Below are 115,343 nucleotides of genomic sequence, written 5' to 3' on the forward strand. Positions count from 1 at the left end.
AAGTTTCTCCAAAGCTGTCACCTCACGCACATTTGTTCGCATATTGGTGAAGAATATCGAATAATAGGGAAAAAATAATGAGTCGGTTTAGTCTTTGATTGCCACTCTACAAATTACAAACCGGGCATCTAGCCAATGAAGATTAGTGTAATCCTGCCGTGTTTTAATGGTGCTGACACGATCGCAGTTCAATTAGACGCGCTGACCCGTCAAGCTTGGGCAGGTGAGTGGGAGGTGGTTGTAGTCAACAATGGTTCAACGGATCATTCTATGGACATTGTGGAGCGCTATCGCGATCGCCTGCCCAATCTCCGGATCATCAATGCCCATCAGTTAGGGGAACCGAGACGAGGCGTGGCTTATTCCTATACGGTGGGCTTTCAGGCAGCAACCGGGGATGCTTTCTTGCTGTGTGAAGCGGATGATCAAGTCGGCGAGGGATGGCTATTGGCATTAGGAACGGCACTCCAAACGCACCCGTTTGTTGCGGCGGCGATCGAGTACACCAAACTCAACCCCGACTGGTTGCTTGGAGAAAGCTGGCAGCAGCAATCTGCCCAAGTTGGGCTGTCTACTATTTCTCCGCCGCTCTATCTGCCCTATGCCAGTGGATGCAGTTTGGGCTTACGGCGATCAGTCTATGAGGCGATCGGCAACCCCGATGAAGACTGCACTGCTAGTTGGGATACTGATTACTGCTGGCGCGCAAATTTAGCTGGAATTCCGCTCCAGTTTGTGCCCAATGCTACGGTTCACTATCGATTGCGTACTGAACTGCGCGATCGATACCGTCAAGGCAAAAAATGGGGCGGGGCACATGTTGTTTTATATAAAAAGTATGGTTCAGATCTGACCCGGCTTAGAGTCGTTAAACACTACGGGCGAAGCGTATTTAAACTACTCAAACACCTTCTAAGCCTGTTTCCTAATCTTATGAGCCGCCAAGGGTTTGCCCAGTGGATTTGGGTTTTGGGCTGGTGTATGGGTGATTTGCAAGGTGGGCACTATTTATGGAAAACCTTGTCTGAGACGGATTGCCCGGTTCAAAAATCTGTTTTGCTCTAGTTATCTCTCTGCCAGATACATAGGGGCTTGTGATCACGCATTTTTTTGAAAACCTGTTTGAAATGTGTAGATTCTACAAAGTTCTGTAAGGAAGTGAGTTTGGCTCCATGGGCATGTTTAGGATGAGGACAAGGAGTAGAAGTATGTTTCTATTCGGTTCTTGCACTCTGCAATATTGCAGTATAACTACGTGGATAGCAGTATTTCTCAGCACGGCGCTTCTACTGTCTCAGAGTTTGCGATCCCATTCGGTCGCCTACTCGCGGTTGGAGAAACAAAACGGGGTGGTCTAATTCTCTGCAAACCCTACTATGCCGAGTTTGCGGGTCCGGGTGCCGCGATCGCTTGCCTAACAGAGCCAGACTATTCATTCATTGTTGCAATTGGCGCTCCTGACCTCATCGAAGTCACAAACCCTCGCGATCGCCAACGGGCTTACAGTCGCAGAATCCAGTGGGTTCGCTGGCTCCAGAAAATTGTGGGTCATGCTGATCCAGTTCAACGGGCAGAAAAGCTATTTTTGGGGTTTGAAGAATTTTTTAGCGGCGAAGTGGTGTCCCAAATTCCTGATGAAATATTGGCATTACTCGTCGGTGTGTTGCCACAAACCATTGCAGCCGTGCGATCGCAAAATCGCTATTTTGGGTTGGGTGATAGCTTTAATGCTGCGAATCTAAGTAAGGCAGCCTCATCTATTGTTATTTTAGACGGACAAACCCTCCAGCCGATTGACGTTTGTCCTTCTGCTGAACAGGGGCAGTCAACCCGTTTAGGCACCCTAACAGAGTTCAGCAGGCTCCCTCAGAGTGCTAGGTTTCCTCAGAGTGCCTAGAGAACTGCTAGGCTAATAGCATGGTCATTCAGTATCCCCCCCGCCAAAAAGACTTGGAAACCCTAGTGAAAAAACTAGGATTGTCAACTACGGCACCTATCGATTGGCATCTGCTGGATTTAGCCTTAACCCATCCCACAATCTCAGCGATCGCCAACTATGAGCAGCTAGAGTTTGTTGGAGATGCCGTGATTCGCCTAGCGGTGGCTGAGTTTTTGCTCGAAAGTTATTCAAAACTGCCCGTGGGCGAGTTTGCAGCAGTTCGTTCTATTTTGGTCAGCGATCGCGTTTTAGCTCGACTGGCGGCTGGTTATGGGCTATCTCGCTATCTGTTAGTGACGAATAGTGCCCATAACGATAAATTAGGTGAAGAATCGCGGCTAGCAGAATCGTTTGAAGCTGTTTTGGGTGCCTTGTATCTCAGCACACATAATTTTTCGCTGATTCGACCCTGGCTGGATGGTCAGTTAATTCCGTTGATCGACGAAGTTCGCACCGATCCTGCTCTGCAAAACTATAAGGCGGCGCTGCAAGAGTGGACTCAAGCGCACTACAAATTACTACCGACTTATCGGCTAACCGAGTCCGATATCTCCACCTTGCCTCACTCGTTTACGACAGAAGTTTGGCTGCAAGATCAGTGTCTTGGCAAAGGAAGCGGTCGATCGATTAAAGCTGCCGAGCAAGCCGCCGCCCAAGTTGCTTTTTTTGCCGTTTGTGTGCCACAAGACAGCGATCGCACCTAGCCCATGGTTGATCTGCGTCCTTTTACCACCGTAGTTGTGGCGATTAGCTTAGATGGTAAAATTGCCGACCGCCTCCATTCTCCTGCCAGATTTGGCTCTGCTGCCGACAAACATCATCTGGAAACCCAGATTTCCCAAGTGGATGCAGTGTTGTTTGGTGCAGGCACATTGCGAGCTTATGGCACAACGCTACCCATTGCACATCCTGATTTATTACAGCAGCGCCAAGCTCAAAATAAACCACCTCAGCCTGTTCATATCGTTTGTTCTGCTTCTGGCAACCTTGATCCTCATCTAGCATTTTTTCGGCAACCGATTCCCCGCTGGCTCCTAACAACCGCAATCGGTGCCCAGCAATGGACAAATCACGGGGGCTTTGAACGGATCATCGTGGCAGAATCAGGTGCAATAGATTGGGTCACAGCCTTTCAAACCTTGACAACTCTGGGCTGCGATCGCGTTGCAGCCTTAGGCGGCGGCGAACTGCTTGCTGGATTACTCACCGCAGACTGTGTTGATGAGTTGAAAATCACCGTTTGCCCACTCATTTTAGGCGGACGAACTGCTCCAACTTTAGTGGAAGGTGAAGGCTTTTTAGAAGCGATCGCCCCTCGTCTAGAGCTAATCACAGCGCAAACTATCGATCAAGAAGTATTTCTACACTACGCAATTAAAAAAGAAGAAAGTAAATAATTCAAACTCAAAACTCAAAACTCACTATTCGCCATTCCTCTTCCCCCACTTTGAGTTAGATGTATTACGCTGTATGAAGTTTAATCATGTGAGCAATGGTGGAACAGCTAAAGCCCTGCTATTCAGTGACTTGGGTTAATCGAATTGCAGACATTCCACAAGCGGATTGGGATGCTCTGGCAACGCCCCTCAAAACTCCATTCTTTGAGTGGGACTGGTTGAACAATATGGAAACCTCCGGTAGCACCACTGCCCGCACGGGCTGGTTACCCAATCACTTAACAATCTGGCGTGAATCGGCGGGTGGAGTCCATCAACGCAGTCTGATTGCAATCGCACCTCTCTATGTGAAAGGGCATAGCTACGGTGAGTTTGTGTTTGATCAGCAATGGGCAGAGTTGGCAGGGCGGCTAGGGATCGAATATTATCCCAAGCTGCTGGGGATGTCGCCGTTTACGCCAGCGGAGGGCTATCGGTTTTTGATTGCACCCGGAGAAAACGAAGAAGAGTTAACAGCGCTGATGATTAACGCGATCGATCACTTTTGCGATCGCAACAATATTTCTGGCTGCCACTTCCTGTATGCCGATCCTGAGTGGAAACAGGGAATGGAGCGCCAGGGGTTTCATACTTGGATGCATCACAGTTTCATTTGGCAAAACCAAGGCTATCAAACCTTTGAAGACTACTTAACCGGGTTTAATGCTAACCAACGACGGAACATCAAACGAGAACGCAAAGCCGTTGAAAAAGCAGGGCTAGTGCTTAAAACTTGGAACGGAGACGAGATTCCCGAATCTTTGTTCTCGCTGATGTATACCTACTATGGCGATACCTGCGACAAGTTTGGCTGGTGGGGCAGCAAATATCTGACGCAAAAGTTTTTTGAACAGCTTTATCCTAACTATGCCCATCGCGTCGTTTTTGTCGCCGCCTATCCCGAACACGATCCTCAGAATCCCGTAGGTATGTCTTTTTGCCTAACCAAAGGGACTAAACTTTACGGGCGCTATTGGGGGGCCTCCGATGATATTGACTGTCTTCACTTTGATGCGTGCTACTACACGCCCATTGAATGGGCAATTAATCATGGCATTCAAACATTTGATCCGGGAGCAGGGGGACGACACAAAAAACGACGCGGTTTTCCCGCAACGCCGAACTATAGTCTTCACCGCTTCTATCATCCCCGTCTTGCTAAAATCTTTAGCACCTATATTGGCGAGGTGAATGACATGGAACGGCAAGAAATGGAAGCAATCAATCAAGATTTACCTTTTAAGCTAGAAGCCTCATCCGATGAACTGACATCCCAAAGATTACTAGAACTGGAGAAGGAGAAGTTCTAAAGTCCCATTTAATAACCACTTAATGAGCTGATATGCATCCCACGATGTCGTCATTGGTTGATTCATCAACCGCTATGGGTTTGATCGTCTTGAATGATTTCACAGGTCTAGACCACGACCAACAGGCATTACCCAAGGATGCACAAATGGTTTTTATTGCTGCCTACAATGCCATTTTTGGAGGAACAGCGATCGCGAAGCTGCGACTCAAACTACATGGCACGCTAATCGGCATCCTAATACGTCTCAATTGCTCAAGCGCTACAAGATGAAATCAGTCTCCACTTCATCTTTTGGCGCTTGATGGTTGACTTTAGACCGTCTAACTTTTCAAAAGATTGTCAAGAACACCTTCGATTCTGTATGCGTCAAGCCAAAAAGTTCCATTTCAGGACATAATCTAGTTTGATTGGTGACCAAACTTACGGTGTCGGTGAGTGAACAAGATTCCACCCTTTGATTTATCAGAACAATTCAAGCTGATTGGCGAAACGATTAACGCGGCTGTTTTGGAAGTATTGGCTTCTGGTCGTTATATTGGCGGCTCTGTAGTCGAAGAGTTTGAGCAGCAGTTTGCTAGCTACGTTGGCACCTCAGACTGCGTGAGTTGCAACTCTGGCACAGATGCTCTGTTTCTAGCGCTCAGAGCCTTGGGAATCGGTGCTGGCGATGAAGTGATCACGACCCCGTTTACGTTTGTGGCGACGGCTGAGGTGATCAGTGCTGTTGGTGCAACGCCTGTTTTTGTAGATATTGAATTAGATACCTTTAATCTTGACCTGAATCAGGTTGAAGTGGCAATTACCGATCGCACTCGCGCCATTATTCCTGTCCATTTGTTTGGGCAGCCCACCAACATGACTCGCCTCATGGCGATCGCCCAAGCCCATCATTTATTTGTGGTGGAAGACTGCGCTCAATCTACTGGGGCAGAATGGCAGGACAAACGGGTTGGCAGCATTGGGCATGTTGGCTGCTTTAGCTTTTATCCCACTAAAAACCTAGGCGCTTGTGGCGATGGTGGCGCAATTACTACCAATGATGTTGCCCTGCGTGATCGCCTGCGTCGTCTGCGCGATCACGGTCGGCGAGGGGCTTACTATTACGAAGAGTTGGGCGTAAACAGCCGTTTAGATGCGGTGCAAGCGGCAATTTTGCAAATCAAGCTCCGCTACCTAGACCAGTGGAATCAGCAGCGGCGGGCAATCAGCGATCGCTATCAACAGCTTCTAAGCCCTATTCCAGGCATCGTTTTACCTCAGGAAATCCCCGGCGGGAAAAGCGTTTGGAATCAATACACCATTCGCGTCACCCGACAATCTGAGCCAGAAACCAACGAACCTTTTCGGGATACTCTGCGGAGCCGCCTGCAAGAAAAAAACGTCCTGTCAATGGTCTACTATCCGCTTTGCTTACATTTGCAAGCCGCCTACCAAGACTTAGGCTATCAACCGGGTCAAATTCCTAATAGCGAACAAGCCTCTCAAGAAGTCCTGTCTTTGCCTATGTTTCCAGAACTTCGCCCCGATCAGCAAGAGCAAGTCGCCTACAGCCTGAAATACTGCATAGAATAGAACCGATAAAGAATCGGTAGATAGCATTATTGAGAATGGCTAAAAATACTATCTGAAACAGGTTTAAGCTATTTATAGCAGCCTTAACTGAGTTTGCTGAGATTCTACCCGTGGCGTTGCGGGTTCATCTACTTCTTCTAAGTCCGTCCAAGTGACGATTTCAGTAGAAAGCAATCCCTGTGCCGCTTCTACTATATCGATCGCGATGGGTTGTAAATCATCTCGGCTTGCCAAATAGGTTTTTAGGGCATCCATGGGATCAAGCGTGTTACTAGCTCCCAGTTCGGGTAGGCGAGGACGCGCTAATTGGCTGACCACTTCGGGGTGAATGGTGTAGCTGTGGGCGATCGCCAAGGCTGACTGCAATTCATTCGGGTCGATTTGCTCAAGTTGGTCGGTGCGAAATTGATAAACCAAACGCACTACTGCATCTTGGATGCGATCAGGCGGCAAGGCTTTTAAGAGCGTTACTTGGGGATCATCTGACTTGGACACATCCACGGCGATCGTCCGAAAAGAGCGCACGGGCACTGGGCAAAACTCAAACTGGGCACTGCCTTTTTCTAGCTGCACCAACACATAGCCTTTGTCCTCTTTTTCCTCGCTAAAATCGACTCGCTCAATGCTGCCGGGATAGACAATCGGTGGTTGTTCACACAGCACTTGATGACGATGCACATGTCCAAGGGCAACATAGTCAAAACAGGGACGATTAATCAGCGACATGGGAATGGTGAAGCCTTTGCCCACTGCCAAAAAGCGTTCGGCTCCCACCATCGCAGTATCGAGCATGGCATGGGCTACCAGCACCGTGGGAATATTGGGATCTAACTGACGAATTTCCCCTTCCAACGCTACTCGCAGGCGATCGCCCAGCAGTTGGTTCACGTCTCCCATGGATAACCCTTCGGCATCGGGACGGGTTAGCAGGGTTGATCGCGTTAGCCAGGGCAGCGTAATCACCTGGACATCGCCGTTTTGAGTTGTGATGCGATGGGTTTCCAGGCGATCGCCCACCACAAACCCTGGTACGCCCAAGGTGCGATAGATGCACAAACTCGCGCCCCCTTGCCCCTGGGAATGCTGATCGTGATTGCCAATCAACAGCACGGTCGGAATATTGGCATCGGCAAGACGGCGAAACTGGCTGGCAAAGGCTTGTTGCACATAGGGCGGCGGTGTGGCATCGGGAAAGGCATCGCCGCCAAATAGCACCAGATCTACGGGTTCGGCAAGGGCGCGATCGATGCACCGTCCCAAGGTTTGCACGAAATCCTCTAGGCGCGTATTCAAACCCGTCTCAGGATTAACTCGCCCATGGACAAAGCCGCTGCCCATATGAATATCCGAGAGATGCAGAATTTTGATCATGGTGCAGTGTTGATCCTGGAATAGACGCGATCGCGCGAAGTGCGACGAAGTCGTTCGCGGTTGCAAACAACTCCCTCAATAGTACCCGTGAATCCTACCCTTATGGAGTCTGCACTGTCCGATAGGATTCTGTAGACATAAGATAGTTCTGCCGGCAGATATCATCCGCGTAATTTCATCCGTTAGCTGCTCCCTTGAGAACAGCAATTTTCTTATGATGACGGCTGTAGCGCAAGTGAGCCATGATGCCTTATTTCTGGAATTTTTTAGCGGTTCCCTTGCCATCGTGGCGAGATGCCTTAGCTCCCTTTTTGCCACTCAAGCCCATCACTGATCCAGTGGCAATTTTTCTGGTCATCATTGCAATCATGTTAATAGCACCGCTCCTATTTGAACGATTGCGGCTACCGGGAATTGTGGGGTTAATTCTGGCAGGAGTGGTTGTCGGGCCATACGGATTTGGTTTGTTGGAGCGGGATAAAACGATTGTCCTGCTGGGCACTGTGGGACTGCTATTTCTCATGTTTATGGCAGGGTTGGAAACCAGTTTGGATGATTTGAAATTTAACGCTAGAAAAGCGCTATTTTTTGGCTTAGCAACTTTTATGGTGCCAATGGTATTGGGGATTGCAGCAATGACGCTGTTAGGATATCCCTTTCTGGCAGCCGTTTTGGTAGCATCCTGCTTTGCTTCTCATACGCTGCTAGCATTGCCGATCGCCAGTAAATTAGGAATCATGCGAGCGCCATCGGTCACCGTGACGCTGGGTGGCACTTTGATTACCAATGTGTTGGCATTGCTTGTGTTAGCGATCGTCGTCAAAGCCCATCAGGGCAATCTGACTTTTAGTTTTTGGCTATTCTTAATTCCCTCCCTCAGTCTCTATACGTTTGTAACTTTGTGGGGTGTTCCTAGGCTGGGACGTTGGTTTTTCCGCCGCTTTGGACATGATGAAGGAGCTGAATTTACTTTTGTGGTAGCGACTCTATTTATCGTGTCTTATTTCGCTACCGTGATCGAGATTGAACCGATTATTGGCGCATTTCTAGCGGGAATTGCGATTACTCAACTCATTCCCCAACTCAGTCCCTTAATGAACCGAATTCAATTCATTGGCAATACGCTGTTTGTGCCGTTTTTCCTAATTTCGGTGGGGATGTTGGTGAATCCGCTCATTCTGTTCCAAGAACCGCGATCGCTGGTGGTCTCTGGAGTCATGGTGAGTGTGGCGATCGTGGCTAAGTTTATTCCGGCTTGGAGTGCTAGTAAACTGTTTGGCTTTGATTTTGCCAATATGATGGTGATATTTGGGCTATCTGTTGCTCAAGCCGCTTCGACATTGGCAGCAATTACGGTCGCCTACAATATCAAGCTAGTCGATCAACTTACAGTCAACGGCACGATCGCCATGATTCTGGCAACCTGCATTGCCTCGCCCTGGATCACGGCACGTTGGGGACAGGGAATGAAATCCACCACAACCCGCATTGCTGAACCTCAATCCAGGGAAACACCCCAAATTCCACGCCACTATCGGATCTTAGTGCCTGTTGCGAATCCTAGTACTGAAGATAACCTGCTGCAACTGGCGTTAATTCTAGCAAAAAGTACAAATGGAACATTATTACCTTTACATGTACTAGTAGACACCTATGCCCCTATTTCAATTGAAGCAAAACTAGAACAAGAACGATTATTAGCCGTCGCTGAGACGATCGCTCATGGCGCAGTAACGGATGTAGAGGCGATCGGTCGGGTGGATGACTCGATCGATAAAGGTATTCTGCGAACTGCTCAAGAGCGCAATGCTAATCTGCTGATCTGTGGATGGAAAGGCTACTCAACTTACCGGGATAATTTCTTTGGTAGCGTGATTGATAAGGTTGCTCGCCGGACTTTAGTTCCTATACTTATCACTCGCTTTACTCACCCGATTCAATCAACTCAGCGAGTGGTATTGGTGATCTCTGATGCTGAAACAACTAGCTCTAGCTTCCAGCAGACTCTAGTTTTAATGCAGACTCTCACAACAGAGTTGAAAGCAACACTACAGGTTGTACAAATTCTCTCTAATCCTCGTGCCAATCCTAGATTGGCACATAATTCCCGCGCAATTCCTGGTTTAGATGAAGCGGTGCCAGTCCAGCAAGTGCGGGGTAACTTTGTGAATCAAGCTGCTCAAATTCTCGAAACCAATGACCTTTTGGTTCTAACGCATAATGCTCATCCAGAGCTTGTAGGAGTCCCCACATTAGGGGCTGAGCCGGAGGCGATCGCTCGGCAAAATCCTAATGTTTCTATGATTATTGCCCACTTTCCTCGTCTGGTATCCGCTGCTTAAGTTTAATTCAGTATTTTGCCAATAAAAAATCAGCGATCGCAGTCAATTAAGCACTGATTGCGATCGCTGATAGTGGTTAAAACTAGCCTACGAAGCCGCCGCCTGACGTTCTTTGGCTTCCTTAATCACCTCTTCCGCCACGTTGCTAGGGCAAGGCGCGTAGTGGGAAAACGACATGGAAAACTGTCCCCGTCCAGAGGTCATGGTGCGGAGATCACCAATGTAGCCAAACATCTCGCTCAAAGGCACATCGGCTTTAATCCGGGCACCCATGCCACCCGTTTCTTGAGATTTCATCATGCCGCGACGACGGTTGAGGTCACCAATGACATCGCCCATGTAGTCATCTGGCGTAAACACGTCTACGTTCATGATCGGCTCAAGTAGCTGAGGACCAGCTTTGGGGATCGTCTGGCGATAGGCAGCTTTTGCCGCAATTTCAAAGGCGATCGCGGAAGAGTCAACCGGGTGAAACCCACCGGCAAGCAAGGTAAACTTCAAGTCTACACAGGGGAACCCAGCCAACACGCCCTTACCAATGCTGCTCTCAAAGCCTTTTTCAACCGCAGGCCAATACTCTCTGGGCACTGCGCCGCCCACCACTTTCGATTCAAACTGAAAGCCAGTAGTGGGTTCGCCCGGTTCAATCACATAGTCAATTTTGGCATATTGACCCGAACCACCGGACTGTTTCTTGTGAGTGTAGCTATCTTCCAATCGCTTGGTGATGGATTCACGATAGGCAACTTGAGGTTTGCCGACTTCCACTTCAATGCCATGCGTCCGCTTGAGAATATCCACTTTGATGTCTAGATGCAGTTCGCCCATTCCTTTCAGAATGGTTTCGCCGCTCTCTTCATCGGTAACCATGTGGAAAGACGGATCTTCCTGCACCATTTTGATCAGCGCCATTGCCATTTTCTCATCGCCGCCTTTAACTTTCGGCTTCACGGAAATGGAGATCACGGGATCAGGAAAGACCATCGGCTCCAGAGTGGCAGGATTTTTAGGATCGCAGAGGGTGTGCCCCGTTTGCACATTCTTCATCCCGACGATCGCAATAATGTCACCCGCCTGCGCCGAATTGATTTCTTCGCGGGAGTCAGCGTGCATTTCCACCAATCGGCTAACGCGCTCAGTTTTGCCTGTGGCAGTGTTGAGAATCGTATCGCCTTTGGTTAACGTACCTGAATACAAACGGGTGAAGGTCAATGCGCCAAAGCGATCGTCCATAATCTTGAACGCAAGCGCTCGCAGGGGTCTTTCTGGGTCAACAACAGCAAAATCTCCGGTCGCTTCGCCTTCCAAATCGACTTCTGGCTGAGGTTTTACCTCCATTGGGTTAGGCAGATAATCAACCACCGCATTTAACACCAACTGCACGCCTTTGTTCTTAAACGAGGAGCCGCAGTAAGTGGGGAAGAACGCAAGATCGCGGGTGCCCTTGCGAATGCAGGAATTGATTTCTTCAATGGTTAGCTCTTCCCCTTCAAGGTATTTCTCCATCAGGGTGTCGTCTTGCTCAACGGCTAGCTCGATCAGTTTCTCCCGCCATTTTTCCACGTCATCTTTCATGTCAGCGGGAACGTCTTTGATCTCATAGTTTTTTGGATCGCCAGAGTCATCCCACACCCAGGCTTTGCGGGTCAACAGGTCAACCACGCCCGAAAACTGCTCTTCAATGCCAATGGGTAGCACCATGACCATTGGTTTTGCGGCAAGCACAGTTTCAACTTGCTTCACAACCCGGTAATAATCAGCACCCGTGCGATCGAGCTTGTTGATATAAATGATCCGTGCTACTTCCGAATCATTGGCATAGCGCCAGTTGGTTTCAGATTGCGGCTCAACACCACCGGACGCACAAAATACGCCAATGCCGCCATCTAGCACCTTCAGCGATCGATACACTTCGATCGTGAAGTCTACGTGCCCCGGCGTATCAATGATATTTAGCTGGTGGTCATTCCAAAAACAGGTTGTCGCCGCCGATTGAATCGTGATGCCACGCTCCTGTTCTTGCTCCATGAAGTCTGTGGTCGCCGCACCTTCGTGAACCTCACCAATTTTGTGAATCTTGCCGGTTAATTTCAAGATTCTTTCAGTTGTCGTTGTTTTTCCTGCATCGACGTGAGCGAAGATGCCAATATTGCGATAGCGAGTGAGGTCTTTCATAATTGTTCTCTAGATTGAATGCGACAAACTGTTGATGACCACCTTCAAGCGTTACCCAAGGGGAGTCGTGCTGCTTTCGCCGATTCAGGCGAGATTTGTCGTGCAGAAGATCAAAAAATCCTTGTGCCGTGTTCTAACAACACTTCTAATTGTAAATTGTTATGACAGCGCAATCAAAGAGATTAAGGTGATAGCACAATTCTTCTGCCTATCTTGACAAAAGGTTTCCGTTTCAGCGCTGCTATCCTCTGTCCTTTTCATCTTTACGATTCCGACTCCCGTCATTTGAAGAATTTAGCTTGTGGTAGAAGTTACTCTCATCCGGCAGTAAAGAATTTTGCTTGAGGCAAGTATTTCTGCTGGTCTTGCTTACGCTACTTTTACTCAGGATATATCCATCAACCTCCTCCATCATACCCAAAACGATAGTCATGTGTGGCAATGGGTTCATGGTAGAAATTGGATCAGAGTAAAACTTTTATCTTCCTAAAAACTTAAATTGTCAAAGCACTACGCTAACTTTTTAAGCGTTGGCAATATTGCTCTAGTGATAGATCGTCTGCGATCTATCACTAGAGACAGATTTAATCCGCAGTAGGACTCCCTAACCTAAAAGTCATGTTGTAAAACTTTACCATTTAGGAGATTCAATCATGGAAACTCGTACTCCCAACTCTTTACCTCCTGTCGCCAACGCGTATAACGGCAAAGACCGCAATTCGTTCCTATTTGGTTTCACGCCCCAAGCTGAACTTTGGAACGGACGGCTTGCAATGATTGGTTTTGTAGCTTATTTGGCTTGGGATATTGCTGGTTACAGTGTTGTCCGCAATATCTTTCATCTGTTCCCTTAAGACTAATCAATTCTCATTTCGCGTAACCCCCGTGTTTAGTAGACTAACTGCTTTGATCAGCCTTTGTGTAGGCTATTTATGGTTAAAGTAGTTAGTCTTTTTTATTTTGGGTTGCGTTTTCTTGGATTGATTCACTGTGTTGATCGAGTAACCATGACTGAGAAACTATTACTGTTTAAAGCGGTAAGTCTATTGAGGCGCAAAAACGCCCCTAACACCCGTTTAGTCTTCTAATACCTGACGGATTCTACGCTCTAACTGCTCTAGATCGAGTCCACCTTCATCTCGACTAATGCGATGAACTGTAGGATTTACCTTAGTTAAATCTTGTAGTAAATCCTGCAACACATCTTGCTGTTGTCGAGATTGAATCACCTCACGAGGTTCTTGTACCATATCTCGAACAATGGTGTCCTCAGTTCTAGATGCAATCACAGGGTCAGACTGCCCATCCACATAAACGAAAGTTCGCCGACCTGGACCTCGCTCTGCTTCAACCGGAATCAATGCAGTAACGTGATCTGATCGCACGTACTTGCCATACCCTAGATGTACTAGCATTGATGATTGAACTTTCATACGGCTTCTACTACTTTGTGTTGCGCTATAGTTCTATTATAAGGTTTGTATAACGTCCTTGATACCTTGCCCTGACGGGTTTCCACCTGTTTTTAGTAGAGATATACTCACCTGGCATTAGCGGATACATAAGCAATTTTTCCTTAGATCTGTTCCTCAAATCTATTCTGTTTGTCCGCTTGTTCAGAGCAGAGATTTTATTGAGTAGCGTGCTGCTTCAGCGATCGCCCATTATTATCTACTCAATCATCTTTAGATAACCAGAACACTACTTTTGGTAATCCCTACAAATCGATAACTGACCCTTTTGGAAGACGTTTGAGATATTCATTCTGACTAATATTGGAAGAATGAATTCAAGGTTTTAATATGGCTTACGAAGAAACAGTATCCAATCAAGAGTTTAAGGAAATCAATCAACCCCTTACTCCTGAAGAGGTTGATCCGGCTCAAAAGCGTGCTCAGAAAAGAGCAATTGATCAGGCTGAAGCGCCATTGACCGTTAACCCAGGCGATCGCATTGACAATTCAAAAACTCTAGAAGAAAAAGCGAAACAAGTTGCAGTAGATGCTCCTGACATTACCGGCGATCACATCGTTGTCCCAACCTACTTTGTTTTTAACATGCCAGATGGCACTCAAAAAGCGCTACACCATGTTAAAGATGCTGAAGCAATCTCTGACATGATTCGATTAGCCAGGATAGACGAGAATGGAAATCGCATCTGGTGGTAAGCATTGATTCTGACTCCGCTACCTGACTGCCTGACAGAAATAGATGAAAGCCAACAGGGATGGGGTGTATAGAGAAGGGTAGAGAGACATGAGAAGCTGGAGTTACCACACAACAGCAATCTACTATGTCATCCTCTACCCAACTGTATGGTTAATTACTAAGTACAGGACAAAAGTTGTAGAGGAAGATGTTGTTTCCTCAGTTGTTTGTTCTGATCAAGTAATTGTGATTGGTGATAGGAAGCAGCTTCCGCCTACCTCATTTTTCTCGACTGGCGACAGTGAAGAAGACTCTGATGATGAGAATGGCGCAAGCTATGAAAGCATTTTAGATGAATGTTAAAATTTTATGTCTGGACGCATACTGAAGTGGCATTATCGTAGCCAAGATGAGCGGCTAATAGCTTTCTCTAATCTTCACTTTTATGACTCTCAATTAGTCACATTTTCTAATCCTATTTAAAATCCAGACTTGGGAGTATTGATTTAGCACGTACTCAAAGTGAAGGCGTAAGATTATTACGTGATCACCTGGAGTATGCAGCGAGTGGGGGTTGAGCGACTGCAAGGCAGTTCTTACACCGATGAACTTCACTTTGATTCACCATTGAAGAAGACGTATATCAGACTCTAAAGCAACATTCCTCACGGCAAGACTATATTATCCGTACTCAAGTGGGATGTTCAGGTTATTGAATCGATTTAGCGATCGCTCACAACGATTGACTAGGAGAATTTTTGTTAGGGATCGAATGTGATGGTGCGTCCTATCATAGTTCGCCTACTGCAAGAGATCGCGATCGGCTTAGACAGCAAGTTCTCGAAAGACTCGGCTGGCGCATTCATCGAATTTGGTCAATAGAATGGTTTCGGAATAAACCCAATCAAGTTCGTTTATTGATAGAAAAGATCAATCAACTTCAATTAATGCGTAGCTGATTCTGTAGAGCATCGTTGAAGGCAACTATCACGATCTCGCCCAATTACTAGGGTGACAGGCGTTCAATAATCCAATTGCCAGATTCAAACCGATAGCGTAAGCGATCGTGGAGGCGACTGGGTCGTCCTTGCCAAAACTCGATCGCATGGGGAATCACCCGAAAACCGCCCCAGTGAAGCGGACGCGGTACTGCTTGATCTTGATAGTCTTGGGTCAGATTCGCCAAGCGTTGTTTGAGGACTTCCCGATTTGGAATCACGCAGCTTTGCTCTGATGCCCAAGCGCCCAATTGACTGCTGTGAGGGCGACTCTGAAAGTATGCCTCCGTTTCCTCATCCGCAATCTTCTCAACTGCGCCTTCAACTCTCACCTGGCGTTCCAATTCGCCCCACAAAAACACCAGCGCCGCCTGTGGGTTGGCAGTTAGCTCCTGTCCTTTGTGACTGTTGTAGTTGGTATAAAACACAAACCCTCGCGGATCAATCCCCTTCAGCAGTACAATTCGCGCCGATGGCGTACCATTTGGGGTTGCAGTTGCCAAGGTCATGGCATTGGGTTCCAACAGGTTTGCGGCGATCGCTTGATCAAACCAGGTTTGAAATTGTTGAATGGGATCAGGGTGAATATCCGCTTCTAAAAGCGATTGGCGTGTGTAGTTTAATCTCAAATCGGCGATCGACGGGTTCATAGCAAACAAATAAATCAACTAAAGATATTGTCGCAAGATTGCAGCGGTTGCTTCTCCGGTTTTTGCCCAGCTAAACTGCTTCGCCCTAGCCAGACTCGCCTGTTGTAGTTGGCTTCTAAGACTAGGATCAGCCGCGATCGCCTGCATTGCCTGAGCGATCGCAGTTACATCATAGGGATCGACCAACAAAGCCGCATCACCTGTCACTTCTGGTAATGATGACAGATTGGAGGTAATCACCGGAGTGCCACACGCCATCGCTTCCAGTACAGGCAAGCCGAATCCTTCCCACAGACTTGGCATCACCAGCGCGATCGCCTGACCGATAATTTTCGGCAATTCTGAGTAAGGAACATAGCTGAGAAACTTGACTTGATCAGTTAATTTTAGCGCTTCAATTTGCATCATCAAATCGGGAGTATAGCGATCGTCCATCGGTCCAGCAATCCGCAATTCGTAGTCTGAAGAGTTCGGAATGGCAGCAAATGCGCTAATGAGTCGCGGCAGATTTTTATACGGGTCATTGCGTCCTAAATAAAGAAAATAATTACGGGTTGGTAAATTTAGAACGCGAAAATTGTCTGCATCATGCGCCAACAAAATAGGAGTTATCTTATCAGCCGGAATTCCAAAAAAATCAATAATATCCTGTGCCGTTGCTTGAGAGTTACAAATAATATGTTCAGCTTGATTTAAGACCTGGGGTAGATAATAACGTTGGTATAGCCAAAGCGGTGTATTTTTGCGAAAAAAGCGCAGTGGGATTAAATCATGAACCGTCACAATCGATCGACAATTAGACCATAAAGGCGCTTCAGGAATGGGCGAAAATAAGAGATGCGATCGCGCGGTTTGATAAAGCTTGGGTGACTGAAACTGAGTCCACAACAACCGGGAAAGATGCCCCTTGCGCCCCTGTTCATGGGTGAGATTATTGGGCACAGAATAACACTCAAATCCTGATTGATCGTTCGCCACAAATAAAGCTGGATCAAGTGATTTTAAGTGAGGCAATAGATTGATTGCATAGGTTGCCAATCCTGTGGGGGCGATTGGCAAAAACGCTAAATTAATCGATAAAGCATGAGTCATAAAGTGCCTTGATCAAGCAAATTTCTTACTTTGGGATACAACCCAAAATATTTCCTACAGAAACGCCGCATTAGCAAAACTAATTATTATTGGACAAAGGGATCACGCCAGAAAACAATCGAGTTGTTGATGGGTTGAAGTTGGGTGCCGGGATAATAAAAACTGAGAATGCGATCGCTGCTCCAACCGAGTTTACCCAAGTGATACGATCCTGTTTGGCTGAGTCCTACTCCATGCCCAAATCCACCACCGGAAAAAGCATAGCCTGTCATCTTTTTCTTCGCATCCAGCAGCGGATCGAGATAGAAAAACAAGCTTGCAGGGGCATAAAATGCAACCAAGATATTGTCTTTTTCTAGGTCGATCGCGCCTAAATCCGTCGTCACTCGCAGTTTTTGCACTCGTCCGGCGGGCGATCGCTGCACCACCTTTAGCTGAGTAATACTTTTAAAGGTTGCCAGGGGGCTATTCAGGGTTTTTAAATACTCATGTAGATCTTTGTTGAGTTCGGTCAGGCTGCTGCTATATTTCCAGCGAAACCACTTTTGATCCGCTTCATTAAAGCCTTTTGTTTGTTTGAGAAATTGACGCGCTGTTTGTTCGTTCGTTAACGGCTGTTGGGATAGATCCCATTGGTTCGCAACCGAATCAACGCGAGTCACAAGATAGGGGCGATCGGGACCTTCCCAGACTTCATTAAAAGACGCAGTTACTCCGCCCGTTGAAGCAGAATAAACCGCATCGACCAGTTCGTTCTGATAAGTCAACACTTTGCCGCGTGTTGCCGCGATCGCCGCATCGGTTGCCGGATTTGCCCCCCCTAACCCAAAATAAACCTGACATTGAGTGTCGGCACAAAGCTGGTAGTTATCCACGGCAAATCGGCGCAGGTTTCGCAAGGCATAAGTCCTTGCTAAAATCGCCTGCACCTGAAGCACCGAGGATGCCGCTGTCGTGCCAATTTCATGAGGCACCACTCCACGCAGATAGGCTTCTAAGGGCACCTGATTCACCAGGGTATAAGTGCCATAGGTATTCGGCTGAAGGCGTAGACTTCCGGCATAAAGCCGTTTATTGCGATCGTCTTTCAACTCAGTTTGCACCTGAATGACTCCCCGACCTGCCGAAATTTGCACATTATCTTTTGGGTAAGATTTGCCGTTGATCAACAAAGTGGCTTTGGGCTGCTGTTTCAAGAGGCGACTATCTACAAAAGCCGTTTGAATCCCCTTACCTTGCAAACTTTCTAACAACAAGCGGCGTAAGAGAGGAGTGGTGTAGACATCGCGTTTTGCCCACACTTGCCACCGTTGGGGTTGGGCAATTTCTACTGGGATGCCCTGCGATCGCCAACGGTTCGCGCTGTCTTCCGCACTTTCAAAGCTGCGATGGGTGCTGAGGACAACCCGCTCGGATACTTGCGATTTTGGCAAAGGTTGCATCACTACCTTTAAGGTCGCGGTGTTAGCGATTAGGGGTTTCACTTTGCCATCTGTTTGAGGAAACTTGAGAGTCAAGCGATCGCCCGGTTGAGCTTGCAATGTAACTACATCAGTGGGTTGCGTGCCAAACCGTTGCACAATACCCACTTGTAATTCCACATCTTTTGCCGGAGCCGCCTGTTTGGATGACGCTGGCTGCGAGGCTTTTTCTGCTGCCACAACAAAGCTAGCCATCAATGTACCTGCGGCGATCGCGCCAGTCACCGTTCTCAAGCAAACCCTCAACCACCCAGCATTCATCAACGTTCTATCAGGAGGTGCAATAGCCACGATTACCTACTCAAAAATGCATTCCGTTCAGCTACTAAGATACTGTCTAGTTGCGATCGCAGCCCATCGCTTTTCACAAACCCAATCTTCACACTTTGCAAATCATACTCATAATGACTATGATTTAATAAGATGAATTGGAAAAAGTATCATGGTTCGCGTTGAAGCCATTCCCCTCAACAAAATTCGCCGCCCCTTATTTAGACAAAATGATCCGGCAAAAGTTGCCGCGCTGATGGAGTCGATTCAAGAAATCGGCTTGCAGGAACCGATTGATGTGCTGGAAGTAGAAGGCGAATATTACGGTTTTTCGGGCTGTCATCGATATGAAGCCTGCGATCGCTTGGGACACGATACGATCCTTTGCCGAGTCCGTCGCGCTCCGCGATCGGTGTTGCAGCGCCACTTGGCTTAGATCAACGCGCTTCTCAAATTCGAGCCAGCCAAAATCATCGATACAATAGAGAAACGATTTTTGCTGGTGCTTTATGACGAGCGTTTTGCCCACAGCCCGTTCAACCGAAATCGTTTATCCCAGTTCAGATGGTGAACCGTTGGCTGAAACGTCGGTACATGTCGATGCGATTATTGACGCGGTAGTGATTTTGCGGCAGTTGTTGGCAGACCGGGCGATCGTTCTAGCCGATCAGTTTTTGTACTACGCTCAAGGGTTTCCTAAACTGCGCGTCGCTCCAGACATTATGGTGATTTTCGATGTGCCGCCGGGAGCGCGAGACAACTACAAAACCTGGGAAGAAGGTCAGGTGCCCGCTGTGATTTTTGAAATCACCTCCGAAGGCACCCGCAAACAAGATCAAGAAGCCAAAAGGACGTTGTATGAACAGCTAGAAGTTCAGGAATATTGGCTGTTTGATCCCAAAGGCGAATGGATTCCAGAGCAGTTGCGCGGCTATCGATTGCAAGGGGAGGGTTATGAGGCGATCGCCGATGGACGCAGCGAACCCTTGCAGTTGAGGCTTCAGGTGGATGGCGCATTGATCGGTTTCTATCGCGAAGACACAGGCGAAAAACTGCTTGCCCCTGGCGAACTGGTGCAAGCACTCCGGGCAGAAACGCTGGCACGGCAAAACGCGGAAGAACGGGCTGAACAGGAGTGCCAACGGGCAGACCGGGCGGAATCACAGGTGGCACGATTGCAGGCTCAGTTAAAGGCACTGGGCATCAATCCAGATAACGAGTGAAGTCTGCTATCGCTATGTGAAACCATCAGCCCTACCTCATATATAGATCTCGGCTATGTTGAGAGTCAATGCCGGGGGTCTTCCCCCCGCGCCCCCGCTGCTTGGGGGACTCACTCCCCCAAACCCCCCGTATAAGAGTTCTGGGATGTAGCCCCAAAATTAGTGCAACTGTTTCTTGTTCAATCGGTGAAACTCCAGTTTGGAGGGAGTTTGAGGGAAGCAACTGTTTTGCTTGTCAGCGCACGAGACGAGCCTTGTCTGCTCTGACAAGCAAAATTCCTCAATGGGGGTTTTGGGGCATCCCCCAAAGCCTTTAAGCAGAAGATTTGACCCTTTCCAATGGGTTGCTGAGCACTGAGGGGAAATTGGTTCGCACAAACAATTCTCAAAATGAGTGTGGATTTGCAGATTTTCAGGGGAATCAAGCATAGTGGATGAACAAGTACCCGCTTGAATCACAGTAGACGGATTTTCCCATGGCAGACGAGGAACAACTGAAACGCTTGAAGCAAGGTGTCAAAGCTTGGAACGAATGGCGTAAAAGCAATCCGACTATTCAAATTGATCTCAGTGATATTGACTTTAGTGCCATTAATCTTAGCTCGGTGAATCTCAGTAAGGCTTACCTTGTTGGGACTGAATTTAAAGGAATTAATCTGGAGAAATCTGATTTTAGTGAGGCTAATCTTAGCTGGGCTAGCCTCAGTAGGGCTAATCTTAGAGAAGCTAATTGCAGTGGAGCTAACCTTAGCTGGACTAGCCTCAGTTGTGCTGATTTCAGTGGAGCTAACCTCAACAAGGTTAATCTCTTCTCGGCTACTCTCATAATGACCAACCTTAGTAGAGCCAAACTTCGTGAAGCCGATTTAAGAGGGGCTGACCTTAGAGGAGTTGACCTTGGAGATTCTAACCTTAGCTACTCTGCTATCAGCGAGGCTAATTTTAGTAAAGCCAATCTTACTAGAGCTAATCTCAAGCGGACTGAAGCTCTTGATGTAGATTTTACGGGTGCTAGGCTAACAGGTGTTTGTATTGAAGATTGGCATATAAACAGCGGAACAAAGCTGGACGAAGTGGACTGCGAGTATGTTTACCGTAAAGATCTCTATCAAGAGCGTCGTCCTAGTGATCCGAGTCAGAATTTTGTGCCGGGAGAATTTGCCAAGCTGTTTCAGGAAGCTCGCAATACCTTTGATTTGATTCTTCATAACGGCATAAACTGGAGAGCCTTTGCCTTTGCCTTCAACGAAACTAATACAGAAGTAATTGATGAGTACGGCGATCGGCTTTTTCTTCGAGGATATGAGCTTCTGGGCGATGGCATGGTGAAGCTTAAGATCAGCTATCCAGAGGGTACGAACAGCCAAAAATATCAAAATCTACTTGAGGAAAATTATGAACTCCTTAAGGAAAATAAAGGGTTGCTGAAAGAGAATGCCCGACTACAGGTAGAAGATTATGAAAAGATGCTCTCTCTACCCAGCCAAATAATTGTTCAAATAGGAGAAAACAACTCAGTGAATGATACTTTCAACAACGACTTTCAAGGCGCGAACATCGCGAACTTTGCCAATAAGTTAGAAGGCAATGCTCGTCAGCAGGCGATCATCAACAACTTCTCACCAGAACAGAAGCAAAACTTGGTAGAGGCAGCAGCCGAGATTCAGCAGCTTTTGAATCAGTTAGCGCAAACGAACCCAACGTCAGAAAGCGAGATCGTTGAAGCGGTTCATCAAGAAATCAAGCGCAATCCAACCTTGAAGGCGAAATTGTTGGGCGCGTTGAAAGCAGGCGGCTTGGAGACACTCAAAGCAATATTCAATCATCCAATGTTTAGCATTCCGGCTGAAACTGTAAAAGGATGGCTTGAAGCAGAAGGATAAGAGAAAAGTGCTAACTACATAACACGGCTGGGGCAAAATGCTGGAAAACGCTAAGGTAGAGGTGGGGGAATGACCTGTCTGGGATGTTTGGGCGGGGGGAAATGGAATGATGCAGGGAGATTATTTGGATAAGCTGGAACAATTACGATCGCTATTTACCGAAGCAGATCGGGCATTAATTGCTTACTCTGGCGGCATCGATAGCACGTTGGTGGCGAAGGTGGCGTTTGATGTGTTGGGCGATCGCGCCTTGGCGGTGACGGCTGTTTCTCCATCGCTGCTGCCGGAAGATTTGGAAGAAGCCTGCATTCAGTCTGCCGAAATTGGCATTGCTCACGAGTTGGTGAACACCCACGAGTTGGAGAATCCCGACTATGCTTCTAACCCGATCAATCGCTGTTATTTTTGCAAAAGCGAACTGCATGATACGCTGAAACCGCTGGCGTTGGAACGGGGCTATCCCTATGTGGTGGATGGCGTGAATGCGGATGATTTGCGCGACTATCGACCGGGCATTCAGGCGGCAAAAGAACGGGGGGCGCGATCGCCCCTAGCTGAAATTGGCATCACCAAGCTGGAAGTGCGGCAAATTGCCAAACATCTTGATTTGTCTTGCTGGGATAAACCCGCCCAGCCCTGCCTCAGTTCGCGCTTTCCCTATGGCGAAGAAATCACCTTGGCAAAACTGCATCGTGTGGGCAGAGCGGAAGCGTATTTGCGGAAACTGGGGCTGAAAACGTTGCGGGTGCGCTCGGAAGGCGACACTGCCCGGATTGAGCTTCCGGCTGAGCAAATTAAGGAATTTGTGTTGACGATGGATTTGCCAATGCTGGTGGAAAAGTTGCAATCCTTTGGTTTTGTCTATGTGACGCTGGATTTGGAAGGCTTCCGCAGCGGCAAGTTAAATCAGGGGCTGCAATTAACGACCGTGGGCGATCGCTAATCGGTTTAACTCATACCCAAATCAAGCGACACTAATAGAATCCCAGCATTTTTTAAGGAGGGGACAGCTTTGTCCATTGTCCGTGTGCGCGAACATGTCAACCCGCTCAGCAAAAAGTATCAGGTTCCAGCGACTCCGCCGGATTGGTCAGCGATTTATTCCCAGCCTCAACAGCCGCTACATTTAGATATTGGCTGCGGCAAAGGACATTTTGTACAGGATATGGCAAAGCTTCAGGGCGATCGCAACTTTCTAGGGCTAGAAATCCGCGAACCGCTGGTGGATCAAGCAAATCGTTGGCGAGATGACTTGGGCTTATGCAACCTGCATTACCTATTTTGCAACGCCAACAATTCTATTCGTCCACTGCTCTCTTCCTTGCCAGCAGGCATTTTGCAACAGGTGACTATCCAGTTTCCCGATCCCTGGTTTAAGCGACGACACCAGAAGCGGCGGGTCGTGCAACCGGAATTAGTAGCGGATTTAGCCGAGTTTTTGATTGCGGGTGGCGTGGTGTTTGTGCAATCTGACGTGGAGGAAGTGGCGATCGAAATGCGCGATCGCTTCGATGAGCATCCCGCCTTCATCCGTCAACATGATGATTGGTTGCCCGATAATCCACTGCCGATCTCGACTGAACGAGAGCGATCGACTCTTTCCACTAGCGATGAACCTATCTATCGAGCATTATTTGTTTATGCAGAGGTCTCCTAACCGTGTATTTTGCCAGCATGGCACTCTCAAGCTAAGTAGCCAGCCGGAATTAAACTTAAAACGCTCTCAGCTCGACTATATCCAATTAGGCTGCGTAGCACAGCAAGCTACACCAGCAGTCAAATAAAGCTTTTGATATCATTTTGAGATTGCAGTTGATGCGCCCATAACCCCACCATAGAGAACAGAGCGAATAGGGCAGGAGTCGTGCGTAAGATCGCCAAATCAGACCATTGTCTGGGGGTATTCATCGCCTAACCTGAGTCAGCATTTGACCCATTGGTTCTGTAGAACGGCACAATGCCGAAGGTTCTAACAAGGTTTTCAGTTGCCGGAACGCCTCATCTTGATGGGATGCCAAGACATAAGCCAGTACGGCACCACTCTGATGATTAATGGCGTGTCAAAGCCAGCGCTGTTGTGCTTTGGACTGAACGCTATGCTTGCACTAAGGCTGCACGCCGCTTGACCTATTAGAAATAGTGAGATCTAGAATAGGCAGATGGGTGAGGCAGCGCCAATGGCAAGTAAATAGGTCAGGTTCTTGCTGATTGATGCTGGCGATCGCCGGGGCTGCTGGAAAAGGAATCAGTCGATCAAACTGGAGAGTTTCTCCGTGAAAACCGAATTGCAGGAGATAAACTGACGGAGGAGCCATGAGAGATCGCAACAATCGTTGGGCTAAACCATAAAGCGACTGTCGTTGCACATCTACCAAATGAATAGGTTGAAAATACTGGTGGGCGTTGAGGTCAGATCCAATCGCAACTGGCTTTCCTTTAGCGCCGATCACTTCTGCATACAAAGGACCTTTGCCCGTCAGCACAATGGGCAACCAACCATTGCCTTCACCAGTTTTGTAATGCCATTGGGAAACTTGCTGGCGCAAACCCTCTACATCCTGACAGGCTTGATAAACCGCTTGTGCCGGAAACGCTAACCACTTCGGCAGGGCTAGGGTTAGAGGACACAGAATAGAATTTTCTAGCCCGTCACTATCAAACTGAGAAGGAGTCAAGGTTTCGGCAACTTGAGTGGTTACTTGCCACGATGGGCTGCCTAGATTGTGAGCACTAGGCGTTATTTCATCCACGATCGCCGCTTGCAGTGCAGCAATCGCTTGGGTTGCCGCTGAGAAATCTGAAGACTGGGTGTGATTAGGATCGACTAAAATCAGGACGTTAGGCATTCCCAAAACTCGGCATTACAATTCCTGGGCGGGGGAAACTGGGCAGATCCAGATGAGTTTGGCGACGGTTTCGCACGGCTAACCGATAGCTGACGCTTTGCAGTTCGGCGTGCAGTTGACGGTTTTCTCGCTGAATTTGAACCACCTTCTCTTTAACAGGCGCAAGCCGTTCTGCAAACTTTTGGCGATAGATTTTGGGTAGTTCTTCTACAACCTGCTCTAACATCCGTGAGCGATCGCTCAATTCCTGGACAGATTGGCGCAGTTGATAGATTTCGCCATCGCGATCGCTAATTTGTCCTTGATAAAATGAAACCTGCTCCTCAACGCCCTTCAACTGCTCTCGGAGCGCGCGCACTTCCACCAAATGTCGCTCAGAGGCTTCTGGACTTGGCATAAAAGCCGCATTTCCTTTCACCAGGCGAAACAGTTCCTGGGAAAGTTGCTGTACTAAGCTGTCTCGCATTTGTAACTCTTCACGTAGACGAGCCACCTCTGCTTGAGGATCAATGACATTCATTCCACTCGATTCAGTCACAGCTTTATCACTCCAGTGTTAATGGTTTGAGAATAACCCGCCTAGTTTCTCAGAAAGGCAGCCAAGAAACAATGGACGGTGTTATCTACTTTCGTTGCAGCTAATGTATCACTTGCAATCGCAATTGATACCCGATTCATCCGTTCTTTTCAATCAACTATTACAAAGAATTAATAATAGAAGACTAAAGGTTCACTGGTGCCTCAATAAATAAGGCATCAAAAAACACTGAAAGCTAAGCACTACTTGAATTTCAGGCTCAGAATCTAAAATTTTCTTACTAAAAAGCCCTACAGCTTGGGTCATCCCAAATTGGGCAGTCTCCAGCAGCAGGGCGAAATCTGTTTAGAACTCGTTATTCTTCTACTTCTTCAACCGCTTCTTCTTTTGGAGCTTCTTGCCGTACAGTCAGATAGCGAATAACCTCTTCACTCAACCGCATCGACTTCTCTAGGGGCGCGATTTCTTTACCACTGCCGTGATAGTTCATTTGAATGTAAACGCCTTCTCGATGCCGATTAATCTCGTATGCCAGACGACGCTTGCCGCGATGCTGGGTTTCGATAATTTCGGCTCCGTTGTCTTTTAAAATCGTTTGATATTTCTCGATCGCCTGACCGACCGCTTCTTCACCCACATCTGGGCGCAGGATATACATCGTTTCGTACAGTTGAGGCATGGAAATCTCCTTACGGACTAGACGGCTTCTATAAGTGGACAGAGCCAAAAAACTATTGCGCTGCCTTTTGTGGCAAGGGTTTAGTCTTCGCTGAGCAGCTACTTACAAAGCAAGGATTTACAATTGTATCCTAATTTTGGCTTGAATCTACTTGATGATTCCTGGGAAAGTGCTAAGTCTATTTTGAACTCTGCACACCCAACTTCGCACTTTCGACGCTGATGCAGTTCAAGAGTCAGCTTTGGCGACTCGTTTGGTGAGTTCTTGCTGAGCTTGAAGAGTAACTTGTTTGAGAGCTTGAAGATCGGGCGGTACTTTTAGTTGAGCCGTGTTCTCTGGCTCACTTTCGGTGGTTGAAGCAATCTTCTGTCCTTGCAGCCACAGCAAATATTCGATGTTTCCGGCGGGACCCACCAGCGGCGACCAGGTTACACCCCGATAGATCCATTTTAATGACTGGGCGGCTTGCAACACCTGTAGAATGGCAGCAGCTTGATCGCTAGGGTCACGCACGACCCCATTTTTGCCAATGCGATCGCGCCCCACTTCAAACTGCGGTTTAACCAACAGCACCACTTCTCGTGGTGGTTGCAATAGTGAATAGAGCGCGGGCAACACTTTGGTTATCGAAATAAATGACACATCGAGAACGCCCAAATCGGCGATAGGGCGATCGCGAGTATACAAGTCTTCAGGCTTCAAATGCCGTAAGTTAGTGCGTTCTAGCAAGGTTACCCGTGGGTCTTGGCGTATAGTCCAGGCAACTTGCCCATAGCCCACATCAATTCCATAGACATGGGCGGCTCCAGTTTGCAGCAAACAATCGGTGAAGCCGCCGGTAGAAATCCCGCCATCTAGACAAATGCGATCGGTGATAGGGATCTGAAAATGGGCGATCGCTTTTGCCAATTTTTCTCCACCCCTAGAAACGTAGGGCGGTTTTTGGCGAACTTCCACTACCGCAGCCCGATCAATTTCTGTTCCTGGCTTATCCACCACCTGCTGATTCACCTTCACCTCACCCGCCCGAATGATCCGCTGTGCCTGTTGCCGCGTCTCACACAGGTTTTGTTCTACTAAAAAGACATCTAATCGTTGTTTGGGCATAGTTGAGGCTAGTATGAAGCACCTTGTAATTCTAAGAAGCACAGTTTACTGCCGCTAACTTTGAAATGCCAGCGAAGCACTGCGACATCGCTACCAACTTTAGCAACACAGATCTAGTAACACAGAGAACCCGAATCAATTGGGAAATTTCTCAGTGAGGATAATTCTGCCTCTCAGTTTTTTCTGCTAACCAAAGTGCCACTTTGAGAACAGTCTTTCTTTAGAAATCAGTCTTCTAGAGACCTGCGATAATTTAAGGATAAATATAATTCTGGTGAAGAAGGTAAAAATGAAAGGCTTACAGCGTTACTGGATGGCACCAATAGGAATCGCGATCGCGTTATTGGGAAGCGCTGAAATTGCTTTTAGCCAATCGGTAACGGTAACACCCAGTTCTCCAATGCTTCAAATGAATGGAACATCGGGTGGGGTTCAAAAAGATGGAGGCTGCGCCGGATTTATTGCAGTTGCTCCCAATCATGTGGTTCAAGTAACCGAAGACGCAGACCTACGATTTATTTTGCAGGGAAGCGGAGAACCCGCATTATTAATTCGCAGTTCAAGCGGACAAATTTTTTGCGTTCCAGCAGATAGTTATTCAAACGGTAAGGTAGAAATTCCAGGACGCTGGCGTAGAGGAACTTACTCAGTTTTTGTGGGCGATCGCGCCAACGGTAATCACCCTTACACCTTGCAAATCGCTCGAAATTGAAATCCTATCTGTCTCAACTTGAAACATCGCTGAACTTAAAACATTCAGCTTTGTGGTGTCATCACACTAAGTAGAGCGATTAGAGTGTCTGCAAAACTCTGTGGGTTACTGTTCCTCAATGCGCCTCATCGGAATCTCCACAGCACTCGTATCCACTTCCACAGCACTCACATCAATCGTACCGGAGGGGACAAGCCGCATAAAGCGCTTATCCTCTACTTTCAGAGGCTCATTGCAGTTAGGACAGCGAAACTCTGCACCCTGCAAATTCACAGATTCAAAGTTACAGACTGGGCAGGCTGCTTGAATCACATTGCGCTTGAGCCACCAGCGAAAACCTAAAAACGCGACCACGGGAGCAAGAAGTAGCAGCGCAAATAAAAATAGCAGTGACTTGACTAGCCAACCTAGCCCGATCGCACCCAATAGCCAAATGACAAAGAACGGGAGCAGCAGACGGCTAATATCTGTTAATCCAAGCTGAAGATCTTTTAAGCTGTTCTGGTTCACAGCCGTCTCCTAATCTGATTTTGAGTTACTCATTCTATCGTAAGCGATCGCCCAAAAGCCGATGGTGAGATTTCCCTATTGAGTTTGGTGGAGAAACCCGCTTTAACCAGCTTTCTCCACAGAAAATTTTAGACGGTTTTGCATAAAAAGATAACACCCGTCAAATTCAACAGGAGCTAAAGCTTCTCAAGAATTTAACAGGTGTTAACTAGAAAAAATAATCCTTCTTAAAACAAACCTAGGGTTAAGGCTTTGCTAATTGGCATTGTGGCACCAACACCCAAGTACAAAGTTACTAATGTTCCGAATAGGAATACTGTAGTTGCAACAGGGCGACGGAAAGGATTTTGAAACTTGTTTACGTTTTCGATAAACGGAACAATGATCAGACCCAGCGGAACCGAAGCCATGAGTACCACGCCCAGTAGCTTGCTCGGCACGACGCGCAAGATATTGAACACAGGGTAGAGATACCACTCAGGCAAAATTTCTAAAGGAGTGGCAAAGGGATTTGCAGGCTCACCCACCAAAGCGGGGTCTAACACCGCCAACCCTACACATAGAGCGATCGTTCCCAAAATTACAATGGGGAACACATAGAGCAAGTCATTCGGCCAGGCAGGCTCACCATAATAATTATGACCCATGCCTTGGGCTAACTTGGCGCGTAAATCTGGATCAGAAAGATCCGGCTTCTTAATTGTTGCCATATCTAAAGGCACTCCTTAGTCTAGAAGGTCGGCGAAAAGTGAGCGGAAGTTTGAGCGATCGCCCCATATCACACAGCAGAGATGCATACACAAAATCTGCTGTAGATAGACATTAGAGCGGTCCAGAAATACCTTGTTTACGAATCATCAGGAAGTGCAACAACATGAAGACCGCAATGAGCCAAGGCAACACAAACGTATGGGCGCTGTAATAACGGGTCAAAGTAGCTTGACCAACGCTAGAGCCACCCCGGAGTAAATCGGCAATTAATACGCCAACTACAGGAATCGCCTCTGGAACGCCAGAAACAATTTTGACCGCCCAATAACCTACCTGATCCCAAGGGAGAGAGTAGCCCGTTACACCGAAAGAAACGGTAATCACGGCTAACACAACCCCAGTTACCCAGGTCAATTCGCGGGGCTTTTTAAAGCCACCTGTTAGATAAACGCGGAAAACGTGAAGGATCATCATCAGCACCATCATGCTGGCTGACCAGCGATGAATAGAGCGGATTAGCCAACCGAAGTTCACATCATTCATGATGTACTCTACGGATTGGAAGGCTTCTGCGACCGTAGGTCTGTAGTAAAAGGTCATGGCAAAGCCAGTGGCAAACTGAATCAAAAAGCAGACGAGTGTGATTCCACCTAGGCAATAAAAAATATTGACGTGGGGAGGAACATACTTACTGCTGATATCTTCAGAAAGAGCTTCGATTTCGAGACGCTCGTTAAACCACTGGTAAGCCTTTGAATTGGTTACCTGCTTAGTGAACATGAAGCAAGAATTCCTAACAATGTATTGCTGTCCATACAAGAATGTAACACAGACACCAAGCGGTTTCCATCGGAAGTGATATTTAATTTGATGGAGAAATATTGTTGAGCCAAGTTTCAACTTGAACCCTCTCTTCATGGTGATTTTTTATGGTCGAGGAATCACTGAAAATCAGCTATTGTTTCTGGAAATACACCGAATTGACGCTGGCACTACTCATTTTGAGTTGCTTCCTTGCCAGAAAATTCTTAAGCTGGAACCAAGTTTTGTTTATGAATCGCTAGACTTAATCAACCTTTACTAAAAATTTGAGAGCAAGAAAGTTTTGATCAAATTTGAACTAGCTTTTATGAAACAAAAAATATTTTGGATGAGACCACTATTTTTATTGATGCTAGTTATAGTCATCACCTTTGGAGGCTGGACATCTCCCGCGATCGCCCTGACTGAGGAGCAGCGTTTCGTGTCAGAAGCATGGCGGCTGGTGGATCGGGCTTATGTAGATGACACTTTTAATCATCAGAATTGGTGGCTCGTGCGGCAAAAAGCCTTGAAACACGCGTTGCCCGATCATGAGGCTGCCTATTCAGAGATTCAGACCATGCTGGCAGGATTAGACGATCCATTTACTAGGTTGCTAAAACCCGATCAATATCGCAGTTTGCAAACGAATACTTCTGGTGAATTGACCGGGGTGGGGCTGCAAATCTCGCTAGATGCAGAAACGAAGGTGTTGAAAGTGATTGCTCCGATCGCAGGTTCTCCCGCCGATCGCGCAGGGGTGCAACCTGCTGATTCCATCTTAAAAATTGATGGAGTTCCAACAACAGGATTAAGCTTGGATGAAGCAGCAGAACGAATGCGAGGGGCTACGGGTAGCCGCGTCGTGTTAACGCTGCAACGAGTGGATAGTGACCCGTTGAATATAGAAATTGTGCGCGATCGCATTGCCTTAAACCCAGTCACGTTTGAGTTGCGAACGGCTGACAGTCAAGCGGCAGATAGTCCTAAAACCAAAATTGGCTATGTCAGACTGGCTCAATTCAACGCCAATGCAACCGCAGAAGTGAGCCGTGCGATTAATCAACTCGAAAAACAAGGAGCCGAAGCTTACGTGTTAGATCTCCGCAGCAACCCTGGTGGATTGTTGCTGTCAGGCATTGAAATCGCTCGACTGTGGATCGATGAAGGCACGATTGTTTACACCGTCAATCGTCAAGGCATTGAAGGCAGTTTTGAAGCCACGGGGCAAGCATTAACCAAAGATCCGTTGGTGGTGTTGGTGAATCAGGGAACGGCAAGCGCCAGCGAAATTTTGGCGGGTGCCCTGAAAGATAATCAGCGTGCCACCATCATAGGAGAGCGGACGTTTGGTAAAGGGTTGATTCAATCGCTGTTTGATTTATCCGATGGAGCAGGGTTGGCGGTCACGGTTGCCAAATATCAAACTCCTGATCATATTGATATCAACAAGCAGGGAATTAAACCGGATGTCATTGTACCGCTTGATCCGCTTGCTATAACTCCACTGGGAATGCAGCGCGATCGCCAGTATGAGGCGGCTGTAGAGTTTTTGACTACCCCATCCATGGTTGCTGGTGCTGCCTAATTCTGGACGAACTTATCACGATCCGTTGCATGGCGCGATCGCCTTGGATGGCAGCGATCCAACTGAGGCGCTGATTATTTGGCTGATCGATACGCCTGCCTTTCAACGCTTACGTCGGATTCGCCAGTTAGGTCCCGCCAGTATGACCTTTCATGGGGCAGAATCGTCTCGCTTCACCCATTCGATTGGCGTGATGGCGATCGCTCGTCGCGCCTTTGATCGGATTGCCAAAGCCTATCCCCAACTGCAACCCTATCGTCCAGTGGTGCTGTGTGGAGCGCTGCTGCATGATCTGGGGCATGGTCCATTTAGCCATACTGCCGAAGAAATTTTTGGCTGTGATCATGAATTGTGGACAGAGCGAATTTTGCAGGAATCCCCAATTCAGCAATTGCTGACCGCTTTCAGTTCAACTCTTTTAGAACAACTACTTCAGGTTTACCGCCATACCCATCCCGTGCCGCTGGTGTGGCAGTTGGTATCTAGCCAGTTGGATTGCGATCGCCTGGATTACTTGATGCGAGATAGCTATTTTACGGGCGCATCCTACGGCAAAATCGACCTGGATCGGATTCTGATGGCGCTCGATTACGATCCGGTTTCCCAGCAGTTAGTCGTATCGCGTAAAGGCATGGCAGCGGTTGAGCATTACTTAATCGTTCGTTATTTTATGTATGCTCAGGTTTACAACCATCCTAAAAACATTGCCGCCACCTGGATTTTAGAGCAGGCGTTTAATCGGGCGCGATCGCTCTTCTCGACAGATAATCTCACCGCCGATGATACCGTCACCGCATGGCTGACCGGAGACTGCGATCGCATTTCGCTCAATGCCTATCTTGCCGCTGATGATGGCGTATTCACTTACCATCTCCAACGCTGGCAGCAGCACCCAGACCCAGTGTTATCCGATTTATGCCGCCGATTTTGCGATCGCGATTTGCTCAAAGGCTTGGACATTACTCATCTCGATCAGACGCAGCGAGAGACATTACTGAGCAAAACGCAGCATTGGCTCACTCAAGCGGGGTTCGATGCGCCCTACTATAGCGGCATTCGGATTTCCCTCAGCCGAGGCTACACACTGTATCAAAAGGGCATCAAAATCCAGATGCCAACGGAGCTACGGGAAATCAGCGACCTCTCGCCCCTCGTGCAAACCCTGACCCAGCCCTACGAACGCGCTTGGCTAATCTATCCCAGAGAAATTGAGCCAATGCTGAGCGTTGAGCGTTGAGTCTTTTCAGCAAGGTCTGCTAGCAAGTGTAGTGATTTGATGAAGTTTATGGCGTGCGATCGTGATCTTGCGGATTTAGCAGGGAACTATGAAAAAGACGCAAGCCATTTAACCCAGCGAATGCAGGATCGACCTTTATGCCATCTCAACCTTCTACCGAAAAAAAGGAGTCTCCCCCAAAGGCTCAGGAAACAACTCGGCTGCTGTTAGCGCTGTGGGAGTTGGGAGCAGACAAAAAAGCGTTCAAAAAGGGAGAATTGCCTGATCGCGCTAAAAAATCTGTGCCCTTCAAGCAGTTGGTGGCAGACGGCGCAATCAAGGTCGAAAAACAAAAAGCATACTCGTTAGTATCTCTGGAAGCGAAAGGCGTAGAGCGATTGGCTGAAGAACTCAAAACGGTTGATTTTGCTCTCAGCGGCGCTACTACTGGAGCCTGGATTGCAAGAGGCTTGTTGAAATGGCTGCAACAAATGGAAACCGTAAACGCGATCGCGTCTACTAATGGCAAGGCTGCAAAAGCGGCGATCGCATCCTACGAAGAATTTAAGTCAGTTGCACTGGAAGTTTACGATCGCCTCAACCGTGAATACAACCTGGATAATCTAGTCCCGATTTATCGTATCCGCCGCGAAATTGGCGATCAAGTTTCCCGCGCTCATTTTGATGAATGGTTGTTGGAACTGCAAGCAAATGATGTTTTCCAACTTTTAGAGGGCAGTGTAGAGGATAGTGCCCCTGACAAAATTGAAGATTCTATCACTACAAAAATAAGCGGTTTGCGCTGCTACGCCAAACGTTTATAAGGTCGCGTCTATCTTTTTTAAATCTCATCAAACATTTACGAGTTTGCAGGTATCTCATGTCCACAGAAACAATTAACTCAACGTCTGCTATTTCAGATCTCCATAAATTGATTGAAAGCGAAAATCCTTTTGATCGATCTCTCACTGTTAGAAGCCATGATGTATGGGAGCAAAAATTTCCTGATGTTCCTTCTATTAACAAACATATTTCTGACGCTGTATTTCACGGAATTGAACAAATCCGCAAAGGAACGCGTCAAGTTCTTGGAATTACAATCAAGGCAGAGAGAGGACTAGGAAAAAGTCATTTAATCAGCAGAGTTCGCAATCATCTCAAGGGAGAGGGTGGCTGTTTCTTTGTTTACATGAGTGAAACAGACTATGGCGATCTGAATAAAATCAACTCCCAATTTTTGAGTACCCTTTCATCGAGCTTGAAACAGGAAGGGAGTCAAGGCGTAACTCAGTGGCAAGAACTAGCAACTGCATTAATTAACCAAGCATATAACTCTAATTTATCTCCTCAAGATCTTCTAAAACGATTTTCTGGGTCAGTCGCTAAAAATCCAAAGCTGGTTGATAAGCTGACCGCAAAAATTTGTCAGATCAACCCCCACATCACAGATCCCTACGTGGTTCAAGCTATTTTCTGGACACTTGCAGAGGACAAAGCAATCCATGCTATTCACTGGTTGTCTGGAAAAGAACTATCGCCAGTACAAGCGGATGTTATGGGATTGCCGATTGCCAAAGATGACGATCGCGAATCTAGGGCTTTAGGGACTGCAAGCCAAATTTTAGATCTCATCGGAAATTATCGATCAATCGTCATCTGCTTTGACGAGGTTGAACCAAAAGGTTCTAATTCTAAAGGACTGACAACGCCACAAGTTGTCGCGCTTCTTGCGAAAGACCTATACAGCAAGATCAAGCGTGGCATACTCATGATGGCTATCTTCCCTCAAACTTGGGCTTCAAACGTAAGAGTGATGCCGCAGGCAGATTCAGTTGTGGATCGAATTGGTGAGAAAACCTTTGACCTCAACTATCTCAATTCTGATGATGTCGTTGCTCTGGTTTCAAGTTGGCTCCAAGACTTTTACCAACAAAAAGGTTTGACTCCACCGACTTCTACCTATCCATTTGATGAATCTGAGTTGAGGGAACTGGGTAAAGAGAAGCCGATTGTCAGAAAAATCTTAGGTTGGTGTCGTGATAGTTGGAAAATTCCTGAAAAAATAGAATCGTCAACCAAGGGTGATACCCAAGCTGAAATCTCAACTGAAGACTGCGAACAAGCATCTCGTTCGGGTTCCGAAAGTAATTCTAGCCGTCAAGTTGAAGTGGCATTTAATGAGCAGTTATTAGCTCTCAATAGCAACATCAATGATTATTTAGAAGATAGTGAACTAATTGCTAATGCACTTTGGCTTGGCTTTGCTAGCTTAACTGGAGAAACTCTTGAAAAATTTCAAGTTGAAGAAATTGAAGAAATCGAAGCAAAAGCTGCTGATAAAGGCTACATCAGCTTTAAAGTAATTGGGAAAGAAAATAAAAAGACAGTCAAGATAGGAGTTTCAGTTCTTCAAGAATCCGGTGCAAAATATGTTAGTGCTGCTCTTAAGCGGCTAATTGACTACAAAAAATTTGGTCTGACTCGTGGTTGCTTAGTACGGTCTAAGGCAGTGAAAGCCCATACGTTAGGGGGGAAGTATCTGAATACTCTTCTTTCTGATCTGGGTGGAGAATGGGTGTCATTAAAAGGCAAAGATCTTCTACCCCTTCTGGCAATTCTTTCTGTATATAACTCTAGTGAGGAATATGAAGTAACTGACGAGGAAATTTTTGAATTCATGCAGGAAAGAAAAATTGCTGAGAGCAACTATCTAATTCGTGAGATTTTGAGTGATCCATCTGGGCAAATTCCTGACAGTGTAGTTGATGAAGATCAACTGATGACTACAGCTACAAAAGACTCGGCAGAAATTCTGACGGATGCGGATGAACTCCTCACGGTATTGAGCGCATGACTGAAACCGTTTTCCTTGCAAATGCGCTTTGTCTTCCCTTAGTCGATTTACAGGCTTTAGTACAAGGGAAGATGATTACCGTGATGCCTTGGAGTTTTCTTTCTCCAGGGCAATCATTTGCTCTTTACTCTGAAGGTGAAAATACTAATCATGCGCGGTTTTGGGCTAAATGTGAGCTTTGCAAAAGTATAGATAATCTGCAATTGCTCAACGCTTTGTCTAATCTCACTATCTGGAAGAAGCAATTACTTGAAAACAAGCTGCTAGAAAGAGACTTTTTCTTTTTAGCTTACTTACGTGTTTATAAAATACCGCAACCGATTCAAGTCGTTACAGAGGCAAAAGGTGAGTTTTTGCCTCTTGTAGAACCTTCCATGGTTTCAGTCTCCTCGCCTGTTTTCAGTGAAAATGACTTTAAGAAACATGCACGAAAACTGAATGAACTACGCCCGTCAGTTCATCCTGAATTAGAAGAATTGCAAAGTATGGTCTGTGCACTCGCTACTGTTTATCCAGAAGCTCAATATTTTGAAAATGACATCAAGTTGTTTCTTGGTTGGGCTGATACTGCCATTGAAAAGCCAATAAATTCTAATCTAAGCTGGATCAATTCTATAGTTGAGGCGGGAGACTCTAGTGATGGTTATAAGTTTGAGAAGCTAGTTCGTAAAAGCCTTATAGAACTTGGTTTTTCAAACTCTCTCAACAATGCTAAAGCTAGTCTTGATCCCGATGCAACTGGAGGCGCAGGCGGTATAGACGTTTATTGTGATGCTCCCTTTTCTTTAGTGGGAGAGTGTAAGGCAAGTAAATATGAGAGCGTTCCAAACAGTGTGTCTTCTCAACTTATTCATTTAAGTAATACTCACATTGGAAATATACAGTTTAGCAAGTCAGTTAAGGTGATTTTCACGTCTGGAAAACTCACTGCTCCAGCCCAGCAAGCAGCAATTGGAAATGAAATTAACATTATGCGTCCTGAAACTTTAAAGAGACTTGTAGAAGTAAAAACCAAGCATCAAGGTTCAATTAATCTAATTGATTTAAAGCCTCACTTACAGAGTTCTCCTTTTGGAGAAGAAGCCGATGATAAAATTAACCAATATATTGAGCTGACCCTACAAAAATTGAGGGTTAGGTCGCACATTATTGAAGCCGTTAAACAGCTTGTTGAGATAGAACCGCATAGAACACAGTTTGAGGTCGTAGAGATCCGTGCTCAATATAATGCTGCTTTCTCAAGGCATGATGGAAGCAGTTTAGATAATCAAATTGTTCATGAGTTTTTGATAGAACTTTCTTCACCTTTGGCAGGTTATTTGGGTAGAGTTCAAGGAACCAGTTTGCAGACTGATCGCTTCTATTTCCTTCGTGATTTGCTAGTGGATTGAACCTACGCGGTGCGATCGCCTGAAGGCTATGGGGTCATGTAGCTGATGACAATGCGATAATCTGTCTTAATGCATAGATCCGATTAGTTGATGTTTGAGTTATCATTCACCCAGCTTAAATGTCCAGAATCGGAAATTTTGCAATTCAGTGGAGGTCATTATGGCGGGTTGCCCACTAGGGCAAGGGGGTAAAAGACACAGATGTAGCGCTCTGTATCTTCCCTTCCAGGATTGATGGAACCGCTAATCACGCATGAATTACTTAACTGACTCGCGTCGCTTAAATTATCATCAGCAACATTCACACCCCCTAAGGAAACAGCGACGGCTATCGGTTCACTCACCCAAGTCACTTCGGCAGCAGCAACGAGGTCGCCCGCTTATCCAGAAAAGCCGCGATCGCGGTTCGCGCTCCTATCAAGTTTTCAACCGCAGTTGGACTGAAAGGGCAATAACAGGATTTTCCCTTGCTTCTTTGATGATCTCCCTTGGCTTTACCGCTGCTTGGGCTAAGGTGAGTTTTCCACCCCACGCAACCCATCAATCTTCCGCCTCACCCGCACCTACTCCGTTGATGATGGTAGCCGATCAATTATTTGCAACGCCTGACAGCCCTGGAGCGATCGCGATTGGAGTGGCTGAGGGCACTCGTACACCCGATGGCGGTAGAACCTCAATTTGGCAGCAGCATATCGATCCCGGTAACTACGCCAAAAATCAAGGCACATTTAGCTGGCAGCTTGAAGCCACTTCCGTCGCCGATGCAGAACAACAGGGGCTGAATCGGATACGCCAAGAAGCCATTCCCCATCTACTCCAAGATGCTGAAAATAGGGGCGTTTCCCTGAGCGTTGATAGTCTGGTGCAAGGTGCAGATCTATGGAATCAATCTCCCCAAGCAGGTGCAGACTTTGTTGAGAATTTGCAGCGATGCCAGCAAGCGGAAACGCAAGAATTTGCGGCAGTACTGTGTGCCCGTGTTAGAAGTTATGTCAATCCCAGCACAGGCGAAGTGGAAGCTGCCGGATTTGCCAACGATCCAACAGCGTTACGAGACGATCAGCAACGACGGATGCAAGCGATCCAATCGACTCTCCTGTAGAACCTGCCTATCATTTGCGAAGGATGAGCGGCTCAATCGCTTCTTTTCCTTCGTGATTCGATAGTGGATTGAACAAGGGGCGATCGCAATGCTTCATCTGGTTTGTCCTTGTCATACCAGGTCACGGTTCCAGACGCCAAAAATAGACTATTTACATCTCTTTTCTCTAGTGATAGCCGCGCTATACTACGCAATTTTTTGAGTCTTTTGAGTTTCTCGTCACCTGTTTGACGAGTTCTCAATTCAATAGAATTTTTTGCTGGTGTATTAGCCTGTCTAGACTGAATAATTACTTGAGCCGCACTATCAGTTTGAAAATACAGCGTCTTCTTCCCTTCTAAGTGCTTGAAAAGAATATCTGGCTCCGCTGTCAAAATTTCTAGCGATCGAGGACTGTCTTGTCGAAACTTGATGAGAGGATTCCGTCACCCCAGATCTGCCAGTCCAGCTTTCCACTTTGCAATTTTTTGAGCAAGGCTCTGCTGAGAGTCTAAATCTGGCTGCCGCATATTAGTTTCTCTTGAGAATAGATCTATCGCTCAATATCTTAGCTATTTCTTTCCGTGTAGGTTAATGGGCAGTAATGAGGGGTTGGCTGGCAGTTGTAACGGATTGTCGTGCCCAGTCGTCCGCAGCGAGGATATCTTCCAGGCTAGGATCGGAGCGATTTTGGGATTGGTAGCGATCGCAGGTTTGCTCAATCAATCGGGGAATATCCAAAAAGCGAATTTTTTCCTCTAAAAATAGGGCGACGGCTTGTTCATTGGCGGCATTTAGCACCGCAGGCATACAACCCCCTGCCCGTCCGGCGGCGTAGGCAAGTTGCATACAGGGATATTTTTCATGATCAGGTTCACGGAAGGTAAGGCTGCCAATTTTGACAAGATCAAGCGGCTCCCAGTTGGTGGCAATGCGATCGGGATAGGAAAGCGCATAGAGTAATGGCAAGCGCATATCTGCCCAACCGAGTTGTGCCAACACTGAGGTATCTTCCAGTTCAATCAGGGAGTGGATAATGCTTTGGGGATGAATGACGATCGCGATTTGGTCATAGTCCACGCCAAACAGGTAATGGGCTTCAATCACTTCCAGCCCTTTGTTCATCAGCGTGGCAGAGTCAATGGTGATTTTGCGCCCCATTGTCCAGTTGGGATGTTTAAGGGCATCGGCAACCGTTACTTGCGCCAATTTTTCTGTGGGTAGGTCGCGAAACGAGCCGCCAGAAGCAGTTAACAAAATTCGCCGCAATCCGCTTTTGGGGACTCCTTGCAGACATTGAAAAATCGCCGAATGCTCAGAATCAGCAGGGAGCAGTTTCACGCCATATTGTTTGACTAAGGGCAACACGACCGGAGCGCCTGCAATCAAGGTTTCTTTGTTGGCGAGGGCGATATCTTTCCCAGCTTTGATGGCGGCGATCGTCGGCAGTAATCCGGCACAACCCACAATGCCCGTCACCACTACATCCGCTTCCGCACACCGCGCTACTTCAATTATGCCTTCTTGACCCGCTAGCAAGATTGGCTGGGGCGAAAGATCGGCGATCGCAGCTTTTAGTTCTGGTAATTTATCTGCATCAGATATCGCCACAATCAGCGGACGAAATTGCCGCACCTGCTGTGCCAATAGCTCCACATTGCGTCCTGCCGCTAACCCTACAATCCGAAACTGATCGGGATATTGAGCCGCAATGTCTAAAGTTTGAGTGCCAATGGAACCTGTAGAGCCAAGAAGAGAAAGTGCTTTCACAGTGGTGCAGTTCAGTCACGCCTCTCTTATCTTACGGGGTCGCGTCATCAATCCTAAAGAAAATCTATATCAATTAAAAGGGGACTCATCGCTATACCAAGTAAAGAGCGAAAAAAATAACAAATCAGGATTTCAATCTTTATCGTTTCTTCACGAAAAACGGCGTATCTTAATCCACCAGTGAAGCCAGTTAGCAAGGTTGCACACCAAGACTTTCTGTACATTCCTGGATGGGTATGGCTACAGCGATCGCACCTGATCAATGGCGCGTAAAGTGGATTCGGGAGTAGCGGGAATGGCGAGGCTGACTTGGGTGGGGCGATCGCCAAATGCTGCCACTGCTGACCGAATTGCTTCCCGCACGGAAAACGCCAACATAAAGGGGGGTTCTCCTACCGCTTTACTGCCGTAAATGGTGCCGTCTTGGGAGGCTCGTTCCAGCAGATGCACTTTAAAGTGTTCTGGAATTTCGCTGACGGTGGGAATTTTGTAGGTACTGGGGGCATAGGTGCGGAGTCTGGCTTGGTCATCCCAAACCAGTTCTTCCATAGTCAGCCAGCCTAATCCTTGGACAAAGCCGCCTTCTACCTGCCCTTGATCGACTAAGGGATTTAGAGACTCGCCCACATCATGCACAATATCGACTTGTCGCAGTTTGAAGGTGCCTGTAAAGCCATCTATCTCCACTTCACTGACGGCGGCTCCGTAGGAAAAGTAGTAAAACGGTCTACCTTGGTTAGTTTGATAATCCCAGTGAATGTCTGGGGTGCGGTAGTAGCCGGTGGCAGAGAGGGAGATGCGATCGCTGTATGCCTCTCTGACGACTGCATTAAACAGAATGGAAACGCTGGGATTTGAGCGGGAATAGATCCAATCATCCTCGAATATCAAATCGTCAGGTGTATCAAGATTGAGTAGTTTTGCGGCGATCGGTGCCAGTCGTTTTTTCAGCGTTTCGCAAGCATCTTTGACCGCTTGCCCGTTCAGATCTGCGCCGCTGGATGCCGCCGTTGCCGAGGTATTGGGCACTTTGTCGGTACTGGTAGGCATGAGGCGGAAGCGATCGATGTTTACGCCCAGGGTTTTCGCTGCTACTTGCAGCATTTTGGTATGTAGCCCTTGCCCCATCTCCGTGCCGCCGTGGTTTAGCTGGATGCTGCCATCGGTATAGACCAAAAGTAATGCGCCTGCCTGGTTATATTGCACCTTGTTAAAGGAGATACCAAATTTAACGGGTGTGATGGCAATGCCGCGTTTTTTATGAGGATTTGCTTGGTTAAATTGCTGAATGGCGATCGCCCGTTCTGCATACTGGGCATTAGTTTTTGCTTCGTTCCAGACCCGCGCAATCCGGTTGTCCAGCACTTCTTGTCCATAGAATGTGGTGTTGGTTTCGCCTGTGCCGTGATAGAAATTGCGTTCGCGTACAACATCAGGCGGCAGATTTAGCGATCGCGCGATTCGATCCAAAATCTCCTCGATCATCACCATTCCTTGAGGACCGCCAAAGCCCCGAAATGCGGTATTGGAAACCCGGTGAGTTTTGGTAATTTGCCCTCGAATTTCAACATGGGGAATGTAGTAGGCATTATCCGCATGGAGCATCGCCCTGAGCAGCACGGGAGGTGATAGATCCAAGCTCCAACCGCCATCGGCATACAGGGCAAGATCTAAGGCAAGCAGCTTTCCCTCGCTATCAAAGCCCACTTTGTATTGTCCTAAAAACCCATGACGTTTGCCCGTTAGGATCATGTCCTGGTGTCGTCGCAGGCGCACTCGCACGGGACGACCTGTTTTATCAGCCGCGATCGCGGCAATCGCTGCGGGTGGATTTGCCTGAGATTCTTTGCCGCCAAAACCACCGCCCATTCTTAAACAAGTGACGACCACGCGATTGTTCGCAATGCCCAGCACCCGTGCCACAATCACTTGGGTTTCGCTGGGATGCTGGGTCGAGCAATAGACCTGATAGTTGCCTTCCCCATCGGGAATCACCCAACTGGTCTGGGTTTCCAGATAAAAATGATCTTGCCCATTCATTTCTAGATCGCCTTCTAGGACGTGAGAGGCAGTGAGCAAGGCATTTTCTGGCTCTCCCCGACGGCAGACTTGGGGCTGATTGTGGAAACTGTTGGCTGCGATCGCCGCTGGAATGGTGGCGATCGGTGGTTGCGGTTCATACTCCACCACCACTTTTTCTGCGCCCTGTCTTGCCGCGTCTTCCGTTTCACCCACAACCCACACGACTGCTTGCCCCCAATAGCTGACGACCTCCGTCGGCAACAGTGGCTCATCGTGGACAATCACACCAGTATTGTTTTCACCCGGGACATCAGCCGCCGTTAGCACGGTGACGACACCAGCCACGCTATAAGCAGGTTGCGGATCAATTTTGAGAATTTTGGCGTTGGCGTAGGGAGATAGCACTGGATAGAGCGACAGCGTTCCGGCGGGCGATCGCTGATCATCCGTGTATACCGCTTTGCCGCTAACGTGATGTTCCGCGCTTTCATGGCTGCGTTTACGATTCGGCTTGCTGGGCATATTCATGACGGAACCTCTTCTAAACCACTGGCAACGCTGCTCATTTCAACAAAGAATTTTTCAAATAAATTTACGATCAGTCGCTGGCGATAATCCGCACTGCCGCGCAAATCGCTAAGGGGCGTAAATGCCTCTTCTAGCAATGGTTTTGCCTGTTGCACAGTGGCACTATTCCAGGGTTTGCCGATGAGGAATTGTTCCACCGCGATCGCCCGTGCCGGAATTGCTGCCACACCGCCATAGGCAAGCCGCGCATGAAGAATCTGATTGCGATCATCCAGATCAATCGTGAATGCCGCCGCCGCAATACTGATATCATCCGTGCCGCGCTTGCCAATTTTGTAGGATTGACTCAAACGCCGCACCGCTCCAGGCGCGATCGCTTTCGGAATCACAATCGAGACAATCACCTCGCCGGGTTGCAAATCGGTTTGGCGATAGCCCTTGAAAAACTCCACCAAGGGCAAAACCCGTGAGCCAGTTGCACTCGCAAGTCGCAAGGTTGCATCTAAGGACAACAGCACGGGTGGCAAGTCGCCAATGGGAGATCCAGTGCCAATATTGCCGCCCAAGGTTGCCCGATTTCGCACCTGGCGCGCCGCAAACCAATGGAGCATTTCATCCAGACTGGGAAACACGCCCTGCAATGTGGCCTCAATGTGGCTCAGGGGCACCGCCGCACCAATTTCAACCGACTCGGCGGTTTGTCCCAGAATTTGCAGTTCTGCCACGGCTTCCAACGAGATCAGTACAGGATATTGTTGCCGATGCCAACTGAGTTCTAGCCCTAAATCAGTCGCTCCAGCTATCAAAGTCGCGTTAGGGTGCTGTTCCAGTAAGGTGAACACCTCAGCAAGCTGCACGGGGCGGTAAAACTGGCGATCGCCACCACCATAATTGACAGGCGGAAGTTCAACCGATGCCTGTTCTAAGGCATGACTGAACGCATCGCTGGCTCCATTTGGATAAGCTGCTGCCACCTGTTGGGCAGCGCGACGAATCGGCAGATAGCCCGTACAGCGGCAGAGGTTCCCTTCAATCGCCATGTCATCCAACGCGCGATCGTAATAGGCGGCAAACAGACTAAGGATGAAACCAGGGGTGCAATAGCCACATTGGGAACCACCCAGTTCCACCATGGCGGCTTGGACGGGATGCAGTTGTCCGTTTGCCACGCCTTCTACGGTGATAATTTCACGATCAGCGATCGCGCCCAAGGGAATTAGGCAACTGTTGACCGCTTGATAATGGGGTTTGCCATCTGCCCCCTTGCCAATCAATGCCACGGTGCAGGCTCCACAATCGCCATCGCCACAGCCTTCCTTAGTGCCCATGCGATCGCTGTGTCGCAAGTATTCCAACAGGGTTCGCGTTGGGTCGGCATCTTTGAGGCACACCTGTTCGCCATTAATGGTGAGTGTCAGTTGATTACTAATTCCGTGAGTCACTGTAGTTGTCTGCTTTGAAAAGGAAGGGTAAAAGTAGGAATGAAGCGAGTCAGAAACATTGCCAGAAACCTAGCAACCGATACTATCCACTTCACGCACAGGCTTTATGTGGTTTGAACTACATTTTGACTGATCGGGTATTTCAATTCAGCGATCGCACTGAATTTCACTCTATTTTGTTAATAAAAAGCAATCAAACTATTGATTCGCACTTTTTGGCAACCCACCTAAACTTCAGGGCTGTCTCCATATTTCTATCGTTTGTATTTCCCTAGTGATTAGCCATAAAGATAGGCGGCTTAACCTTCCCTTTACTGAAGAGTTGTAATGTGATGGGGTTACAACGTGAGGATGACGAGGTTATGGTTCCCTTAGTGAAGGTAAGCCGCTGGGTTCTCTCAGCGTCTGCGATCGCGCTAGCCGCAGGTCTGGCTTCCTGTGCCCCCAGCGCTCCCCCCAGTGCGCCGATTGGAAGCAGCCCTGCAACGGGCGGCGGCGGCACTATTTCTATCAGTGGTGCGGGTGCTTCAGCCCCTAATTCGCTTTACCAGCGTTGGTTTTCTGAATACCGCACGGTCAAGCCGAATGTACAAGTCAGTTACCAATCCATTGGGAGTGGTGCGGGTGTGAACCAGTTCCTAGCAGGAACGGTGGATTTTGGGGCGACGGATGATCCGATTAAAGAGGCAGATGCCGCCAAGTTTCCCAAAGACCGGGGAACCTTGATTCAAGTTCCTACCACAGGTCTTTTTATTGTATTTGCCTACAATCTTGAGGGCGTTAAAGATTTGAAGCTTTCTCGCGCAACCTACTGTGGCATCGCGGACGGCTCAATCAAGACCTGGAATGATCCTAAGATTGTCAAAGATAATGCAGGCGCTACACTCCCTAGCACACCAATTACCTTTGTTTTTCGCTCAGACGGCAGTGGCACGACTGCAATCTTTACTAAACATCTAGCTAAAGCTTGTCCTGGCTGGAAACCGGGTGCAGGTAAATCCATTGAGTGGCCCACAGGTCAGGGTGCCAAAGGAAATGAGGGCGTGACGGCTCAGATTAAGCAAGCTCCTGGCGCGATCGGGTACGTTGAGTTTACCTATGCCAGGGAAAATCAGCTAGATATGGCTGCTTTGCAGAACAAAGCAGGTGACTTTGTGGCTCCTACACCAGAAGCTGCTGCTTTGGCGTTGGAGGGCGAAAAGCCCAATGAGCAATTTGTGATTTCTGTTCCCGATCCGGCTGGAAAAGGCGCTTATCCAATTGTGAGCTTGACCTACGTTTTGCTCTATGGAAACTATCCCGCACCCAAGGGTACAACGCTCAAAGAGCTATTTAAATGGACTTTGAAAGATGGCAAAGCTGCGGCAACCGAGCTAGGATTTATTCCGTTACCTGACGCTCTGGTGACCGATATTAACGCCAAGCTTGACACCATTGAGGAGAAGTAACACTCTCCCTCAGCCACTCCGGGATACCTGCCTGGAGTGGCTGAGGATACATAAGCAGGCTCTGCAAATCGGTTCATATTTTCTCTGGATGATTGTTCTTCAAACCAAGTAATTTTCTCAGCATCGTCGCTTTAAGATTATGGCTCCAGCAGTAGACAACAATTCGGGTATGTCCTACAAGCGCACCCAGCTAACGCGCCAAGTGGACAGTGGTTTTAAGTGGGTAACAACAATTTTTGCCGTTGGTATCGGGGTGACGCTGTTAGCGATCGCCTTTCAAGTGGCTAGAGATGCGCTGCCGGCGATTCAAAAATTTGGCATCATCGACTTTGTTACAGGGGTTCGCTGGAACCCCGTAGAAGACATCTATGGAGCCTGGACTCAAATCTATGGCACCTTGGTGACTGCATTTATCGCCTTGCTGATCGCAGTTCCAGTTGGGGTCGGTGTTGCCATCATTTTGAGTGAAGATTTTTTGCCGCCCAAGGTTCAACAGCCCCTCGTGTTTATGGTGGAACTGTTGGCAGCAATTCCTAGCGTAATTTATGGCTTGTGGGGGATTTTCGTCTTGGCTCCCTTCCTGCAAGGTCCTATGACCTGGATTCACCAAACCTTCGGTTGGATTCCGTTATTCAGTACCCCCCCCACAGGTCGAGGCATCTACATCGCATCGATTATTCTGGCAATTATGATTCTGCCAATCATTGCCGCCATTTCCAGAGACTCTCTGGTGGGCGTTGCTCCCGAACTTCGTCAAGCATCCTATGGTCTGGGTGCAACTCGTTGGGAAACCCTAATCCAGGTGATTATCCCGACTGCGGTTTCTGGAATTATTGGGGGAGTGATGCTGGCGTTGGGTCGGGCTATGGGAGAAACGATGGCAGTCACGATGTTAATTGGTAATGCCAACCGTCCATCTCCGTCACTGTTTGCTCAGGGATCAACGATTTCGGCACTGTTGGCGAATCAATTCGCGGAAGCAGCCGGTCTCCAAGTCGCATCTTTGATGTATGCCGCGTTGATCCTGTTTGTTCTAACGCTGATAGTCAACATATTTGCTGAGATCCTGGTTAACAAAGTTGAACTGAAAAAGCTTTAACCCAATGGAGATCTCTCAACCTTGGGTTCTCCCCCTGATGCCTGGGTTCTAAACGTTACTAAAGTTAAGCATTCACGAGAAGTTAGTATGTCAAGTCAAGAGTTCCCGGTATCCCTAACCCAAGGCAGAAGCTTAGAGCGCACCGTATCATCTAAGACGATTCTTTCCAACGTAATGACGGGGTTGGTATTTGCTTGTGCGCTTCTGGCTTTGATTCCATTGGTTGCACTCTTGTATTATGTGATCGCCAAAGGGGCTGTTCGATTAGGTCCTCTGTTATTCACCCAGTTGCCGCCGCCACCGTTTCCCCGTGACTCTCCTCAGTTTTATTCGGGTGGATTCGGAAATGCAGTCCTTGGGACGTTTATGACCGTTGGCATTGCCTCGCTGATTAGTATCCCGTTTGGGATTTTAGCGTCTATTTATCTCTCTGAGTTTGCGCGCGACACTAAACTGGCGAACCTAATCAACTTTATGACCAACGTGTTGAGTGGAGTTCCCTCGATCGTCATGGGCGTGTTCGCCTATGGTTTAATCGTGATCACCACTCGATCTTACTCAGCGATCGCAGCGGGTTTTGCCTTGGCAATCTTGATGCTGCCGACGATTGTCAGAACTTCTACTGAAGCATTTGAGTCGGTTCCCAATGATATTCGTCAGGCTTCCGTGGGCTTAGGGGCATCCACCTATCAAACGGTTTTGAGAGTGCTTCTGCCAGCCGCGATTCCAGCGATTCTCACCGGGATCATTCTGTCGGTGGCACGGGCGGCTGGAGAAACTGCGCCTGTCATCTTTACGGCGTTATTTAGCAACTTCTGGAACCTTGATCCTTGGCGACCCACAGCTACGTTGTCGGTGCTGGTTTACAACTTTGCAATTACGCCCTTTGCAAACTGGCAAGAGCTTGCTTGGTCTGCTGCCCTGGTTTTGGTGTCGTTAGTGTTGATTGCCAACTTGCTAGCCCGTTGGGTGACTCGCAAACGTTAGCGATCGCTCATAGATTCTTCCAATAGCTGACTTGTCGTATATTCCAGTCCCTTTTACTTACCGGCATTGACCTATGACCACTAATCTTCATCAAAGCATTCAAACTGAGAACGTCTTCCGCGCAGAAAACGTCAATATTTATTATGGGAACTTCCTAGCCGTGAAGGAAGTGAACCTGGATGTTCCCAAAAACGCAATCACTGCTTTTATCGGTCCTTCTGGATGCGGTAAGAGTACCGTGCTTCGCTGCTTCAACCGATTGAATGACCTGATCAAGTCATTTCACTTGGATGGCAAGATTTTGTATCACGGTCAGGATTTGTATGCGCCGAATATTGATGCGGTGGAAGTGCGGCGACAAATTGGCATGGTGTTTCAGAAGCCAAACCCTTTTCCAAAAACGATCTATGACAACATTGCCTTTGGTCCTCGCCTATTAGGGTACAAGGGGGATATGGATGAGTTGGTGGAGCGATCGCTCAAAGGGGCAGCGCTTTGGGATGATGTCAAAGATAAACTGAAGGCGATGGGAACGGATTTGTCGGGCGGTCAGCAGCAGCGGCTGTGTATTGCCAGAGCGATAGCGGTTCAACCTGAAGTGATTCTTATGGATGAGCCTTGCGCGGCTCTCGATCCGATCTCTACCCTCAAAGTTGAAGACCTGATGCAGGAGTTGAAGGAACGTTACACCCTGGTAATCGTGACTCACAACATGCAGCAAGCTTCTCGCGCCTCCGATTACACTGCCTTTTTTAACGTTCAAGCCAACGAAAAAGGACAACGAACCGGATTTATTGAAGAATACGATCGCACCGAGGCAATCTTCCAGAGTCCGAAGAAAAAGGCAACTCAAGAATACGTCAGTGGTCGTTTTGGTTAAGCAATTTAAGCCCATCCAAGGTTTCTGGAAATTCTGATCAATCAGTAAATTCGATCGCTTTTCAGTGAGCAAGATAGTCTACATGGGCTGTTCCACAGGATTTCAATCACTGTTGGTCAAGGATTGCCCATATCAAGATAGGATAGTACAAGGCTCTGAATACCCTGGCAAAAGGGGAAGAGTTTAGACGTTGTTTTAATATCCCCTGGATGTCTATGAAGCGCTATTGGTCTCGCTTACTTGCTTTTGTGCTGGTTCTTTACGTTAGTTTTGGGGGTAGCTCAGCCGCGATCGCTGGCTCCACTCTATCGGGTGATTATCGTCAAGATACCGTATCTGTGGTTAATAGTTTGAGAGAAGCGCTTCAACTGCCCGCGGATTCTCCAGAAAGAATTGCTTCTCAAACTCAAGCGAAACAGCTAATTAACGACTTTTCATCACGTTATCGCCGGGATGCAGCCTTGGCTAAACTGCCCTCCTTCACCACAATGCGGACTGCCTTAAACTCTCTTGCAGGACACTATAGTTCCTATCCTAATCGCCCCGTGCCCCAGAAGATGAAAGATCGATTAGAACAAGAGTTTAAGCAAATTGAAACCTCTCTAGAGAGGGGTTCCTAATCTCTAGAATCATGTGATTAAAAACAAGGGATGCTGATTGGTGTCCCTTGTTTTTATGGGGAAAACTGAAAGTCGGTTAATTGGAAAATCGCCGGACATCTTAAGACTTTCAAAGGCTCCATTGCCACATGGTAGAGGCTTAGATTGGTATCCTAGCCATGCTATCGAGCGATCGCCAAGTCAGTAACAGCAGCCATAACAGCATGGTGGCAAGCAGTCTCCCTGCGCTTGATGCCAGATTGGAGCACAATTAACCTTTCTAAAATCACTCTAGCGATAGATTATCTAGACCAGGGTATGGGTTGATCTCAATTCAATCCTTATGCCAGCGTCTAGAGCCGCTCGACCAACGATTCGCTTTATGGATGAAACTGCCAATGGTGTGAGGGCTTATTCCCCGAAGTGTCATCATCGAGTTACTTCGGATCTCAGTAAAACTAAACAGGACCATCTAATGATTACAGCGTTTCTTGCTCTGTTGAGTTATAGGCAAGGGGCTTAAGTCCCTTGTTCGCAAGGAGAAACCGCACCTCAGTTATTTGAGAATTGCTATATACTGCTAAGCTCATTTTAATTAAACAACCTATGACTACCTGGATGCAACCGCCTCGGCTTCGGGGTGGCGAAGAAGACGAAACCCGCCGCGTTACTTGGCTAGAACTATTTTATGACTTGGTGTTTGTCGTGGCGGTGTCGCAAGTTGCCCATAACTTGAGTCAAGATGTTTCCCTCACGGGCTTTGTGGGCTTTGTGGCGTTGTTTGTGCCGCTGTGGTGGGCGTGGGTTGGTGCCACGCTATACGCCAATCGCTTTGATACCGATACGGTGGTTCGGCGCGTGTTGATGGGGGTGCAAATGTTGGCGATCGCAGCACTCGCGATCAATGTCCATCATGGGTTAGATGATTCATCCCCTGGTTTTGCCCTGTCCTATGCAGCGGCGCGAATTGTGTTGGTGCTGGAGTACTTGTGGGCTGGTTGGTGCATTCCTTCAGTAAGAGGGTTAACAACCCATTATTCAATTGGGTTTGCGATCGCGGCTGTTCTTTGGATCATCTCTGCTTTTGTGCCAATTCCCCTGCGGTTTGCTTTGTGGGCAGTGGGCTTAGGGGTTGATTTTGCAACACCCCTAACGGCTCAACGCCATCAAGCAGCCGTGCCTCCGCATCTAGAGCATCTTCCAGAACGATTTGGTTTATTTACCATCATTGTGCTGGGGGAAGCAATTATTGCGGTGGTGAATGGCGTTTCTGAAATGAAATGGAGTGGCATCAGCGCTTTCAGTGCGATATTTGGCTTTATTACTGCCTTCAGCCTTTGGTGGATTTATTTTGACAATGTGGATGGCTCATCCATTCGAGCGATAAAAGCGTCGGGTCGGTTGCGCGTGTTTCAATTCTGGTTCTACTCCCATTTGCCCCTAGTCATTGGACTAGCCGCCACCGGAATTGGCGTGGAGCATGTGATTCTGACCAAAGATGGAACGCTTTTAACAAACTCAGAGCGCTGGCTGATCTGTGGTTCGGTGGCGCTGTGTTTTCTCTCGCTGGCAGTCCTGCACCGTACCGGGATCATTTTTAAGTGCAAAGCTAGAACCAAGCATCGATTAGGGGCGGCTGGCGTATTATTTATTGTGGCGATTTCGGGTGCCAATCTACCGCCTGTGGTGATCATCGCCATCACTGCCGCAGTTTGCGCGATCGAAGTTGGGCTAGATCTCTATCAAGGTCGCCCTGCAACAGTATCTCAAAACGCTTAGAGGTTTCTATGCCAAATGACGGATGTTTAGCCAGATCGAGGATATTCTTGATTGAAGTTCCGAAACGAGTTGCGATCGCTATGTAGGTAAGTTGGTACAGGGTTTGGCAGCTATTGTTAGACCAGATCATTAGTTAGTGCATGCAGGAGTCCGTGATGGAAAAGCATATGTGTTCCGGTGATTCAGGAAGTGGCAAGAATGAACAGGGCGATCGCGATCTGCTGATTTCGCTGTTTCATGCCGAGGGAGTTCGTTTTACTGGAACGGCTGATCAGCCCTTCACCGACGATGCCGTTCAGGTGGAAGACCTACCGAGTGCCAAAATTTCCTATCCCTGGAATCCCTGCGATCCTGATGCGGAAGAGTTTTATGCAAATTCAGAGCCAGCTTCTTTCTTAGATGGTTGGCAAGAATCAGAGATTTCCACTCGCGCCAATAGCTTTTTTGCCCAGATCGATCAGCACTGGTCTACAGTTAGCGTGCAAACCTCTTTAGCTCAACGGTTTTCGGCTCGAATCCCCCAAGAGTTACTGGCATCGATCGCGGTGCAAGCTCAAAAGTTGGTGGCAGAATCTCGCAAGGCAGTTACCCAATCGTTGTCCTTGGCAGATCAACTGGTGCAGTGTATTCAAGAAGTGGCAATTAATTTGGGTCAAGAAGACCTTTACGTTCAGGCGCGGCTACTGGAGCCCATGCGGAATAGTGGTTTGGATGCTGTAGATAGCTTGCTCAACCAAATTCCCCAAACAGAGTGGCAGCAACTATCAGAAATTCAAAAGGCACGACTAAGCCTCGCGATCGCCCATTGCGCGTTGGATGAATCGCGATCGTCAGCCGAGCATTGATTCATCAACCTACAATTTTTTTAAGGGGCAGATATGAAATCTACCCCTATTTTGTGGATATTCTCCCTATCGGCTCCTCGGCTTTCCGGTCTATCGATTGGCGTGAACCATCAAAAACTGACCGTTGCCATTAATCTCGCCATCGCAACTCGCAAAGTTGGCAACAAACCAGATTAAATAAAACCGCCAGATGCGCCGGAACTTAGCCGGGTCGATGCCATAGTTTAGATGCTTGACATCGTTGTAGCTATCATCAAAGTTTTGCAACCAGGTTGCAAACGTTTTGGAGTAGTTCATGCCATTGAGATACCAGCGATTCACTGTTTTGAAATCTTTGTTGAACGTCGGAACAGTATCAAAGCTCCAGTAGCGACCGTGAGGAAAGATGTATTTGTGGGTGTAAGCGCTGGAAATATTATTTGGAGTGCGAACTGTAATGATATGCAGGAAAAATTTGCCCTCTGGTTTTAAGAATGAAGCTAGCTTTCTAAAAGCGTGGGTTAAGTTTCCTACATGGCAAAAAACGCCAACGGACAGAATTTTGTCAAATTTTTCTTCAAACCGAGCCTCATTCAGATCCCCTTCTACCAGCGTGAATCGACCCGAACTGAGATAGCTCGCAGGATCTTGCATCTTGTGACGCATGTATTCACATTGCTCATGGCTGAGATTCAATCCTGTAAACCTGACATTGGGGAACTTAGACAAAATATAGTTTGGAACACAGCCCCAACCACAGCCAAAATCTAAGATATTGTCGCCATCTTGAATGTCCAGCTTTTCAATGATGTCGTCAATCATATGCATCTGAGATTGCTCAAGATTAAGCGCCCCTTTTTCCCAGAGTCCCATGCTGTATTTTGGGTAGATCAATTGCCCATTGCCCAGCATTCGATTCAACATACCTTGAGGCAAATCATATTGGAGCTTCATCAACTCCCTAGACCCTTCTGCCACATGGTCAGTTTCTTCTAAAACCCATTCGTAGGGGGCAAGGAGAGAGGGGAAATACTTGAAGAAGATGGGCATACAGGTATCAAACAGCGATCGCAAAACCGAGTCAGGCACTTCTAGCCCATTAATATAGGACTCGGCGATCGCCATTTGCACCATGTTTACAACCTCGACAACCCCACGAGTGGCTTGATATGCTAGGGGGCTTTTAGTAGAAATGTCACCAATAACAGGAATGTAGCGCTGAATATCTGGTTCGATGGATGTGGAATCTCGTCTCGTGGATGTGGAAGTCATGGGCTAATCTCCAGTAATCCTAGTGAGGGTTCACTCAACATCCCATGAGGGGAATTTTTTCAATGCTTCTTAAGGTTGTCTCAAGCTTGTCTCAACATAGGTCAAAGTAAGCTTACAAAAATTCATAATCGTCAGTCAGTCGTGAGTCAAAGACGAAGCGTAGAGATTTTCTGGGATTGACGCACGGGCGATCGCAAAAGCCCATCCTAAAATCAAAGCACTTCGCGGTTAAGATAAGGCTGCAATACTTCCGGGATGCGGACTGAACCATCGGGCTGCTGGTAGTTTTCTAGCACCGCTGCCATCGTCCGACCTACAGCCAAGCCAGAACCGTTGAGTGTATGGACAAACTGAGTGCCTTTTTGCCCCGATTCCTTGAAGCGAATATTACCCCGTCGAGCCTGAAAATCTCCAAAGTTAGAGCAGCTAGAAATTTCGCGATAGGTATTGGCAGCAGGTAGCCACACTTCCAAGTCATAGCATTTAGCCGCACCAAAACCGAGATCACCCGTGCAAAGCTCAATGGTGCGGTAAGGAAGTTTTAGGGCTTGCAGAATTGCCTCAGCGTTTTGCACTAAGGCTTGATGTTCTTGTTCAGAGGTGTCAGGCTTCACCAGCTTCACCAGTTCCACTTTGTTAAATTGATGCAGACGAATCAATCCACGGGTGTCGCGTCCATAGCTGCCCGCTTCTCGTCGAAAACAGGGCGTGTAGGCACAGTGGAGAATGGGCAAGTCATCTGCTGCGAGGATTTCGTCGCGATAGAGGTTGGTGACGGGCACTTCTGCCGTAGGAATTAGCCACAAGTCATCGTCTTTACACTGAAAGCTTTCTTCGGCAAATTTGGGCAGTTGTCCGGTGGCAGTGAGGGATTGAGTATTCACCAAGAGCGGCGACAATACTTCGGTGTAGCCTGCGGCAGTTTGGCGATCGAGCATAAAAGAAATCAAAGCGCGTTCTAAGGCAGCTCCGGCTCCCAGCAGCACCACAAAGCGACTTTGGGCTATTTTAGTGGCGCGATCGCTGTTTAAAATGCCTAATTTTTCAGCAATTTCCCAATGGGGCAGAGGCTTTTCAGCTTGCAGTTTATACTCATCTCCCCAGCGGCGAATCTCTACATTTTCGGTTTCATTGTCGCCAATCGGCGTAGTATCGCTAGGTAGGTTTGGTAAAGTCAGCAACAGCGCTTCAATCTGGGCTTTTAACTCTTTCTCTTGTGGCTCCAGTTCGCTTAGTTGTGCCTTAATCTGGTTGCCTTCATTCTTTAACGCAACCACTTCCACATCATCAAGTTTGCTGCTTGCTTTCAGCTTTTGACCCACCAGTTTACCGATTTCGTTGCTGCGGGCTTGCAGTTGGGAACGGGTTTTTTCTAGCTCTTTTTGCTGGCGATCGCGCTCCAAAATTGGCTGCACATCATAGCTACCGCTGCGCTGGTTCAGCTTTTCTTGCACTCGGTCTGGATTTTCTCGGATCTGCTTTAGATCAAGCACTGATCGTTCCTATTCGTTTTGTAAAACTTCCTAACCCAGAATACACGGAATTGCCGCGAGAGGTGAGAGGGAACAGATGAGAGGAAAAGATACCAAAAACTTTGTACTCCGCACCCCGTATCCCGAACTCATCACTTTTCCAGTGTTTTAATCACTCGGCAGGGATTTCCCACCGCGATCGCATTCGCTGGAATATCTTTAGTAACTACGCTGCCTGCTCCGATCGTGGTGTTGTCGCCAATCGTGACTCCAGGACAGATGATCGCCCCGCCGCCGAGCCAAACCGTGTTGCCGATGGTGATGGGGGCGGCAAGTTCTCTTCCAGTTAGGCGAATAGTTGGATCAGTGGGATGGGTTGCCGTGTAGATTTGCACATAGGGAGCGCAGAGGACATCGTTGCCAATATGAACGGTGTTGCAGTCGAGTATGACCCCGCCGTAGTTCATATAGAAGCGATCTCCGATAAAAATATTGCTGCCATAATCACAGTGAAACGGCGGCACAATGGTCGCAGCCTCGCCCACCCTGCCAAACAGATCTTGCAAAATTTGCTGGCGGAGTTCCGGCTCTTCTAGGGTGGTTTGAGCATATTGGTAAAGCAATCGACTAGCGCGTTTATTCTCTGCTATCAATTCAGGATCGGTTGCCAGATATAACTCTCCTGACAACATCTTCTGTTTTTCGGTTTGCTCAAATTTGCTCATCGGTTTTCTGTCAGTTTAACCCGCGATCACATCTCTATATTTCAATCTCTATTCTTCAAAAGTGGTCTTTCATGCCGCGTAGACGAGCAAAGGTTTGAATAGGATTGGTGGATTGGGTTGCGGTTTGCAGTTCGGGCGCATCCCAACGGAGAAAAGGGTTTATGCGTTTTTCGATGCCCAGATTGGCAGGAATGGTGGCTTCGTGGCGATCGCGCATCTGCTGCACCTCAACCAATCGTCGTTGCAAATCTGGGTTGCCGCGATCCACCGTTAAGTCAAACTGAAGGTTTTTCAGCGTGTATTCATGGGCGCACCAAACATAAGTGCTGTCTGGGAGGGTTCGCAGCTTGCCCAAAGATTGCACCATTTGAATCGGGGTGCCTTCAAATAATCTGCCGCAGCCACCGGAAAACAACGTATCACCGCAAAATAGATCGCCCATTTCACCGGGAGCTATTGGCGGAAAATAGTAGGCAATATGGGCGCGAGTATGACCGGGAACAAACAACACTTCTGCCGTGCGGTTGGCAAACGAAACGCGATCGCCGTCCTGCAAAAACACCTGTTGCCCTGGAATTCTGCCCCGATCTTCTGCACCACCATACACGATCGCCTCAGGAAAGTGCTGTAATAATTTGGTGTTGCCGCCCACATGATCATGGTGGTGATGGGTGTTGAAAATCGCCACCAGCCACGCTCCCAGTTCCTCCAGCTTTTGCAAAACAGGTTCCGCGATCGCCGGATCGACCACGACAGCACTGCTTGCCTCCGCATCATGCAACAGAAACACATAATTGTCGGATAGTACTGGAATTCGATAGACCTTCATAGACTCAACCTTTTTCCTAATGCCATTTGCCCTAATGCGTCGCCCGTCACGCGACAAATGCGCCAGTCGGGAAGCATCGTTGCCCCCATTTTCTGATAGAAACCAATGGCAGGTGCGTTCCAATCCAGCACACTCCATTCTAATCGTCCGCACTCTTCGGCGATCGCCCGTTGAGCCAGATGAATCAGTAGCGCTTTACCAATTCCCTGACTGCGGTAGTCTGGCAGGACAAACAAATCCTCTAAATAAATGCCGGGTTTGGTCAGAAAGGTAGAATAGTTATAGAAAAATAAGGCAAATCCCACGGCGGCATCATTGATTTCTGCAAAAAGAGCCTCCGCATAGGGGCGATCGCTAAACAAATGCGATCGCAGTGCCGCTTCACTGCCCATTACGTGATCCGTCAGATTTTCATACTCTGCAAGTGCTTGAATTAGCTTGAAAAGAACCGCTTCATCGCCTGAAACAGCCGCCCGTATGTTGATTTGGCTCGATGTCATTGCTTGCAAGATTCCCCATCGCAGCTAAAGTGCCTGTATTGTATCTTTCAGAGTAGTTTTTCACTAAAAACTCTCTATGGTTTGTTGGTTTTTTCTTGTCTCGCGCAAAGCCTCGTAGACCTTAGTATGAGCCAGTCCTGAGACTTTTTCAAATTTTGTTTTGTCGCTCATCTTTAAAATAAAGTCAGCTTTTAACAAGATCAAAAACGGCATGGTTCTCCATTGCTTTATGCTATATGAGCTTAAACCCGCTACTATAGCCTTAGAATGGCATTTGAGTCAGGAAACCAGTACCTATGTCCCAAGGTCTAACCACTGAATTGGATCTCTCGCCAGACATTGCTGATTTGGTGATTGAGGATGATCTGCCTGTGGATAATTTAATTTCTGAGAAACAGCAGCGTTTACTCACCGGTTCGCTGTATAGCAATGAGGGCGTGTTGGGCAATCGCCTCTTTTTAGCCGCTGCCAATGTGGGGGTGTTTTATGCCATTAAACAGCCGCCTCTAGTGCCTGATGTTTTCGTCAGCTTGGATGTAGAAGTGCCACAGGACTGGACGCAAAAGAAAAATCGCACTTATTTCGTTTGGGAATTTGGCAAACCGCCCGATATCGTAATTGAAATTGTTTCCAATCGGGAAGGCAATGAATTAGGGCGCAAGTTGCAAGAGTATGCCCGCATGGGCGTGGGCTACTATGCGGTGTTTGATCCCTTGCATCAATTGGGCAGCACCGACTTGTATCTATTTGAAAATCGGGCAAACCGCTATCAAGCCCTGACTGACTCTTGGTTTGAAGAAATAGGTCTAGGACTAACGCTGTGGGACGGTGTGTTTGAGGGCAAGCGCGATCGTTGGTTGCGTTGGTGTGATGCAACAGGAGCAGTGATTCCGACAGGTGCAGAACGGGCAAACCAAGAACGCGAACGTGCAGATACAGAATCTCAACGAGCAGAAGCAGAAAGCCAACGAGCAGAAACAGAATCCCAACGGGCAGAAACAGAACGTCAACGGGCTGAAGCCGCAGAAGCTAGGGCAACGCAACTGGCTGAACAACTGCGATCGCTGGGTATTGATCCTGATGCGTAGAGGGTGCTAAATGGCGCGAAAACCGACGCTATCTTACGATCGCGGCACCCTGATTTTGCACCCGCCGCCCCAGGGAAAAGAATGGCTGGACTATGCCACGTGGGACGATCGCATCGAGCGCTTTCGGATTCCGGCAAGCCAATATCGCAGCTTAGTTTTGGGGCTACGAGCCGCAGAGGTTGATCTGATCGACAATGCCAAAGGCTTTCAAGAAGTGGAACTGGTGCCCAGCCTGGAAATGGCACCCTATCCCCATCAGCAGGAAGCGCTAGAAGCGTGGAAGCAAGCGGGGCGAATGGGTGTAGTCGTCTTGCCCACTGCCGCCGGAAAAACTTATCTGGCGCAATTGGCAATGCAGGCAACTCAGCGCAGCACGTTGATTTTAGTACCCACATTAGATTTAATGCATCAGTGGTATGCCCATCTAGTTGCCGCCTTTCCCGATGCCAACATTGGTTTGCTGGGCGGTGGTTCGCGCGATCGCACTCCCATTTTGGTTTCCACTTACGACAGCGCCGCGATTAACGCCGAAACTCTGGGCAATCAATATGCGCTGCTGGTATTTGATGAATGCCATCATTTGCCCAGCGATTTTAACCGCGTCATTGCCGAGTACGCGATCGCGCCCTATCGCCTCGGTTTAACCGCCACCCCAGAGCGCACCGACGGCAAACACGCCGATTTAGAAACTCTGATTGGGGCAGAACTCTATCGCCGCACCGCCGAAGAGCTTTCAGGCAGCGCGTTAGCAAAACATAAAGCGGTGCAGATCAAAGTGCATCTGTCGCCCCAAGAACGGGAACGGTACGATCGCCTGATGCAAACCCGCAATGCCTTTTTGCAAGAAGCCAATATCTATCTGAGCAGCACCCAAGGCTGGCAGCGGTTTGTTCAGGCAAGCGCCTGCTCGAAACCCGGACGAAAGGCAATGTTGGCACACCGTCAGGCAAAAGCGATCGCCTTTGGCACTGAAGGAAAACTGCGGGTGCTAGCCAATCTTCTTGCCACTCACTATCCAGAACGCACCCTAATTTTCACCGACGACAACGCCACCGTGTATCGGATTTCCCAGGAATTTCTGATTCCCGCCATTACCCACCAAACCGGCGTGAAAGAGCGCCACGAAATTTTGACTCGGTTCAAACAAGGTGACTATCGCTGCTTAGTTGCCTCTCGTGTGTTGAATGAAGGAGTAGACGTGCCCGATGCTAGTGTTGCGATCGTGTTATCGGGCACTGGCTCCACCCGCGAACATATTCAGCGGCTAGGGCGAGTGCTGCGAAAGGGGAACAATCCTGACAAACTGGCGCTGCTGTATGAAGTGGTCGCAGAAGACACCAGCGAGGAAAATGTGTCTCGTCGCCGTCACGGTCAAACCGTCGCCCAATCTGCTAAAACAGAGGTTGATACCCAAACGGCTCAGCGACAGTTAGAACTCGTACCCACCATCCCCTACCCTGTGCCGATCAGGGCTGAGTTAAGAGCAGCAGAGGTAGAGGGTGAGTGGAATGAGCCAGAAGATGAAAATCAGCAATCAGAGCCAAAATCTACCATCAAGAAACCCAAAAAATGATCAGATATAAGGAGTTTAACGATGAAAAGATGGATGATTGGCGGAGGCGCGATCGCGCTATTGACTGGCTTTCCTACCCCAGGACAAACTACTCCGATCTGGCTTAATCAACCCCAATATCAACCTCAATACCAACCTCGATATCGAACTCAATATCAACCTCGATATCGAACTCAATATCAATATCAATATCAGCCTCGATATTTGCCTCAAGTGCCTGTACTTCAGGTCACTCCAAGGAGCGCTACTATCCAGATCTACCTTGCTTCCCCATCCTCAAATCGATCGCGCTATGTTGCTGCACCCTATAGACAATCGGTGCCTGTGTATCCAGCCGTCCCAACCTACCATTACCCTACCCCTATTTACTCAAACTCAACCTACAGGGGAATATCTGTGCCCTTGAGATCGCGCTTTCCGCAACCCTATTCACGTCAAACAATCTATCCTGTTCGCTATCCCCTTGGCAGTCAAAACTATCCTTTTTACGGCGCACCCTATCGGCGATAAATTTGGCTGCTTCGGGGGTTATCCGTTGATGGCAATCACGCGATCGCCAGCGACGACATAGGCTGTCGAGGTACGTGTTAGCGGCATCTCATAACTGCCTGTAAACTCGCCAAACGACGGCAAAATCAGCATATTTTGAGCGTGGTCTATATAAAAGCAAGGCAATCTCAAATTATCTAGCTTACTTTTTAGCCGCACACAGGGATGGATGTGACCGCAAATATTTAGGCAACCGGGTTGAGGACTCGGTTCATGGCTTAGCACCACAGTATCAACCTGAATTGCTGTGGTGATGCACTCGATTGAAAGCTGATTGAGAGTTGAAACAAGGGCGCGATCGTGATTGCCTAGAATCAACGTCACATCCACTTGAGTAGCGGCTAAAAATTGAAACCAGCCCTCTAACACTTCATCGACTAAAGCCAAGTTAGAGTGAAACAAATCACCTAATATAAATAGTGTTTCGGGTTGAAACGTTTCGCATAACGTTTGGAGTCGTTGAAGGGTTGCCTGATTCACTCGATTGGAAACGGGGATTCCGGCAGATTGGAACGTTTCAGACTTGCCCAAATGCACATCTGAGACTAGTAAGCTGTTCACATCACTGAGATAAATCGCTTTGTCCGATAAAAGCTTGAGCTTGACACCGGATAGTTCGATCGCCTCCATTCCACTATCCATCAACAATTTGTTTCTCTAACCTCTGCGTACCTGTAACCATTCAAATATTTGGTTTACGGTAATCGTCAAATCAATCCTTGTTAACACGGGCAGTACGCGATCTCCGCGATAGATTTCGGGTACTTTTTGAGGTTGAAATACCCAAATTGAGTAATCATCGGGGTCAAGCATCCAGCCAAGCTGACAGCCATACTGCAAACAATGGAGCAAATTGTCAATGACGCGAGTGGCTTTTTGATCGGGAGATAGAATTTCGATTGACCAACTAGGCGCTTCTAAAAAGTCGTCTTCTGGTTCACCACGACTATTAAATTGCAGTTGGCTCCAAGCAATCACCGCCACATCCGGGACAACTGAACGCCCCCCAAAGGTACAGCGAAATTCTGGCAATGCCGTGTAATCGTTGGTGTCATCGATGGCGCTAAGGAGGCATTTCTGTAAAATTGAATGTCGCGCTTTAGGCATAGGTTTTTGCAGAGGATGCCCGTTGATGAATTCCCATGCAGGAGACTCCTCAAGGTTCGGCAACTTCAGAAATTCTTGGATAGTTAGGGTTTTGGGTAGTGCGGAAGTCATCTACTTTAGTTAGAGATTGCACAATACATCACTTTCATCATACTTTCCCTGCTCACCGATCAGATTGTTGCCTGGATCTGATTTGCTTGGGGTGATTGGGTTAAGCCCTATACAATAGGCGTACATCCACTGCACAATTTCCATAGAGATTTCTGTGGAAAACTTTGCTACTGTTTCACGAATCTGCCCATGCCATCCAAAGAGAGCTTATTTGCCCTATCGCTGTTTCCTTACCTGGGATTTTTGTGGTTTCTCACTCGCTCAAAGCAAACTCCGCGATTGGCGCTGATTGGGTTTTATATGCTTTTGGTGTTTGTTGCGGTCACCATTCCGGCTGGAATTTATGCCAAAGTCGCCTATGGAAAAGAGTTGGCAAATGTAGACTGGCTGCACGGCAGCGCAGAGTCTTTTCTCACCTTGTCGAATATTTTGGTGGTGTTGGGTTTTCGGCAGGCGATCGCGGATCATCAAACCATCCCAAAAAGCGAATAATTCACTTCAAAAAATCCACTTCAAAACACGTTTGTATGAGATTTAATTACTATGGGTACTTCAATTGTGGCAACCAGCGAAAACTTTGCAACTGAGGTATTGGAGAAATCCAATGAACAGATCGTGCTGGTTGATTTTTTCGCTCAATGGTGTGGTCCGTGTCAACTGCTCAAGCCTGTGCTGGAAAAACTGGTGCAAGAGTATGATTTTGTGCTGGCAAAAGTAGATATTGATGAAAACCCTGACTTGGCGCAAACCTATGGCGTACAGGGCGTACCGGATGTTCGGATTGTGGCAGATGGCACCGTGAATCCGGGCTTTGTTGGTGCATTAGCTGAACCTGATCTGCGGCAGCTATTGGCACAGTTAAACATCACTTCCACACTAGATGTATTGATGCAAAAAGTGTATGATGCCGCCGCAGACAATCAACTTAGCACTGCCGAATCATTACTAAATACCTTATTGGAGCAGCATCCTAATAATCGTGGAGTGATCTTAGAAGCCACTAACTTTTATATTGAAACCAATCAAATAGAACGGGCACAAACTCTTTTGGCGGTGATTGAACACGAACCAGAGTATGCCTCTCAGATCAAATTGCTGAAAGCGCTGATCTTTTTTAAGCAGATTGCCACGGAACCTGAAACCCCAGACGATCGCGATAGCGCGTTTCAAACGGCAGCCCATCAGGTCTTAGCCGATGAACATCAAGCCGCACTCGATACTTTGTTAGAACTGCTAAGCCATGATTCCCGGGGGGATCGCGCCCACCGTAAGGACGATGCTCGCAAAGCCATGTTGAAAGTCTTTGATCTGCTAGGCGACGACCATCTTTTAACTAAGGAATATCGCAAAAAAATGATGTCGGTGTTGTACTAAAAGCAATCATCCAACAATCATTAATCCTTGCTAGTGTTGAGGGGTTGCTGTCAAACCTACGGTCTCTTAAACCTAGCGCTTCTCATGTTTCTACGTCTTGCCAAAACCAGTTCTCGCCAACGAGATATTGCCGAAGTTGTCCTCCGCAATGGCTGGGGCTATATGCGTCGGCTATTATCGGGCACCAAAGCGGAAGAACCTCAACTGCCGCCCCCTGCCGTTTTGCGAAATATTTTGACGGAACTGGGTCCGGTCTACGTCAAATTAGGGCAACTGCTGAGTACGCGACCCGATTTATTGCCTCCAGCTTATCTGAAAGAACTCACCGCTCTGCAAGCTGACGTGCCTCCGGTAGCATGGCAAGAGATAGAAATGCTGCTGCGTCGGGAAGTGCAAGATCCATTAGATGTGGTGTTTGCCAAAATAAACCCTGAAGCAGTTGCGGCTGGCTCGATCGCCCAAACCCATCGTGCCACCTTAGCAGATGGGCGCGAGGTTGCTCTCAAGGTGCAGCGTCCCGGCATTGATATTACGATCGAGCAAGACATTACTCTGATTCGCAGTTTGGCAGAACTCGCCTCCCTCACAAAAGTTGGGCAATATTACGATTTAAAAGCACTGGCAAACGAATTTGCTACGGCGCTACGGGGTGAATTGAATTTTTCCCAAGAAGCAGAGTGTACTGATCAACTACGGCGAAACTTGGCAGACAGCCGTTGGTTTGACAGCGATCGCCTAGTGGTGCCCGAAATCTATTGGGATTTGACCACTGAAAAACTGCTGGTGCTGGAATGGCTAGATGGAGTGCCGCTGCTGACGGGAGACTTTCAAGGCATTGAATATAAGGGCGATCGCCAAGCAGAGGAACAGGCGATCGTCAATCTGCTGATTCGCGCCTTTTTTCAACAGATTTATATTGATGGCTTTTTCCATGCCGATCCGCATCCTGGTAACTTGTTTTATCTCAGCGATGGACGACTGGCTTTATTAGACTGCGGCATGGTGGGACGGCTTGACCCACGCACTCAGCAGGCACTTACCGAAATGATGCTGGCGATCGTCAACCTGGATGCTCAACGCTGCGCCCAACTGACTCTCCAGTTAGCAGAACCGATTGAACCCGTCAACATGGCGCGGCTAGAAGCCGACTACGATCGCCTGTTGCGTCGCTACTACAACCTTAACCTAAGCGAAATCAGCTTCAGTCAGCTATTTTATGAAATTCTCCAGCGCGCCCGGTCTAACAATTTGCGCGTTCCTGGCAATATGGGACTGTATGCTAAGACCCTGGCAAATTTGGAGGGAGTCGCCCGCACGCTAGATCCAGAGTTCAACTTAACCGAGCAAATCAAACCCTTAATGACCGATTTATTCCAGCGGCAGCTTGTGGGAGAAGCCCCAATGCAGGCTCTATTGCGAACCGCTTTAGACTTAAAAAGTTTAGGCTTGCAGTCTCCTCGCCAAATTGAAATGTTGCTCGATCGCGTGACCTCCGAAACCCTCCAGTGGAAACTCGATATCCGAGATCTCGACTTGCTCCGGCGCAGCTTAGATGATTCCGCCAATCGGCTTTCCTTCAGCATTGTGGTTGGCTCGATGATCATGGGCGCAGCGCTGATCCTGGCAAACGATCGCACCGGGCGACTTTTTTGGCTCAGCAGCACTTTATTTATCTCCGCCAGCTTTCTCGGCTTCTGGCTGATCGTCAGCATTCTGCGATCGGGGCGGCTCCGATAACCACTTTACTGCTCAACCTACAAGCGCCACATTTGAATATCACCTTTTCGCCCACCGGTAACAATCGTCTTGCCATCCGCGCTAACCACCATGGAGAGTCCCTTGATTTGAGAACCAAAGCGATGAATTAGTTCGCCTGTACAAGCATTCCAAACGGTTACGGCATAATCTTGTCCCTTGGCTCCATCGGCTGTTGCAAATAAAGTTTTGGCATCGGGGCTAAAAGCGATCGCATAGGGTTGTCCTTCATGCCCTTTCAATTCTTTGATTGGGGTTTTTATAAAAGGTCGTCCTTCTTGAATATCCCAGAGTCGAATGTCTTGAGGACCCGTGCTTGCAGAAGCTAGAACTCTTCTATTTGGGCTAAAGGCGATCGACTCAAGCTGTCCACCCGCGATTAACAGGTCAACTCGTTCTCCACTTACAAGGCTGAGGATTTCCACAGCATTTGCGCCTTGCGCTGCGACAGCCATTGTTTGCCCATCCAAGCTAATCGCCATCTTTTGAACGGCGATCGAAGGAGTAAGGGTTCTTAGAATTTGTCCAGTTTGTACGTGCCACTGTTTAATATTTTTTCCAAGTAGACTGCCACTAAATAGCGCTTTACCATCTGGGCTATAGGTCAACTGCTCAATCGTTTTACCGTGAGATAACGTTTTTTGAATTTGTCCAGTTTTCCAATTCCACAGCAAAAGACTGCCCTTATCATCACCACTTGCCAGCGTTTGACCATCTGGGCTAAGAGCAACGGCATAGATAAAACCTCGATGACCGCTGAGGGTGCGAACTAACTTTCTCGTGGTTAAATCCCAAACGTCTAGCTGTTTGCCACCGCTGATTAAGGTTTTGCCATCGGGTGTCCTTGCCAGGGATGTGATGCCATACCCCGATCTCTGCTTCAGCAAAACTCCTTTATCAACGACTTTCCAGGCTTCTGGTGGAGGAGCAGAGGCAGAAACGTTACCTAAACAAGCATTCGCAACCTCTGCGATCGGAATCGGTTTGCCGTCTATGGTGGCGGTGCCATCTTCTGTGATCATGACTGGCTTTCGGGTATCCCAGAGGAGTTGTCCTATCTCTGTCCACTGCTCACGAAGGTGGTCGTGCAAGGGTTTTGATTTTAGTGTGGTTCGATACCAGAGATCAAATCCCAAAAAACCTAGAACGATCAGAACACAGACTGAAATCGAAATCCGAGCTAGCGAAAATAAACATCCTCCCACTGAATAGCTGCCTGAATGAGAACGATTAGACTGGCTGGATTTAGACACTTTTTTGTCCTAATACTTAGGTGATTTTTGGCTACAGCACCAGCAGAGAATCCGGCTGTATTAGTAAGGCAAACTGGATTCGCAGAGAATTTATTACCCCTATTCGATTGTTTTTCCCGCAGAAATAATTCGGCTGCAATGCTTATTCCCAGTATGGACACCCTCAATTCTTTACTCTCACAATAAATCAGACAATTTAGTTGTAGAGATCGTCCTCAACTGTTAAAACGTCGTCATCAAATACAGTTAGCATGGCGATAAGATCGATGCCCTGCTTGAGGTTTGCAAGATACTTCGTTTCAATCTATTCGGATTCCATTAATAAACGAGCGTTACAATGAGCAATCATTGAACTGAATGCCAGCGATCGCTGATTCGCACATCGATAATGACCCTAGTTCACCTCTCATCTCTCTCTTTATGACGATTGGCATTTGGATTCTGGGCGATCAACTGTGGTCAGATCAAGCGGCGCTGAAAAGTTGCGTAGAACAGAAATCGCACACGCCAGTGATTTTGATCGAATCCCTTCAGCATGGGCAGCAGCGCCCTTATCACAAGCAAAAACTGGTGTTGGTTTGGTCGGCGATGCGCCATTTTGCCCATCAGCTAAAACAAGATGATTGGTCAGTTGCCTACTATGAACAGGCTCACGACTTTGAAACACCCCTACGCCACTGGATAGAGGAGCATCAGATTACCGAATTGCGGGTAATGGAGCCGAGCGATCGCCCCTTCGCCTCTCTAATTCAGTCCCTTGAGCTTCCCTGCGCGATCGCACTCATTCCCACCAACCACTATCTTTGGAGTACCCATGAATTTGATGCATGGGCAACCAACCGCAAGCGTTTACTGATGGAAGACTTTTATCGAGAAGGTCGCCGTCGCTTTGGCATTTTGATGGAAGGTAAGCAACCCGTTGGTGGCACCTGGAACTTTGACAAAGAAAATCGCAAACCACCCAAAGGCAAACTGGATACACCAGAACCGCTCTGGTTTGAACCGGATGAAATCACCCAAGGCGTAATTCAGCAAGTCAACGCGCTCCCCTTTTCCACTCATGGCACAGTAGCAACGTTTCACTGGGGAGTCACCCGCTCGCAAGCCCTACAGGTTCTCGATCATTTCATCCAAACTCGCCTGCCTAACTTTGGACCTTATCAAGATGCCATGGTGACAGGAGAGGAAACCATGTGGCACGCACTCTTATCGCCCTATCTCAACCTGGGATTGCTGCACCCTGGCGAAGTGGTTGCGGCGGCTGAACGCGCTTTTTACGAAAACAACCTTAGCCTTAACAGTGTTGAGGGCTTTATTCGGCAAGTTTGCGGATGGCGCGAATATATGTATGGGCTATATCGCCATGTTAGCGATGATTACTTTGCCAAAAACTGGTTTGAACATGTTCATCCCCTGCCAGAGTTTTTTTGGGATGCCGAAAAAACTGACATGAATTGTCTGCATCAGACGCTCAAACAAGTGGAGCAGATAGGCTATGCCCATCACATTCAACGACTGATGATTTTAAGCAACTTTGCTTTGATTTCAGGACTGAATCCTCAAGCGGTAGAAGATTGGTTCCACTCAGCGTTTATTGATGCCTATGACTGGGTGATGCAAACCAATGTGATTGGCATGGGATTGTTTGCGGATGGTGGAATGCTGGCATCCAAGCCCTATGCGGCTTCCGCAAATTACATCAATAAAATGAGCGACTATTGCGGCAAGTGTGTCTACAATCCTAAAGTTCGCGTGGGAGAGAATGCTTGCCCATTCAACTTCTTTTACTGGAATTTTCTCGATCGCCACCGTGAAGCCCTTCGATCTCAAGGTCGCATGAGTTTTATTTTGGCAAACCTCGACAAAATGCCCCAGACAGAACTGGCAGAAATCCGACAGCAAGCGCAAGAATGGCATCAAAGCCAGAGAGGTGAGCCAAGGGGCGATCGCTCAAAAGCAGTAGAGCCAGAGAAACCGTAAATAGAGAAACCGTAAATACCGTGCCTGTTACCCTTCCATCAGTACAACTCATATTTCATCAATTGACAGGGCAGTGAGCCATTGTAGACAGGAATTCGCTGGGACGACTTTAGCCCGATCGCCTGCCCAAGTTCTTTGTTGCCGCTCAGCACAAACGCCGTCCAGCCTTTAAACCGCTGTTTCAGCACATCGCCCAACTGTCTATAAAATGCGCCCAAATCAGGAGCGCTGAGCCGTTCGCCATAGGGTGGATTGCACAATAGAACGCCGCTGTCTGCGGGAGCAACAACATCAGACAGTTCGCTTTGAGAGAACAAAACCTGATCCGATACGCCGCAATTTTTGGCATTAGAGATTGCCTGTTCAATCACGTCCTGATTGCGATCGCTGCCCCAAATTGGCGCGGTCAGACTGTCTTTTTGGCTATCCTCAGCCTCTTGGATCAATTGCTCCAATAGAGATGAATCAAAATCCGACCAAGTTTCAAACCCAAAGCGATCGCGAAACAGTCCCGGCGCAATGTTGAGTGCCTTCAAACTGGCTTCTAGCGGTAAAGTGCCAGACCCACACAGCGGATCACAAAATGCCTGCTCTGGCTGCCAGCCGGAAAGCTGAATCAACGCTGCCGCCAAAGATTCCTTCAGCGGGGCGGCTCCCACCGCAGGACGGTAACCTCGACGGTGCAGACTATTTCCAGAACTGTCGAGGCTAACGGTACAGACCTCACGATTGAGATGCACATTGATCCGCACATCTGGCTCTTTGATATCGACATTCGAGCGATCGCCCAGGGTTTCCTGCTGCTGATCGACGATCGCATTCTTGACTTGTAGCGCCGTAAAATGCGTGTGGTTAAGCTGATCTGTTTTGCCCGTAGCCGTTACTGCCAGCGTCCGATCGGGGGTGAGATGCTCCGACCAGTTGATCGCCTGAATGCCTCGATATAGCGTAGTTGCATCGGCACAGGGAAACTCATGCAGCTTGACCAAGATGCGGAACGGCAATCTTGCCCACAGATTAACGCGATAGAGCAAGGCGCGATCGCCCGCAAAGCTGACTCCGCAAAATCCGGGCTGCACTGTATCAGCGCCTAGCTGCTCTAATTCTTGGGCAGCGATCGCTTCCAATCCCCGTGCCACCGTTGCAAAATACTGATTCATATCCGCTCATCCCTGAAAGGCACTGCCCCTACTATAGATATTTATAGGTATGGGATAACGCTACCATGCGCTCAAATTGGGCGATCGCACTGTACTTCAGAAAAATAGCGCGATCGCGGCTCCCTTGCTTACCGCCAATGGCTCAAATAATTCGGCATTGCCTACGGCATAATTCCTTAAATCTGCAACCGTTTCGTCTACCCTATTTTCTGTTTCAGCACTGATTAATCATCGACAATTTCAATCCGGTAGCTGTAGCCTTGTTCTGCCAGAAATAGTTGGCGATGGCGGGCAAAGTCTTCTTCACAGGTTCGCAGAGAGACTAAGCTGTAGAATTGGGCGCTGCCCCCATCCGCTTTCGGTCGCAGCACTCGACCTAATCGCTGTGCCTCTTCCTGCCGAGAGCCATATTTACCTGATACTTGAATCAGCACATCTGCGTCGGGCAGATCTAGAGCAAAGTTGCCGACTCGCGACAGAATCAGTCCGGTGATCTTGCCCGATCGAAATTCTTCATACAGGCGATCGCGCTCTGGCTGCGTGGTTTTCCCGGTCACAACCGGGAGTCCGGTGATTTCTGCAATTTGCTTTAGTTGATCGAGATATTCACCAATGATCAGAATGCGATGTCCTGCTTGTTGATGTAATAGAGATTGCACAACCTCATACTTGCGCGGATTCTCGGCGGCAATGCGGAATTGATGTCGTTTTTCGGCTAGGGCGTATTCCATCTGGCGCTCTGTATCTTGCGGCACGCGAATTTCAGTACATTCGGCAGCGGCAATAAACCCCTGTCCCTCCAGTTCGCGCCACGGCACATCGTAGCGTTTGGGACCAATCAGCGCGAAAACATCACCTTCCTTGCCATCTTCGCGAATTAGGGTAGCAGTCAATCCCAATCGGCGACGGGCTTGCAGTTCGGCAGTGATCCGAAAAATGGGTGCGGGTAACAAATGCACTTCATCGTAGATAATCAAGCCCCACGATCGCGCACTGAACAATTGAAAATGGGGAAACTCCCCGTCTTTGCTGGAGCGATAGCTGAGGATCTGATAGGTTGCCAGGGTGACGGGGGCTGTTTCCTTACTCTCACCGCTATATTCGGCGATCGCGTCTGCTGGCAGGGTAGTTTTATCCAGCAATTCCCGCCGCCATTGCCGCACGGAGGTCAGACTACTGGTAAGAACCAGTGTGTTGGACTGCACGGCGGTCATGGCTGCCATCCCCACCAGGGTCTTTCCGGCTCCACAGGGCAGCACAATTACGCCGCTGCCGCCCTGAACTCGTCCTGCTTGATAGAAGGCTGCAACTGCTTCTTTCTGGTAGTCTCGCAGGTGAAAGGGCACACCCGCTTGGCTCAGCGATCGCAACTGGATTTCTAAGGCATCCCCATCTACATAGCCTGCTAAATCCTCCGCCGGATACCCTGCCGCCAGTAATGCCTGCTTCAGCACACCGCGATTGGCAGCGTTGACTTGAAAGACCAGATCTGAGGCGCGATCGCCCAAAAGCTTTGAGACTGCTGTATTGCGGCTAAGCAGTTCTGCTAGGGGCAAGTCTGCCATCTTCAGCAGTAGATCCCCGTCGTCTGCCCGCTGAATCACCGTCAGTCCATAGCGACTCCCCAAGGATTCAATTTCCTGCGCCACTGCCTCCGGCATCGGATACTTGGCATGTTCCTGCAATGCCGCAATCATCTCTGTCACAGGCATTCCCGCTGCTCGTGCGTTCCAAACGCTGAGGGGCGACATCTGATAGGTGTGAATATGTTCCGGGCTTTTGATCAGTTCGGCAAACGGCGCGATCGCATCACGAGCCGCCTCAGCACGGGGGGAATGGATCTCCAAAAGCACAGAGCGATCGCTTTGAATAATCAGCGCATTGTCGGCAACGTAGGTCATAGCTAATCCAGGTAACCTCATCTAAATCTATAAATTAAGCACCTAACGTTCATAATCAGCGGCTGAAAGCAACTTTAAATGTAGATACAGGGCAGAGTTCTGTATATTTTCGAGCGTATTTTCAGCACTAGAACTAACGTGGGGCGATCGCGTTTAATTCAAACCAGGAAGACTGTAGCCTAATTTTTTTAGGGCATTGCGAAATTTGGTTTCGGTTTCGGTCGGTACGACGAGGTAGCAGGCTTGTCCGGCAGCGATCGCTTTCGGTTGATCTGCCAAAAAGCAGTAGGCTTTGGTGCGGGAATCATTGGCAATTAGGGTTGCTAGTGCTGCATCGGTACAGCGAATCAATCGGGCAGAGCCGAGGATTTGTAGGCTAGTGGTACGAGTTTGCAGGTCTGCAAGAAACTGTAGGACGGTTTTGGGCAAGGCCTCGCTGCTGTTTGCAGTTAGGAATTTTTGCAGTTCATCGACGCTGCGTCCCTGAGCGATCGCATCCAATAGTTTAGCCTGCTCTAATTGCCAGACGACATCGGAAATAGGCTGCAAAAAAGCATCTAAGAACAGGCGATCAGCGCGACTGAGTTGTTGTAAGGCGACCACTTCGAGGTTTGGCAAAATGCGTAAAACTTGCTTTTGAGGGAGAGTGGTAGGCACATAGCGATCGCTTAATCCTAAGAAATAGGCACCTAAGGGCGTAATCCGAAAATAGGTTAGACCATCGTAGCGACTTAAACAAGACCCATAATAGTAATCAAGATTTCGATCATTTTGAAAATTGAAAGTGCCATCATCAGGATGCATGTATGCCACATCAATTAAACCTAACGTAGAGACATACTCAAACAAGAAAGCAAGACTATAACGAGCTTCTAAAATCAAAAAGTTTGCATCATATAGAGAGCCATATCCGTCTAATGTCAGACTTTCTGGATGGCGACTGACTTCAAAATCGTATCCAGCCGCGATCATGTAGCGAAAGAAATCAGACAGTTTCACCCATTGCCCCACCGAACAATCTTTGAGGGCATCCACAATTTTACTGCGTCGTCCAGCAACGGCTGTCAGGCTGCGCTTACCTTTACCCGTTTGCCCTTTGATGTCATCAACCCGCCGCAATTCATCCAGTACGGTAGTTTTTAACCAGTTTTTCCAAAGTGCTTGTAAGGTCTTTTCGGCGGGTTCATGCAGTGCTTTCTGTCCGGCTTTGGTCAAACTCAAGCGCTTGCCGTTTAATTCCACCAGTTTGCCTGCTTGCAACACCATCACCCAGGCAAAGGGTTTGATGGGACCAATTGGATAATCGTACTTCCAACCTGCTGGAGATTTATTTTCCGTCCATTCACTGTAGTAGTCGCCGGCTTCTAGCACCTCGGCGATCGCGCTTAAGGTCGCACCTGTGGGATAAAAGGTCTTATCGCTAATGGACACTTTTCCTAAATCAACTAATCGCAAAACGGTTTGCAAATCTCGCCGTGCTAATTGCTCTGTTTCCTGCGACTGCATCGGCAATTCAATCGCACGAGCGATGCGTTTACGAGTTACGGAATCATAGTCGTGCGAAGTGCCAGAGAAAGTGGCAGGCAGGCTTTCAATACTTTGAATCTGGGTGGAGGCAGGCAGGGGCACAAACGCTTTCAGTTGCGCTTTTACATCCTGGGGCATGGTGTAGCTATAGAACAACAATCCCAGAATTGAAGGCTTGTAGTGATAGGAATAACTATTGCCCGTTCCCCAAATTGGTTTCTCACCATACTTGTTGACAAATCGGGCTTCCTGGTAATAATCCTTGTCTGAATGCACCACTTCTGCAATCACCGCTTGCTGAATGCGATCGCACTGGTTCCAGAGTTGTTTCAGCCCGTCTCCCTGCAAGTATTGATGCACATAGCTGACCAATTCGGCTTTACGGGTGGGAATTTTACCCGTTGGCAGCAACCCCGCTAGTGCCTTTAACTGATCCACTGTTTGTTTGTTGAGCGCCTCAAGCAAGGTTGGAATGAGGTCGGGTTGGGAATAGTACGGCATACATAACCGGGTTTAATTGACTTACTCCTTAGAGTACTTGCGATCGCGGTAGCAGTCTATTGGGGTTCGTTCACAGAACTTGGCGGTTTCCTAAAATCTGGGTGAAGGCTGCTGGTTTGATGCCAATCTAAGCCCAACCCTTGGCGGTTCATGTGGTCGCGCACTTGGGCTATCAGATTTTTGGGAACGATATCTTGGGGCAATAACCCCGGTTGAGCGCGGGTTGTCAGCCATCCGGCGATCGCCCCAGCCGACGCGCCAATACTCCACTCGCCCTGATGAATTCGCGTCATACCGTTCGCAATATGGGTGACTGCAATCCCCTTGCCGCCAATCAACAGATTATCGACTCCACGCGGAATCAAGCCTTCAATTGGAATCAGAGTGGGACGCACATTGATTTCTAGGGCGGGTGCGCTGGATGCTTCGCCATCATCTTCTGAGTTGCGATATCGACAGCCGTGGATATCGATGCTGTAGTGAATCCGGGCGATCGCTGTGGGGCTGAGATCCCGCGTCCCAGGGAGATCGATCCGCAAATCTGCCTCACGCACGGCAAACTCGCGCTGGTTGTATGCCTTGCGTCCCACAATCCGCCGCCCTTCGCGAATATAGGGCACCATACTCAAGCCTGACTCCGTGCCCAAAGGCGACTCTGTGCCCCACAGATAGGATAGCGGCAACTCCTTTGCATGGTTTTCTAGCAGCCAATGAGCAAATAAGAGGGCGTGATTTTCCCCGTGACGCAGCGCTGCGATCGACAAGCCGCCTAACCAGTTTTGTCGCTGTCCTGATTTGTCAATGTCGGCATCGCTCAAAATCAATGGCGGGTCCATAAATTTCCAGTCGTTGCCACGATTCCAGTTGACTAAAGTCATATCGCCGGGTGAAGGGGTTGTAGCGTAGGGATCACCGGGATTGACGCTGACAATCCGGCGATAGTTAAAAAAGCTGCGCCCCGTAAACACTGGAAACCCTTGTAAATCGTAGTCTTTGCGATGCTCTTCTTTGGAGTAGCCAGATTCTAGTTGAGTTAGGGTTTTGAGTCCAGCGCCTTGATCATCCCGAATAGCTAAGACAAACGGGAATGTGAAAGCCTGGGTACAGTCTTGATTATCTTGGCGGGAGGCGTTGCGTTCTCCTGTGGTCGCGATCGAATCGGAGCCGAGTCGATGGGGAACGCCAGCCCAGCCGACTAACTCCGTGGTATCGGTGGCATCAATCACCATCATGGTCTTGCCGGGGGGCGCTTCCAGCCGAATCGGCGTTTTGTCAAACTCGTCTGTGGAACTCCAGGCATACCATTGTGACAATTCGGCTGAAAATCGCCCTTTGGGTAAGTAGTTAGGATCGCGAGGAGTGCGACGCACGGCATGGATAGCGGTGACAATCCGACCGCTAGCATCAAAGTCTGCCCCTTTAAACGCTGTGGAAACACTCCAACGGCTGTTGGGCGATCGCGTGGCTGCATTTTTCAAAAGCTGTTCTGAAGCGGAGGCTCCAGCGATCGGTGGAAAGCACAAGATCCCCACCCAACAGCTATTAATTTCATCCACGCGGAGATCGCCCTTTAAGGTCGTCCAGCTTGGTAATTTTACGGTTTGCTTGGCAAGCAAACGCTTAAAGTGCATCCAGCTTTCTGTAAGGGTTTCGCTCGCTCGCATTTCCTGGGATTCATCCAGCGCCGAGACCCCCTGTGAGCTAATTTGCCCCCCTAGCCAAGGCGTTAGCTCAATCAAACAGGTGGTCGCACCCGACTGCATCGCATGAGAAGCGGCAGCAACTCCACCCAGCGATCCGCCAATCACCGCTACATCGCAAGTCCACACTTCTTTGGCATCGGGCAACGGCGAAATATGGGGTCTACCGTTGCTGTTCAATCCGCCTTCGCTATAGGCAACCGATTGAGCAGAGGCAGTGGGCGATCGCCCAAGCCCAGCCCGCATCATCCCTAAACCCGTGCCAATCCAAAAGCTGAGACAGAGGGCGACGGCGGAAATCAGCCAGACGGGTTGACCCGAAATTTTTTTGTGTCCAAGCTGGACTGCGCTTTTTAAGACGATGGCAGTGAACCGAATTAACGCGATCGCCAACCTGCCCGCAATTTTCTTGAAAACCCCTGACTTTGCCCTACGCAGCGATCGGGGTCGATTTACCTGCGGCGATCGCCCAGATGGATCAATTCGACGCTTCAGTTGAGGAGCGTTTGCAGCAGAAAGACCAGAAGATGCCAAAGGCTTCTTCCGAGCAGCTTGATGACGAGCCGACCCCGATGACCGTGGCTTCACACCAATACATCCCAGGAACACAACAACGAAAACGTTGTAACACACCCGCCGCCCGTTGCTGCATATTTTTGAGAAAACCAACAGATAAGTGATTAACCAACGGCTTAACTTTGGTCAACCGCAGTTTCGAGAGGCTGAATTGTGAAGACACTAACAAGATTAGCGACGGCTTTAACGAGATTTAAAAGTCGCCGTAGTATAAATTTATTTTGCGGTAAGTAAAAAACTGTCGAATCTGAGCTTGTTAGTCTCAAAACGTTGACTGCTTAAGAATGCGATCGCTGTAAATTGTCAATTGCTAAATGATCAATTAACTGTACTTAAGAGGTTTCATCGTGCCTGCATTACCTGAATTAGTCAAAGACATTAAGCCCGGTGTTGGTGATTCCAATCCTTTCCTCATCAGAGACCCCATTATCCTTCCTTCTATCTATAAAGACCCCATCGTTCTTGGCAGCAAGCTGGTTTTCGATGCATCTGACAGCATCAATGGGCGGGAATTATGGGTCACTGATGGTACCACTGATGGCACTCAACTACTTAAAGATATTTTTCCAGGCTCTAGCTCAGGTGCCTTCAGCGAGATTTTTCCAGATAACTTAACCGTCTTCGATGGCAAGCTGTTTTTCAGTGCTGATGATGGTATCAATGGAAATGAGCTATGGATTAGCGATGGAACCACTGATGGCACTCAACTGTTCAAAGATATCTATCCAGGCTTCACTTCGTCTTACCCAACTAACTTAACCGTCTTCGATGGCAAGTTATTTTTCAGTGCTAGAGACGGCTTGAATGGAACCGAACTATGGGTCAGCGATGGCACTGCTGCTGGCACTCAACTGTTCAAAAAAACTAAATTGAATGGCTTTCCAAACGTTAATCCTCCAACAGACTTAACCGTCGTCAATGGCAAGCTGTTTTTCAGCGCTGATGATGGAGTCAATGGGAGGGAACTATGGGTCAGCGATGGCACTGTTGCTGGCACTCAACTGCTTAAGAATATCAATCTGGGCGGAGGTTCCGACCCAAATACATTTATCGCCGTTGGTAGCAAACTATTTTTCAACGCCGATGACGGTATTACTGGGTCTGAAGTGTGGGTTTCCGATGGTACCGCTGATGGCACTCGACTGGTGAAAGATATTGTTCCGGGTAACACTCATTTCAGTCCATTAGGCAGAAACCCTACAGCTAGAGACAACTTACGGCGTTGCATAATAGTGGGATGGATTGAGGTCAATTTGAATGCAATGTCCTGAGTGCAAGTCTACGCATATTCGCAAGAACGGTCATCGCAGAGGTAAACAAAATCACATCTGTGTGGATTGTGGTCGCCAATTCATCGACGACTACATTGCTTTGCGAGGGTACAGCGATGCCGTCAAGCGGGAGTGCTTAAAAATGTATGTCAACGGCATGGGATTTCGCGCCATTGAGCGGGTCAAAGGAGTGCATCACACCACTGTGATCACTTGGGTTAGACAGGTGGGAGAACTGCTACCAGATGCCTACGACCCGCAGACCACTCCAGAGGTGGGAGAATTGGACGAACTCGAAACCTTTGTCCACTCAAAAAAAACAAGATCTGGCTGTGGACGGCGGTTGACCACTTCAAACCAGGGATTTTAGGTTGGGTGTTAGGCGACCACAGTGCCAAGACTTTTGCCCCGTTATGGACAATTGTGGAGACCTGGCAGTGTTATTTCTACATCACCGACGGTTGGTCGGTCTATCCCTGCTTTATTCCCGATGGCGACCAGATTGTCAGTAAGACTTATATCCCTCATTAGTCACTCTGAGTAGAAATTATCTAGAATAGGGTTAAGGTTATCCAGATTAAATGATCCATGCCTGCCTCTAGAACCGCTCGACCGACGATTCGCTTTGTAGATGAATACTGCCAACTGTATGAGGGATTATTCCCAGAAGTGCGAAGCTTTGAAGCCTTCAAACTGTTGCACTTGGGGATGGTTAGCGAGATTAAACGCAAATCCTTACCCGCCATTGCCAAAGCAGTGGGCTTAGACAATCAACAAAACTTGCATCACTTCCTGACCGAATCTCCTTGGCAGGTGCAGCAGCTACGCCAGAAACGACTGGAGTTAACCCTCAAGGTGCTGGGTGGTCGCTCATTGATATTACTGATTGATGAAACCGGAGATTGCAAGAAGGGAAAAAGCACTGATTACGTCAAACGGCAATACATTGGCAACGTCGGTAAAAAGGAAAATGGGGTAGTGGACTAGACCTGTGGAAATGAGAGAAACTAAAAAGGTCGTTTGCCTAAAGTTTCTGCCATGGTACTTGAACCCGTTGTTTGTCCAAGTTGTGGAAGTAGTGATGTCGTCAAGCATGGTCAATCGGGTGAAGGCAAGCAACGCTACAAATGTCGCAACTCCCAATGTTCTCGCTCTACTTTTATTCGCGACTATCGGTATCGTGGATACCTACCAGAGGTGAAACGGCAAATTGCAGATATGGCAGTCAACGGGAGTGGGATACGAGATACTGCGCGTGTTCTCAAGATTAGCCGCACGACGGTGATTGAAACATTAAAAAAAAGGCGTTGCATAATAGTGGGATGGATTGAGGTCAATTTGAATGCAATGTCCTGAGTGCAAGTCTACGCATATTCGCAAGAACGGTCATCGCAGAGGTAAACAAAATCACATCTGTGTGGATTGTGGTCGCCAATTCATCGACGACTACATTGCTTTGCGAGGGTACAGCGATGCCGTCAAGCGGGAGTGCTTAAAAATGTATGTCAACGGCATGGGATTTCGCGCCATTGAGCGGGTCAAAGGAGTGCATCACACCACTGTGATCACTTGGGTTAGACAGGTGGGAGAACTGCTACCAGATGCCTACGACCCGCAGACCACTCCAGAGGTGGGAGAATTGGACGAACTCGAAACCTTTGTCCACTCAAAAAAAACAAGATCTGGCTGTGGACGGCGGTTGACCACTTCAAACCAGGGATTTTAGGTTGGGTGTTAGGCGACCACAGTGCCAAGACTTTTGCCCCGTTATGGGCAATTGTGGAGACCTGGCAGTGTTATTTCTACATCACCGACGGTTGGTCGGTCTATCCCTGCTTTATTCCCGATGGCGACCAGATTGTCAGTAAGACTTATATGACACGAGTGGAAGGAGAAAACACCCGATTACGCAATTATTTAGCACGCCTGCATCGGAAGACCCTCTGTTATTCTAAATCCGTACCAATGCTGAAACATTCGATTCGTTTGTTACTGCATTACCTGATATTTGGAGATGTGCCCATCCCTACCTGATTCATCCCTATGTCAGCAACGCCACAACTACTTCGCTGTCTTCAACGACAGGCTGTTTTTCAGGATTGATGATGGCATCAATGGGGATGAACTATGGGTTACTGATGGCACCACTGATGGCACTAAACTGCTTAAAGATATTAATCCAGGTGTCAGTGGTTCTCAACCATACACCTTTGCCGTCTTCAACGAGAGACTATTTTTTAACGCCAGTGACAGAACTAATGGAAGGCAATTGTGGATCACTGATGGCACTACTGCTGGGACTCAACTGTTCAAGGATGTTGTACCGGGGCAAGGTCGCAATGGTTCCTATGCAGACGAATTTGCTGTCTTCGATGGCAAACTGTTTTTCAGTAATGGTGACGCGGATGAAGAACTATGGGTCACCGATGGCACTCATCCCACTCAACTGGTGGCAGATATTTTTCCGGGTGGCAGTTCCAATCCAATCGGCTTAACCGTCTTCGATGGCAAGCTTTTTTTCAGTGCCGATGACGGCATTAATGGGCGTGAACTGTGGAAGCTTGAGCCAGCAACACCTATACCAGTGCCACCCATAGTGGTACCTACACTTTTAGCGATCGCCGCTACCAACGCCGACAAGCCCGAAGGCAACAGCGGCACGACTCCTTTTACGTTTAACGTCACGCGATCGGGCAACACCAGCGCTGCCAGTTCCGTTCAGTATGCCGTTACAGGCAGTGGAGTGAGTCCAGCGAATGCAACTGACTTTGGCACGATATTGCCCACAGGCACGGTAAACTTTGCGGCTAACCAAACCACTGCAATTATTACTCTCAACGTCAAAGGGGATACAGCGATCGAATCCGATGAAGGCTTTACGGTGACTCTCAGGAATGCCACCAATGCCACCATCACCAACGGTATCGCGATGGGCATTATTCGTAATGACGATATTCTCCCTAGTTTAGGAATCGTCGCGACCAGTGCAAACAAACTTGAAGGCAATAGTGGCACGACTCCCTTTACCTTCACTGTTACGCGATCGGGCAACACCAGCGCTGCTAGTTCCGTTCAGTATGCTGTTACAGGCAGTGGAATCAATCCAGCCAATGCGAGTGATTTTGGCACCCTATTGCCCACAGGAATAGTGAACTTTGCTGCCAACCAAACCACCGCCCTGATCACTCTCAACATCAAAGGGGATACGGCGATCGAATCCGATGAAGGCTTCACGGTGACTCTCAGAAATGCCACCAATGCCACCATCACCAACGGTATCGCGATGGGCATTATTCGTAATGACGATATTCTCCCTAGTTTAGGAATCGTCGCGACCAGTGCAAACAAACTTGAAGGCAATAGTGGCACAACTCCCTTTACCTTCACTGTTACGCGATCGGGCAACACCAGCGCTGCTAGTTCCGTTCAGTATGCTGTTACAGGCAGTGGAATCAATCCAGCCAATGCGAGTGATTTTGGCACCCTATTGCCCACAGGAATAGTGAACTTTGCTGCCAACCAAACCACCGCCCTGATCACTCTCAACGTCAAAGGGGATACGGCGATCGAATCCGATGAAGGCTTCACGGTGACTCTCAGGAATGCCACCAATGCCACCATCACCAACGGTATCGCGACGGGCATTATTCGTAATGACGATATTCCCCCTAGTTTAAGAATCGCCCCTACCAGTGCTACCAGTGCTAACAAACTTGAAGGTAACAGCGGCAATACTCCCTTTACGTTCAATGTCACGCGATCGGGCAACATCAGCGCTGCCAGTTCTGTTCAATACTCGGTTACAGGCAGTGGGATCAATCCAGCCAATGCAACTGATTTTGGCACCCTATTACCCACAGGAATAGTGAATTTTGCTGCCAACCAAACCACTGCAATGATTACTCTAAACGTCAAAGGGGATACGGCGGTCGAACTCGACGAAGGCTTTACGGTGACTCTCAGAAATGCCACCAATGCCACCATCACCAACGGTATCGCGACGGGCATTATTCGTAATGACGATATTCCCCCTAGTTTAAGAATCGCCCCTATCAACGCCGATCGCACCGAAGGTAACAGCGGCACGACTCCCTTTACGTTTAACGTCACTCGGTCGGGCAACATCAGTGCTGCTAGTTCCGTTGAGTATTCCGTTACAGGCAGTGGGATCAATCCAGCGAATGCAACTGATTTTGGCACAATATTACCCACAGGAATAGTGAACTTTGCTGCCAACCAAACGATCTCAACGATTAGCCTTGATGTTACGGGTGATAGGGCGATCGAATCCGATGAAGGCTTTACGGTGACATTAGGAAACGCCACCAATGCCACTATCACCAATGCCGCTGCCACAGGCATCATCCGCAACGATGATGGAGCCATTGCATTGCCCGAATTGGTAAGAGACATCGTACCTGGATTTGGAAGTTCCTCTCCAGACAATCTTGCGGTCTTCGGTGACAAGCTGTTTTTCAGTGCCTTCACGAGTAGCTCTGGGCAGGAACTCTGGGTTTCCGATGGCACGGCGGCGGGAACTCAATTGGTCAAAGACATCAATCCGGGTAGTGTCACTTCGTTTACCGGTAGTTCCCGCCCACAGGACTTTTTTGTGTTCAACGGCAAGCTGTTTTTCACGGCGGATAATGGCAGCACTGGGCGAGAACTGTGGGTGACGGATGGCACAACTGCGGGGACTCAACTGGTCAAAGATATTGTTCCAGGCAGTGGTTCTTTGGGGGCATTTGACTCCAATCCATCAGACTTTACTGTTTTCAATGGGAGGCTGTTTTTCACGGCGAATGACGGCATCAATGGGCGGGAACTGTGGAGTACCGATGGCACGACTGCGGGAACTCAACTGTTCAAGGATATTTTTCCAGGCGCTCAAAGTTTTGCCCCAACGGGCATGACCGTCTTCAATGGCAAGCTAATTTTTGCCGCAGATGATAACGTCAGTAGGGCAGCAGTATGGAGTTCAGATGGCACGGCGGCGGGGACGCAAATCATAAAGAACATTTCCCTTCGACCTAGTTCTCGCCCAGGTAATTTCACCATTTTCGATAACAGACTGTTCTTCACTGCGGGCGATTTTGACCTTACTGGTGACGAACTGTGGGTGACGGATGGCACGACAGCAGGCACTCAATTGTTCAAGGATATTAATCCGGGAGGTTATGGTTCTACTCCACAAAATCTAACCGTCGTGAATGACAAGCTATTCTTCAGCGCCTTTAGCAGCACGAATGGACAAGAACTGTGGGTTTCGGATGGCACGGCGGCGGGAACTCAACTGGTCAAGGATATTTACCCATTCGTTTATCCATTCATTGGATCGTCCAATCCAGCAAACTTGACCGTCTTCAATGGCAAGGTATATTTCAGTGCCCAAGATGACACCAATGGGCGACAAGTCTGGTTTAGTGATGGTACGGAGGCAGGAACTCAACTCCTGAAAAATTTGACATCTGGTGATGCTGGTAGCGTTAATCCAATGGAGTTGACTGTTTTTGATGGCAAACTGTTCATTGGCAACGGGCGCAACGTGTGGGAGAGTGATGGCACGACAGCAGGGACTCAAGTACTTTCCGACATCTTCTTCGATGAATTTACTTCTAGTCCGCAAAACTTCACTGTCTTGGGTGATCAGTTGTTCTTCACGGGTACTAGCTTGACGAGGGGCAGCAGAGCCGGGGTTGGGAATGAGCTATGGAAGATTGATGCGACAACACCAAATGTCGCGATCGCCCCTATCAACGCCGATCGCGCTGAAGGTAACAGCGGCACGACTCCCTTTACGTTTAACGTCACGCGATCGGGTAACATCAGTGCTGCGAGTTCCGTTCAATACTCGGTTACAGGCAGTGGGACAAATCCGGCGAATGCGACTGATTTTGGCACTATATTGCCCACAGGAATAGTGAATTTTGCTGCCAACCAAACCACTGCAATGATTACTCTCAACGTCAAAGGAGATACGGCAATTGAATCCGATGAAGGCTTTACGGTGACTCTCAGGAATGCCACCAATGCCACTATCACCAACGGTGTCGCGACGGGCATCATTCGTAACAATGATCGATCGGTTTCCCAACTGTCAGTCGGTTCGAGTTTAACCCTCAACAACAACATTTTTGCCACCGGTGGCTCTATCAGCCAGACCAGTTTGCAAACGAGATCGATCGAAGCTGGTTTGCAAGGTGTTTCCCCGGCTGAGTTGTTGCGCCCATAAAGCTTTCAGAGAAGCAGATTCGGGTAGAATTCAGCATCCACTGAGAAGCCGTTTCGACAACCTGGTTGCCTTCTATCAGGTTGTCGCTTTCCATCAACATATCGCGATCGCTCATTGTGTACGGTTAGATTTAGCTTCCTCTAATGGCTTACAGTCAGGACTTTCATGACCTCAAGCTAATTTTGCATGCCGCATTTCATATTTGAATTATGGAGGGTGTTGCATGAAGATTGATAAACTATGGTAAGTACGCAGGTCAAAGGGCACAGATTAATGCTTAAAGACTTTCTAGTGATTAGCGCATCACCTGAAGTTATGGGCGGCACCCCAGTTTTTGCGGGTACTAGAGTTCCTGTAGAAACACTTTTGGACTATCTCAAAGCAGGAGAATCGATCGACGATTTTTTAGATGGATTTCCGACTGTAACCAAAGCGCAAGTGATTGCTTTACTAGAAGAGGCTGGGAAACAGCTTGTTGGCGCAGTTGTTTAGCATGAAACTCCTATTGGATGAGTGCATTGACCGGAAGTTTGCGAAAGAGTTTGCTGATTATGAGGTGAAAACAGTTCCCCAAATGGGATGGGCAGGGATAAAAAATGGTCAACTTCTGACCCTCGCTGAAGCAGAGTTTGATATTTTTATCACCGTTGATCGCAACTTATCATTTCAACAAAATTTGCCCCAGTTTGATATTGCAGTAATCGTTTTGCAAGCAGCCTCTAATCGCTTAGCTGATCTCAAGCCTTTGGTTCCAAATATTCTAGCCAGCTTAGCTACAGCCGCCCAAGGACAAGCTACATTGGTTAGTGTATAAAAACTAGGGTAGGGCGATCGCTCTACATCAACATGTTGATGTAGAGCGATCGCCCTTTGTATTGGTCAGAGTTTAACGAGAAGTGGCTGCGGCTTCTCGTAGGTCAGAGTAGGGTTTGGGTGCAGCCACACGCAGCACTTTTTCTATGATCCAAGGAGCAAGACGGTTTCCCCACACGGCTAGATGGCTCTGCCAGCCTACTAGAATCTCTGGAGAATCTCTGGCTAAGCCATCTACTAGGGCTTTGGCGACCTGTTGGGGAGTCATGGGAATTACCCAGCGAAACCACTGCAAATCCCGCACCATGTCGGTATCGGTCAAGGAAGGCAACAATGCAGTAACCTTGACATTGTGGTCTGCCAATTCACCCCGCAAGGCTTGAGTAAAGCCCAAAATGGCAAACTTGGTGGCAGAATAAGTTGCCATCGTCGGAGCCGCAACTTTGCCCATCAAGCTAGAGACATTGACGATCGCGCCCGCCCTCTGCTTCACCATGCGCCGTGCCACAAATCGAGTGATCGTGTACAGCCCCACTAAATTTGTCGATATCTCTTCCTGTACATCCGTTAAGCGAGACTGCAAGAAAGAGCTTTGGTGGGCAACTCCAGCACAGTTAACCAATAGATCAATCGGTCCATAGTTGCGCCATACTTGAGCGATCGCAATGTTGACATCAATTGGGTTTGTCAAATCCACAGTGATCGGCACCGCATCCACGCCATAGGCATTCACTTCAGCCGCCACCTCTACCAAGCGTTGATGATCTCGCGCTACGAGCAGGAGGCGTTGCACTCCATGGTTGGCGAACTCCAGGGCGATCGCTCGTCCAATGCCGCGAGAAGCTCCTGTAATCAAAGCCGTCTTGCCTTGTAAATGCATAATCAAACCTCCAAAATTGAGGTTTCACAATGGGTTGATCGCTAGTGTTAAAGCCGTTGCTAACAAGCATCAACATCAACCCACAGCGAAACAAAATAGGAATACAAAATGATTGCGAAGCGAAGTCTTAGGGAACTCTACAGATTGATTTCAGGGAACCTGTTATTGTGAGCTAGCCTAACCAGTGTGCTTAAAACAGGTGACACAACTACGAAAAAATTGTTCAGCAAACAGTACAAATCAAATCTATAAGCCAGATTCATAGGATCTGTACGATTGATTGTATACTCTCTTTCAACCGTTCTTAGACTAACGAATCGGTAAAGAGCAGTGAGTTGAGACGAGCATGGTGCGACACCTCCAAGAAGCAAATATGAGGTAACTGTTTATCAGAATGACCTTGCTTGCACACACTAACAAGGAGATCAAAAGGCTGCAACATTTCTTAGTCAAAAATTGATATTGTTACATTACTACATGTAAACTTCAGGTGATTTAGGGTCTAAAAAATGCACTATTTTTTGGATGACAGAGCAATGTCTCAGGCTGTTTGGCTTGATTTAAAGTTCCTAGTTGAACCGAAACACAATGAGAAATGATGCTAGTCCTCTGGAATGGTGACATTAGATTTTCTCAGCCTAAAAAGTAAATTTAAATACCAATTGTAAGGTTATTATTTATATGAATATTAGTTTTATGCGAATCAGTATTTTAAGTGTGTTAATTGCAACTCCTTATCTATTGGCTTGTAAATCACTTAAACAATCCACATCTCAAGTTTTATCCTCCGATCGGGTGATGAAAATTACTTTTGATCTTTCAAAAATTTCTGCGGCTGGCTTGGTGGGTTCAGTTGGTAACCAGCGATCGCTGAGCTATGAGTTTTGCATTCCAGCCGATGACAAACATCTATCAGAAGTTCGCACCATTGCTCCCTCCGTGCAAATATCGCGATCGCCGGGTCGAATTGGCTGCACTCAAGATCAATATCTGGTGATTGGCGATACTCATCAAGTGCGATGGCGCGACGTGTTGACGGCGATCGCTGGGTTGGATTACGTCCAGCACATCGACGAATTTTTTGGTGAATAAGCATTTTATGACCGAACATCAGCTACAAGCAACGTGCGAAACGGTACATTTGGGTGGATTTTCGGCGCAGCTAAAGCCTGCCTTAGTGGTGGAGTCGGGCGATCGCGTTCACGTCGAAACCTACTCTGGTTTTCATGTAGCAGCCAAAGCCCCGCCAGAATTTTTGACTCCTGAATTTCAAACCATATGCGATCAGTTGCCAGAGGATCGTCGCGTCGGAAATGGACCTCACCTGCTGACAGGACCGATTTTCATCCAGGGCGCAGAACCGGGTGGTGTGTTGGAAATTCGGCTGGAGGCGATCGCGCCCCGTCTGCCGATTGGGTTCAACGCCATTCGTCCTGGTTGGGGAGCATTGCCCCAGCGGTTCGCTCAAGCTGCCCTCCGTTTCATTCCGTTAGATTTGGAGCAAGGGATTGCTGAGTTCCCTCCTAACACAGGTATTCGGCTGCCGATTCAACCTTTTTTCGGCATTTTGGGTGTGGCGACTGAGGATGAGCGATCGTCCATTCCCCCCGGACTGTATGGCGGCAACATTGACAATCGCCAACTTCAGGCAGGATCGCGCTTATTTTTGCCGATCTTTGTGCCGGGAGCGCTGTTTTCTATGGGCGATGGTCATGCGGTGCAAGGCGATGGTGAAGTGGATGTAACGGCGATCGAAACCTCGATGAATGGCACTGTGCAACTAATCGTCCGCAAAGATTTGACATTAACCGCGCCGATCGCCGAGACTGCCACCGACTTTATCACCATGGGCTTTGGCAACACGCTTGATCTCGCGTTTGAAAATGCTCTCCAGCAAATGATTGAGTTCTTACAGCGCTTCATTGGCTTACCTGCGGAAGAAGCCTATGTGCTGTGCAGTTTGGCGGTTAATTTCCACATTACCCAAGTGGTGAACAGCCCCCAAAAAGGAGTCCATGGATTGTTGCCAAAGGCGATTTTGCCTGTTAAGCCGGGGTTATAGCCTTCGGCAATCCAGAGCCAAACCTTAAAACCGTATCGCAGCCCATTGCCGATCAAGCTAAAGGGTCTGCAATAGAGAGGCTATTGATTGCTGTTTTGACTGCTCAAAGTAACGCGATCGCTATAGGGATACTACTGGTGCCTCTGAATTTACAGCTTTTCTTCTGCTTGAAGTGATGGATGAGGGATATAAAGTCTTTGATAATTTAAGCATCTCGCCTATTCCCTGGGAATACTCATAAAAGTGCGGTGAGTTTCGTGGGTGTTGTTGGCACATGTGGCATTTGCTCAAAAACTTTTTTTATAGCCTGAGAACTTATCCCGATCTTAGCCCTGACCTACGGATGAGGCAGCGTGTGAATCGGATACTGAGCGATCGCCCCTGGCTTAATTCGGAAGATTGGCATCAAACGTTTTGGCAACCTCTTAACATTACGCAATCAGTTTCGCACTTTGTTTATCAGCACCTCCCCAACTATTCAGGATTAGACTGTGGCAGAATGCACCCCAACGATCGTCTACAAGACGATCTGCATCTCTCGTTAGTTTGCTGGTTTGATTGGCAAGAATCTTTACGACAAGACTTTTTTATCCAATTCGAGATTGATTTAAACGAAGACACTGACCTAGAAACACTGTCCACCGTTGAAGACTTTATGATTTTTCTTGATCGCCAACTTGCAACAATTAAACATTTTTAATGAAAAATTACAAAGTATTTAATTGTCAAATCTTTATAGAAGTGTTGTGATTTCTTTTAGATAAACTCGGCTAAAAGATTCGTCCTCGCCTAGAGAATATTGCTCAATCAATCCATTCTGATGAACTGAAACAGCAGCTTCCTGACGACTTACGACGATTGAGTCATCAAAAATATCACGGGATAACATCATCTCAGTGTTAGTAGGATTATCTAACACAACAATATTGCTACCGTAGTAAAACATGCCATCGCGATCAAGTATCTCTTCACAATACTCGACAATTAACAAATCAAGCTTAGGATTACGAAGTAGATTTTGAACATTGGCGTTGTAATCCGAATTCAAGTATTTCTCAGAGCGGTTAATAAACACCCCCCCTCGGCAAACACTGCCAATTGTCCAGTGGGGATGCTTGAGTAGAATATGATCAACAACTTCTTGAATTTCAGTTCTAGAAATCTGATTAAAGCTAATAGTTGGAATTCTGGCATCTTTTCCAGTTTCAAAAAAGCTTTTTAAGATATAAGCTGGCACATTAACACTTTCGCCGACAGCAGGCTTTAAATGCATGTTGATACCAGGAGCCGAATTGATTTCAATAATGCCGAAATTCCCTTCTCGCCAAGATTCTGAAAGATCGCAAGCAATCACATCAATTCCCAGGCAAGTAAGGCGGAAATATTGGGCAATATCTTGTGCCAAGATCACGTTGTCGGGATGAATTTGTCGAGTAGCATCAATGCTCAAACCACCTGCAGAAAGATTAGCGACCTTTCGTAAGAGAACTTTATGATCTTCTTCTAATACGCTATTGAGCGATAAGTTTTGATCCTGCAAATAGCGCTCCATAGCGGTATCGTATTTTATTTTGCCGAGTGGTGAAGTTGGAGTGTCAATTCGCGCCGCAGTGCGATTTTCTCGCTCAATCAATTCGCTGATCGCTGAAATCCCATCGCCAATTACAAATGCAGGACAGCGTTCGGTTGCCGCGACAAATTTGCCATTGACGCACAGTAAGCGGAAGTCTTTGCCCGCAATACTTTTCTCGACAATGATACGAATAGGTTGATCTTCGGGTATGGCTGCGATCGCATTATCAAAAGCTCGCTCTAATCTATCAAAGTCTTTCACATCTGCCGTTACACCAATGCCCTTATGTCCAACAACAGGCTTCACGGCAACGGGATATCCAATCTGATTCGTAACGGCTAACGCTTCACTGAGCGTATAGACAATGCTGCCTGTAGGAACCGGAAAACCCAGTGTATGAAGGAATTTCTTGCAATCATCTTTCCCTGTTGTAAAGTCAGAATCGATATGGCTATCGTGATCAAAGGTCGTAGCGATGCCTCTAACCTGCTTGCGCCCATAACCATACTGCATCAGCCTTTCGTCCCACAGGTAAAAGGCTGGAATGCTTAACTCATAAGCCGTTTTGAGTAAGGCATAGACGGTAGGACCTCCATAAACCGAGTCTCGAAAAATGTTTTGTAACAATTCAATTTGGTCATCCATCCGAAAGGGTTGATTGCGGGTGATCGCTTCAAACCAATCCCATACACAGTAGACGATCGCCCGACTGGTGCGCCGATGCAACGACTGTATAGCAATTCTGGTTCGCTGCTCGTAGGTTTGCAAACTCCAGTGCGTTAAATGTAGATCCATTTCAAGCTGATTGATTTCAGCGACAGTCCGTGCAAATAGATGAGCATAGGAGTCATAAGATTCAATGCCCAAGTGAGGGTAGCGATCGCTAACCGCAGCTTTATACATCTCTAGTGGAAGCGGCGAATTGTTTGTAACCAAAGCCACATCAAAGACAATTGCTGCTGTTTTCAAATATGGGTTTGAACCAATGTAGTGACAAATATTAAAAACATCAAACGCATCAGAGGCGCGCGCATTCACACGCGCCATTTCAATATTTTGATCCAGAACCATAATGCAATGCCATGTTTGTCCGGTACTTACACTAACGTTGTACAGGTAGATTTTCCTCTACCCTAAGGTGGGAATCTTTATCTGTCTTAATTCAAGTCACTACACCTCTGCCTAAAGAAATGGTTCTTTGGAAAAGGGGGAAATGAAAAGCATAATTGTTAGACTTAAGCAATATCTTGTTAGCAGGTCATAACCTTATGAGCAAGCATCATACAAACGCCCCTACCTTTGATTTAAGAGAAGCCGTTCACCAATTAGCTGAGACTGCGTTTCATAGTCATCTCATCTCTGGATATGGTGATAGTGAATACGATGATGAATATCAAATTGTTCATGAAGGCAAACCAAGACATATGCCTCTTGTCGATGCCCACTCTTTTCTAGTTAATTTACTCAAACAGTCCTACTGATGCTGTCCTACTGATGCTTTTGATGCTGCTTCAAAAGCTTGCTTCTTTAAAATCTACCAAATGACTGTACTAATTTTCTAAATAAACTTGTTTTATGAGGAAACCACCACAATCAAATCGGAGATTTTTATGACAGTACAAGAGGTTCAAGCAACAGTTGCAGCATCTCAAGAGAACGAGGCAGAAGATGCAGATAGTGTGGCGCTTCCTGAGACTCACGGGCAATTAGTGATTATTGGGGGCGCTGAAGATAAACAAGGTGATTGTAAGATTCTGCGGGAATTTGTTCGTCGTGCAGGTGGACTACAGGCTCGGATTGTAGTCATGACTGTGGCGACTGGACTGCCGGGGGAAGTTGGCGAAACCTATATGAACGTATTTGAGCGGCTGGGAGTTGCATCCGTCAAGGTTGTAGATACTGCCAAACGTGAAGATGCTGGTGATTCTAAGGGGTTAGCAGCCATTCAGGATGCGACGGGCGTATTCTTTACAGGGGGGAATCAGTCCCGAATTACTGAATGTTTGAAAGATACTGAATTGGATGCATTGTTGCATCAGCGTTTTTCCGAAGGCATTATTATTGCGGGTACTAGCGCAGGAGCCGCGATGATGCCTGACATGATGATTGTGGAAGGGGACGGGGAAACCAATCCACGGATGGAAGTGGCTGCGATGGATCGGGGCATGGGGTTTTTACCCGGTGTGGTGATTGATCAACATTTTGCTCAACGGGGACGGCTCGGACGGTTGCTATCTGCGATCGCCCAACAACCCGTTAACTTGGGGTTTGGCATTGACGAAAATACGGCGATCGCCATCAATGGCAAAGAGCTAGAGGTCATTGGCGAAGGGGCAATCACAGTAGTTGATGTGGCACAACTAACTCATACTAATCTCGACGAGCTTTTAAAGGATGAGCCACTAGCGCTGTGCAATACAACTTTACATATTCTTCCTCAAGGCTATGGATTTGATTTAGAACAACGCATCCCCATTACTAAAAAATAAAGTCAGCAAGTAGATGGAAAGTCTCGCGCTCATCTGAGACAGGTAGAGCGCGGGAAGGGGAAGTGCAACCATTTAAATGATGCAAAACCTCCATGTTGACGCGATCGCATCAACATGAACTCTTGCGTGAATCAAGCAGAGAGAGCCAGTTCAAAATTGACGATCGCCGTAATCAGGGTGAGGCGCAATCCGAAATGCCTACGTCGCGCTCCCTTGGCGGAGCGAAGCTCTATGCGATAGCGGGCAGCGAGAGTCCGAAAAATCTTGAGCTTACAATTCCTAGGCTCAGCGACCACTCGTAATTTAGCGAGTTACGGCTGTGCTGATGAATTTGTTTAGGCTTGACGCGGAGTGAGCGATGAGCGTTTTAGGCTAGTTTAAAGCTTAAATTTTGTAGAGCAGGGTATCGATCTGAGTATTCTTATAGTAAAGATTGATTCAATCTGATTCAGTATGATTAGGTAGTTCTTTTGCGTTTCGTTAAGTTAAATCCTGGATTTATTGATCTTTGTAAGGATTGCTATCTGTCTGACAGCATAGTCCTTTAGACTGAATCTCACTTCAAAACGTCCTTTTAAAAAACGGCTTGAGTAAGACTATGTTTGAACTTTCCTTGCACGAATTACTAGTTATTGGTTCCTCTTTCGCTTGTGTTGCTGGAATTAGTTTGTTGGCGAGCGATCGCGACAGCATAAAAGACGATGTGGAAGCAGCCGACTACATGCTGATGCTGATGACGTTTGCTTATTGGTTAGTGTATTGCGGTGCAGTGGGTTTGCAGAAAGTCATATTGCCAGAGTGGGAAATTGCCATGCTCAGCGCTAAGTTAACGAGCGTCATTGCCTTTTTGCTTACTGCTAGCTGCATTCTCAGTTTGCCGCTTAATCGTGTAGCGGATCGGCAAGCCGAATAAATTAGCTCCTTTACCGGGCTAGAATCTCAGCGATCGCGGCTTCTAGCTCGGCTTGTTCTAGGGACGCAATCACAAACACTTCTTGAACTGTTTTCCCTTTTCTCGCGATCAGCTTGAAGCCGCCTCGAATGGGAACCGATACTTTTAGCGTCATTTTTGGAGTATGCGATCGCACAGGACCAATAACCCCCGGAGTAATGGTTTGAACTCCCACTGATTGAGTTAGGCGATCCAAAATGGCAATAAGTCCTGGAATGTGCGTGGAATGGTTAAGAACTAGTCTTCCAGTAGGACTTGCCATAGTAGTATCCTGCGGTATTTGGCTCAATTCTGCAAAAATCTAATTACCTAAAACCAATCAGGCTGCTTCTAAAGGAGCCATAGTTAAGTTTTCTCGCCCCAATTGCATATGATAAAGCTCGGCTTGCTCCTGTGGTCCAACCCAAACGATCGCTTGCCCTTCGTGATGCACTTGGTTGGTTAAATCCCAGGCATGGTCGGGAGTCATGCCGGGAATATATTTCAGCAAGCAACTAGAGACATGCTCGAAGGTGTTGAAATCATCATTCAACACAATCACTTTAAAGTTCGGATAAGGGTCGCGCGTGGTTTGACCAGACTTTACTGGAGCCAGGGTAGGCGATGACGTAAGAGTGGGTGCCTTCGTCAAGGTTCGTATTGCAAACGCGCAATCACGAGAAAATCTCATACAGGTTCAGGAAGCTTTAGCGATTACTCCTAGGGTATCAGTATCAGGCTGGGGTGATCGCTTTTCTAAGGAACTTTTCCAGTTGACTAAAAATTATTGCGATCGCACCCAGCGCCCAACTCCAGCGCCCATCGCCAAAATGAGCAGCAAGGGAGTCAGCCAATCGCCCCAGCGAACGTATCCGGTTTGAGTTTGGCGACGATAGATAGTTTCGGCATGAATCTCGTAGGTTTGGGGCTGCGATCGCCAGAGAATTCGCCCGTGGGGATCGATCACGCCGGAGTATCCGGTGTTGGTGGCGCGCACTGCCCAGCGATCAGTTTCAATTGCCCGCATCAAGTCCTGTGCCTGATGCTGCGCCATTAGCACTTCGCTGTAAGGATCAAGATTGGAAGCAGTTAAGATGAACTGCCCCCCTCGTGCCGCCTGCCCCCGAAATACTTCAGGGAAGGCAGAGTCATAGCAAATACTGGCGATCGCTCGACCAAACGGGGTATCCAACTGCTGATCAAACGTTCCCGGCAAGCCATTTTCCGAAACCGTCGTTAGCTTGCTAACCAGCCCTCCCAGCCATTCTTGAAATGGAATATATTCACCTAGGGGCACAAGCTTTACCTTGTCGTAGCGACTGATTGCTTCCCCTTGAGCATTGAGTGTCAGCAAGCTCCGAGCAACTCCGCCCTTTTGAGCCGTAAATGTGCCTAACCAAGCAACTTTCTGTTTGTCTAATATGGCTCGATAAAACAAACTGTTCGCCCGACTGCGATCGTTCCACAAAAAGGGGAGCGCTCCTTCGGGAGTTAATACCGCTTCTGCACCTTGCTCTACTAAAGTGGTGTAACCTTTGGCGTATCCGGCTTCTGCTCGTTGCAACCCTTCCGAAAACAGCTTAATTCTAGTGGGCACATTCCCTTGAACAATCCCTACTTTCAGCGACGATGTAGCCAAATCATTCAACGGCAGGCGATAGAGCCAGTAGCCAAACAGATGGCTAATGATGAATAGAAAAACCGCGATCGCAAGTAGAAATCGAGTGCTTTTGTCTTTAAATCCCGCCTGCCAACTGATCCACGCTTCTGCAATGAGTCCATTGACTGCCGCGATCGCCGCCGTGACCGTCATTGCGCCCGATAGCTGCCCCAAATGCAAAATCGCTAGGTTTCCCGGACTTTGCGTATAAGAAATGGATGTCCACGCGAGAGGCGTTAGATTGCACAAGGTTTCTACCCCACACCAGAGCGCTGTACCCAGAAGAACGCGAAACAAACTAAAAGTGATACCCTCACTGCCTAGCGTCCATCGCCTAGCCCCCAACCTCATACCCCCCTGCCAAATGACTACCAGCGCCGCGCCCCAGAGTGTGATGAACGCCCAGCAAAAAAAGGTGATAGCGATACTAGCAATCCATGGAATCCCCAGCCACATCAACGGATGTAAGCCTCTAATCTCAAAAAGCGCCGAACCGTGATACCCAATGCCCCACGCGATCGCGCAGGCAGTGGGAGAAATCATTGGTTCATTTGCTTTTTGTCTTTCACTATTGACGATGACCCACAATGGCGCGATCGAAATCCATGCAAACCCCCACCAATTTAGCGGAGCCACTGCCAAACTCATGGCAAGACCACTGAAAAACGCAATGCTCAATGACCGCCAATCTGGAAACTTCCAAGCTGGTAAATGGAATTGAAATTTAGCGGATCGAGTTTGAAGATTAGGCATAGAAACCACTATACCCAGCGATCGCTAAGTGCGAACTAGACAAGTCGGCGCTGCGCGATCTCGCTCCCTATTTCCCGCATGGACTAAATTGCTAAATCGAGTAGTACAGGGGAAATGCTTTGGCATCTTTGGGCTTCACAAAAACGCGCTGCTGAGGTTCTAGATTCAGTTCATCGAAGCGATCGCGGGTTAAATGCGCCATCAACACCTGCCCATCATCCAGCATCAACTCTGCCTGAATTTCCCAGCCTAAGTGAATAATCCGGTTGACCCTTGCCGCCACCGATGATTCCGTCTGCTGAGTTTCTATCAAAACGTCTTGAGGTCGCAAAAAGACCTCTGGATGGGGCGAGTCAAACCCGTTTGCCTGAAAGATCCGAGAGGTGCTCGGCAACACGTTCACTGGACCAATAAAGCTCATGACAAAGGCACTCGCAGGATGATCATAAATTTGTGCCGGAGAGCCTACCTGCTCCACCTTGCCCTTATTCATGATCACAATTTCATCTGCCACTTCCATTGCTTCTTCCTGGTCGTGGGTCACAAACACAGTGGTGACATGCACTTCATCATGTAAGCGTCGCAGCCATACGCGCAAATCCTTTCGCACTTTGGCATCTAGCGCGCCAAAGGGTTCATCCAGTAACAACACCTTCGGTTCTACAGCCAATGCTCTAGCAAGCGCCACCCGCTGCCGCTGCCCACCAGACAGTTGAGACGGATAGCGATCGCCTAATCCATGCAGTTGCACCAGTTCCAACAATTCATCTACTCGCACCTTTACCTGCTTAGGCGGAGTTTTTCGCAACTCCAATGCAAAGGCAATGTTCTTCCGCACCGTTAAATGTTTGAACAGAGCATAGTGCTGGAACACAAACCCAATGTTGCGATCTTGCACGCTCCGATGGGTCGCATCTTCACCCGTTAGCCATATTTTGCCGCTATCAGGAGTTTCTAACCCTGAAATTAAACGCAGCAGCGTAGACTTTCCTGACCCAGAAGGACCTAACAATGCAATCAGAGTGCCACTTTTAATCTCAAGACTGACCTGACTGACGGCTTGAAAGCTTCCAAACTGTTTAGATACGTCCTCAACAATAATGCCCACGGAATGCGACCTCAATTCAGCGTAAATGACTGCAAATAAATAGCAAGTTGACAGGTTTCAGACTCTGAATCTAAGAAGGTAAACGCCATCACGTAAGGCTATTCCTTCATAGTCTGCTTATATTTTTGCGATTACTGCCCCATCAAATCAAAACCCAGTTATTTGGTAGGGTTTATGTAGTTTATACCACGAGTAGTTTTCTATGACTATTTAGGACGCTCATATATTTCACAATTCTGTATAAACTAACTGAAATCATGCTTTAGAATAGAAAAGTTGTGAAAAATTATCCCGTTTGTTATGGCTCAACCGAAAAAGAAAACATCCAAGTGCAAACGCGATAAGCGACGGGCAACTTGGAAGGGCAAAGCGAGATTGCAGGCACAACGTGCCCTATCCCTTGGCAAGTCGATTTTGACTGGACGCGCTGAAGGATTTATCTATCCACAAGCGGAAGAAGAGGAAGAAGCATAGAGCGCTTTCTAAAATGCTAGGAAAATTTTTCCAAAAACCAGACCCCTCCTTACAAGACCGGGTTCCACCAGGACAGCACTTAGCGAAAGGTTTTCCGGTTTTGACCTATGGGGATACTCCTCATGTAGAGGTCAAAGATTGGACGCTGAGAATATGGGGACTAGCACAGAAGGTCATCTTTACGTGGGATGACCTCATGGCAATGCCTCAAACCGACTTTACGGCTGATTTCCACTGCGTTACCACTTGGTCAAAGCTGGATGTGCAATGGCGCGGCGTAAAGGTGGTGGACTTTATGAAACACGTTGAGGTAGATCCCAAAGCCGTTCACATTATGGAACATTGCTATGGAGACTACACAACCAATATTTCAATAGATGACTTTTTGCGAGAAGAAAACTTTTTTGCTCATACGCTTTTTGGTGAGCCGCTGCCTGCTGAGCATGGTGGACCATTGCGTTTGGTGGTTCCTCATCTTTACGCCTGGAAAAGCGCTAAATGGCTCAATGGGTTAGAGTTTCTTGCTCAAACGGAGCTAGGTTTTTGGGAGCGAAACGGCTATCATCAACGGGGCGAGCCTTGGGCAGAAGAACGATACAGCAATTGAGAGATAAGGGCTAACTGGCACAATAAAGTTTGTGAAATTTTGTTTGAATTGCCTACACCGATCGCAAACTGAATTTATTAACAAAAAATATCCCGCTAGAAAATGATTGAGCAGTTAGATTTTGTCATCCGGCGATTCTCGATTAAAATAAAGTAGATTATTAAAATGCTGGCGGGAGATTGACGCAGATAGAGCCAGAAATGACGCAAGCCAGTGATGCCTTAGACGCTAACTCAGATAAAGGAGCGATCGCTCAAGCCCTATTTTGCCAGACACTATCATCCACGCAGCTTCAGCAGCTGTCTCCAGGAGCATTAGCGTATTTGGGAGACGCTGTTTATGAGCTTTATATTCGTCGCTACTATCTAAGTCCACCTAAACGCATTCACGCCTATCATCAACAAGTTGTGGCTCAAGTTCGGGCTGAAACTCAAGCTCACCATCTAAACCAGTTGATCCCTTTCTTGACTTCCACAGAATTAGATCTCCTAAAGCGTGGGCGTAACGCCGCAGCCAGTCGTCCTAAACGAATTGACCCAGAAACCTACCAACGGGCAACGAGTTTGGAGACACTAATTGGCTATCTTTACCTCTCTGATCTGCACCGACTGATGGAGTTGCTAGATCATTTGCAAATCGATTCAACAGCTACTTGCTAACGGGCGATCCCCATATTACTTGAAGAATTGTCCTTTACTAAAAGATAAGTACTTTTATTTCTTGTACGAATCATCGAGTCTCTAGTCCTTATTTTTATTGTTAACGAACCATGACTGACAAAAAGCGTAAACCTGAGCCTGTTCGACATTCCCGTACTGATTCTGGGGGAAGTAGCTCACCGAAACCTCAAGGAGCAAGGCGAGATCGCGATCGCCCTGCCCGTGGAGATGCCGCCCTTTCCTATCGAGATAAAAAGGTTCATAAAAAGCACGTTGTCACGGGTAGACCTCGCCCCGTTTCCAAGACGGGTGATGAAACTGAATATTTTGCCTCTCCCAAAGTTTCCAAGCCAGAGCGGGCTTCCCAGGATCGCAGACAATCACCTACAGACTACACCTCTAGACCGAAACGTGCGGCTGGAAACACCAAAGGCTCCTACTCAGACGGATCTCGCTCAAATGGCAGTGTTCCTAAACCTAAGCACACTTCTAAAGATGGCAGAGACTCGCGATCAGACTATACTGCTCGACCTGAACGGGCTTCTAGAGATGCGAGAGGTTCACGCCCGGAAGGTCATCCCTCCAGACCTGAGCGACCTTCTAAGGATGCAAGAGGCTCACGGTCTGACTACCCATCTAGACCCAACAATGCATCTAGAGACTCTAGAGATACACGGTCAAGTTCTGTAGGCTCTGCTTCGGGAGAGTTTCAAGGAACTCGTTCAAGCTCATTTGTTCATCCTGGGCGGACTAGAGACCCTAAGCGATCGCGGGCAGAAACATTTATTCCTCGTGATAGACGGGATTTCTCAGAAGCTCATAGTGATTCGTCCGCTGCACTCCAAGAAGATTCTGCTGAGTTGATTTATGGTCGTCACTCAGTTTTGGCTGCCATGGAAGCCGAGCGTACCCTAAATCGTATCTGGATCATTGCCCGTTTACGCTACGATCATCGGTTTCACACCCTATTACAACAGGCGAAAACTAACGGTGCGGTCATTGATGAGGTTGATCCCCGTCGGTTGGATCAAATGACTCAGGGTGCTAATCATCAGGGCGTTGTGGCGCAAGCTGCACCCTACGAATATGTCGAACTAGCCGTGTTGATTGAGCAGGCTAAAGCAAAAGTTGATCAGCCTGTCTTAGTGGTGGCGGATGGCATTACTGATCCTCATAACTTGGGTGCGATTATCCGTTCAGCGGAGGCGATCGGGGCACAAGGCTTAATTATTCCTCAACGAAGAGCCGCCGGGATCACGGCAACGGTGGCAAAAGTGGCAGCCGGCGCGCTAGAAACCTTTCCTGTGGCAAGGGTTGTCAATTTGAATCGCGCCTTGGAAGAGTTAAAGGCTGCCGGATTTTGGATGTATGGACTTGAAATGGAAGGCAGTGAACCCATTCACACGGTTGAATTTACCGGAGCGATCGCGCTAGTGGTTGGGGCAGAAGGGGAAGGCTTAAGTATGTTGACTCAACGCGGGTGCGATCGGTTAGTGTCTATCGCCTTAACAGGGAATACGCCGAGCCTTAATGCTTCAGTTGCGACGGGAATGGCATTATATGAAGTTTATCGTCAGCGCCAATTTAAAACCTTACATTTGGATAGATCTCATCCGATGGGGTTGAAAAAAAGTGGGGTTGCAGAGTATAACAAACCATAGCGGATGAAATAACTTCGATTATTTAAGGCTATAAAGCTTTATCAAGCCGCCACTGAAAAATAGCGAGATAACAATGCAGGAATCTCTGGTAAGACTTATCGATTTTTTTGGTTTTGCCTGGTGGGTAAAGGTCAAAACTGATTCTCCTCGCTGTACTTATTATTTCGGTCCTTTTCTCAGTCGCCAAGAGGCAGAAGGCGAAAAGCCAGGATATTTAGAAGATTTGCAGTTTGAAGGCGCTCAAGGGGTTGCAGTTTCAATCAAGCGGTGTAAGCCGACACAGTTGACGGTCTATGATGACTTAGCAGACCCCCCTACCAAAAGCTTAGAGGTTTCTGTTCTTTAGCAGAGATGGCATAGCTTAACAAGAAACCAGTTGCCAGCGGGATTCAGATGCCCACTAACTGCAATAGCTTGTTCTGTCTCTAATTCTTGAAGCAGATCATTGATGTCCGTGTTGAGCGTTACTAGGCTCACTGCGCGATCGCTGAGGTTCGTGGGGCTAGTGATCAACAGTTCATACTGCTGTTCTTTTGCCCGTTTAAAGATGCCTGATAGTTCTAACTGAGTTGCAGATAAATTGCGCTCTGTCGATTTTTGGGTAAGTTCCTGCTGTATTGGAGCATAGCCTGATCCCGGATAGGCATCAGGATGATCTAGGTAAAACTGTTGCCAGTACAGCCACTCTGGGTGGTTAATCGATTGATTAAATAATGGAATTACGGCAGTGGGCGCGATCGCGTCATTCAACAATGCGGCTTGAAGCGATCGCACCTGCAAATCTCGCGGCTGACAGTTTTGTTCAATGCAGAGCGCTGCTGCCATTCCTGCGGCTTGCCCAATTCCCAAAATGCAGGGCTGTAGCCGAGTCGCTCCATTTGCCATGTGAGAAACCGAAATGTTTTTTTCGCAGACCAGGAAGCCATCGATTGTTTCAGGAACCAAGGCACGATAGGGGATCGTAAACGGCGTTCCTGTCCAGCGTCCGCCCCACCGGATTGACTTGGGCGCAAGTTCGATATCGCCACTGGGATAGTGATGATCATTGGCATAGTTCCCGATCGCGATCGCGTCACAGACATTTTCGGCTTGATCACAGCCTTGATCAATGACGACGATCGGTAATGCTGCCACCTGTCCCTTGGCGATCGGCAACAGATCTTGTTCTCGCACTGTTGTTAGCCCCTTTAATCGGCGGCTTTCTCGATAATAGGGGTGGAGTGCATAGCCACTGGGTAAGTTTTGAGTTTTGGATTGTGTGGGAAAGATATTTTCAGCCAGCCCATAGCGTCGCCCCAATTGGGTTTGGATGAAGTGAGCAAACCCTTGGGAATGCTCTAGCGCTTCTTGCAAAAATTGCTGTTTTTCGGACTCTGAGCCGAGCAATCGTTCAACACCTTCTCCATAATCATTGCCGTGAATGGGCCAATTGATCATAAAGCGATTGCCGGGAAGCCGCCCATAATTCAAAAATTTTTCGCTGCCGTAATCCGTCCATGCGTCCTGAAATAACTCAGGATCATAATTGGGGGGGCTTGGGATCATTGCCGCCTTCTGTCCCTCGCCCCTATCTTGCATAACCATTACCCAGGTGGGGGCCTGCACTGGGTAAGTTTTAGCCAAGTGATTCCATTCGACAGGTGCGCTGGGTTCTCCAAACTCGGCTTGTAACTCCCAGCCCCAGCGATGGGGAATCTCGCCCAACGCCAATAGATCGCCTAGTTCCGTGCCATCTAGGATTACCTTGGCATAAATCGTGTACTCTGCAAACTGAACGCCTATTACCTGATTTTCTTGGCGCAAAACCTCCAACGGCAACTGTTGCGAAATCCACTTTAAATTTGGTAACGCTGTCACCCAATCGGCAAAAATTTCAGCGCCTACTTGCGGATTATACGTAAAAAAGCTGACCCAGCCATTGTCTAACCCTGTTGGCTGTTGCCGCTCTAGTTCTCGTAAAAAGGCTCCCCAAATTCCCGTTTGCCATGCCTCCAATTCATTGCCATCCGGTGCCGTTACTCCTGCGCTAGTCAGCATTCCCCCCAGCCAGGAAAACTCACTGATCAAAACGACATTTGCTCCCCGCCGCGCTGCCTGAAGTGCTGCTGCCGTTCCTCCTGTTCCCCCACCGACTACCAAAACATCCGTCGTCAATACTTGCATTTCTTTCTCTCAACACTTCAATTACAAGGCTTATTATTTCCGCTAGTTTGTTCTTCCCCTTCTCGCATAGCTCCTAATAGTGTGGACACAATAACGCAGCGCTTCGTTTCACTATTAGTTTTACCCGAAAAAGTGATGCGTCCCAGTTGACCATTAACTCGCCCCAAGTGAGTGAACCGCATTCGATAAATCTTGTTTGTTTCATCAAAGTGGAAGGTTGTTTCAGGATTAATGCGAATGTTGGCATCAAGGCTATTCCAGACAGAATCACTGGAAACAGTGTTAGCTGAATGAGTGACCCATTGCACTAGACCATTGACTTCCCGAAAGCTCACCTGCCACTCAACATGCTTGAGTTTAGCGGTATGTTGAGCGATGCGAATTGCTTGAAAAGCTTCATTTTTAGCAGCATTGAGACGTTGCTTGTCCAATAATGATGACCACGCGGGGCTGGCGATCGCCGCTAGCACTCCAATAACGACCATCACTACCAACGTTTCGAGCAGTGTAAATCCAGGCAATGTAGAGTTTTTGATTCGTTGATTTAGAAAAATATTGTGCTTTTTAACACATGACTTCATTGCTAAACACCCTGACTTGATTGCCTTTAGAGTGCCCAAAGAATAATTTGTTTGAAACAAATTTTCCAAGGTTAGCCAAAGAGGGGTTTGCAAGTCAGCAATGGAGCCGCTTCAAAGCTTGCATGACTCAGAAGGACAGGCTGGATAAAGCGATTGATAGACGCGATCGCGCTTGCCAAAAAGCGTATATCGATTGTCACGAACCTGCTCATAGACGCGATCGCCGCTCCATTTCAGCCCTGGCAACGCCCGATAAGCTGCAACAAAGACACTTCCCGCAGGCAGCAAGGAACCGATTTTTTCGGCGGCATTACTCCCTTGCCAGCGCTGCTGAGGATTTTTGGAATCAATCAACATCATCCCCATTTCACAGTCCTGAGCGGTAATGCTCAAAGTTTTAAGCGAGGCTTCATCCTGCATAGGAATGTATTGGAATAGGTGTCCTCGATCTAAACTTTCTAGCACCTGTACCAAACTAACGCAGAGGTTGCAGGTGCCATCATAAATAACGTAATAGCTCATGATTTTAATCGTAAGTTGTCTTATTTAATCCGCAAAATTTGAGGATTGAGCCTCACTGAAACGCTGACTACAATCTCGACATCAGAACGTGGGTGCCAAGACCATAATAAGATGCAACGTTCAACTCATCCCAATCTTCGCAGCAAGTGGGTGGATATCTAATCAGCTACTAAACACCTGGACAGACTCGATCGCGGTTGAAAGGCGAACCCTTGCGCCAATCGGCAGCGCCACACTAATTGAAGTGCGGGCATACAAACATTGCCCAGTAGAAGTGATCAGGGAATAGCGATATTCGCGCCCCAAAAACTGGCGATCTTGAATCACCACAGAGCTTGTTTCGTCGATGGATAACTGCAAGTCTTCCTGGCGAATCATCACAGCGGCGGCGGTGGTTTGGCTGGCTTGGGCGATCGCATCACCCTGAAAGCAGCCAATTTCAGTTTGCCAACCTTCCGGTTGCCGACGGGCAGGCAGAAAGTTAGCCTGGGTGACAAACTCTGCCACAAACCGCGAAGCAGGCGATTGATACAGCATTTCGGGGGTGCCAATTTGTTCTAAATTTCCTTGCTGCATCACGGCAACAAAATCACAAATGGACAGAGCCTCTTCTTGATCATGGGTGACAAAGATCGCGGTAGTTTGGCTGGTTTTGAGGATCTCTCGGATCTCTTGCCGCAGCCGCAGCCGCACCTGCACATCTAGGTTACTCAGCGGCTCATCCAGCAACACGATCGCGGGTTGGGGTGCCAAGGCACGAGCTAGGGCAACCCGCTGCTGCTGTCCTCCAGAGAGTTCGTGGGGGTAGCGGTTTTCCAATCCTGTTAGTCCTACTAGGGCGATCACATGGGTCATTAAGTCTTTAATTCGTTGAGCCGCAAAGCGTTTGCGACCGGATTTCCGTAACCCAAACGCCACATTTTGAGCCACCGTCAAATGGGGAAACAGGGCGTAGTCTTGAAATACCATCCCCACATCTCGTAGTTCTGGAGGCTGCCAAGTCCCTTCACCCGCGACGCATTGCCCCGCCAATTCAATGCTGCCCGTTTGTGGCGGCTCAAACCCCGCAATCAGGCGCAGTAGCGTTGTTTTGCCACACCCTGAAGACCCTAATAATCCTAAAATATCACCGCAGTTGAGCGCCAATGAAACCTGGTTGACCGCAGCCGTTAAGCTGCCAGAGAACTGCTTACTAACCTGGTTTACTTTTAGAACAGGCTCAACCGTTGAAGGGGAGTAGGCAATTTCTGCATGGGTTAGAGATGGATTAGACATAGAATGGCATGCTAACTGAATCTAATCTTCAATAAGATCTACCCTATAGTAGGCTAAAGCTTGGATGCTTTAATACTCATCTTTTCTAAATCAACTCATGCGATCGCTTCCTATTTCTGGATTAGCAAAATCAGCCAAGTCCCCAAAATGGGATATTTGGACGATTAACAGTAGCCTGATTGCCTTAATTTTATCCCTGCCAGTGTTGGCTATTTTGAGCGGCGTGTTTGTCAATACCGAGGCAATGTGGCAACATCTGACCACCACGGTCTTAGGAACCTATATCAGTAATTCTCTATTGCTAATGGTGGGGGTGGGCATTGGCACGGCGGTAATTGGCACGGCGACTGCTTGGCTGGTGACGCTGTGTGATTTTCCAGGACGGCGGATCTTTGAATGGGGATTGTTGCTACCGCTGGCTGCCCCTGCCTACATTTTGGCGTATACCTACACCGAGTTATTGGAATACTACGGTCCGATTCAAACGGGTTTGCGAGATTGGTTTGGCTGGCAGTCGGTGGATGATTACTGGTTTCCACCCGTGCGATCGCTGCCCGGTGCGATCGTCATGCTGATCTTGGTGCTGTATCCCTATGTGTATCTGTTGGCGCGATCGGCATTTTTGTCTCAATCCACCAGTCTGCTAGAAGCAAGTCGCAGTTTGGGGTGCAATCCATGGCAGGGGTTTTGGCAGGTGGCATTGCCCTTAGCGCGTCCGGCGATCGCGGCAGGCTTGTCCTTAGCGCTGATGGAAACCTTAAACGACTTTGGCACCGTCGAATATTTTTCAGTTTCCACCTTTACCACGGGAATTTATCGCACCTGGTTTGCCATGGGTGAACAGGCGGTTGCTTCTCAGTTGTCTGCGTTGCTGTTGCTATTTGTGTTTGCGCTAATCATTCTGGAACAGCTTTCTCGCCAACGGCAAGGCTATTATCAAACCTCCTCTCAATATCAAACCTTACCTCGCTATGGTTTAGGGGGCTGGCGCAGTGGGGGGGCAACGCTTTCTTGTCTGCTGCCCATTGGATTGGGTTTTTTGGTGCCAGCGGGTGTATTGGTGCAGTTGCTTATGGGGCTGAGTGATTCGGCTGCCACTGACTCTAGAGCCGACTCTGATTTTCCCAGCGCTGACCGATCTAGTGCAGCGATCGCCAGTGTTGGGGGCGATCGCTTCTGGGATTTTGCCAGCCATAGTTTAATCTTGGCGTTGCTCACTGCCGCGATCGCCATTGTTCTATCGATACTGTTGGCTTACGGGCAGCGTCTCCGTCCAGGAGTGCTGAATAATTGGGCAACTCGACTCTCCACCCTAGGCTATGCTGTTCCCGGCTCGGTGATTGCGGTTGGAGTCTTAGTATTTCTAGGCAAATTTGATAATATTCTGGATAGCTGGAGCCGTTCCACCGTTGGCATTGGCACCGGATTATTATTAAGCGGCACCTTAGCCGCGCTGGTTTTCGCCTATTTAGTCCGATTTTTAGCCGTAGCGTTTGGCGCGATCGCCGCTAGCTTAGGCGCAATCAAACCCAATTTAGATGACGCATCCCGCAGTTTAGGCTGTAGCCGAATTGCCACCTTACAAAAAATTCACCTGCCGCTAATGCGAAGCGGACTGTTGACAGCGGCGATTTTAGTCTTTGTTGATGTGATGAAGGAATTACCAGCTACTTTGATTATTCGCCCGTTTAATTTTGACACCCTGGCAGTCCGGGTTTACAACTTAGCCTCCGACGAACGCCTAGCAGAAGCCGCTGCCCCCGCATTGGCGATCGTGGCAGTCGGATTACTCCCCGTGATCTTGCTGAGTTGGCAAATGGTGCGGAGAGAATCCGAAAGCCGCTGAAAATTTACTTCCAGCCTGCCCGATCCATCACCTGAATGGCGTTTCGATTTAACTCACCAAACTCGGCTGCATTGAGTGGATCTGCTTTGAATCTGCCGAATCTAGCTAACACCGAAGACCTGGGCACACCCGCCACAGCCGGATACTCATGGTTGTTGCCAGCAAAAACCCTCTGCCCCTCTGGACTCGCTAGATATTCTAAAAACATGAGTGCCGCTTTGCGATTGGGTGAATGTTTAGCAATTCCGCCACCGCTGATATTGACATGGGTGCCCCGATCTTTCTGATTAGGAAAAATGATGCCTACTTTTGAGGCAATCTCGCGGTCTTTTGAATCCTTGGAGCTTAACATCCGGGCTAGATAATAGGTATTGATCAGGGAGACAGACCCCATGCCTGCCGCCAATGATTTGATTTGAGAGGTATCGTTTCCTTCGGGTGGACGGGCAAAATTGGCGACCAATCCTTTGCTCCAGGATTCTGCCTTCGCTGCACCCATCGCAGGGATCATTGACGCAACTAGAGATTGGTTGTAGATATTACTCGACGATCGCATCACTACTTTGTCACGCCATTTGGCATTGGCTAAGTCTTCATAGCGGGTAACGTCACCGGGCTTAACCCGAGCTTTGTTGTAGGCGATCACACGAGCGCGTGTGGTAAACCCAAACCATTGCCCATTGGGATCGCGCAGGTTGGCTGGAATTTTGGAGTAGAGAAGACTAGAAGTCGGGGTTTTTTGGAACAAGCCAGCTTGCTGGATGCGCCAAAGATTACCGGCATCAACCGTCATCACCACATCGGCAGGGCTTTTGGCTCCTTCGCTCCTGAGCCGTTCGATTAATTTATCGGCAGGCGCTTCAACCAGATTGACCTTAATGCCAGTTTTTTTGAAGAAGCCTTCGTAGATTTGATTGTCTGCATCATAGTGTCGTGCAGTGTAAAGGTTAACAACCCGATTATTTTGGGCAATGCTCTGATCGACGCTCCATACCTGATGAATAGCGATCGCTGCGATCGCCGTACTCATTCCCAAAAAAGCTCTTCGCCCCATATTCATAGCTGAATTGAATCCTTTGAATCGTGCTAATTTAACCAAATGGCTACCCTTTATCGTAAAGGATTAGTGAGAACTAATAGCATTAAGTTGTGAAAAAGATTGTGGCATAGCAGCTTGTTTCACCACTAGAGTTGTTTCACTGGCATCTAACGTGGCGATCGCGCCGATCAGCAAAACGGCATTTTCAACCATCAGGTTACATAGCGTTGGTTTTTTCCACTGGTCAAAGCGATCGCAGCTATCCGACTCAGCGACTCCAGTGTCTTAATCTATTATTTTGCTTGCCACTGGTTCTTGAGGCGTTGCAGGTTGCTGGGGCGTTGCAGGTTGCTGGGGCGTTGCAGGTTGAAAGTCATCGTGCGATCGCGCTTTTTTGCCTCGCCCTTTCAGCAGGTCTTGGTTGAAAAAGTCGTGCAGAATCACATAAAAGCAAGGGATGATAAACAGGGTCAACACGGTTGCCAGAGATAAGCCAGAGAAGACCACAATGCCGAGGGGCTGAAGAAATTCACCGCCTTGTCCCAAGCCTAACGCTAAGGGAAACATCCCTAAAACGGTCGTGATCGTGGTCATTAATACCGGGCGCAACCGTTGAGGTGCAGCTTTGAGGATTGCCGCGCGACGAGTACAGCCTTCGCGATCGCGAATTTGGTTTGCCAGTTCCACCATGATGATGGCGTTGTTCACCACGATCCCCACCAGCAGCACCGCTCCCACAATCACCGTCGCCCCGATCGCGGTCTTGGTAATGAACAGCCCAAAAATCCCGCCTGCCAAGGCTAAGGGAATCGTGAACATAATCACCAGGGGGTCAACCAGAGAATTGTATTGCACCGCCATGACGACGAATACCAAAAATGCCGCCAAGCCTCCCAAAATCGGCAGCGTTGCTTGAAGCTGTTGATTACTTTCTGCCGCCGCACTGGGCAGCACCCCAACCCCTTCAGGCAGGTCTTGTTGGCTCAAAATCGTTTGCACCTGCTGAATCGCCGCACTCAAACTGGCTCCCTGATTCAAACTCCCAGAAATCAAAAAGACCTGCCGCTGATTGATGCGGCGGATTTCCCCCGGAGCGCGTCCGGTTTCAATCGTTGCTACGTCGCCTAAGCGAATTTGGCGGTTGTTTTCTGTAAAAATGGGCAGTTGAGTTAGCTGAGAGGGCTGCTGAATCAATGCATTGTCTAGCTCAACCCGCACATCCACCAAGCGGTTCCCCCGTTGAATTTGGGTCGGTATACTGCCTTGAATCGCAGTTTCTAAGGTTCTACCAATATCTTGAATGTTGAGGTTTAAGTCGGCGAGACGGGCGAGATCGGGGCGAATTTGAATTTCAGGCTGGCGATCGTCGGCATCCGGGCGCACGGTGATTAGGGTTGCTTCCTGTTCCAAGGCTTGCAGCACTTGTTGTCCTGCTTGGGTGAGCGCCTCTTCATTTTCGCTTTGTAGGATTACGTCCACATCGGCTCCCCGCACCGGCGAGTTATTCAAAATCAAGCCGCGCACCTGCCCAGGATTAAGACGTAAACGAATATCCACTAAATTGAGTCTGCTAAAGGCTTTTGTCACTTTGGCAACATAGGCATCGACCGCAGTGCCCGGTTTTAGGGTAATCGTGCTGGAGCTTCGCAACGAGTTTTCGCTCGTATTACTGCCAAACAAGCTGCCGCCAATGGTGGAAAACACATATTCGGTTTCTGGCTGGGCTGCCAAAATCTCATCCACGGATGCCATCACTTTACGGCTAGTTTCTAAAGGCGTGCCGGGTGGAAATTGGGCATTTAAGTTTGCCTGCCCGGTATTAATTCGAGGCAGAATTTCTTGGGGGATTTGCCCTGCCAGCACCCAACTGCCGCCGCCTAAAATTGCCACTGTCAAGCCGACAATCAGCCAGCGTTTTGCCAGCGTTCCCTCTAACAGCCTGCCATATCCTTGAGTGGCATCGGTAAAGCGGCGATTGAACTGACGCAGCAGCCAAAACTTGCTGAGTCCACTGGATGCCTTAATGCCTAACAAGCGTGAGGCTAGCATGGGTACGACGGTAACCGCAATCAAAATCGAGGCAGCAACCGAAAAGGTAATGGTGAGAATCAGTTCATTAAACAGCAGGGCGATAAAGCCACCAATCAACAAGAAGGGCAAGACCGCAACCAGGTTAGTAGCCGTGGAAGCGACTAATGCCGACTCGACTTCTTGGCTGCTGTGCATGGATTGGTTTCTCAGTTGGGATCCGCTGAGTTGGCTGGTGGCATCTTTGCCAGGAGTCATGCCAACCCCTTCGGCGATGCTTTCCAACATAACGATGGAGTTGTCTACGACAATGCCAACGCCCAAGGCTAAACCGCCTAAGCTAAAGACGTTGAGCGATAGTTTGAACATTCCCATCAAAATAATGGCGGCGAGGGTTGCCAGGGGAATTGACACAACGATGATCAGGGCTTGGCGCACGGAACCCAGAAACAGCAGAACGGCGATCGCGGCAAGTCCCGTGCCAATCAATCCAGAACTCACCACATTGGAAATGGCATTTTGAATAAATATGGATTCATCCAAGGTGGGCAACAGTTTCATATCGGCGGGGATGGTGCCTTCCTGCTGCAATTCTTTGATGCGCTGTTTAACGGCTTCAACCACGGATATCGTGTTGGCATCGGGCTGTTTTTGCACACTGAGTTTAACGGCGGGTTGCCCATCCAATGCCACAAAAATCCGCTGTTGATTGGTGCCGTCAATTACGGTGGCGAAATCTCGCAGGTAGACTCGCTGGGCGGGAGCCGTCGTGGTCGATGCCGCCGATTGGGTGCTTGCTTGGGAAGAATTGCTGGGTTGCTGTCCGCCCACTTCAAAGGAGATACCCCCTAACTCTTTGGCACTTTTAAACCGACCTATCGCACGAGTCAGTGGCTCCGAATTGCTGCCCAAAATCCGTCCACCGGAAATATCTTGGTTGCGATCGCCCAACTCGGTCAAGACATCGTTTAGCCCCACGCCCACGGCTTGTAGGCGATCGAGATCTACCATCACCCGCACTTCTTCTTCAACGCCCCCGGACACATCCACCACTGCCACCCCTGGAATCACCCCCAACTCACGGGATAGCTCTTGATCTGCAAACACTCGCAAATCAACTAGAGGCATAGATGGAGAGGTGAGCGCCAGTTCGTATACCGGAAGTTGAGAGGGATCAACTTTAAACAGGCGCGGCTCTTCAATCGTCTCTGGTAACTGTCCGCGCGATCGGTTAAAGGCTGCTGTTGCATCATTTAATGCCTGGTCAATATTGCCACCGGGTTGAAAATACAAATCTAAATTCACCTGTCCTTCGCGGGTTTGAGAATAGACTTGCACCACCCCTTCCGTCGCGGAAAGAGCTTCCTCCAACGGTCTAGTAATTTCATCGACTGCCACCTCTGGGGAAGTGCCTGGGGCATTTAACCGCACCCCAATCCGGGGATAAGTGATGGAGGGCAACAAATCAACTTGGAGCGTGGTAATAAAGAAAACGCCCATGACAATGACTGCCAGGGTCAGCATCAACGTACCAATATGTCGCAGGATTGCAATGCGGCTAATGCTGAAACCAGTCGGTGGGGAAGGGTTCATAGGGAGTTATGAAGTACGAAGTACAAATGGTGAAGGAGAAAAAAGTTTTGAGTTTTGAGTTTTTAAAGTCCTATTCCTTATTCCTTTTTTGTCCTTCGGAGATACTGCTGAGTTTTACGGGGTCGCCATTTTTGAGGGCTTTGCTGCTACGGGAGACAAAGCGATCGCCGACTCCTAAGCCGGAGACGATCTCCACTTGTCCGTCTAGGCGATTGCCCAAGGTAACTGGACGAGCGGCAACAGTGGGCTTTTCAGCATTTGCGACGATGAAAATGTTGCCCTGGGTTGAGGCAGGACGACTGGATGCTTGACCGCCGCCGGAGGATGGGGCGCGAGATCGCCGATCTTGATCCGTGGTTAGGGCAGTTTCAGGCACCACGACACGAGCGATCGCCCGCTGAGTAAAGTCCACTCGCGCTAATAAACCGCTGCCAATGCTTTCATCCGGGTTGGGAATGATCACTTCGACTGGAATCAGGCGGGAAGTGGAGTCAGCAGCGGGGGAGATTCGGGCAATGCGTCCGGCGATCGCCTTTTTGGGGAATGCATCGAGACGAACTTGTACGGGTTGTCCTGTGCGGAGACTGCCTAGTTCTCGCTCGGACACCTGAACCACCACTTTCACCTGACTAAAATCGCCTAACTTAAGGATTTCGCTGCCCGGTTGAGCTAGATTGCCGGGTTCGGTGACGCGCTCTAAGACTGAGCCTGTGACGGGCGAAATTAGCTGGGTTTGAGACTGCCGCTCTTTTTCTTGAGCGACGATCGCCCGTTGAGCAATGACGCGACGCTGGATGGCGGTGACTGCCTGCTGCCGAGTTCGCACTTGGGCTTCAGCCGATCTCAGCGCTTGTTGAGCCGTACCCGCCGCCGTTCGAGCGGTTTCTGCGGCTTGGGCAGCGATCGCCCCTTCCCGGAATAACAGTTCCAGTCGTGCTAGATCTGATCGCGTTTGTTGTAGCCGCAATCGTTGGTCTTCCACTTGAGTTCGAGCCGCGCTAACCTCGGCATTTGCCTCTGCCACATCTGCCTGACGCGCCGCCACTTCAGCTTCGGCTTCCACCACCGCCGCCGCTAGCACCGCATCATTCAACTGCCCCACAGTTTGTCCCTGCGTGACGCGATCGCCCACATCAGGGGTTAGATCTAGCACCGTTCCTTCTACCTGCGATCGCAAGGAAACCTGGCGATAGGGCTGGGTGGTGCCTGTGTACTCGACGGGTTGTTGCAGGGGTAGGGCACGGGCGATCTCCACATCCACCGATGCCGGACTATTTTCCGCCTGCCGCTGCCCAGTTTGGGCTTCCGCTTCAGACTTGGGCAAAAAGCCACAGCCCGTAGTCACGGTCAACAGCCCTGCTAAAACGCTCCAACGCACGATGCCTTTTACAGTAATCGGCTCCACAATTTTTGGCATGACCGAAATCCTTCTAAGCTAATGTAGGAGCTTGATACAATTAGTTCTAAATGCAGTGATAGACTCCTCTCACCTTTTAGACTCTTATCAGCATGAATGGGTTCAATGCAGGTTTTCTAAGAATGCTAAAAGGCTCAGATCGCGTATGGATTGTATCGCTATATTAAGCGTTTTCGGATCGTCCAAATGACAGATCATGTCTCATGGTGACACAGCAGCAGTCCAAACCATTGATTGGTGTCCGTCCAAACCTTTAAGGGGCGCAATCCTTTTGAGTCAAGCTGCGATCTCACTGGACAGCTTTTTTGGCTCAGCAGTACTTTGTTTATGACCGCTACTTTTCTCGGCTTGTGGCTGATCGTCAGCATTCGGAGAGCGGAGCGATTCCAGTAATCACCCTACAGCTTTCTGCTGATGTGATTAACAAATTTCACTCTTTCTGAAAAAAAAGAGGTTTTTCATACAGATAGCTGGTAAACCCTTTTCCAACACTTAATTTTGCAGAGGAGACTTTACCAAATCCGTGTTGTAAGTGATCCGTTGCGGTCTACCAATCTCAATATTGTTTGCTTCAAATGCTTGTCGTACTCTTAGACGGAACTCTCGCCCAACGCTCCACTGTTCCATGGGTGCTGTTTTAATCCAAACGCGCACGAGCATTCCAGTGTGGGATAGATCATCAATCCCCAGCACATCAGGTAGTTCTGGCAAGCGATCGCGCCACTCCGGTTCGCTATAGATCTGCTGCGACACCTGCCGCAAAACATCAAGCACCTGCTTCGGGTCATTGTCATAGGCAACCACAATCGAAAAGTCTATGCGTGACCAGAGGCGGGTTAAATTGCTGACATCGCTAATATTGCTATTGGGAATGGTGATTAGTTGACCTTCGCCATTTCGCAGTTGGGTTACCCGTAGGTTGAGATTTTCCACCAGTCCGCCTTTATCCCCAATCTGAATTACATCACCTACGGCAAACTGATCTTCCATTAAAATCAAGCAACCGTTGACTAGATCTTTAATCAAACTTTGAGAGCCAAAGGAAATCGCCAACCCAACAACAGCGCCTCCTGCCAAAATTGAACTGGTTGGAACATTGAATAAACCCAATGTCCAGATAATTCCAACGATTATTAATACAAAGGTGACTAATCCTTTGGAGGCTTCCGCAATGGTAGTGCTTCTCAAAGCAATGCGTTGTGCTTCTTCAAACGGGAGAAGTAGACTGACTTTCCAGGAATGCATCACGCGATCAATCAAACTTTTACTAATACTGATCGCTAAACTAATGCCAAACCAGATCACGATCAATGCCAGTGGTGTTGCCCAGACGTAAAGACTCCATCTCATTAATACGGGAACGATGGACATGATTCGGGCAATGCCGATGTACCACATCAAAATGAAAATCCAGAACAGTGCCCATTTGAGAAACTTATTGATGTCTAATTGATGCTTCAGACTAAATTGGTGGTGCAGGGTTGCTAGAAACTGCGATCGCAGATCGGCAATTTCTCTAGCTTCTGTTTCTTCTCCTTCAATCATTTCTGATTGAGTTGTTGTTTCTGATTTCTGTTTTTTTTCTGCGTCTGCGATCGCTCTTAGTTCTTGTTGATAACGAGTTTCTAAGGTTTGTTGCTGATGAGTCAACATACGACGCAGAAACCAGATAATTCCACTAGCCAGTAATAGCCCCAGCAAGATTTTTAATGCCTGCATAATGCGTTGTAAGATAATCCCTGGTGCAGTCAACTGTTTAAACCGAGCCATTTCATCTTGCAGAATCTTTTGCCATTCTTCGGCTAATTCATCCAGGGTTTTGCCATTCCAGTCAGCATCCGGTTCTGTCACCGTTACTAAGCGAACCGGACGGGTGGATTGATCATCGCTAATTTGAATAATGGGTCGGTTGTTCAGAATGTATACCAGTACGGTTGGGATTTGTTTAGCTCTGCTGGTTCGGTAAAACACTCGCCATAACCGCTCATTCACTTCTTGCGCCCGGATTTCAACCGGGAGCTTGCCTTCTGGAATTTGATTTCGATTAAAAATCGTAGGCGAGGTGACTTCAAACAATAATTTGCTATCCAGAGGCGATCGAATCCACGCTGTTTCATACTCTCCAGCGCGTGTGACTCCATCTGGAGGATTGAGGGTATTATTGGTGGTATCAGTTGGCACAGCGGGCAGTTGACCGTGGACGAGCGCTCCCCAGCCCAGCACCAGCGCGAGGGTCATACAACTGATGAGTACAAACCGAATTATTAAAGGGCGAAATCGATTCAATCGGAACATACTGATAGAGCAATGATTGAAGTATGTGAATAGGGGAAGAGCGATCGCCCTTCAGAAGAATAGCGTCAATTGTTCGGTCGTAGCGGAGATGCGATCGCGATTGAGTTTATGCCAGAACCAATTCTATTAGGCTTAAATTTTCGGTTGGGAACAACTGAAGACGGCAATTAGGTCTATAACTGTAGAGTACTTAATCATGAGCAATGCTCCGAATACTACATTGGCACAGGAGAAGTTTGAATGAACGTGGAGATGGTGGCTTTGGCTGGCTTCATGACAATGGGAACAACGTTTGCGGCGGTAATCCCGCAGTTTCCCGTGACGACTCAACTCATCATTGCTCAGGAGAACTCACCTAAACCAATAGAGCCTCAGCAAAATGATCGGCGCGCTGCCACTGCGAAGATTAATCCCCAAAAGCCGATTCAAATTCGGGTGGTGAGTCAGACGACTGTACCAGTGGTTGCTTCATTGGGAGCAGCGGTGGGCGATCGCCCGGTTGCGCCGGGGAAAAGTGTGACCTTTGGTCGCCTGAACACCAGCTACTTGTCCCTGCCCATAGACTTGCAAGTCTCGTTAAAAAACAGCCCTGACCCCGCCAAACCCATTCGCCTATTTTTGGATGTTAAGACCGTGGGCAACGAGATTATTGTCGGTGTGAAAACCTCCCTCACAGGTGGCGGTAACTCTTCTCAAACAGTGGATATAGACCAAAAAGGCTTGATTTATCTCTTTTAAATTCACCAGATAAATTCACCAGAATCGCCATAGTCGAAGTCGCTTAAAGCACTCTAATTTGTTTGGGTAAGTTTTTGGGTGATGTTCTAAAAGTGTTGTTGCATAAAACCAAAATCCTGTAGAGACGTGAAATTAATTCCTTTGGAAACGCTACGCGAACGCGTCTCTACCACCAGGTCTAGAACACCCCCCTTTTCAGGTGCAGGGCTAGTTCATCAGTGGTAGAAAAATGATAATGGGTGATGCTCTTTCACCCCTAGCTAGCCATGAGCCTGATTGATGCTCTCAAACAAGTACGAGACTATCGAACCCAACCCCAGTATCCATTGTGGGTGATTTTGTTGCTGGTACTGATGGCAACGATGAGCGGGTGTGTGGGGTATCGAGCGATCGCGTGCTTTGTGGAGCGCCATCAAACCCAATTGTTAGGGGTACTCGAAGTGCCCTATGAGCGGTTACCCTGCTACTCGACGATTCGCCGCGCTTTGGTGCGAGTGGACTTTGAGGCGTTAACCGAGGTTTTCAATCAATGGGCACAGGAAACGGTTGAGCTGGAAGAGCAAGCCGCTTGTGCCGTTGACGGCAAGAGCATCCGAGTCAGTCTGAGAGATTACGACCAGGCGTATCAAGATTTTGTCAGTGTGGTGTCGGTGGTCAGCACTCGACTGGGACTGGTCGTTGGGGTGCAATCCATGCACAACAAAACGAGTAGTGAAATTGTAACGGTACAAACCTTGTTGGAGCACCTTCAGTTGCAAGGGGTGTGTTTTAGTTTTGATGCCCTGCACGCCAAAAAAAAAACAGTTCAGCAAATTATAGCCAGTCAGAACCACTACTTAATTGCCATCAAAGGGAATCAACCCAAATTATTAGCCCAAATCCAGCAGCAGTTTGAACACTCGTCTCCCCTCAGTTGTCACGTGGACTCAGAGCGGACGCGCAATCGCTCAACCCAACGCCGTGTGTGTGTATTGGAGCCAAGTGCCACCATTGACCCAAGTTGGGTCGCTCTTAAACGAGTGATTCGGGTCGAACGCACCGGACTAAGAGCAGGCATACCCGTTTCACAGACGGTGTTTTATATCAGTTCGCTGGCAACCGATGCCGCCGAGTTTGCCCGTCGTATCCGGCAGCATTGGCACATTGAGAATCGCCTCCACTGGTGTAAAGATGTGGTCTTTCAAGAAGATACGACTCCACTGTGTGAGGGTCACGCTTTGATTAATATGGCAATTGTGCGAACCTTTGCCCTTAATCTCTTCCGGCAGCATGGGTTTGACTCTTTGACTCAGGCGATTCGACAGGTTGCTCATGATATCCCTCGCCTATTTTCCTTCTGCCAATGAATCAGCCCTGCTTTTCAGGTGGGATAGCGTTCTTAGCTGCTGCCTCCTGCACAGAAACTTGAGGAGCCGCTGCTGATTTCTCCTCTTCTTTTTTGCCGAATAACTTGCCTAGAAAACCCATTTAATTTTATCCTCAAATAGAATAAAAAAATTGTTCAGTTCAGAGGTTTGCACCAGCGAACCTAAAGTTTTAAGCGCCTTACTCGCCACCATCGGCAAAGATGATGAAGTCGCTGCGAATCCAGCCGATCGCCTTCGACTGGACAAATTGCACCTTGCACCAGTTCAGCCCACTACCGCGCCGATCTTGATCCTTGATGCACCGAATCACTTTTACCTGATCACCCGGTACGCCATAGTGGGGTGAACCAGAATTAACCGTGGGTTGCGATCGCACATTGATCCGCGAGTTGGGATTGCTGGCTTTCAGGGTAGAAATACCACGCGCCAAAACAGGTGTCGCTGCCGATATAAAAGCGATCGCAGCCAGAACAAACGGAAAACTCCGTTTCAACATGAAAACAACTCCTAAAAAAGTTTTACAAGCAAAGCACCCAAGAATTGAGATCTCCGATTTTTTTAACAAGTCAGAGATCTAAGCCATCGCGACTATTTCGCACAATCTGCTGAGCCACCCGCATAGACGATCGACTGGTAGCGTCCTTCTTCGGTGAGAATAGTCACGCAGTAATTGGTTTTACCCTCCAGCCATTGACTGTAAACAGAATTGCCAGAAGGAGAAGCCTTGACGAAGCGATAGCCCCGTTGTTTGATTGCGTTTTCTGCTTGCCCTGCCCGTGCCCCCACTAAATCATTCAGGCGAGAGACAGTCGTACCTGCCGCAGGCTGGGAAACCGCAGCCATAGAACTTCCGCCCATCGTATTACCCTGATTGCCACTCGCATTACCCTGGTTGTTATGGGGAGCGGCATCCCAGTACACAAAGATGGATTCGTTGGCAAGGCGATAAATCTGTCCTTTGTCACCCAATCCAGACTGGCGATAGGCGGCTTTGCCATTTTGATCGCGATAATTGCCGGGGTTACTACCCACTGGGCGCAAGTCATAGC

At 48.2% G+C, this 115,343-nt stretch carries 105 protein-coding genes and 4 pseudogenes (1 of these 109 running past the window's edge); 61 read left to right on the forward strand and 48 right to left on the reverse strand.

The annotated features are described in order from the left end of the window. Positions 1–135: 135 nt before the first annotated feature. The 7 genes from AC1S5B_RS10705 to AC1S5B_RS10735 all read left to right on the forward strand — a co-directional run bounded on the left by AC1S5B_RS10705 (position 136) and on the right by AC1S5B_RS10735 (position 6,259). Positions 136–1,065, forward strand: a complete 930-nt coding sequence (locus AC1S5B_RS10705) for a glycosyltransferase family 2 protein (protein WP_482035664.1) — start codon at positions 136–138, stop codon at positions 1,063–1,065. Positions 1,066–1,255: 190 nt separating this feature from the next. Continuing rightward, positions 1,256–1,897 carry a hypothetical protein gene (locus AC1S5B_RS10710; protein WP_482035665.1) on the forward strand — a complete coding sequence of 214 codons (642 nt, stop codon included), beginning with the start codon at positions 1,256–1,258 and terminating at the stop codon, positions 1,895–1,897. A 20-nt stretch (positions 1,898–1,917) separates the two neighbouring features. Further along, on the forward strand, positions 1,918–2,643 hold the full coding sequence (rnc, locus tag AC1S5B_RS10715) for a ribonuclease III (protein WP_482035666.1): 726 nt from the start codon (positions 1,918–1,920) through the stop codon (positions 2,641–2,643). 3 nt (positions 2,644–2,646) lie between these two features. Next, positions 2,647–3,336, forward strand: a complete 690-nt coding sequence (locus tag AC1S5B_RS10720; protein ID WP_482035667.1) for a RibD family protein — start codon at positions 2,647–2,649, stop codon at positions 3,334–3,336. 95 nt (positions 3,337–3,431) lie between these two features. Next, positions 3,432–4,685: a GNAT family N-acetyltransferase gene (locus AC1S5B_RS10725; protein ID WP_482035668.1), complete on the forward strand. Its 1,254-nt coding sequence runs from the start codon at positions 3,432–3,434 to the stop codon at positions 4,683–4,685. A 74-nt stretch (positions 4,686–4,759) separates the two neighbouring features. Beyond that, positions 4,760–4,957, forward strand: coding sequence for a hypothetical protein (locus tag AC1S5B_RS10730; protein WP_482035669.1), 198 nt, complete (start codon positions 4,760–4,762; stop codon positions 4,955–4,957). A 165-nt stretch (positions 4,958–5,122) separates the two neighbouring features. Then, positions 5,123–6,259, forward strand: coding sequence for a DegT/DnrJ/EryC1/StrS family aminotransferase (locus tag AC1S5B_RS10735; RefSeq protein WP_482035670.1), 1,137 nt, complete (start codon positions 5,123–5,125; stop codon positions 6,257–6,259). A gap of 72 nt (positions 6,260–6,331) precedes the next feature. On the opposite strand, the gene sbcD is transcribed toward AC1S5B_RS10735, so the two are convergent. Then, positions 6,332–7,696, reverse strand: coding sequence for an exonuclease subunit SbcD (gene sbcD, locus AC1S5B_RS10740; RefSeq protein WP_482035671.1), 1,365 nt, complete (start codon positions 7,694–7,696; stop codon positions 6,332–6,334). 176 nt (positions 7,697–7,872) lie between these two features. On the opposite strand from sbcD, the gene AC1S5B_RS10745 reads away from it, so the two are divergent. Beyond that, positions 7,873–9,972, forward strand: coding sequence for a cation:proton antiporter domain-containing protein (locus tag AC1S5B_RS10745; RefSeq protein WP_482035672.1), 2,100 nt, complete (start codon positions 7,873–7,875; stop codon positions 9,970–9,972). An 87-nt stretch (positions 9,973–10,059) separates the two neighbouring features. Here AC1S5B_RS10745 and fusA read toward each other — a convergent pair whose 3' ends face one another. After that, the gene (fusA, locus tag AC1S5B_RS10750) at positions 10,060–12,147 is read right to left on the reverse strand and encodes an elongation factor G (RefSeq protein WP_482035673.1); all 2,088 of its coding nucleotides are present in this window, start codon (positions 12,145–12,147) and stop codon (positions 10,060–10,062) included. 653 nt (positions 12,148–12,800) lie between these two features. On the opposite strand from fusA, the gene AC1S5B_RS10755 reads away from it, so the two are divergent. Then, complete coding sequence (locus tag AC1S5B_RS10755; RefSeq protein WP_482035674.1) at positions 12,801–13,001, forward strand: high light inducible protein; 201 nt, start codon at positions 12,801–12,803, stop codon at positions 12,999–13,001. Between the two features lie 222 nt (positions 13,002–13,223). Here AC1S5B_RS10755 and AC1S5B_RS10760 read toward each other — a convergent pair whose 3' ends face one another. Further along, entirely contained in the window at positions 13,224–13,580 is a 357-nt protein-coding gene (locus tag AC1S5B_RS10760; RefSeq protein ID WP_482035675.1) for a thioredoxin domain-containing protein, read from the reverse strand. A 369-nt stretch (positions 13,581–13,949) separates the two neighbouring features. On the opposite strand from AC1S5B_RS10760, the gene AC1S5B_RS10765 reads away from it, so the two are divergent. The 3 genes from AC1S5B_RS10765 (at position 13,950) to AC1S5B_RS10775 (ending at position 15,254) form a co-directional block, all read left to right on the forward strand. Next, complete coding sequence (locus AC1S5B_RS10765) at positions 13,950–14,315, forward strand: hypothetical protein (RefSeq protein WP_482035676.1); 366 nt, start codon at positions 13,950–13,952, stop codon at positions 14,313–14,315. An 88-nt stretch (positions 14,316–14,403) separates the two neighbouring features. Beyond that, positions 14,404–14,658 carry a hypothetical protein gene (locus tag AC1S5B_RS10770; RefSeq protein ID WP_482035677.1) on the forward strand — a complete coding sequence of 85 codons (255 nt, stop codon included), beginning with the start codon at positions 14,404–14,406 and terminating at the stop codon, positions 14,656–14,658. A gap of 395 nt (positions 14,659–15,053) precedes the next feature. Next, complete coding sequence (locus AC1S5B_RS10775; RefSeq protein WP_482035678.1) at positions 15,054–15,254, forward strand: DUF559 domain-containing protein; 201 nt, start codon at positions 15,054–15,056, stop codon at positions 15,252–15,254. 47 nt (positions 15,255–15,301) lie between these two features. On the opposite strand, the gene pdxH is transcribed toward AC1S5B_RS10775, so the two are convergent. The 3 genes from pdxH to AC1S5B_RS10790 all read right to left on the reverse strand — a co-directional run bounded on the left by pdxH (position 15,302) and on the right by AC1S5B_RS10790 (position 18,807). Beyond that, positions 15,302–15,943 carry a pyridoxamine 5'-phosphate oxidase gene (gene pdxH, locus AC1S5B_RS10780; protein WP_482035679.1) on the reverse strand — a complete coding sequence of 214 codons (642 nt, stop codon included), beginning with the start codon at positions 15,941–15,943 and terminating at the stop codon, positions 15,302–15,304. An 18-nt stretch (positions 15,944–15,961) separates the two neighbouring features. After that, the gene (locus AC1S5B_RS10785; RefSeq protein WP_482035680.1) at positions 15,962–17,035 is read right to left on the reverse strand and encodes a glycosyltransferase family 4 protein; all 1,074 of its coding nucleotides are present in this window, start codon (positions 17,033–17,035) and stop codon (positions 15,962–15,964) included. 86 nt (positions 17,036–17,121) lie between these two features. Then, positions 17,122–18,807, reverse strand: coding sequence for a SpoIID/LytB domain-containing protein (locus AC1S5B_RS10790; RefSeq protein WP_482035681.1), 1,686 nt, complete (start codon positions 18,805–18,807; stop codon positions 17,122–17,124). 151 nt (positions 18,808–18,958) lie between these two features. Between AC1S5B_RS10790 and AC1S5B_RS10795 the strand changes: the two genes are divergently transcribed. The 5 genes from AC1S5B_RS10795 (at position 18,959) to trmB (ending at position 23,549) form a co-directional block, all read left to right on the forward strand. Further along, the gene (locus tag AC1S5B_RS10795; protein WP_482035682.1) at positions 18,959–19,222 is read left to right on the forward strand and encodes a ParB N-terminal domain-containing protein; all 264 of its coding nucleotides are present in this window, start codon (positions 18,959–18,961) and stop codon (positions 19,220–19,222) included. A gap of 73 nt (positions 19,223–19,295) precedes the next feature. Beyond that, the gene (locus AC1S5B_RS10800; RefSeq protein ID WP_482035683.1) at positions 19,296–20,009 is read left to right on the forward strand and encodes a Uma2 family endonuclease; all 714 of its coding nucleotides are present in this window, start codon (positions 19,296–19,298) and stop codon (positions 20,007–20,009) included. 476 nt (positions 20,010–20,485) lie between these two features. Continuing rightward, a complete protein-coding gene (locus tag AC1S5B_RS10805) occupies positions 20,486–21,892 on the forward strand; it encodes a pentapeptide repeat-containing protein (protein ID WP_482035684.1) in 1,407 nt (468 codons plus the stop codon). 106 nt (positions 21,893–21,998) lie between these two features. Further along, positions 21,999–22,835 (forward strand): ATP-dependent sacrificial sulfur transferase LarE, encoded by an 837-nt coding sequence (gene larE, locus AC1S5B_RS10810; protein ID WP_482035685.1) that lies wholly within the window; start codon positions 21,999–22,001, stop codon positions 22,833–22,835. 69 nt (positions 22,836–22,904) lie between these two features. Next, positions 22,905–23,549 (forward strand): tRNA (guanosine(46)-N7)-methyltransferase TrmB, encoded by a 645-nt coding sequence (trmB, locus tag AC1S5B_RS10815; protein WP_482035686.1) that lies wholly within the window; start codon positions 22,905–22,907, stop codon positions 23,547–23,549. A 119-nt stretch (positions 23,550–23,668) separates the two neighbouring features. Here trmB and AC1S5B_RS10820 read toward each other — a convergent pair whose 3' ends face one another. The 6 genes and pseudogenes from AC1S5B_RS10820 to AC1S5B_RS10845 all read right to left on the reverse strand — a co-directional run bounded on the left by AC1S5B_RS10820 (position 23,669) and on the right by AC1S5B_RS10845 (position 27,062). Then, positions 23,669–23,800: a hypothetical protein gene (locus tag AC1S5B_RS10820; protein ID WP_482035687.1), complete on the reverse strand. Its 132-nt coding sequence runs from the start codon at positions 23,798–23,800 to the stop codon at positions 23,669–23,671. Positions 23,801–23,841: 41 nt separating this feature from the next. Further along, positions 23,842–23,985, reverse strand: a pseudogene (locus AC1S5B_RS10825) (IS1 family transposase); the annotation flags it as partial. A 12-nt stretch (positions 23,986–23,997) separates the two neighbouring features. Beyond that, positions 23,998–24,738, reverse strand: a complete 741-nt coding sequence (locus tag AC1S5B_RS10830; protein WP_482035688.1) for a hypothetical protein — start codon at positions 24,736–24,738, stop codon at positions 23,998–24,000. Beyond that, a complete protein-coding gene (locus tag AC1S5B_RS10835) occupies positions 24,731–25,276 on the reverse strand; it encodes an Npun_F5560 family protein (RefSeq protein ID WP_482035689.1) in 546 nt (181 codons plus the stop codon). The genes AC1S5B_RS10830 and AC1S5B_RS10835 overlap by 8 nt, the downstream gene beginning before the upstream one ends. Positions 25,277–25,631: 355 nt before the next feature. Continuing rightward, entirely contained in the window at positions 25,632–25,955 is a 324-nt protein-coding gene (gene rpsF, locus AC1S5B_RS10840; protein WP_482035690.1) for a 30S ribosomal protein S6, read from the reverse strand. A 228-nt stretch (positions 25,956–26,183) separates the two neighbouring features. Further along, positions 26,184–27,062 (reverse strand): TlyA family RNA methyltransferase, encoded by an 879-nt coding sequence (locus AC1S5B_RS10845; protein ID WP_482035691.1) that lies wholly within the window; start codon positions 27,060–27,062, stop codon positions 26,184–26,186. A gap of 289 nt (positions 27,063–27,351) precedes the next feature. Between AC1S5B_RS10845 and AC1S5B_RS10850 the strand changes: the two genes are divergently transcribed. After that, positions 27,352–27,774 carry a hypothetical protein gene (locus AC1S5B_RS10850; protein ID WP_482035692.1) on the forward strand — a complete coding sequence of 141 codons (423 nt, stop codon included), beginning with the start codon at positions 27,352–27,354 and terminating at the stop codon, positions 27,772–27,774. A gap of 105 nt (positions 27,775–27,879) precedes the next feature. On the opposite strand, the gene AC1S5B_RS10855 is transcribed toward AC1S5B_RS10850, so the two are convergent. From AC1S5B_RS10855 to petB, 3 genes are all read right to left on the reverse strand, one after another. Next, positions 27,880–28,284 carry a hypothetical protein gene (locus tag AC1S5B_RS10855; protein WP_482035693.1) on the reverse strand — a complete coding sequence of 135 codons (405 nt, stop codon included), beginning with the start codon at positions 28,282–28,284 and terminating at the stop codon, positions 27,880–27,882. Between the two features lie 227 nt (positions 28,285–28,511). After that, positions 28,512–28,994, reverse strand: a complete 483-nt coding sequence (gene petD / locus AC1S5B_RS10860) for a cytochrome b6-f complex subunit IV (protein WP_482035694.1) — start codon at positions 28,992–28,994, stop codon at positions 28,512–28,514. A gap of 112 nt (positions 28,995–29,106) precedes the next feature. Then, on the reverse strand, positions 29,107–29,775 hold the full coding sequence (gene petB / locus AC1S5B_RS10865; protein WP_482035695.1) for a cytochrome b6: 669 nt from the start codon (positions 29,773–29,775) through the stop codon (positions 29,107–29,109). Between the two features lie 349 nt (positions 29,776–30,124). Here petB and ctpA point away from each other — a divergent pair, with 349 nt between their 5' ends. The 6 genes from ctpA (at position 30,125) to AC1S5B_RS10895 (ending at position 37,947) form a co-directional block, all read left to right on the forward strand. Beyond that, the gene (ctpA, locus tag AC1S5B_RS10870; RefSeq protein ID WP_482035696.1) at positions 30,125–31,384 is read left to right on the forward strand and encodes a carboxyl-terminal processing protease CtpA; all 1,260 of its coding nucleotides are present in this window, start codon (positions 30,125–30,127) and stop codon (positions 31,382–31,384) included. Then, entirely contained in the window at positions 31,374–32,621 is a 1,248-nt protein-coding gene (locus AC1S5B_RS10875; RefSeq protein WP_482035697.1) for an HD domain-containing protein, read from the forward strand. The genes ctpA and AC1S5B_RS10875 overlap by 11 nt, the downstream gene beginning before the upstream one ends. A gap of 137 nt (positions 32,622–32,758) precedes the next feature. After that, positions 32,759–33,424 (forward strand): hypothetical protein, encoded by a 666-nt coding sequence (locus AC1S5B_RS10880; RefSeq protein WP_482035698.1) that lies wholly within the window; start codon positions 32,759–32,761, stop codon positions 33,422–33,424. A gap of 56 nt (positions 33,425–33,480) precedes the next feature. Then, positions 33,481–35,454, forward strand: coding sequence for a hypothetical protein (locus AC1S5B_RS10885; RefSeq protein ID WP_482035699.1), 1,974 nt, complete (start codon positions 33,481–33,483; stop codon positions 35,452–35,454). After that, positions 35,451–36,845, forward strand: coding sequence for a DUF1802 family protein (locus AC1S5B_RS10890; RefSeq protein WP_482035700.1), 1,395 nt, complete (start codon positions 35,451–35,453; stop codon positions 36,843–36,845). The genes AC1S5B_RS10885 and AC1S5B_RS10890 overlap by 4 nt, the downstream gene beginning before the upstream one ends. Before the next feature lie 253 nt (positions 36,846–37,098). Further along, on the forward strand, positions 37,099–37,947 hold the full coding sequence (locus AC1S5B_RS10895; RefSeq protein WP_482035701.1) for a hypothetical protein: 849 nt from the start codon (positions 37,099–37,101) through the stop codon (positions 37,945–37,947). Between the two features lie 32 nt (positions 37,948–37,979). Here the strand turns inward: AC1S5B_RS10895 and AC1S5B_RS10900 are convergent, their stop codons facing one another. From AC1S5B_RS10900 to xdhA, 4 genes are all read right to left on the reverse strand, one after another. After that, positions 37,980–38,360 (reverse strand): DUF4011 domain-containing protein, encoded by a 381-nt coding sequence (locus AC1S5B_RS10900; protein ID WP_482036617.1) that lies wholly within the window; start codon positions 38,358–38,360, stop codon positions 37,980–37,982. A gap of 157 nt (positions 38,361–38,517) precedes the next feature. Next, positions 38,518–39,696, reverse strand: a complete 1,179-nt coding sequence (gene dxr, locus AC1S5B_RS10905) for a 1-deoxy-D-xylulose-5-phosphate reductoisomerase (protein WP_482035702.1) — start codon at positions 39,694–39,696, stop codon at positions 38,518–38,520. Positions 39,697–39,936: 240 nt separating this feature from the next. Then, positions 39,937–42,246 (reverse strand): xanthine dehydrogenase molybdopterin binding subunit, encoded by a 2,310-nt coding sequence (gene xdhB / locus AC1S5B_RS10910; RefSeq protein WP_482035703.1) that lies wholly within the window; start codon positions 42,244–42,246, stop codon positions 39,937–39,939. Continuing rightward, complete coding sequence (gene xdhA / locus AC1S5B_RS10915) at positions 42,243–43,688, reverse strand: xanthine dehydrogenase small subunit (protein WP_482035704.1); 1,446 nt, start codon at positions 43,686–43,688, stop codon at positions 42,243–42,245. The genes xdhB and xdhA overlap by 4 nt, the downstream gene beginning before the upstream one ends. A gap of 332 nt (positions 43,689–44,020) precedes the next feature. On the opposite strand from xdhA, the gene pstS reads away from it, so the two are divergent. From pstS to AC1S5B_RS10950, 7 genes are all read left to right on the forward strand, one after another. Further along, positions 44,021–45,136, forward strand: coding sequence for a phosphate ABC transporter substrate-binding protein PstS (gene pstS / locus AC1S5B_RS10920; protein WP_482035705.1), 1,116 nt, complete (start codon positions 44,021–44,023; stop codon positions 45,134–45,136). Positions 45,137–45,275: 139 nt separating this feature from the next. Then, entirely contained in the window at positions 45,276–46,235 is a 960-nt protein-coding gene (gene pstC / locus AC1S5B_RS10925) for a phosphate ABC transporter permease subunit PstC (protein ID WP_482035706.1), read from the forward strand. Between the two features lie 87 nt (positions 46,236–46,322). After that, a complete protein-coding gene (gene pstA, locus AC1S5B_RS10930) occupies positions 46,323–47,222 on the forward strand; it encodes a phosphate ABC transporter permease PstA (protein WP_482035707.1) in 900 nt (299 codons plus the stop codon). Positions 47,223–47,295: 73 nt separating this feature from the next. Beyond that, on the forward strand, positions 47,296–48,102 hold the full coding sequence (pstB, locus tag AC1S5B_RS10935) for a phosphate ABC transporter ATP-binding protein PstB (RefSeq protein WP_482035708.1): 807 nt from the start codon (positions 47,296–47,298) through the stop codon (positions 48,100–48,102). 215 nt (positions 48,103–48,317) lie between these two features. Beyond that, positions 48,318–48,722 carry a photosystem II protein Psb27 gene (psb27, locus tag AC1S5B_RS10940; RefSeq protein WP_482035709.1) on the forward strand — a complete coding sequence of 135 codons (405 nt, stop codon included), beginning with the start codon at positions 48,318–48,320 and terminating at the stop codon, positions 48,720–48,722. Between the two features lie 585 nt (positions 48,723–49,307). Then, complete coding sequence (locus AC1S5B_RS10945; protein WP_482035710.1) at positions 49,308–50,480, forward strand: low temperature requirement protein A; 1,173 nt, start codon at positions 49,308–49,310, stop codon at positions 50,478–50,480. Between the two features lie 155 nt (positions 50,481–50,635). Continuing rightward, complete coding sequence (locus AC1S5B_RS10950) at positions 50,636–51,325, forward strand: hypothetical protein (RefSeq protein WP_482035711.1); 690 nt, start codon at positions 50,636–50,638, stop codon at positions 51,323–51,325. Positions 51,326–51,415: 90 nt separating this feature from the next. Here the strand turns inward: AC1S5B_RS10950 and AC1S5B_RS10955 are convergent, their stop codons facing one another. The 5 genes from AC1S5B_RS10955 to AC1S5B_RS10975 all read right to left on the reverse strand — a co-directional run bounded on the left by AC1S5B_RS10955 (position 51,416) and on the right by AC1S5B_RS10975 (position 56,102). Further along, positions 51,416–52,576 (reverse strand): SAM-dependent methyltransferase, encoded by a 1,161-nt coding sequence (locus AC1S5B_RS10955; protein WP_482035712.1) that lies wholly within the window; start codon positions 52,574–52,576, stop codon positions 51,416–51,418. 212 nt (positions 52,577–52,788) lie between these two features. Beyond that, the gene (serS, locus tag AC1S5B_RS10960) at positions 52,789–54,069 is read right to left on the reverse strand and encodes a serine--tRNA ligase (RefSeq protein ID WP_482035713.1); all 1,281 of its coding nucleotides are present in this window, start codon (positions 54,067–54,069) and stop codon (positions 52,789–52,791) included. Positions 54,070–54,200: 131 nt separating this feature from the next. Continuing rightward, the gene (locus tag AC1S5B_RS10965; RefSeq protein ID WP_482035714.1) at positions 54,201–54,773 is read right to left on the reverse strand and encodes a sugar O-acetyltransferase; all 573 of its coding nucleotides are present in this window, start codon (positions 54,771–54,773) and stop codon (positions 54,201–54,203) included. 55 nt (positions 54,774–54,828) lie between these two features. Continuing rightward, positions 54,829–55,602, reverse strand: coding sequence for a hydroxyacylglutathione hydrolase (gene gloB / locus AC1S5B_RS10970; protein WP_482035715.1), 774 nt, complete (start codon positions 55,600–55,602; stop codon positions 54,829–54,831). Continuing rightward, positions 55,599–56,102, reverse strand: a complete 504-nt coding sequence (locus tag AC1S5B_RS10975; protein ID WP_482035716.1) for an N-acetyltransferase family protein — start codon at positions 56,100–56,102, stop codon at positions 55,599–55,601. The genes gloB and AC1S5B_RS10975 overlap by 4 nt, the downstream gene beginning before the upstream one ends. A gap of 296 nt (positions 56,103–56,398) precedes the next feature. Here AC1S5B_RS10975 and AC1S5B_RS10980 point away from each other — a divergent pair, with 296 nt between their 5' ends. Genes AC1S5B_RS10980 through AC1S5B_RS10990 form a run of 3 tightly spaced genes read left to right on the forward strand, consistent with a single transcriptional unit; the run spans position 56,399 to position 59,273 of the window. Further along, complete coding sequence (locus AC1S5B_RS10980; RefSeq protein ID WP_482035717.1) at positions 56,399–57,190, forward strand: Uma2 family endonuclease; 792 nt, start codon at positions 56,399–56,401, stop codon at positions 57,188–57,190. Between the two features lie 10 nt (positions 57,191–57,200). Continuing rightward, complete coding sequence (locus tag AC1S5B_RS10985; RefSeq protein WP_482035718.1) at positions 57,201–58,763, forward strand: DEAD/DEAH box helicase; 1,563 nt, start codon at positions 57,201–57,203, stop codon at positions 58,761–58,763. A 21-nt stretch (positions 58,764–58,784) separates the two neighbouring features. Continuing rightward, positions 58,785–59,273, forward strand: coding sequence for a hypothetical protein (locus tag AC1S5B_RS10990; RefSeq protein WP_482035719.1), 489 nt, complete (start codon positions 58,785–58,787; stop codon positions 59,271–59,273). An 18-nt stretch (positions 59,274–59,291) separates the two neighbouring features. Here the strand turns inward: AC1S5B_RS10990 and pdeM are convergent, their stop codons facing one another. Both pdeM and AC1S5B_RS11000 read right to left on the reverse strand, forming a co-directional pair. Further along, a complete protein-coding gene (gene pdeM / locus AC1S5B_RS10995) occupies positions 59,292–59,954 on the reverse strand; it encodes a ligase-associated DNA damage response endonuclease PdeM (protein WP_482035720.1) in 663 nt (220 codons plus the stop codon). Between the two features lie 15 nt (positions 59,955–59,969). Beyond that, a complete protein-coding gene (locus AC1S5B_RS11000; protein ID WP_482035721.1) occupies positions 59,970–60,530 on the reverse strand; it encodes a Uma2 family endonuclease in 561 nt (186 codons plus the stop codon). Positions 60,531–60,719: 189 nt separating this feature from the next. Here AC1S5B_RS11000 and AC1S5B_RS11005 point away from each other — a divergent pair, with 189 nt between their 5' ends. The 3 genes from AC1S5B_RS11005 to AC1S5B_RS11015 all read left to right on the forward strand — a co-directional run bounded on the left by AC1S5B_RS11005 (position 60,720) and on the right by AC1S5B_RS11015 (position 63,641). After that, a complete protein-coding gene (locus AC1S5B_RS11005) occupies positions 60,720–61,022 on the forward strand; it encodes a DUF3593 domain-containing protein (protein ID WP_482035722.1) in 303 nt (100 codons plus the stop codon). A gap of 51 nt (positions 61,023–61,073) precedes the next feature. Beyond that, complete coding sequence (locus tag AC1S5B_RS11010; protein ID WP_482035723.1) at positions 61,074–61,904, forward strand: tetratricopeptide repeat protein; 831 nt, start codon at positions 61,074–61,076, stop codon at positions 61,902–61,904. An 84-nt stretch (positions 61,905–61,988) separates the two neighbouring features. Further along, on the forward strand, positions 61,989–63,641 hold the full coding sequence (locus tag AC1S5B_RS11015; protein WP_482035724.1) for an ABC1 kinase family protein: 1,653 nt from the start codon (positions 61,989–61,991) through the stop codon (positions 63,639–63,641). Between the two features lie 17 nt (positions 63,642–63,658). Here the strand turns inward: AC1S5B_RS11015 and AC1S5B_RS11020 are convergent, their stop codons facing one another. Next, positions 63,659–64,750 carry a WD40 repeat domain-containing protein gene (locus AC1S5B_RS11020; protein ID WP_482035725.1) on the reverse strand — a complete coding sequence of 364 codons (1,092 nt, stop codon included), beginning with the start codon at positions 64,748–64,750 and terminating at the stop codon, positions 63,659–63,661. 582 nt (positions 64,751–65,332) lie between these two features. On the opposite strand from AC1S5B_RS11020, the gene AC1S5B_RS11025 reads away from it, so the two are divergent. Then, entirely contained in the window at positions 65,333–66,892 is a 1,560-nt protein-coding gene (locus tag AC1S5B_RS11025) for a cryptochrome/photolyase family protein (RefSeq protein WP_482035726.1), read from the forward strand. 38 nt (positions 66,893–66,930) lie between these two features. On the opposite strand, the gene AC1S5B_RS11030 is transcribed toward AC1S5B_RS11025, so the two are convergent. Continuing rightward, positions 66,931–68,052, reverse strand: a complete 1,122-nt coding sequence (locus AC1S5B_RS11030) for a THUMP domain-containing class I SAM-dependent RNA methyltransferase (RefSeq protein WP_482035727.1) — start codon at positions 68,050–68,052, stop codon at positions 66,931–66,933. 65 nt (positions 68,053–68,117) lie between these two features. Here AC1S5B_RS11030 and AC1S5B_RS11035 point away from each other — a divergent pair, with 65 nt between their 5' ends. Continuing rightward, on the forward strand, positions 68,118–68,276 hold the full coding sequence (locus AC1S5B_RS11035) for a hypothetical protein (RefSeq protein WP_482035728.1): 159 nt from the start codon (positions 68,118–68,120) through the stop codon (positions 68,274–68,276). Here the strand turns inward: AC1S5B_RS11035 and AC1S5B_RS11040 are convergent, their stop codons facing one another. From AC1S5B_RS11040 to AC1S5B_RS11050, 3 genes are all read right to left on the reverse strand, one after another. Beyond that, the gene (locus AC1S5B_RS11040) at positions 68,277–69,953 is read right to left on the reverse strand and encodes a DNA repair helicase XPB (protein ID WP_482035729.1); all 1,677 of its coding nucleotides are present in this window, start codon (positions 69,951–69,953) and stop codon (positions 68,277–68,279) included. A 153-nt stretch (positions 69,954–70,106) separates the two neighbouring features. Further along, positions 70,107–71,981 carry a helicase-associated domain-containing protein gene (locus AC1S5B_RS11045; RefSeq protein WP_482035730.1) on the reverse strand — a complete coding sequence of 625 codons (1,875 nt, stop codon included), beginning with the start codon at positions 71,979–71,981 and terminating at the stop codon, positions 70,107–70,109. Between the two features lie 56 nt (positions 71,982–72,037). Continuing rightward, entirely contained in the window at positions 72,038–74,269 is a 2,232-nt protein-coding gene (locus tag AC1S5B_RS11050) for an FAD-dependent oxidoreductase (protein WP_482035731.1), read from the reverse strand. A gap of 335 nt (positions 74,270–74,604) precedes the next feature. Here AC1S5B_RS11050 and AC1S5B_RS11055 point away from each other — a divergent pair, with 335 nt between their 5' ends. The 8 genes and pseudogenes from AC1S5B_RS11055 (at position 74,605) to AC1S5B_RS11090 (ending at position 82,574) form a co-directional block, all read left to right on the forward strand. Beyond that, the gene (locus tag AC1S5B_RS11055) at positions 74,605–75,528 is read left to right on the forward strand and encodes an ELWxxDGT repeat protein (RefSeq protein WP_482035732.1); all 924 of its coding nucleotides are present in this window, start codon (positions 74,605–74,607) and stop codon (positions 75,526–75,528) included. After that, positions 75,515–76,050 (forward strand): annotated as a pseudogene (locus tag AC1S5B_RS11060) (IS1 family transposase); the annotation flags it as partial. The gene AC1S5B_RS11055 and the pseudogene AC1S5B_RS11060, both read left to right, overlap by 14 nt. Before the next feature lie 66 nt (positions 76,051–76,116). Next, a pseudogene (locus tag AC1S5B_RS11065) lies at positions 76,117–76,509 on the forward strand (transposase); the annotation flags it as partial. A gap of 57 nt (positions 76,510–76,566) precedes the next feature. Further along, positions 76,567–76,836 (forward strand): annotated as a pseudogene (locus AC1S5B_RS11070) (IS1-like element transposase); the annotation flags it as partial. A 34-nt stretch (positions 76,837–76,870) separates the two neighbouring features. Continuing rightward, positions 76,871–77,562, forward strand: a protein-coding gene (locus AC1S5B_RS11075; protein ID WP_482035733.1) for an IS1 family transposase whose coding sequence is annotated in 2 segments (ribosomal slippage) — positions 76,871–77,192 and positions 77,192–77,562 — 693 coding nt in all. Because the reading frame shifts where the segments join, the coding sequence is not laid out codon by codon here. Next, complete coding sequence (locus AC1S5B_RS11080; protein WP_482035734.1) at positions 77,543–81,760, forward strand: ELWxxDGT repeat protein; 4,218 nt, start codon at positions 77,543–77,545, stop codon at positions 81,758–81,760. Before AC1S5B_RS11075 ends, AC1S5B_RS11080 begins: the two co-directional genes overlap by 20 nt. Before the next feature lie 240 nt (positions 81,761–82,000). After that, positions 82,001–82,252 (forward strand): DUF433 domain-containing protein, encoded by a 252-nt coding sequence (locus tag AC1S5B_RS11085; RefSeq protein WP_482035735.1) that lies wholly within the window; start codon positions 82,001–82,003, stop codon positions 82,250–82,252. Between the two features lies 1 nt (position 82,253). Further along, positions 82,254–82,574, forward strand: a complete 321-nt coding sequence (locus tag AC1S5B_RS11090) for a DUF5615 family PIN-like protein (protein ID WP_482035736.1) — start codon at positions 82,254–82,256, stop codon at positions 82,572–82,574. A gap of 72 nt (positions 82,575–82,646) precedes the next feature. Here AC1S5B_RS11090 and AC1S5B_RS11095 read toward each other — a convergent pair whose 3' ends face one another. Further along, positions 82,647–83,453, reverse strand: a complete 807-nt coding sequence (locus tag AC1S5B_RS11095) for an SDR family NAD(P)-dependent oxidoreductase (protein ID WP_482035737.1) — start codon at positions 83,451–83,453, stop codon at positions 82,647–82,649. A 798-nt stretch (positions 83,454–84,251) separates the two neighbouring features. On the opposite strand from AC1S5B_RS11095, the gene AC1S5B_RS11100 reads away from it, so the two are divergent. The 3 genes from AC1S5B_RS11100 (at position 84,252) to AC1S5B_RS11110 (ending at position 86,215) form a co-directional block, all read left to right on the forward strand. Then, positions 84,252–84,545 (forward strand): hypothetical protein, encoded by a 294-nt coding sequence (locus tag AC1S5B_RS11100; RefSeq protein WP_482035738.1) that lies wholly within the window; start codon positions 84,252–84,254, stop codon positions 84,543–84,545. 7 nt (positions 84,546–84,552) lie between these two features. Continuing rightward, entirely contained in the window at positions 84,553–85,515 is a 963-nt protein-coding gene (locus tag AC1S5B_RS11105) for an acetamidase/formamidase family protein (protein WP_482035739.1), read from the forward strand. Positions 85,516–85,789: 274 nt separating this feature from the next. Next, complete coding sequence (locus AC1S5B_RS11110) at positions 85,790–86,215, forward strand: hypothetical protein (protein WP_482035740.1); 426 nt, start codon at positions 85,790–85,792, stop codon at positions 86,213–86,215. Positions 86,216–86,248: 33 nt separating this feature from the next. On the opposite strand, the gene AC1S5B_RS11115 is transcribed toward AC1S5B_RS11110, so the two are convergent. Beyond that, entirely contained in the window at positions 86,249–88,159 is a 1,911-nt protein-coding gene (locus AC1S5B_RS11115) for an ATP-binding protein (protein WP_482035741.1), read from the reverse strand. 197 nt (positions 88,160–88,356) lie between these two features. Here AC1S5B_RS11115 and AC1S5B_RS11120 point away from each other — a divergent pair, with 197 nt between their 5' ends. The 3 genes from AC1S5B_RS11120 (at position 88,357) to AC1S5B_RS11130 (ending at position 90,490) form a co-directional block, all read left to right on the forward strand. After that, positions 88,357–88,569: a hypothetical protein gene (locus AC1S5B_RS11120; RefSeq protein ID WP_482035742.1), complete on the forward strand. Its 213-nt coding sequence runs from the start codon at positions 88,357–88,359 to the stop codon at positions 88,567–88,569. Between the two features lie 129 nt (positions 88,570–88,698). After that, entirely contained in the window at positions 88,699–89,577 is an 879-nt protein-coding gene (locus tag AC1S5B_RS11125; protein ID WP_482035743.1) for a cyanophycinase, read from the forward strand. 598 nt (positions 89,578–90,175) lie between these two features. Further along, on the forward strand, positions 90,176–90,490 hold the full coding sequence (locus AC1S5B_RS11130) for a hypothetical protein (RefSeq protein WP_482035744.1): 315 nt from the start codon (positions 90,176–90,178) through the stop codon (positions 90,488–90,490). A gap of 10 nt (positions 90,491–90,500) precedes the next feature. Here AC1S5B_RS11130 and AC1S5B_RS11135 read toward each other — a convergent pair whose 3' ends face one another. The 4 genes from AC1S5B_RS11135 to AC1S5B_RS11150 all read right to left on the reverse strand — a co-directional run bounded on the left by AC1S5B_RS11135 (position 90,501) and on the right by AC1S5B_RS11150 (position 94,029). Beyond that, positions 90,501–90,791, reverse strand: coding sequence for a DUF2103 domain-containing protein (locus AC1S5B_RS11135; protein WP_482035745.1), 291 nt, complete (start codon positions 90,789–90,791; stop codon positions 90,501–90,503). Between the two features lie 57 nt (positions 90,792–90,848). Then, a complete protein-coding gene (clpS, locus tag AC1S5B_RS11140) occupies positions 90,849–91,160 on the reverse strand; it encodes an ATP-dependent Clp protease adapter ClpS (RefSeq protein WP_482035746.1) in 312 nt (103 codons plus the stop codon). A 132-nt stretch (positions 91,161–91,292) separates the two neighbouring features. Then, entirely contained in the window at positions 91,293–92,816 is a 1,524-nt protein-coding gene (lnt, locus tag AC1S5B_RS11145) for an apolipoprotein N-acyltransferase (protein WP_482035747.1), read from the reverse strand. Positions 92,817–93,012: 196 nt separating this feature from the next. Then, positions 93,013–94,029 (reverse strand): sulfate/molybdate ABC transporter ATP-binding protein, encoded by a 1,017-nt coding sequence (locus AC1S5B_RS11150; protein ID WP_482035748.1) that lies wholly within the window; start codon positions 94,027–94,029, stop codon positions 93,013–93,015. Between the two features lie 300 nt (positions 94,030–94,329). Here AC1S5B_RS11150 and AC1S5B_RS11155 point away from each other — a divergent pair, with 300 nt between their 5' ends. The 5 genes from AC1S5B_RS11155 (at position 94,330) to AC1S5B_RS11175 (ending at position 97,776) form a co-directional block, all read left to right on the forward strand. After that, positions 94,330–94,503: a 50S ribosomal protein L32 gene (locus tag AC1S5B_RS11155; protein WP_482035749.1), complete on the forward strand. Its 174-nt coding sequence runs from the start codon at positions 94,330–94,332 to the stop codon at positions 94,501–94,503. A 13-nt stretch (positions 94,504–94,516) separates the two neighbouring features. Then, entirely contained in the window at positions 94,517–95,110 is a 594-nt protein-coding gene (locus tag AC1S5B_RS11160; protein WP_482035750.1) for a sulfite oxidase-like oxidoreductase, read from the forward strand. A 200-nt stretch (positions 95,111–95,310) separates the two neighbouring features. Next, on the forward strand, positions 95,311–95,769 hold the full coding sequence (locus AC1S5B_RS11165; RefSeq protein ID WP_482035751.1) for a Mini-ribonuclease 3: 459 nt from the start codon (positions 95,311–95,313) through the stop codon (positions 95,767–95,769). 110 nt (positions 95,770–95,879) lie between these two features. After that, positions 95,880–97,430, forward strand: coding sequence for a 23S rRNA (guanosine(2251)-2'-O)-methyltransferase RlmB (gene rlmB / locus AC1S5B_RS11170; RefSeq protein WP_482035752.1), 1,551 nt, complete (start codon positions 95,880–95,882; stop codon positions 97,428–97,430). Between the two features lie 73 nt (positions 97,431–97,503). Then, on the forward strand, positions 97,504–97,776 hold the full coding sequence (locus tag AC1S5B_RS11175; protein ID WP_482035753.1) for a DUF1816 domain-containing protein: 273 nt from the start codon (positions 97,504–97,506) through the stop codon (positions 97,774–97,776). On the opposite strand, the gene AC1S5B_RS11180 is transcribed toward AC1S5B_RS11175, so the two are convergent. The 4 genes from AC1S5B_RS11180 to AC1S5B_RS11195 all read right to left on the reverse strand — a co-directional run bounded on the left by AC1S5B_RS11180 (position 97,773) and on the right by AC1S5B_RS11195 (position 101,971). Continuing rightward, the gene (locus tag AC1S5B_RS11180) at positions 97,773–99,593 is read right to left on the reverse strand and encodes an FAD-dependent oxidoreductase (protein ID WP_482035754.1); all 1,821 of its coding nucleotides are present in this window, start codon (positions 99,591–99,593) and stop codon (positions 97,773–97,775) included. The two genes, AC1S5B_RS11175 and AC1S5B_RS11180, sit on opposite strands and share 4 nt — an antisense overlap. Before the next feature lie 17 nt (positions 99,594–99,610). Next, on the reverse strand, positions 99,611–100,174 hold the full coding sequence (locus AC1S5B_RS11185; RefSeq protein WP_482035755.1) for a prepilin-type N-terminal cleavage/methylation domain-containing protein: 564 nt from the start codon (positions 100,172–100,174) through the stop codon (positions 99,611–99,613). A 111-nt stretch (positions 100,175–100,285) separates the two neighbouring features. After that, positions 100,286–100,696 carry a thiol-disulfide oxidoreductase DCC family protein gene (locus tag AC1S5B_RS11190; RefSeq protein WP_482035756.1) on the reverse strand — a complete coding sequence of 137 codons (411 nt, stop codon included), beginning with the start codon at positions 100,694–100,696 and terminating at the stop codon, positions 100,286–100,288. A gap of 162 nt (positions 100,697–100,858) precedes the next feature. Then, positions 100,859–101,971, reverse strand: coding sequence for an ABC transporter ATP-binding protein (locus tag AC1S5B_RS11195; protein ID WP_482035757.1), 1,113 nt, complete (start codon positions 101,969–101,971; stop codon positions 100,859–100,861). Positions 101,972–102,068: 97 nt separating this feature from the next. Here AC1S5B_RS11195 and AC1S5B_RS11200 point away from each other — a divergent pair, with 97 nt between their 5' ends. Continuing rightward, on the forward strand, positions 102,069–103,817 hold the full coding sequence (locus AC1S5B_RS11200; protein ID WP_482035758.1) for an ABC transporter permease: 1,749 nt from the start codon (positions 102,069–102,071) through the stop codon (positions 103,815–103,817). Between the two features lie 4 nt (positions 103,818–103,821). Here AC1S5B_RS11200 and AC1S5B_RS11205 read toward each other — a convergent pair whose 3' ends face one another. The 5 genes from AC1S5B_RS11205 to AC1S5B_RS11225 all read right to left on the reverse strand — a co-directional run bounded on the left by AC1S5B_RS11205 (position 103,822) and on the right by AC1S5B_RS11225 (position 112,132). Then, positions 103,822–104,877 (reverse strand): Fe(3+) ABC transporter substrate-binding protein, encoded by a 1,056-nt coding sequence (locus AC1S5B_RS11205; RefSeq protein WP_482035759.1) that lies wholly within the window; start codon positions 104,875–104,877, stop codon positions 103,822–103,824. 63 nt (positions 104,878–104,940) lie between these two features. Further along, positions 104,941–105,069: a hypothetical protein gene (locus AC1S5B_RS11210; RefSeq protein ID WP_482035760.1), complete on the reverse strand. Its 129-nt coding sequence runs from the start codon at positions 105,067–105,069 to the stop codon at positions 104,941–104,943. A gap of 72 nt (positions 105,070–105,141) precedes the next feature. After that, positions 105,142–108,477, reverse strand: a complete 3,336-nt coding sequence (locus tag AC1S5B_RS11215) for an efflux RND transporter permease subunit (protein WP_482035761.1) — start codon at positions 108,475–108,477, stop codon at positions 105,142–105,144. A gap of 70 nt (positions 108,478–108,547) precedes the next feature. Then, entirely contained in the window at positions 108,548–109,894 is a 1,347-nt protein-coding gene (locus tag AC1S5B_RS11220) for an efflux RND transporter periplasmic adaptor subunit (RefSeq protein ID WP_482035762.1), read from the reverse strand. A gap of 492 nt (positions 109,895–110,386) precedes the next feature. Continuing rightward, positions 110,387–112,132 (reverse strand): mechanosensitive ion channel family protein, encoded by a 1,746-nt coding sequence (locus AC1S5B_RS11225; protein WP_482035763.1) that lies wholly within the window; start codon positions 112,130–112,132, stop codon positions 110,387–110,389. 297 nt (positions 112,133–112,429) lie between these two features. On the opposite strand from AC1S5B_RS11225, the gene AC1S5B_RS11230 reads away from it, so the two are divergent. Together AC1S5B_RS11230 and AC1S5B_RS11235 are read left to right on the forward strand one after the other, a co-directional pair. Next, entirely contained in the window at positions 112,430–112,927 is a 498-nt protein-coding gene (locus AC1S5B_RS11230) for a hypothetical protein (protein ID WP_482035764.1), read from the forward strand. A 266-nt stretch (positions 112,928–113,193) separates the two neighbouring features. Beyond that, positions 113,194–114,273: an ISAs1 family transposase gene (locus AC1S5B_RS11235; protein WP_482033858.1), complete on the forward strand. Its 1,080-nt coding sequence runs from the start codon at positions 113,194–113,196 to the stop codon at positions 114,271–114,273. 199 nt (positions 114,274–114,472) lie between these two features. On the opposite strand, the gene AC1S5B_RS11240 is transcribed toward AC1S5B_RS11235, so the two are convergent. Beyond that, a complete protein-coding gene (locus tag AC1S5B_RS11240; protein ID WP_482035765.1) occupies positions 114,473–114,790 on the reverse strand; it encodes an SH3 domain-containing protein in 318 nt (105 codons plus the stop codon). Positions 114,791–114,882: 92 nt separating this feature from the next. After that, positions 114,883–115,343, reverse strand: the 3' portion of a protein-coding gene (locus AC1S5B_RS11245; protein ID WP_482035766.1) for a hypothetical protein. The gene runs 196 nt beyond the window's last position; only the last 461 of its 657 coding nucleotides appear in the window; its start codon lies beyond the right edge, outside the window — the gene reads right to left on this strand; the stop codon is at positions 114,883–114,885.

This window comes from Leptolyngbya sp. CALU 1928 (assembly GCF_056784215.1).

Coding starts and splice junctions, on each gene's coding strand:
- AC1S5B_RS10705 (WP_482035664.1), top strand. CDS start 136: ATGAAGATTAGTGTAATCCTGCCGTGTTTTAATGGTGCTGACACGATC.
- rnc (WP_482035666.1), top strand. CDS start 1,918: ATGGTCATTCAGTATCCCCCCCGCCAAAAAGACTTGGAAACCCTAGTG.
- AC1S5B_RS10720 (WP_482035667.1), top strand. CDS start 2,647: ATGGTTGATCTGCGTCCTTTTACCACCGTAGTTGTGGCGATTAGCTTA.
- AC1S5B_RS10725 (WP_482035668.1), top strand. CDS start 3,432: ATGGTGGAACAGCTAAAGCCCTGCTATTCAGTGACTTGGGTTAATCGA.
- AC1S5B_RS10730 (WP_482035669.1), top strand. CDS start 4,760: ATGGGTTTGATCGTCTTGAATGATTTCACAGGTCTAGACCACGACCAA.
- AC1S5B_RS10745 (WP_482035672.1), top strand. CDS start 7,873: ATGATGCCTTATTTCTGGAATTTTTTAGCGGTTCCCTTGCCATCGTGG.
- fusA (WP_482035673.1), bottom strand. CDS start 12,147: ATGAAAGACCTCACTCGCTATCGCAATATTGGCATCTTCGCTCACGTC.
- AC1S5B_RS10755 (WP_482035674.1), top strand. CDS start 12,801: ATGGAAACTCGTACTCCCAACTCTTTACCTCCTGTCGCCAACGCGTAT.
- AC1S5B_RS10760 (WP_482035675.1), bottom strand. CDS start 13,580: ATGAAAGTTCAATCATCAATGCTAGTACATCTAGGGTATGGCAAGTAC.
- AC1S5B_RS10765 (WP_482035676.1), top strand. CDS start 13,950: ATGGCTTACGAAGAAACAGTATCCAATCAAGAGTTTAAGGAAATCAAT.
- AC1S5B_RS10770 (WP_482035677.1), top strand. CDS start 14,404: ATGAGAAGCTGGAGTTACCACACAACAGCAATCTACTATGTCATCCTC.
- pdxH (WP_482035679.1), bottom strand. CDS start 15,943: ATGAACCCGTCGATCGCCGATTTGAGATTAAACTACACACGCCAATCG.
- AC1S5B_RS10785 (WP_482035680.1), bottom strand. CDS start 17,035: ATGACTCATGCTTTATCGATTAATTTAGCGTTTTTGCCAATCGCCCCC.
- AC1S5B_RS10795 (WP_482035682.1), top strand. CDS start 18,959: ATGGTTCGCGTTGAAGCCATTCCCCTCAACAAAATTCGCCGCCCCTTA.
- AC1S5B_RS10800 (WP_482035683.1), top strand. CDS start 19,296: ATGACGAGCGTTTTGCCCACAGCCCGTTCAACCGAAATCGTTTATCCC.
- AC1S5B_RS10805 (WP_482035684.1), top strand. CDS start 20,486: ATGGCAGACGAGGAACAACTGAAACGCTTGAAGCAAGGTGTCAAAGCT.
- larE (WP_482035685.1), top strand. CDS start 21,999: ATGATGCAGGGAGATTATTTGGATAAGCTGGAACAATTACGATCGCTA.
- AC1S5B_RS10820 (WP_482035687.1), bottom strand. CDS start 23,800: ATGAATACCCCCAGACAATGGTCTGATTTGGCGATCTTACGCACGACT.
- AC1S5B_RS10830 (WP_482035688.1), bottom strand. CDS start 24,738: ATGCCTAACGTCCTGATTTTAGTCGATCCTAATCACACCCAGTCTTCA.
- rpsF (WP_482035690.1), bottom strand. CDS start 25,955: ATGCCTCAACTGTACGAAACGATGTATATCCTGCGCCCAGATGTGGGT.
- AC1S5B_RS10845 (WP_482035691.1), bottom strand. CDS start 27,062: ATGCCCAAACAACGATTAGATGTCTTTTTAGTAGAACAAAACCTGTGT.
- AC1S5B_RS10850 (WP_482035692.1), top strand. CDS start 27,352: ATGAAAGGCTTACAGCGTTACTGGATGGCACCAATAGGAATCGCGATC.
- petD (WP_482035694.1), bottom strand. CDS start 28,994: ATGGCAACAATTAAGAAGCCGGATCTTTCTGATCCAGATTTACGCGCC.
- petB (WP_482035695.1), bottom strand. CDS start 29,775: ATGTTCACTAAGCAGGTAACCAATTCAAAGGCTTACCAGTGGTTTAAC.
- ctpA (WP_482035696.1), top strand. CDS start 30,125: ATGAAACAAAAAATATTTTGGATGAGACCACTATTTTTATTGATGCTA.
- AC1S5B_RS10880 (WP_482035698.1), top strand. CDS start 32,759: ATGCCATCTCAACCTTCTACCGAAAAAAAGGAGTCTCCCCCAAAGGCT.
- AC1S5B_RS10885 (WP_482035699.1), top strand. CDS start 33,481: ATGTCCACAGAAACAATTAACTCAACGTCTGCTATTTCAGATCTCCAT.
- AC1S5B_RS10890 (WP_482035700.1), top strand. CDS start 35,451: ATGACTGAAACCGTTTTCCTTGCAAATGCGCTTTGTCTTCCCTTAGTC.
- AC1S5B_RS10895 (WP_482035701.1), top strand. CDS start 37,099: ATGAATTACTTAACTGACTCGCGTCGCTTAAATTATCATCAGCAACAT.
- xdhB (WP_482035703.1), bottom strand. CDS start 42,246: ATGAATATGCCCAGCAAGCCGAATCGTAAACGCAGCCATGAAAGCGCG.
- pstS (WP_482035705.1), top strand. CDS start 44,021: ATGGGGTTACAACGTGAGGATGACGAGGTTATGGTTCCCTTAGTGAAG.
- pstC (WP_482035706.1), top strand. CDS start 45,276: ATGGCTCCAGCAGTAGACAACAATTCGGGTATGTCCTACAAGCGCACC.
- pstA (WP_482035707.1), top strand. CDS start 46,323: ATGTCAAGTCAAGAGTTCCCGGTATCCCTAACCCAAGGCAGAAGCTTA.
- pstB (WP_482035708.1), top strand. CDS start 47,296: ATGACCACTAATCTTCATCAAAGCATTCAAACTGAGAACGTCTTCCGC.
- psb27 (WP_482035709.1), top strand. CDS start 48,318: ATGAAGCGCTATTGGTCTCGCTTACTTGCTTTTGTGCTGGTTCTTTAC.
- AC1S5B_RS10945 (WP_482035710.1), top strand. CDS start 49,308: ATGACTACCTGGATGCAACCGCCTCGGCTTCGGGGTGGCGAAGAAGAC.
- AC1S5B_RS10950 (WP_482035711.1), top strand. CDS start 50,636: ATGGAAAAGCATATGTGTTCCGGTGATTCAGGAAGTGGCAAGAATGAA.
- AC1S5B_RS10955 (WP_482035712.1), bottom strand. CDS start 52,576: ATGACTTCCACATCCACGAGACGAGATTCCACATCCATCGAACCAGAT.
- AC1S5B_RS10965 (WP_482035714.1), bottom strand. CDS start 54,773: ATGAGCAAATTTGAGCAAACCGAAAAACAGAAGATGTTGTCAGGAGAG.
- gloB (WP_482035715.1), bottom strand. CDS start 55,602: ATGAAGGTCTATCGAATTCCAGTACTATCCGACAATTATGTGTTTCTG.
- AC1S5B_RS10975 (WP_482035716.1), bottom strand. CDS start 56,102: ATGACATCGAGCCAAATCAACATACGGGCGGCTGTTTCAGGCGATGAA.
- AC1S5B_RS10980 (WP_482035717.1), top strand. CDS start 56,399: ATGTCCCAAGGTCTAACCACTGAATTGGATCTCTCGCCAGACATTGCT.
- AC1S5B_RS10985 (WP_482035718.1), top strand. CDS start 57,201: ATGGCGCGAAAACCGACGCTATCTTACGATCGCGGCACCCTGATTTTG.
- AC1S5B_RS10990 (WP_482035719.1), top strand. CDS start 58,785: ATGAAAAGATGGATGATTGGCGGAGGCGCGATCGCGCTATTGACTGGC.
- pdeM (WP_482035720.1), bottom strand. CDS start 59,954: ATGGATAGTGGAATGGAGGCGATCGAACTATCCGGTGTCAAGCTCAAG.
- AC1S5B_RS11000 (WP_482035721.1), bottom strand. CDS start 60,530: ATGACTTCCGCACTACCCAAAACCCTAACTATCCAAGAATTTCTGAAG.
- AC1S5B_RS11005 (WP_482035722.1), top strand. CDS start 60,720: ATGCCATCCAAAGAGAGCTTATTTGCCCTATCGCTGTTTCCTTACCTG.
- AC1S5B_RS11010 (WP_482035723.1), top strand. CDS start 61,074: ATGGGTACTTCAATTGTGGCAACCAGCGAAAACTTTGCAACTGAGGTA.
- AC1S5B_RS11015 (WP_482035724.1), top strand. CDS start 61,989: ATGTTTCTACGTCTTGCCAAAACCAGTTCTCGCCAACGAGATATTGCC.
- AC1S5B_RS11025 (WP_482035726.1), top strand. CDS start 65,333: ATGACGATTGGCATTTGGATTCTGGGCGATCAACTGTGGTCAGATCAA.
- AC1S5B_RS11030 (WP_482035727.1), bottom strand. CDS start 68,052: ATGAATCAGTATTTTGCAACGGTGGCACGGGGATTGGAAGCGATCGCT.
- AC1S5B_RS11035 (WP_482035728.1), top strand. CDS start 68,118: ATGCGCTCAAATTGGGCGATCGCACTGTACTTCAGAAAAATAGCGCGA.
- AC1S5B_RS11040 (WP_482035729.1), bottom strand. CDS start 69,953: ATGACCTACGTTGCCGACAATGCGCTGATTATTCAAAGCGATCGCTCT.
- AC1S5B_RS11045 (WP_482035730.1), bottom strand. CDS start 71,981: ATGCCGTACTATTCCCAACCCGACCTCATTCCAACCTTGCTTGAGGCG.
- AC1S5B_RS11080 (WP_482035734.1), top strand. CDS start 77,543: ATGTGCCCATCCCTACCTGATTCATCCCTATGTCAGCAACGCCACAAC.
- AC1S5B_RS11085 (WP_482035735.1), top strand. CDS start 82,001: ATGGTAAGTACGCAGGTCAAAGGGCACAGATTAATGCTTAAAGACTTT.
- AC1S5B_RS11090 (WP_482035736.1), top strand. CDS start 82,254: ATGAAACTCCTATTGGATGAGTGCATTGACCGGAAGTTTGCGAAAGAG.
- AC1S5B_RS11095 (WP_482035737.1), bottom strand. CDS start 83,453: ATGCATTTACAAGGCAAGACGGCTTTGATTACAGGAGCTTCTCGCGGC.
- AC1S5B_RS11100 (WP_482035738.1), top strand. CDS start 84,252: ATGAAAATTACTTTTGATCTTTCAAAAATTTCTGCGGCTGGCTTGGTG.
- AC1S5B_RS11105 (WP_482035739.1), top strand. CDS start 84,553: ATGACCGAACATCAGCTACAAGCAACGTGCGAAACGGTACATTTGGGT.
- AC1S5B_RS11110 (WP_482035740.1), top strand. CDS start 85,790: ATGTGGCATTTGCTCAAAAACTTTTTTTATAGCCTGAGAACTTATCCC.
- AC1S5B_RS11115 (WP_482035741.1), bottom strand. CDS start 88,159: ATGGTTCTGGATCAAAATATTGAAATGGCGCGTGTGAATGCGCGCGCC.
- AC1S5B_RS11120 (WP_482035742.1), top strand. CDS start 88,357: ATGAGCAAGCATCATACAAACGCCCCTACCTTTGATTTAAGAGAAGCC.
- AC1S5B_RS11125 (WP_482035743.1), top strand. CDS start 88,699: ATGACAGTACAAGAGGTTCAAGCAACAGTTGCAGCATCTCAAGAGAAC.
- AC1S5B_RS11130 (WP_482035744.1), top strand. CDS start 90,176: ATGTTTGAACTTTCCTTGCACGAATTACTAGTTATTGGTTCCTCTTTC.
- AC1S5B_RS11135 (WP_482035745.1), bottom strand. CDS start 90,791: ATGGCAAGTCCTACTGGAAGACTAGTTCTTAACCATTCCACGCACATT.
- lnt (WP_482035747.1), bottom strand. CDS start 92,816: ATGAGTTTGGCAGTGGCTCCGCTAAATTGGTGGGGGTTTGCATGGATT.
- AC1S5B_RS11155 (WP_482035749.1), top strand. CDS start 94,330: ATGGCTCAACCGAAAAAGAAAACATCCAAGTGCAAACGCGATAAGCGA.
- AC1S5B_RS11160 (WP_482035750.1), top strand. CDS start 94,517: ATGCTAGGAAAATTTTTCCAAAAACCAGACCCCTCCTTACAAGACCGG.
- AC1S5B_RS11165 (WP_482035751.1), top strand. CDS start 95,311: ATGACGCAAGCCAGTGATGCCTTAGACGCTAACTCAGATAAAGGAGCG.
- rlmB (WP_482035752.1), top strand. CDS start 95,880: ATGACTGACAAAAAGCGTAAACCTGAGCCTGTTCGACATTCCCGTACT.
- AC1S5B_RS11175 (WP_482035753.1), top strand. CDS start 97,504: ATGCAGGAATCTCTGGTAAGACTTATCGATTTTTTTGGTTTTGCCTGG.
- AC1S5B_RS11180 (WP_482035754.1), bottom strand. CDS start 99,593: ATGCAAGTATTGACGACGGATGTTTTGGTAGTCGGTGGGGGAACAGGA.
- AC1S5B_RS11185 (WP_482035755.1), bottom strand. CDS start 100,174: ATGAAGTCATGTGTTAAAAAGCACAATATTTTTCTAAATCAACGAATC.
- AC1S5B_RS11190 (WP_482035756.1), bottom strand. CDS start 100,696: ATGAGCTATTACGTTATTTATGATGGCACCTGCAACCTCTGCGTTAGT.
- AC1S5B_RS11195 (WP_482035757.1), bottom strand. CDS start 101,971: ATGTCTAATCCATCTCTAACCCATGCAGAAATTGCCTACTCCCCTTCA.
- AC1S5B_RS11200 (WP_482035758.1), top strand. CDS start 102,069: ATGCGATCGCTTCCTATTTCTGGATTAGCAAAATCAGCCAAGTCCCCA.
- AC1S5B_RS11205 (WP_482035759.1), bottom strand. CDS start 104,877: ATGAATATGGGGCGAAGAGCTTTTTTGGGAATGAGTACGGCGATCGCA.
- AC1S5B_RS11210 (WP_482035760.1), bottom strand. CDS start 105,069: ATGGTTGAAAATGCCGTTTTGCTGATCGGCGCGATCGCCACGTTAGAT.
- AC1S5B_RS11215 (WP_482035761.1), bottom strand. CDS start 108,477: ATGAACCCTTCCCCACCGACTGGTTTCAGCATTAGCCGCATTGCAATC.
- AC1S5B_RS11220 (WP_482035762.1), bottom strand. CDS start 109,894: ATGCCAAAAATTGTGGAGCCGATTACTGTAAAAGGCATCGTGCGTTGG.
- AC1S5B_RS11225 (WP_482035763.1), bottom strand. CDS start 112,132: ATGACCCTCGCGCTGGTGCTGGGCTGGGGAGCGCTCGTCCACGGTCAA.
- AC1S5B_RS11230 (WP_482035764.1), top strand. CDS start 112,430: ATGAACGTGGAGATGGTGGCTTTGGCTGGCTTCATGACAATGGGAACA.
- AC1S5B_RS11235 (WP_482033858.1), top strand. CDS start 113,194: ATGAGCCTGATTGATGCTCTCAAACAAGTACGAGACTATCGAACCCAA.
- AC1S5B_RS11240 (WP_482035765.1), bottom strand. CDS start 114,790: ATGTTGAAACGGAGTTTTCCGTTTGTTCTGGCTGCGATCGCTTTTATA.